Here is a 112375-nt window from a genome sequence, read left to right on the forward strand (position 1 = left end):
GGGTCGCCGACCAGCGGGCCCGCCCTCGAGGTGGACCTGTCCTCGCCGTGGGACGTCGCCGTGTTCGGCGGGCGGGTGTGGATGGCGATGGCCGGCGTGCACCAGCTGTGGACGTACGACCCGGTCGGGGGCGTCGTCGCGGTCGCGGCCGGGACGACGAACGAGGGGCTCGTCGACGGTCCCGGCGACGAGGCGTGGTTCGCGCAGCCGTCCGGGCTCGCGGCGACCGAGGACCGGCTGTGGGTCGCCGACGCGGAGACGAGCGCGCTGCGGTACGTGGACCGGGACGGGCACGTGCACACGGCCGTCGGCACCGGCCTGTTCGACTTCGGGCACCGGGACGGGGACGCGGGGCAGGCACTGTTCCAGCACCCGCTGGGTGTCACCGCGCTGCCCGACGGCTCGGTCGCGGTGGCGGACACGTACAACCACGCGCTGCGCCGCTACGACCCGGCGACGCGCCAGGTCAGCACGCTGGCGACGGATCTGCGGGAGCCGAGCGACGCGGTCCTGGTCGGTGACGACATCGTGGTCGTGGAGTCGGCGCGGCACCGGCTGACCCGGCTCCGGCTTCCCGAGGAGGCGGTACGGGTGGACGCGGTCGCGCACCACACGCAGCGCGCCGCGACCGAGATCGCGGGCGGCAAGCTGCGCCTCGACGTCATCTTCCAGGCGCCGGCCGGGCAGAAGCTCGACATCCGGTACGGGCCCTCGACCCGGCTGCTCGTCTCGTCGACGCCGCCGGAGCTGCTTGTCGCGGGCGACGGCGCGGGCACCGAGCTGGGCCGTGAGCTGGTCCTGAACCCGGAGATCGAGGAGGGCGTCCTGCACGTGTCGGCGATGGCCGCGTCCTGCGACGACGACCCGGCCAACGAGTACCCGGCCTGCCACGTCCACCAGCAGGACTGGGGTGTGCCGGTCCGTGTGGCCGAGGGCGGGGCGGACCGGCTGCCGCTGGTGCTCGCGGGTCTGGACGAGCAGACCGCGCGGGGCTGACGGGGGTCCGGCCCCGCGCGGCGTCGGTGGTCCTGCGGGGTCAGTTGCCGAACGGCTTGACCGTGTTCCAGGAGTAGACCTCGATGCCGTCGGCCATCTTGCCCGCGTACTCGACCTCGCCGGGGGTCTGGATCGTCTCGACCTCGGCGTCGTCGGGGTTGTTCATCTGCAGGGACAGGCGGATCGACGTGAAGTAGTCGTCCTCGGCCTTGACGTCCTGGGTGACGGCGATCGCGGAGTAGATCCGGCCGCCGGGCTGGACGACGAGGGGCTGCGCGGGCTGCTGGTCGTCCTTGGCCTGCGGGATGTCGCCGTTGGCCTTGCCGGGGGTGATGACCGGGAAGGCCTTGACGGTGCAGGCCGTCGCGGCGCGGCTCTCGGCGGTGATCAGCAGGTGGTCGCCCTGCTGCTCGGGGTTGCGGCGCTCCAGCTTGTAGGTGAGGAAGCCGACCTTGCACTCGGGCGTCTTCTTGGAGGCCGTGCCCGAGCCGCCCGTGCTGCTGCCGGTCTTCGAGGAGCCGGCCTGCGCGGTGTCGCCGCCCGAGGCCTGCGCCGAGTCGCCGCCACCGGTGGTCGAACCCGCGTCCGCGCCCTGGTCCTTCGAGGCGTCCGAGCCGGCCGAGGAGCTCGACGCGGTGTTCTCCGCGGCGCCCTCGTCCTTGGCGCCCGTGTCGCCGTTGCAGGCGGTGAGGCTGAGGCTCAGGGCGGCGGCAGCGGCGGCGAGGACGACGTTGCGGGCGATGGTGCGGGTCATGGTGGGGCTCCCCCGGTATGCGGTGGGGCCGCCTGGTCCGGTCGGCCCCTTGTGAGAACCACTCTGCCGGGCGCCGTCGCCGTCCGGTCGTTCCCCCGCTATCGCCCCGTCGCCGTTTCGCTTCCGATCCGTTCGAGCTGCGCCTTCGCCTTCCGCATACCGTCCTCGAAGCCCCGCTTCACCGCTTCGTCACGGGCCTCGTGGAGGCAGTCGAGAGCTTCCGCTTCGCGGCCCAGGGCGTGCAGTGCGGTGCCGCGCGCGATCCGCAGCAGGATCTGCCGCAGCGGGGCCAGCCCCTCCGCGGAGGCGCCCGGCAGGGCCAGCCCGCGCTCGGTGCAGTCGAGCACCGCGGCGTGGTCGGCGGTGGCCAGGAGCTGGCCGGCGCGGTGCTCCAGGGCGAGCAGTTCGGTGAGGATGTCGTCGGTGGCGCGGGCCAGCTCGGCGGCCCGTACGACGTGGGCGAGGGACGCGGCGCTCGGCCCGCCGTCCCTGTCCAGGGCGACCGCCAGGTTGACCAGCGCGGTGGCCTCGCTGGACGTGTCGCCGGCGCGGGCCGCGAGCTCCGGGGCGCGCTCCAGCTGCTCTATCGCCTGCGCGAGCCGCCCTTCTTCGGTGAGCACCCAGCCGTACAGGGCGCGGATCCGGGACTCGGCGTCCGGGTCGTCGAGGCGCTGCGCGGCGGCGAGGCCCTGCTCCATGAGCGGCACCCAGTCGTCGCGGACGTAGCCGACGACGTACGGCCACTGCAGGACGGCGAGCCGCCAGGCGCGGTCGTCGTGGCCCGCGGCGTGCGCGGCGACGGCGGCGGCGACGAGGTTCTCGCGCTCGACGGAGTACCAGGCCAGGCCGCTCGTCCGGTCGGTCAGGGCCGGCCGGCCGAGGTCGGGCCGGATGTCGGCGGGCAGGACGCAGCAGGGCCGGTCGTCGGGCTCGGTGACGGCGGCGGCGTGCAGCGCGGTGCGCACGTAGTGGTCGAGGAGCCGGACGAGGGCCTCGTCGGTGGCCTCGGTGTCGTCGGCGCGGGCCAGGCCGCGCGCGTAGAGCCGTACGAGGTCGTGCATCAGGTAGCGGCCGGGGGTGGGCTCGGTGAGCAGGTGGGCGCCGGCGAGGCGGTCCAGGGCGGTGGCGGCCTCCTGGGGGGACCGGTCGGTGAGGGCGGCGGCCGCGTACCGGTCGAGGTCGGGGCCCGGCAGCACGCCGAGGCGGTGGAACAGGAGCCGGGCGTCCTCGGGCAGGGCGCGCAGGGTGAGCCGGAGCGCGGCGGCGACGCCGGTGTCGTCGACGTCGAGGAGGGCCAGGCGGCGCTGCTCGTCGGCCAGTTCCTCGGCGAGGCCGGACAGGGGCCACTCGGGGCGGGCGTTGACGCGGGCGGCGACGACGCGCAGGGCGAGCGGCAGGCCGGCGCAGAGTTCGGTGAGGCGGGCGGCGGCCTCCGGTTCGGCGGCGAGCCGGTCGGCGGCGCCGGTCGCGGCGGCGAGCAGGGCGGCGGACCCGGCGGGGTCGAGGACGCCGAGGGCGACGGTGCGGGCCAGTTCGCTGACGGCGAGTCCGTCCAGGCGCAGCCGCGAGGTGACGACGGCGGCGCTGCCGGGCCCGGCCGGGAGCAGCGGGCGGACCTGGGCGGCGGTGCGCGCGTTGTCGAGGACGACGAGGTGCCGGTGGTGTTCGGTACGGGTGCGGTACGCGGCGGCGAGCGCGCCCGGCGTCTCGGGCAGGTCCCGGGCGGGCACGCCGAGGGCGATGAGGAACTCGCGGAGGACGTCGGCGGTCTCGGGGGCGCTGTCGCCGCTGCCGTCGTCGTCGCTGAAGCCGCGCAGGTCGGTGAAGAGGACGCCGTCGTAGCGGTCGCGGACGGTGTGCGCCCAGTGCAGCGCGGCGGCGGTCTTGCCGACGCCGGCCGGTCCGGTGAGGACGGTGACGGCGTGCTCGGGCCCGGCCGCGGCGTCGAGCGCGGCGAGTTCGCGGTCGCGGCCGACGAAGCCGCGGGGCGGGCGGGGCAGCAGGTCGGGCCCGTCCGGGGCGGTGGCGCGGACCGGCTCCGGGGCGGCGGGCTCGGGGGCGGGCTGCGGCTTGGGCGGCGTGGGCGGGGCGCCGGGGCCGTCGCCGGCGAGGATCTCCGCGTAGGCCTCGCGCAGCGCGGGGCCGGGGTCGACGCCGAGCTCGTCGGCGAGCAGGGTGCGGGTGCGGTGGTACTGGTCGATGGCGTCGGACTGGCGGCCCGCCCGGTACAGGGAGCGCATCAGCGCGGCGGCGAGCGACTCCCGCATGGGGTGCGCGACGGCCTCGGCGTGCAGCAGGGCGGCGGCCCGCGCGTGCTCGCCGAACTCGCCGTAGGTGCGGGCCAGATGCTCGACGGCCGAGATCCGGGCCTGTTCGAGGCCGTCGGCGGCGACCCGCAGCGGGCCGCCCGTCGCCACGCCGACCAGCGCGGGCCCGCGCCACAGCGAGAGCGCCTCGCGCAGCAGCGCGGCCGCGTCGTCGGGGGAGCGCTGCTCGTGGGCGAGCCGGACGAGCTCGTCGAAGCGGTGGGCGTCGAGCAGCGACTCGGGCATCTCCAGGACGTACGCGTCGCCGCGCGTGACGAGCTGTACGCCCCACTCGTCGGCGCCTCCCTGCGCGAGCAGCGCGCGCAGCCGGGACACGTGGCCCTGGGTGACGGTGCGGGCCCGCGCGGGCGGTCCCTCGGGCCACAACGCGTCGATCAGCTGGTCGAGGGGGACCGCCGTGTTGGGCCGCAGCAGGAGCGCGGCGAGGAGGCTGCGCCGCTTGGCGGGACCGAGCGGGAGCTCGCCGCCCCCGGTCGCCACGCCGACGGTGCCGAGCAGCCTGAACTCCACGCTTGTGCCCCCCTGTGTACGCCGCGAAAAACCCGATGCGCCCAGGGTACGGCGGTGTTACGGGTGGTAGAGCTCGGTGACGGTGGCGGCGACGCCGTCCGCGTCCTTGACGACGCGGACCGTGACGCTGTTCGTCTTCGACGCCGTCACCAGCTGGTCGTACGTGCACGGGGTGGTGCCCGCGTTGTTGTCGGCGGTGACGGAGCCGTCGGCGCCGCCGCAGATGGCCGCGGCACCGAGGATCCGGGTGCTGTTCTCGACGAGGAACTCCTGGTCGCCGACGGTCATCTTGTGGTCGGCCAGGTAGTTGAGGGTGCCGGTGTAGCAGCCGTCGGCGCCCCCGGTGTTGACGCACTCGCCCTTGGCGCCGGTGTCGGGGGCGGGGTTGCCGGTGGCGGCGCTGTCACCCGTGCCGCCGCCGCTGGTGCCGCCGCTGCTGTCGCTCTGGCCGTCGCCCGCGGGCTTGCCGTCGGTGGAGTCGGCGGAGTCCGGGCTCTGGGGCGCGGGGCTGCCGCTCGCGCTGTTCGACGGTGCGGCGGCGCCGCTGTCCCGGGTGCCGTCGCCGTCGTTGCAGGCGGTCAGCGAGAAGGCGAGCGCCGCGACGGCGGCGACGGCGAAGGCGGTGTTCTTGCGCAGGGCGATACGCATGGTGGCAGGTCCCCCGTGATCGTCAGGTTTGTTTACAGTCACGACCCTGCCGCCCGCCGCTGACGTTTCACTAACAGCCCACTAACGCGGCAGCCCCGCAGGTGAAGGGCCTGTCACGGCTGTGTGAGGGACTTCTGGAGCTGCTCGGCCCTGGCCCGGTACGCGGCTCCCGAGAGCGGTTCGTCGAGCACGGTGGCGACGTCGCCGAGCCGCGTCAGCGTGCGCACCGTGCGCGCCGGAAGATCCTCCTCCTCGTTGACGGCGACCGCTGTGAGCAGCGCCTCGCGCGCCTCCTCGTGCAGCCCGCCGTAGTGCAGCGAGATGCCGTACGACTCCCAGATCAGCGGCCGCCAGCCGGCGATCTCGTTCTCGGGGATCGCCGCGAGGCAGCGGGCCGTGTGCTCGGCGGCCGCCGTGAAGTCGCGCCGGGCCAGGGCGACATGGGAGGCGTGGTAGTGCTCCAGGGTGGCGGCGATCGGGTGGCCGGCCGTGCGGGCGTCGCGCACCGCGTCCGCGAGCGCGTCGAGCACACCGGCCGGGTCGCCGTGCCGCTGGCGGGCGACGGCGAGCAGTACGAGGATCTGGCAGGAGACCCCGGGGGCGAAGGTGCGCAGCGGCGGCACCGCTCCGGCCAGGAAGGTCTCGGCCCGGGCGAACTGGCCGGTCTCCACGAACAGCATGCCGGTGACGGCCCGCAGCCAGCCGATGCCCTGGACGCTGCCGGTCCGCTCGGCGGCGGCGAGCGCCGTGCGCAGCGGCAGCTGCCAGCCGGGGTGCGGGTGCCAGTGGACGAGCGGCCACAGATGGGCGGCGAGCCGCCAGGTGCGGTCATCGTCGCCGAGCCGGGCGGCGGCGAAGACCGCGGCCATCAGCGATTCCCGCTCCCGCAGGAACCAGCCGAACACGGCCTCGCGCGCCCCGATCCGGGGCACGGGCAGCGCCGTGTCGAAGCCTTCGGGCAGCTCGACGGTCCGCGCGCCGGTGGGGTCGAACACGTCCACGGCGGCGTGCTGGGCCCGCAGCCAGTGGTCGACCATGCGCCGGGTGACCGCGTCGGCCCCCTCGGCGCGGGGCAGCCCGCGGGCGTAGAGCCGTACGAGGTCGTGCAGCGTGTACCGGTCGGGGCCCGCCTCCTGGACGAGGTGGGCGGCGGCGAGCCGGTCGAGGCCGACGCGGGCCTCGGGGACCGCGGTCCCGGCGGCGGCCGCGGCCGCGTACACATCGCTCTCCCGGGTGAAGGAGTGCCCGAGCGCGCCGAGCAGCGCGGCGTCGGTGGCGTCCAGGCGGGTGACGGAGGAGCGCAGGGCGGTCGCCACGCCGGTGTCCTCCGCGGCCAGCAGGGCGAGCCGGCCGTGCTCGTCGGCGAGTTCGGCGGCCAGGGCGGCGGCGGACCAGCGGGGCCGGCCCCGCAGCCGGGCCGCGGCGATCCGCAGGGCGAGCGGCAGCCCGTCGCAGAGCCGGGCGATCTCCCGTACGGCGTCGGGGTCCTGGGTGCCGCCGAGGGCGGCGGCCAGCAGGCCCGCCGCGTCGTCCGCGTCGAGCACCGTGACCGGCAGCGGGGTCGCGCACTCCTCGGCCATCACGGCGTCCAGGCGGGCGCGGCTGGTGACGACGGTGGCGCACGCGTCGCCGCCGGGCAGCAGCGGACGGATCTGCGCGGAGTCCCGCGCGTTGTCGAGCACGACGAGCAGCCGCCGCTCCCTGACCAGGGACCGGAACAGCGCCGCCGCGGCCCCGACCTCGGCCGGCACGGCGGCCGCCTGCACCCCGAGCGCGGTCAGGAACTCCCGCAGGACGTCGATGGCCCGGGCCGGTTCGGCGTCGCTGTGTCCGAGCAGGTCGGCGAAGAGCCGCCCGTCGGGATAGGCGCCGGCGTGCGCGTGCGCCCAGTGGACGGCGAGGGAGGTCTTGCCGACACCGGCGGGCCCGGTGACCAGGACGACGGGCGAGGCACCGGCGGCCGCGGCCCGGGTCAGCCCGGTGAGTTCGCGATCCCGCCCGTGGAACCCGCGGGGGGTGCGGGGCAACAGGTCGGGGGCGGCCGCGGGGGCGGGGCCGGTGCCGAGTGATGCGGTGGCGCCTGCGGCCCGGGTGGGTTCGCGGTCCCGCCCGGGGAAGCCGCGGAGGGTGCCGGGCAGCGGGTCGGGGGCGGTCCCGGGGTTCCGGCCGGCGCCGCCCGGTGGCGCGGCCGGGGACGCCACGGAGACGGCCTGTGCGGCGGACAGGGGCGCCACGGGGATGGCCTGGGCGAGGACCGCCTCGTACGCGGAGCGCAGCACGGGACCCGGGTCGACGCCCAGCGACTCGGCGAGCTCCCTGCGGGTGCGGTGGTACAGCTCCAGGGCGTCCGACTGGCGGCCCGCCCGGTACAGCGCCCGGACCTGCGCCGCGATCAGCGGTTCGCGCAGCGGGTGGCGGGCGGCCTCGACGCCGAGCAGCGCCACGGCCCGCTCGTGGCTGCCCAGATCCCGGTAGGCGGCCGCCAGTTGCTCGACCGTCGCCAGCCGGCTCTCCTCCAGGGCGGCCGCGGCGGCGAGCAGCGTGGGCGTGGCCACGGTGCCGCCCAGCGCGTCCCCCCGCCACAGCGCGAGCGCCTCGCGCAGCATCGACGCCGCCTCCGCCGGGTCGCGTCGCCGCCGGGCCAGGACCACCAGGTCCTCGAAGTGCCGGACGTCGAGCAGCGTCTCGGGCATCCGCAGCGCGTACGCCCCTGCCTGCGTGCTGAGTTCGACGTCGTACGCGTCCAGGCCCGCCCCGGAGATCAGCGCGCGCAGCCGGGACACATGGCCCTGGATGACGGTGCGCGCGTGCAGCGGCGGCTCGTCCTCCCACAGCGCCTCGGTGAGCGCGTCGACGGAGACCGCGGCCGGGGACCGCAGCAGCAGCACGGTCAGCAGACTGCGCCGCTTGGCGGGTCCGAGCGGCACGGGCCCCGCGCCCCCGTGGACCGAGACGGGCCCGAGAAGCTGGAACTTCATTCCCGTGTACTCCCGGCGCGGCGGATGTCGCTGACATGCCACGATAGCGCCGCGCCGGTCGCTCCCCGCGACGCGTCTACAGACGCGGATTGCGGTCGTCTTCTATGACGGTGGTCTGAGTGGGGGTCAGGCCCCTGCGGCGGCCGATGCTGCGGAACACGAAGACTCCGATCAGCCCGACGATCATGAGGATCCAGCCGACCAGGTGGAGGTCGACGCCCTTCATGTGCCAGTCGGTCGCGAACGCGAGGATCGCCCCGAGGGCCACGAGGATGATGCAGCCGCCCAAGCTCATGGGAACCGCCTTCCTGAGGTGTGCGCGGACATGCGTGAGGGGTCCGGGTACCCCGGACCCCTCGGCTCTCACACCCGCGGGGCTCAGCCCTCCAGGAACGCCACCAGAGCGTTCGCGAGGAGGAACGGGTCGTCGGCGCCGCACAGTTCGCGCACGCTGTGCATCGACAGGATCGCCGCGCCGATGTCGACGGTCTTGATGCCGTGCCGGGCCGCGGTGATCGGGCCGATCGTGGTGCCGCACGGCATCGAGTTGTTGGACACGAACGACTGGAACGGCACGCCGGCCTTCTCGCAGGCCGCCGCGAACACGGCGCGGCCGCTGCCGTCCGTGGCGTAGCGGTTGTTGACGTTCACCTTGAGGATCGGGCCGCCGTTGGCCCGGGGGTGGTGCGTCGGGTCGTGCCGCTCGGCGTAGTTGGGGTGCACGGCGTGCCCCGTGTCCGAGGACAGGCAGATCGTGCCGGCGAAGGCCCGCGCCTTGTCCTCGTACGAGCCGCCCCGCGCGAACACCGAGCGCTCCAGGACGCCGCCGAGCAGCGGGCCGTCGGCACCGGTGTCGGACTGCGACCCGTTCTCCTCGTGGTCGAACGCGGCGAGCACCGGGATGTAGGGCAGGTCCTCCTGCTTGCTGACCTCGGTGAGCGCGGCCGTGCAGGCGTGCACGGACAGCAGGTTGTCCATGCGCGGGCCGGCGAGGAGCTCGCGGTCGCGGCCCAGGTAGGCGGGGGCCTCGACGGCGTACGTCATGAGGTCCCAGCCGGTGATGGAGCCGCGCTCCAGCCCGTTCTCCTCCTCCAGGAAGGCGAGCAGGTCGCCCTCGTGGACGTCGTCGCCCAGGCCCCAGATGGGCTGCATGTGGCGCTGCTTGTCGAGCTTGAGGCCCTCGGGGGTGACCGAGCGGTCGAGGTGGACGGCGAGCTGCGGGACGCGCAGCAGGGGGCGGTCCACGTTCACCAGGCGCTCGGTGCCGTCGCGCAGGGTGATCCGGCCGGCCAGGCCCAGGTCGCGGTCGAGCCAGGAGTTGAGCAGGGGGCCGCCGTAGATCTCGACGGCGACCTGGCGCCAGCCCTGGGCGCCCATGTCCGGCTGGGGCTTGACCCGCAGGTTCGGGGAGTCGGTGTGCGCGCCGACGATCCGGAACGGGGTGTGGGGGGCGGCGCCCTCCGGGACGAACCAGGCGATGATCGCGCCGCCGCGGACGACGAACCTGCCGCCCGTCGTGCCGTCCCAGGCGTCGGTCTCGGCGACCTGCTGGAACCCGGCCTTCTCCAGCCGTGCCGCGGTGTTCGCCACCGCGTGGTACGGGGTGGGGCTCGCGGCGAGGTAGGTCATCAGGTCGTCGGTGTGCCCGCGATCGAAGGGGCCGGAGGGTGTGCGCATGCCGTCAGGGTAGGCCCTGGCCCACCCATGCCGCCCACTCGTCTGCCGGGCGCCCTTGTCCTGCGGGTGCGGGTGGGTGGGGGCTGGTCGCGCAGTTCCCCGCGCCCCTGAAATGCATGCGCTGCGCGCAGCATTTCCCCGACGGGTCACCGCCCCCTATGGAGATGGCGCACGAAGTGCGCATCTCCAGGGGCGCGGGGAACTGCGCGAGAAGCCCCACCGGGCGGGAGACGCCCGACCAGCGCCACCAGGCGGACGCGGACGCGAAAGACCCGAGGCCCGTCGCAGCTGAGCAGCGGCGACGGGCCTCGGGCCGGTGATCCGGTTCGGCGGAGCCTAGAACGCAGCCTCGTCCAGGTCCATGACGTCCAGGCCGGAGGCACTCGTGCCCTGCGCCAGCTTGCGCGCACCCGTCACGCCCGGCAGAACATTCGCCGCGAAGAACTTCGCCGCGGCGATCTTGCCCTGGTAGAAGGGCACGTCCTTGGCGGCCGCACCACCCGCGAGGGCCTCCGCTGCGACGGCAGCGCCCTTGAGCAGCAGGTAGCCGACGACCACGTCACCGGAGGCCATGAGCAGCCGGGTCGTGTTCAGGCCCACCTTGTAGATGTTCTTGGGGTCCTGCTCCGTGGCCGCGAGGTCGGTCAGCATGACGCCGACGATGGCCTCGAGCTCGACGGCCGCCTTGGCCAGCGACTCGCGGGCCCCGGTGAGCTCCTCGCCGCCCGTCTCGACCGCGAGGAACTTCTTGATCTCCTCGGCGAGACCGTTCAGCGCGGCACCCTGGTTGCGGACGATCTTCCGGAAGAAGAAGTCCTGGCCCTGGATCGCGGTCGTGCCCTCGTACAGGGTGTCGATCTTCGAGTCACGGATGTACTGCTCGATCGGGTACTCCTGCAGGAAGCCGGAGCCGCCGAAGGTCTGCAGCGACTGGGCGAGCTGCTCGTAGCCCTTCTCGGAGCCGTAGCCCTTGACGATCGGCAGGAGCAGGTCGTTGAGCGCGTGCGAGGCGGAGGCGTCCTCGCCGGCGGCCTCCTTGACCTGGATCTCGTCCTGCACGGAGGCCGTGTAGAGCACCAGCGAGCGCATGCCCTCGGCGTACGCCTTCTGCGTGAGCAGCGAGCGGCGCACGTCGGGGTGGTGCGTGATGGTGACCTTGGGCGCGGCCTTGTCCATGAACTGGGCCAGGTCGGGGCCCTGGACGCGCTCCTTGGCGTACTCCAGCGCGTTCAGGTAACCGGTCGACAGGGTCGAGATCGCCTTCGTGCCGACCATCATGCGAGCGAACTCGATGATGCGGAACATCTGGCGGATGCCCTCGTGCTTGTCGCCGATCAGCCAGCCCTTGGCGGGGTGCTGGTCGCCGAAGGTCATCTCGCACGTGTTGGAGGCCTTGAGGCCCATCTTGTGCTCGACGTTGGTCGCGTACACGCCGTTGCGCTCGCCCAGCTCGCCGGTCTCCCAGTCGAACTCGAACTTCGGGACGAGGAAGAGGGACAGGCCCTTGGTGCCGGGGCCGTGGCCCTCGGGGCGGGCGAGGACGTAGTGGAGGATGTTCTCCGACATGTCGTGCTCACCGGACGTGATGAAGCGCTTCACGCCCTCGATGTGCCAGGAGCCGTCCTCCTGCTGCACGGCCTTGGTGCGGCCGGCGCCCACGTCCGAACCGGCGTCCGGCTCGGTCAGGACCATCGTCGAGCCCCACTGCTTCTCGACGGCGATCTCGGCGGCCTTCTTCTGCCGCTCGTTGCCCTCCTCGAAGAGGATGCCGGCGAACGCGGGACCGGAGGAGTACATCCAGATCGCCGGGTTGGCGCCCAGGATCAGCTCGGCGTGGGCCCAGATGAGGGAGCGCGGCGCGGTGGTGCCGCCGATCTCCTCGGGCAGGCCCAGGCGCCAGTACTCGGAGTCCATGAAGGCCTTGTAGGACTTCTTGAAGCTGGCCGGGACGGGCGCGGTGTTCGTCTCGGGGTCGAAGACCGGAGGGTTGCGGTCCGCGTCGGTGAAGGACTCGGCCAGGTCGTTCTCGGAGAGGCGCGCCACCTCGTCGAGGATGCTCTTGGCGGTGTCGACGTCCATCTCACCGAACGGGCCGGTGCCGTACAGCTTGTCGCGGCCGAGCACCTCGAAGAGGTTGAACTCGATGTCGCGGAGATTCGACTTGTAGTGCCCCATGGCGACGGCTCCGTAAAGGCTTGGGAGGCGGGTCGTCCGGCGGTGTCCCGCGGACCTTCCTCGTACGCGTACCAACTAGTAACCACCACAATGCTACCCGTCGGTAATAAGAATCAACCCCCAGCGGGCCAACTGTGACGAACTCGGCCCCGCGCTTGCGGGGCTCGGTAGTCTTGCGTCCATGTACGGCTACGACCAGACCCCGGGCGCCGGGCAGCAGTACGCGCCCCCGCAGCAGGGCGGTTACGGGCAGCAGGCCCCGCCGCTGTATCCGGAGCCGTCGCCGCCGTCGCTCGCCGACGCGGTCCGCGCGTTCACGACCGGCTCGATGTCGGCGGAGGACTTCCAGCAGATCTTCGCCTCGTCGAAGGTCTACTGCCCGCGCGGCGACAACCCGGGCTTCCTCGCACTGCACAACACCCAGCAGCCCGTGATCCCGATGTTCACCTCGCTCAAGGAGCTGCGGACGTACGCGGGCAAGGAGTCCAAGTACTTCGTGATCACCGGCGCCGAGGTCATCGACCTGCTGCCGACCGGCTACGGCTTCGTCCTCGACATGGAGGGCGAGCACCGCATGGTCTTCGACGCGAAGGCGGTCGAACAGATGGTCGACTTCGCGATGCGCCGTATGTACGGCTAGCAGCCCCTGCGTCCCGTTTCTGGCGCCCGGAGGAATTTCCTCCGGGCGTTTTCGCGTTCCAGGTGGCAGAAAGTTCTACGTTCAACTAAAGTCGAGGTACGAGGAAGCCAGGAGGTCTCCAAAATGCCCGCTGTGACCGTCGAGAACCCGCTGACCCTGCCCCGAGTGGAAGCTCCGGCGGAAGCCGTGGCGCGCCCCGTGCTCGCCGTGACGACCGCACCGGGCGGCTTCGAGGGGGAGGGATTCCCGGTGCGCCGCGCGTTCGCCGGGATCAACTACAAGTACCTCGACCCGTTCATCATGATGGACCAGATGGGCGAGGTGGAGTACGCACCCGGAGAGCCGAAGGGCACCCCGTGGCACCCGCACCGCGGCTTCGAGACCGTGACGTACCTGCTGGACGGAACGTTCGTCCACCAGGACTCGCACGGCGGCGGCGGCACCATCACCGACGGCGACACCCAGTGGATGACGGCGGGCTCCGGCCTGCTGCACATCGAGGCGCCGCCGGAGTCCCTCGTCATGTCCGGCGGCCTCTTCCACGGCCTCCAGCTGTGGGTGAACCTGCCCGCCAAGGACAAGATGAAGGACCCGCGCTACCAGGACATCCGCGGCGGCCAGGTCAAGCTGCTCACCACCGCCGACGGCGGCGCGCTGCTCCGCGTCATCGCCGGTGAGCTCGACGGCCACGAGGGCCCGGGCATCACGCACACGCCGATCACGATGGTGCACGCCACCGTCCGCCCCGGCGCCGAGGCCACCCTGCCGTGGCGCGAGGACTACAACGGCCTCGTCTACGTGCTCGCCGGCCGCGGCACCGTCGGCACCGACCGCCGCCCGGTCCACATGGGCCAGACCGCCGTCTTCGGCGCCGGCGGCTCGCTGACCGTGCGGGCCGACGAGTCCCAGGACTCGAACACCCCGGACCTCGAGGTGGTCATCCTCGGCGGGCAGCCGATCCGTGAGCCCATGGCCCACTACGGCCCCTTCGTGATGAACACCAAGGCCGAACTCCAGCAGGCCTTCGACGACTTCCAGGCCGGCCGCCTGGGCGTCATCCCCTCCGCCGAGCGCCTGCCCCACACCTGACCGGACCGGCGGGGCCCGCGACGTGACGGATCGTCACCCGCGCGGCCCCGCCCGGCAGGTGGCCCGCAGACGGGCCGTGATGAACTGGTCGGGTGAAGGCCGACAGCGAACTTCTCCCCCGCCCCGCCCGCCGCGTCGCCGCCTGGTGCGCGGTGGCCCTGCTCGTCACCGGGGTCGCCTGGGTCGGGATCTGGCTCTGCGTCGAACTGCGCACGGCCGTCGTGCCGGTGCTGCTCGCGCTGCTCGGCACCGCCCTGCTGCGGCCCGTCTACCTCGCCCTGCGCAAGGCCAAGGTGCAGCAGTCGCTCGCGGCGGGGCTCACCTGCGCGCTGATCCTCGTGGTGGTCGGCGGCGCCGGATACATCGTGGTCGCCGCGCTCATCGACACCGGTGACCAGATCATCGCCTCCGTGAAGCAGGCCGCCCGCGACCTCTCCGACAAGTTCGGCACCGGCGCGCTCGATCTCGACCACCTCGCCGACAACGCCCAGGACCTCATCAAGAAGTACGGGGGTTCCGCCGCGTCCGGGGTGATCAGCGGGCTCAGCGTGGCCGGGGAGATCGCCGCCATGGCCGTGCTCGCCCTGCTGCTCTGCTTCTTCTTCCTGCGCGACGCCGGACGCTTCCGCGTCGCGCTGCGCCAGGCCGCGCCCGGCGCCGGCGGCGAGACCCTGGAGGCCATCGCGCGGCGCGCCTTCGCCGCGATCTCGGGGTTCATGCGCGGCACGACCGTCATCGCCCTCATCGACGCGTTCTGCATCGGCATCGGCCTGCTGATCCTGCGGGTGCCCGGCGCGGTCGGGCTCGCGGCGCTCGTCTTCGTCGGCGCGTACATCCCCTACCTCGGCGCGTTCATCTCCGGCGCCGTCGCCATCCTCGTCGCCCTCGCCGACCGCGGCTTCGTCATCGCGCTCTGGGCGCTGGGTGTCGTCCTCGCCGTGCAGGTCCTGGAGGGGCACGTCCTCCAGCCGATGATCCAGTCGCGGACGGTGCAGATGCATCCCGCGGTCGTCCTCCTCGCCATCACCTCGGGCGCCTCGGTCGCCGGAATCCTCGGCATGCTCCTGGCGGTACCCCTCACGGCGGCAGCGTTCGGCATCCTGAGCGAGTTGCGGGGCCGGTACGGCTCCGGCGGCACGACCGCCGTTTCACGTGAAACAACGCCCCCGGAGCCCACTGCCTAGGAAGCGGGCGACTCGTACAGCTCGAACCAGATGCACTTGCCCTCGCCGCGCGGGTCGACGCCCCAGCGGGAGGCGAGAAGTTCCATCAGGACGAGGCCGCGGCCGGACGAGGCCAGTTCGCCGGGGCGGCGCTTGTGGGGGAGGTCGTCGGAGCTGTCCGCGACCTCGACGCGCAGGCGGCGCGGGCCTCCCCCGGTGCCGCCGCTGACCGCGGCGACCAGCAGAGCGTCGCCGTCGGTGTGGACCAGGACGTTCGTCACCATCTCGGAGACCATCAGGACCGCCGAGTCGACCTGGTCCTCGTCGGACCAGTCGTGCAGCAGCTCGCGCAGCTGCTGGCGGGCGGCGGAGATCCGCTCGGGCTCGGCCTGGGCGATGGTCATCGCGGTGCGCCGGACCGGGACCGGCAGGGTCACCTCGGCTGTGCGGCGCAGCAGGAGCAGTGCGATGTCGTCCTCGCGGCGGTCGGCGAGGGGGCCCGTCGTGTAGTGCGAGGCGGGGCCGAGCACGGCCTGGACGAGGGTGTCGGCCAGCTCCTCCAGGTGTTCGGCGGGGCCCGACTCCAGTGCCTCGCGGACCCGGGACCAGCCGGTGTCCAGGTCGTGGCCGCCGGTCTCTATCAGCCCGTCGGTGCAGATCAGCAGCGTCTCGCCGGGCTCGAGGACGAGCCGGGAGGTGGGGTAGTCGGCGTCCGGGTCGATGCCGAGGGGCAGGCCGCCGGCGGTGGGCCGGATCAGGACGGTGCCGTCGGCGGTGCGGATCGCCGGCTCGGGGTGGCCCGCGCGGGCGACCTCCAGGACGCCGGTCGCGGGGTCGGCCTCGATGTAGAGGCAGGTCGCGAAGCGCGGGTCCTCGTTCTCCGAGCGGGCCGCGTCCCCGACCCCGGACAGGAAGCGGGAGGCGCGGGAGAGGACGGCGTCGGCGTGGTGTCCCTCGGCGGCGTAGGCGCGCAGGGCGACGCGGAGCTGGCCCATCAGTCCGGCCGCGCGCACGTCGTGGCCCTGTACGTCGCCGATGACCAGGGCGATGCGGTCGCCGGGCAGCGGGATCATGTCGTACCAGTCGCCGCCGACCTGGAGGCCGCCGCCGGTCGGGACGTAGCGGGCGGTGATGCTCATGCCGGGTATCTCGGGGCCGAGGGTCGGCAGCATCGACTTCTGGAGGCCGTCGGTGAGCTCCCGCTCGGACTCGGCGACCCCGGCCCGGGACAGGGCCTGCGCCAGCATGCGGGCGACGGTGGTGAGGACGGAGCGCTCGTCCGGGGTGAACGACACCCGGTAGGCGAAGCCCGCCATCCACGCGCCGATGGTGCGGCCCGCCACGACCAGCGGCAGGAACGCCCAGGACTGCCGCTGGAACGGCGCGGCGAGCGGCCAGGCGGCGGGGTAGCGGTCGCGGTAGTCCTCGGGCGAGGACAGGTAGACGGCGCGGCCGGAGCGTACGACCTCGGCGGCCGGATAGTCCGTCGCCAGGTCCATGTCGGTGAAGGGCCCCTCGTCGCCCGCCTGCTGCCCGTGGTGGCCGATGACGGTGAGCCGCTCGCCCGCGACGCCGAACACGGCCAGGCCGCTGGGCGAGAACCCGGGCATGGACAGACCGGCGGCGACCCGCAGCACCTCCGCCGTCGAACCGGCCTCCGCGAGGGCGCGCCCCGCGTCGAGCAGGAACGCCTCGCGGGAGCGGCGCCAGTCGCCGGTGACGGGGGTGCGGGAGGCAGCGCCGGGGCTCTGGTCGGAGACCTCCTGGAGGGTGCCGATCAGCTCGTAGGAGCCGGGGTCGTCGCCGTGGACGACGGGGCGGGAGCGGCTGCGCACCGTACGCAGGACGTGGCCCTGCTCGTCCATGATCCGCAGGCGGGCCTCGGCGAGCGTGCCCTCGGCGACGGCGAGGCGGACGACGCCGTCGATCTCGTTCCAGTCGACCGGGTGGAAACAGGCGCGGGCACCGGCCTCCGTGAGGGTGACGGGCTTGCCGTCGGGCGAGGGCACTCCGATGAGCCGGGCGGCCTCCGCGTCGAACGTGACGAGGCCGGCCCGGTTGTCCCACCGCCACAGGCCGGTCGCGAGAGCGGCGAGGACGTCCTCCACCGGCGGGAGGGGCTCACCAGTGCTCATGGCCCCACTGTAAGAAGAGGAGATCGCACACTGCCACCGAGAGTGCCCGCGCGGACGGGCGCCGCGGGCACGGCGGGAGTATTCGGAAACCGATCACTACGCGGCCGGTACCCTTGGGAGATCCGGGTCGTGACCCCGGGAGATCCCGAATCGCAAAGGCTGGATGAACGACGATGCATCGGTACAGGTCCCACACCTGCGGCGAGCTCCGCGCCTCTGACGTCGGCAGCGACGTCCGGCTGAGCGGCTGGCTGCACAATCGCCGAGACCTGGGCGGCATCCTCTTCATCGATCTGCGCGACCACTACGGCATCACGCAGCTCGTGGCCCGTCCGGGCACGAAGGCCGCCGAGGTCCTCGACAAGCTGACCAAGGAGACGGTCGTCCGCGTCGACGGCAAGGTCGTCTCCCGCGGCGCCGACAACGTCAACGCGGAGCTGTCGACGGGCGAGATCGAGATCGAGGCCAGTGAGGTCGAGGTGCTCGGCGCGGCCCAGCAGATCCCGTTCACGATCAACGCGGACGACGGCGTGAACGAGGAGCGGCGCCTGGAGTACCGCTTCCTCGACCTGCGCCGCGAGCGCATGCACAAGAACATCATGCTGCGCTCGGCCGTGATCGCCTCGATCCGCTCGAAGATGGTCGCCCTCGGCTTCAACGAGATGGCGACGCCGATCCTCGCCGCGACCTCCCCCGAGGGCGCCCGCGACTTCGTCGTCCCGTCCCGTCTGAACCCGGGCAAGTTCTACGCGCTGCCGCAGGCCCCGCAGCAGTTCAAGCAGCTGCTGATGATCTCGGGCTTCGACCGCTACTTCCAGATCGCGCCGTGCTTCCGTGACGAGGACGCGCGCGCGGACCGCTCGCCGGGCGAGTTCTACCAGCTCGACGTCGAGATGAGCTTCGTGGAGCAGGAAGACGTCTTCCAGCCCATCGAGAAGCTCATGACGGAGCTGTTCACCGAGTTCGGCGGCGGCCGTGAGGTCACCTCGCCGTTCCCGCGCATCCCGTTCCGCGAGTCGATGCTGAAGTACGGCAACGACAAGCCGGACCTGCGCGCCAAGCTCGAGCTGGTCGACATCTCCGACGTGTTCGAGGGCTCGGAGTTCAAGGCGTTCGCCGGCAAGCACGTGCGCGCGCTGGCCGTCCCGGACACCGCCTCGCAGTCCCGCAAGTTCTTCGACGGCCTGGGTGACTACGCGGTCGAGCACGGCGCCAAGGGCCTCGCCTGGATCCGCGTCGGCGAGGACGGCTCCTTCCAGGGCCCGATCGCGAAGTTCCTCACGGAGGAGAACGCGAAGGTCCTCACCGAGCGCCTCGGCCTGGTCCACGGTCACGCCGTGTTCTTCGGCGCGGGCGAGTTCGACGAGGTCTCCAAGATCATGGGCGCGGTCCGCGTCGAGGCCGCCAAGCGCGCCGGCCACTTCGAGGAGGGCGTCTTCCGCTTCGCGTGGATCGTCGACTTCCCGATGTACGAGAAGGACGAGGAGACGGGCAAGATCGACTTCTCGCACAACCCGTTCTCCATGCCGCAGGGCGGCCTCGAGGCCCTGGAGACCCAGGACCCGCTGGACGTCCTCGGCTGGCAGTACGACATCGTGTGCAACGGCATCGAGCTGTCCTCCGGCGCGATCCGGAACCACGAGCCCGAGATCATGTTCAAGGCGTTCGAGATCGCCGGTTACTCCAAGGAGACCGTGCAGAGCGAGTTCGCCGGCATGCTCCGCGCGTTCGAGTACGGCGCCCCGCCGCACGGCGGCATCGCCCCGGGCGTCGACCGCATCGTGATGCTCCTCGCCGACGAGCCGAACATTCGCGAGACGATCGCCTTCCCGCTGAACGGCAACGCCCAGGACCTCCTCATGGGCGCCCCGACCGAGCTGGACGAGGCGCGCCTGCGCGAGCTGAACATCCAGCTCCGCAAGCCGGTCGAGAAGAAGTAGCGCACCGCGCGGACGCACCGCACACACGAAGGGCCCGGAACCGACTGGTTCCGGGCCCTTCGTGCTGAGCGGCTGTTGCTTACGCGGTCGGTTCGCCGCCGAAGCGCTCCTTGTAGGACTCCAGGTCCTCGTCGGTGATCTTGGCGAAGAGGACCGGCGGGACGGTGAAGGGGGTGCCGGCGGGGACCGTCGTCAGCGCCGTCGCCTCCTCGGCGGAGATCCACGTACGGGCCTCGTCGCCCGGGAGGGCGAACGCGGCGCGCATCGCGGCGGCGGAGGACGGGATGAACGGCTCGGAGACCACCGAGTAGAGGTGGATGAGGTTCATCGCGGTGCGCAGGGTGAGGGCCGCGCCGTCCTTGTCGGTCTTGATCTCCAGCCAGGGGGCCTTCTCCTCCAGGTAGGAGTTGCCCGCCGACCACAGGGCGCGCAGCGCCGCCGCGGCCTTGCGGAACTGGAGGGCCTCCATCTGCTCCTCGTACTCGGCGAGCAGCCGGGAGATCTCCGCGCCCAGGTTCGCCTCGGCCTCGCCGGGCTCACCGCCCGCCGGGACCTCCTCGCCGAAGCGCTTCTTGGAGAAGGACAGGACGCGGTTGACGAAGTTGCCGAGGGTGTCGGCCAGGTCCTTGTTCACCGTCGCCGTGAAGTGCTCCCAGGTGAACGACGAGTCGTCGGACTCCGGGGCGTTGGCGATCAGGAAGTAGCGCCAGTAGTCGGCCGGGAGGATGTCGAGCGCCTGGTCGGTGAAGACGCCGCGCTTCTGCGAGGTGGAGAACTTGCCGCCGTAGTACGTCAGCCAGTTGAAGGACTTCAGGTAGTCGACCTTCTTCCACGGCTCACGGACGCCCATCTCCGTCGCCGGGAACATCACCGAGTGGAACGGGACGTTGTCCTTCGCCATGAACTCCGTGTACCGGACGTCGGCGGCGCCCTCGGGCTCGTACCACCAGGACTTCCAGTCCCGGTTCTCCGGGTCCTCGTCCGCCCACTCCTTCGTCGAGCCGATGTACTCGATCGGGGCGTCGAACCAGACGTAGAAGACCTTGCCCTCGGCGGCCAGCTCCGGCCAGGTGTCGGCCGGGACGGGGACGCCCCAGTCCAGGTCACGGGTGATCGCGCGGTCGTTGAGGCCCTCGGTCAGCCACTTGCGGGCGATGGAGGACGCCAGGTGCGGCCACTCGCCGGCGACCTCGTCGATCCAGGCCTCGACCTCGACCTGCAGCTTCGACTGGAGCAGGAAGAGGTGCTTCGTCTCGCGGATCTCCAGGTCGGTGGAGCCGGAGATCGCCGAGCGCGGGTTGATCAGGTCGGTCGGGTCCAGGACGCGCGTGCAGTTCTCGCACTGGTCGCCGCGGGCCTTGTCGTAGCCGCAGTGGGGGCAGGTGCCCTCGACGTAGCGGTCCGGGAGGAAGCGGCCGTCGGCGGGCGAGTACACCTGCCGGATCGCACGCTCCTCGATGAACCCGTTCTCGTTCAGCTTGCGGGCGAAGTGCTGGGTGATCTCCGCGTTCTGCGGCGAGGACGAGCGGCCGAAGTGGTCGAAGGCGAGCGCGAACCCGTCGTAGACCGCCTTCTGCGCGTCGTGCGCCTGCGCGCAGAACTCCGCGACCGGGATGCCCCGCTCCTTCGCGGCCAGCTCGGCCGGGGTGCCGTGCTCGTCCGTCGCGCAGATGTACAGGACCTCGTGGCCGCGCTGGCGCAGGTAACGGGAGTACACGTCGGCCGGGAGCATGGACCCCACCATGTTGCCCAGGTGCTTGATCCCGTTGATGTACGGAAGGGCGCTGGTGATGAGGTGTCGAGCCATCGGGGGCTGCTCCCAAGTCGTGACGATGTGGTGCGCGGGGGCGGATGTGGGGTGCTGCTCGCCGTCCGCTGAATCCAGAAATCGTATCCGACACGGGGCGGCCGCCCGCGCGGTGTTTTACTGCGCGGACGGCCGGGGGTCGTGGGTGGGCTCTTGTGACTACGGGCGCCAGGTCGCCAGGAGGCCCTTGTAGAGCTCGGCGTCGGTCAGCTCGCGGGGGCTGGCGCCCGCGAGGAAGTGGCCGGCGTTGTCCGCCTTCAGCTTGCGCAGGTAGTCGAAGGCCTTGCCCTCCGGGTCGCCGAACGCGACGAACTGGAAGTGGATCGGGCGGCTCGCCGCCTTCGCCAGGGCCTCGTTCGCCGGGCGCTGCACGTCCGGGGGGCCGTCCGTCTGGAACACGACCAGTGCGGGGAGGGTCGGGTCCTCGGACTTCTCGTGGTGGGCGACGATCTCCTCGATCGCCCGGTGGTAGCTGGTGCGGCCCATCCGGCCGGCCTCCGCGTGCCACGCGTCGATCCGGCCCTCGTACGAGGCGTCCAGAGTCAGGTCGCCCGTCGCGTCGATGTCCGTCGAGAAGAAGACGGTGTGGACGGTGGGGGTGTCCCGGGGGTCCAGGTGGGCCGCGAGGGCGAGGGTCTGCTCGGCGAGGGCGTTCGCGGAGCCGTCCTTGTAGTACGGGCGCATGGAGCCGGAGCGGTCCAGGACGAGGTAGACCGTGGCGCGGGTGCCGGTGAGGTCGTTCTTCTTCAGCTCGGCGCCGGCGGCCTTGTAGGCCGGGGCCAGGGCGGGGGTGCGGGACTTGATCTCGGCCGGGGCGTGGGCGGGCTTGCCCGGCTTCGCGTCCGGGGTCTCCGACGCGGGGGCCGGGGCCTCTTCGGCGGGCCCGGTCGGCTCGGTCGGCTCTGCCTCGGCGGCGACCGGCTGGGCTTCCTCGGCGGGGGCGGGGGCTGCCTCGGTGGCGACCGGCGCGGCCTCCTCGACCGGCTCGGGGGCGCCGGCCGGCTCGGGCGTCTCGGCCTCGGCGAGCTCCGGCTCGGCCGGGACGACAGCCGGCTCGGGCTCTTCGGTGGGGGCGGGGGCCGCCTCGGCCGCGACCGGTTCGGCTTCCTCGGCGGGGGCGGCGACCGGCTCGGGGGCCTCGGCCGGGGTCTCGCTCGCGTCGGCGGCAGTCGGCTCGGCCTCGTCGGCAGGAGCCACCTCCACCTCCGCCTCGGCCGCGACCGGCTCGGCCTTCGCGGCTTCCTCGGCGGGAGCGGGGGTCGGCTCGGCGGCGACCGGCTCGGTCTCCTCGGCCGGAGCGGGGTCCGACTCGTCGGCGACGGGCTCGGCTGCCTCGTCCGCGACGGGCTCGGTCTCCTCGGCGGGGGCCGCGACCGGCTCGGGGGCCTCGGCCAGGGGCTCGCTCGCTTCGGCCGCCGCCGGCTCGGGCTCTCCGGAGGGGGCGGGGATCGTGACGTTGTCGAAGGCCGCGGCCACCAGATCGTCCGCTTCGGAGTTCGCCGGGGCGGGGATCTTCGGGGCCTCGGACTCGATCACCGGCTCCGGCTCAGGCTCCGCCTTCGCCGAGGGCTCCGGGTCCGCCGGGGCGTAGTGGGTCGGCTGGGTCGGGACCTTCGGGGCCGGGGTGTCCGAGGAGGACTCCGGCTCCGCCGCCGACCGGGCCGCCTCCGGTTCCGCCGGGGCGGGGATCTTCGGGTCGGTGGAAGGCTCCGCGGCGGGGTCGTCCTTCTTGCGGTTCCGTCCGAACGCGTTCCGCAGACGATCCAGAATGCCCATGTGCGCAACCTTCCGCATGAGTTGGTCCCCAAACGCCCGAACCCCTGGCCAGGGCGGACACGTAAGGTTAGCCGCCGCTCGGCGACCGCTCCGCAGTGCGTTCGCCCGCGTCCGGGTGGTCCGGGAATTCCCGCAGGCCGCCGCCCAGTTCACGAGCCCAGATGCCGTCCGGCGAACGCAGCAGTTGGACGAAGGCGCGCTCCGCGGGGGAGAGCAGCCGGTCGCGGCGGCGGACCAGGGAGACGGGGCGCGGGCTCGGTTCCGGTTCGACCGGGAGGATCGTGAGCGCGCCCGAGCGCTCCACGTCGTCGACCACGGCGTGCTCGGAGATGAGGGCGACGCCGAGTCCCGCGCCGACGCACTGCTTCACCGCCTCGGGGCCCCACACGTCCGACCTCGACACCTGCTCGGCCACGCCCCACTCGTCGAGGACCCGCTCCTGTTCCGTACGGGTGTGGGAGCCGGGCTCGCGCATGAGGAAGCACTCGCCCGCGAGCAGCGCCGGGTCGAGCGGTCCGGAGCGGTCGGCCAGCCGGTGACCGGTGCGGGCGACGAGGACCAGACGCTCCTGGAGCACCGGTTCGACCAGCAGCTGGGCCGTCTCCCCGGGCCCGCCCGCGACGACCGCGATGCCGATGTCCCCGGCGAGCAGCCGCTCCGCGACGGCCCGGTTGTTGCCGACGAACACATCGCACTCGACGCCCGGGTACCGCGCCCGGAAGCGGGCGAGGAGCGTGGGCAGCAGATACGTGCCGACCGTCGTCGAGCCGCCCACGAGCAGCCGCCCGTGTTCGAGGGACGACACCTGCTGCACGGCCGCCACCGCCTCGTCGGCGAGCAGGAAGACGCGCTTGGCGTACGCGGCGAGCACCTCGCCCTCCGCCGTCGGCCGGGTCCGCGCGCCCGAGCGGTCCACCAGCGTCACCTTGAGCGACTGCTCGAGCCGCCGTACCTGGTTGGAGACCGAGGGCTGACTCATGTACAGCTCGTGCGCCGCGGCCGAGAACCCCTGATGCTCGACCACTTTGAGGAAGATCCAGAGGCGGTGCAGGTTGAGCTCCATAGTCGCGCGAGCGTAGAGCACTACTGACCGGTCGGACAGGGTCCCGGCACGCCTCGTGCGCGGCCCGTGGGGCTATGGCCGCCATAGCGAACTTCGTGGTTCTGCGCCCCGGAACGCCGGTGGTACCCATGGAATCGAGGGCGCCCCACGGCTCCCGCACCGACGCCCGACACCTACGACCCACAGGGGTGGACGTACATGAATCCTGTCGCCGGCACGACGTGGCAGACCTCCGCCGACGGCTCGCGGCTCACCGTCAACGGGCGCGCGTACCCACGCCCGGGCTCTCCCGTGGTGGTCGTCTGCATCGACGGCAGTGAGGACGCCTACCACGAGCGCGCGATCGCGGACGGTCTGATGCCGTTCACGGAAGGCATGCTGGCGCGCGGCGGCGACCTGCGCGGCGCGTGCACGATGCCGTCCTTCACCAACCCCAACAACCTGTCCATCGCGACCGGCGTCCCGCCCGCCGTGCACGGCATCTGCGGCAACTACTTCTACGACGCCGAGGCCGGCGAGGAAGTCATGATGAACGCGCCGGAACTGCTGCGCGCGCCCACCCTCTTCGCCGCCTTCTCGCAGACCGGCGCCAAGGTCGCCGTCATCACCGCCAAGGACAAGCTGCGCCGGCTGCTCGGCAGCGGCCTCGCCGAGGGCGGCATCTGCTTCTCCGCCGAGAAGGCCGACCAGGTCACCCTGGCGGAGAACGGCATCGAGAAGGTCCTGGAGTCCACCGGCTTCGCACTGCCCTCCGTGTACAGCGCGGAGCTGAGCGAGCTGGTGATGGCCGCCGGGTGCGACGTGCTGGAGCGCGACCGGCCCGACCTCATGTACCTGTCGCTCACCGACTACATCCAGCACAAGCACGCGCCGGGCTCCCCCGTCGCCAACCGCTTCTACGCGATGCTGGACCGCTACTTCGAGCGGATCGACGCGCTCGGCGCGGTCCTCGTCGTCACCGCCGACCACGGGATGAACGCCAAGTCGGACGGGGAGGGCGAGGCCCGGGTCGTCTTCCTGTCGGACTGGTTCGACGCCGAGACCGGGGCGGGCGCCAGCCGGGTCATCCTGCCGATCACCGACCCGTACACCGTGCACCACGGCGCCCTCGGCTCGTACGCGACCGTGCACCTGCCGGACGGCGCCGACCGTGAGGCGCTGCGCGCGAAGCTCGCCGGGGTCGGCGGCGTCGACACCGTCCTCACCCGCGAGGAGGCCTGCGAGCGGTTCGAGCTGCCCGGCGACCGGATCGGGGACCTCGTCGTCATCGCCGAGCGCAACACGGTCCTCGGCACGACCGCCGCCCGGCACGACATCTCCGGGTTCAAGGAGCCGCTGCGCTCGCACGGCGGCCTCACCGAACAGCGCGTCCCCGTCCTGGTCAACCGGCCCGTCGAGCTTCCGGCGGGGCACCGGCTGCGGAACTTCGACGCGTACTGGATCGGCTGCCACGCGGCCGCCGAGGAGCCGCTCCCCGCCTGACCCCACCCCGCAGACCCCCCGTAGAACCCCAGTAGAACCCCCGTAGAACCCCAACCCCCCCCACCGCTCAAGGCCATTCAGCAGTACCGGCCCCGGCGCCGCCGAGGTGTGCGCCGGGGCCGTGCCGTACCCGGATCAGTTCAGCCCCTTCCGCTCCGTCGAGGATTGGACTCCCCATGGCCGACACCGACCCACCGTCCGTCCCCAACCCACCCCCTCCGGGCCACACCCCCGTCACCACCCGCGAGGCCCAGCGCACCGTCCACCCGTACCTGGTCAGCCCCCGGCTGCGCTGGCAGATCTTCGCCGTCACCTGGATCGCGTACGCGGGCTTCTACTTCGTGCGGCAGGCGTTCTCCGTCGCGAAGCTCGGCATCCTGGACGACCCGCTGCTCGCCCACACCCTCTCCGAACGCGTCCTCGGCGTCATCGACGCGATCTATCTCGCGGCGTACGCCGTCGGGCAGTTCGTGTGGGGCGCCTGGTCCGACCGGTTCGGACCACGCCGCGTCGTGATCACCGGCATGATCGGCGCGATCGGCGCCGCCTGCCTGATGGGCGCCTCCAGCGCGCTGCTCGTGTTCGGCGGCGCCATGGTCGTCCAGGGCCTCGCGCAGTCCGCGGGCTGGGCGCCACTGTGCAAGAACATGGGCGCCTTCTTCCCCGTCGCCGAGCGCGGCCGGGTGCTCGGCATCTGGTCGACGAACTACGCGTTCGGCGGCCTCGCCGCGCCCCCGTTCCTGGGCTGGCTGGCCTACTCGGTGTTCGACAGCTGGCAGGCCGCGTTCTTCTGCGGGGCCGCTTCGCTGGCCGTCGTCCTCGTCCTCTTCGTCCTCTTCCAGCGCGACGCGCCCGAACCGGGCAGCAAGGGGGAGAAGGAGAAGGAGCCCGGCGCCGAGCCGACCCGGCGCGGTGGGCTCGCCCTGTACCGCTCGACGCTGCGGGACCCGATGGTGCTCACCCTCGGCGCCGCGTACTTCCTGCTCAAGCCGGCCCGGTACGCGATCCTGCTGTGGGGCCCGGTGCTGGTCAGCGACCGGCTGCCGCACGTCGACAAGGTGAGCGCCACGGTCATCCCGGTCGCGTTCGGCGCGGCCGGGGTCGCCGCGCCGATCGCCGTGGGCTGGGTCTCGGACCGGATCTTCCAGTCCCGGCGCGTGCCCGCCGCCGTCCTGTCGCTCGCCCTGCTGACCGTCGTGCTCGGCCTGTTCATGCCGCTCACCGCGACGGGCAGCGTCGGCGTGATGATGGCGCTGCTCGCCGTGATCGGGCTCGCGGTGTACGCGGCCGACTCGATGATCTCCTGTGTCGCCGCGGTCGACTTCGGCACCGAGGACGGCGCGGGCACCGCCGCCGGACTGGTCAACGGCTGCGGCTCGATCGGCGCGATCCTCGGCGGCCTGCTGCCCGGCTTCCTGTCCGGCTCCGCGCTGTTCCTGCTGTTCTCGGTCGCGGCCCTGCTGGCCGGGCTCGTCATGCTCCCGCACTGGAACCGCCGTCCGCGCACCGCGGCGGCCCGCTGAACTCCCCCTTTCCACCGGTTCGTTGAAAGGCAGGCAGACATGAACCGTCAGCACGCGGACACCGCCGTCGTCGGCGCCGGCATCGTCGGGCTCGCGCACGCGCTCGCCGCCGCCCGGCTCGGCCGCAAGGTCGTCGTCTTCGAACGGGACGACTTCGCGGTCGGCGCCTCGATCCGCAACTTCGGGATGATCTGGTCGGTCGGCCAGCAGCGCGGCCACGTGTACGAGCGGGCGCTGCGCAGCCGTGAGGTGTGGCTGGAGGTGGCCGCCAAGACCGGTCTGTGGGCGCCCGAGACGGGCTCCCTGCATCTGGCCCACCACGCCGACGAGATCGCGGTCCTGGAGGAGTTCCTCCAGCTCAGCGACGCGGCCCGGGAGCGGGGCGCGCGGATGATCACGGCGGACGAGGCCGTCGAGCGGTCCGGTTTCGCGCGCCCGGACGGGCTGCTCGGCGCGATGTGGAGCCCGACGGAGGTCAACGTCGACCCGCGCCGGGCGATCCCGGCCGTCGCCGAGTACCTGGCCGCCGAGTACGGCGTCGAGTTCCACTTCGGCACCCATGTGCGCGGCATCGCGGCGCCGACCGTCTCGACGACGGCCGGCGACTGGGACTGCGGGCAGGTCTTCGTCTGTTCCGGCAACGACTTCGCCTCGCTCTACCCGGAGGTCTTCGCCGAGAGCGGCCTGACCCGCTGCAAGCTCCAGATGATGCGCACGGCCCCGCTGGCCGGCGGGCGGACGCTCGGCCCGATGCTCTGCGGCGGCCTCACCCTGCTCCACTACGCGGCCTTCGACGGCTGCCCGTCGCAGGCCGCGCTCGCCGAACGGATGGGCGCGGAGCGGTCGTTCCACCGCGAGCACGGCATCCACGTCCTCGTCTCGCAGACCGCCGACGGGCGTCTCACCCTCGGCGACTCGCACGCGTACGGGCTCACGCTCGGCCCGTTCGCGGACGGCGCCGTCGACGACGCGGTCCTGGAGTACCTCGACACCTTCGCCGGGCTGCCGCCGGAGGCGGAGGTCACCGAGCGCTGGGTCGGCTTCTACCCGTCGCTGCGGGACGGCCGCACCGACCTGGTCGTCGACCCCGAGCCAGGCGTCACGGTCGTCAACGGTGTCGGCGGCGCGGGCATGACCCTCTCGTTCGGCCTCGCCGAGGAGAACCTGGCCACGCGCTGAGCCCCGTACACGCCGAAGGGCCGGCTCCTCCCCGAGGAGGAACCGGCCCTTCGGCGTAGGCGTCAGTAGGAGATGCAGGCCGAGTGCCAGGCCGTGTAGAAGTCGAAGACCTCCGGCGAGCACTCCGGCGGGCCGTACTGGCTGGCCTTGTCGCCGACGTGCGGCAGATGCGCGTACGCGCCGACGCCGGGCCGGTTGACGTGCAGCATGCCCGCCTCGAAGCGGTCCAGGGCCTCGAAGGCGCGGGTCTGCGAGGCGGTGAAGATCGTCCCGGACATGCCGTACTTCACCGAGTTCGCGATGCGCAGCGCGTCGTCGAAGTCCTCGGCGTCCACGACCGCGAGGACCGGCCCGAACACCTCCTCCTGCGCCAGCTCCGCGTCCCACGGCACGTCCCGGATCACGGTCGGCTGGACGTAGCAGCCCTCCGGCAGGCCGGGGCGTTCCTCGCGGCCGCCGCCGCACACCACCTTGCCGCCGTCGCGCTGCGCGCCCGCGATCGCGGCGAGGGCCGCGTCCCGGCGCGCGGGGTCCACGACCGGGCACAGTTCGGAGGCGGGGTCGAAGCCGGGTCCGACCCGCAGTCCGGCGACCCGGGCGACGAGCCGCTCCAGGAACTCCTCGCGCACCCGGACGTCGACGACGGCCCGGCTGGTCGCCGAACAGCGCTGGCCCGCCTGCCCGAACGCCCCGTGCACGACGGCGTCGACGGCCTTGTCGAGGTCGGCGTCGTCGCACACGATCACCGCGTTCTTGCCGCCGAGTTCGAGCTGGGTGCGCAGCAGCCGGTGGGCGCCGCCGGTGTGGATGGCGGTGCCGATCGGCAGCGAGCCGGTGAAGCTGATGCCGGCCACGGCCGGGTTGGCGACGAGCGCCTCACCGGCCGCCGCGTCGCCCTGCACCAGGTTCAGCACCCCGTCCGGCAGGCCCGCCCGCCGGAAGACGTCGACGAGGAGCGCCGAGGTGAGCGGCGTCAGCGGGGAGGGCTTCAGGATCGCGGTGCAGCCGGCGAGGAGCGCCGGGGCCACCTTCCACATGGGGATGGCCAGCGGGAAGTTCCACGGCGAGATCAGTCCGACCACGCCGATCGGCTTGCGGAAGGTGTACGCGAAGGTGCGGGCCTCCTCCGCCGGGACCGTGACCCCGCCCAGCCGCCGGGCCTGCCCGGCGGTGAACTCCAGGACGGCCTTGGCCCGTTGGACCTCCCCGACGGCCTCCTTCAGGAGCTTGCCCTGCTCGCGCGTGATGGCGTGCGCGAACTCCCGCGTGCGCTCGTCCAGGAGGTGCAGCGCTTTCGTCAGGAAGGCGGCCCGCTCGATCGGTCCGATGCCGCGCCAGCCGTCGAGCGCCCGCCGCGCCTCCTCGACCGCGAGGTCGACGTCGGCGCCGCCCGATTCCGCGAACTCCCCCAGGACGTCGGAGACATCGGCCGGGTTCACATCGGGGCGGCGCTGTCCCGACTGCGCCGCGACCCACCGCCCGCCGATGTGGTTCTCCGTCAGATGTCCCGCCACCTCGAACCGTGTGTCTCCCGGTGCCACAGCCATTCCCTGCTCCTTCGCAGCCGGTGGGATCGTCACCGCCACCCTGGCCCCGGGAACAGCGGGTGAACAACGGGTGATCTGCGAATACCGGGTATAGGGGCGCGCTATGCGAGCTCCTCGCGCGCGCCTCGCCCGTGCCTTTCGGAGCCGCCGACAGGTTCACCGCGCGTTCATCCCGCGTCCCCCGTCCCGCACCCGCGCCCCCCTACCGTCGCGGCCGACACGACTTCGTAAAGGGGAGGGAAAGCGTGCGGAAAATGCTGCCGCTGGTCTCGGTCGACGGACGTCACGCGGGGGGCCGTTCGGCGCTGACCTGTCGGTTCCGCTGTGGTGACGCCTGTTTCCACGAGGTGCCGAACACCAGCGACAACGCGTACGTCGGCGATGTCGTCGCCGGTGCGCTGAGCCGCCGTTCGATGCTGCGCGCCGCCGCCGTGGTGACGGTCGCGGCCGCCGCCGGTACGACGGTCCTGGCCGGTCCGGGCGTGGGGGACGCCACGGCCGCCGCCGGACACGGCGGGCCCGGCGGGGGCGCGGCGACGACGGACGGTGCGCGCGGGCTGCGGTTCGCGCCGGTCGCGCCGAACACCGCCGACGCCGTCACGGTGCCCGGCGGGTACGGGCAGAACGTCGTCGTCCGCTGGGGCGAGCCGATCCTGCGCGGCGCCCCGGCCTTCGACGCGGAGCACCAGAGCGCGAAGGCGCAGGCCGGACAGTTCGGCTACAACAACGACTTCCTGAGCCTGCTGCCGCTGCGCGGCGAGCACGGCCGGCAGGTCCTCGTCGCCAACCACGAGTACACCGACGAGATCCTGATGTTCCGCGGCTACGACCCGGCGAACCCGACCCGCGAGCAGGTCGAGATCGCGTGGGCCGCGCACGGCCTGTCCGTCGTCGTGGTCGAGGAGAACCGGAAGAACGGCGGCCTGAACGCCGTCTCGCGCCACCACCTCAACCGGCGCCTGACCGCCACCAGCCCGTTCCGTCTCTCCGGCCCGGTCGCGGGCAGCGACCTGGTCCGTACGAAGGCCGACCCGAAGGGCACGACCGTCCTCGGCACGCTCAACAACTGCTCGGGCGGCACCACTCCGTGGGGCACGACGCTGCACGGCGAGGAGAACTTCAACCAGTACTTCGCGAACGCCGCCAAGGTCACCGACCCGGCGACGGCCGCCCGCCTCAAGCGGTACGGCGTGATCGGCGAGGCCTCCGAGCGCAAGTGGGAGCGGTTCGACGACCGTTTCGACCTGGCCAAGGAGCCCAACGAGGTCAACCGTTTCGGCTGGGTCGTCGAACTCGACCCGTACGACCCGGAGTCGACCCCGCGCAAGCGCACCGCGCTCGGCCGCTTCAAGCACGAGGCCGCGCAGCCGCGCCTGACCGACGACGGCCGCCCGGTCGTCTACATGGGCGACGACGAGAAGTTCGACTACTTCTACAAGTTCGTCAGCAGCAAGCGCATGGCGAAGGGCACCTCGCGGGCCGCCCACGCGCACAACCTGACCCTCCTCGACGAGGGCACCCTGTACGTCGCCAAGCTCACCGGCGACTCCCCGGCGGGCCAGATCGACGGGACCGGCGCGCTGCCCGCCGACGGCGAGTTCGACGGCTCCGGTACGTGGATCCCGCTGGCCACCGCCTACGCGGGCGGCCGCGCCGTCTCCCACGTCGAGGGCATGACCGCCGAGGAGGTCTACCTCTTCACGCGGTTCGCGGGGGACAAGGCCGGGGCCACGAAGATGGACCGGCCCGAGGACATCGAGCCGTCGCCGCGCACCGGCAAGGTGTACGTCGCGCTCACGAACAACTCCGACCGCGGCAAGGCCGGCAAGGCGGGCCCGGACGAGGCCAACCCCCGCAACCTCAACAAGCACGGCCAGATCCTCGAACTGACCGAGGCGCGCAACCGGGCCGAGTCGACCTCATTCGGCTGGTCGCTGTTCCTGGTCGCCGGTGACCCGGAGGACCCGGCGACGTACTTCGCCGGGTTCCCGAAGGACCGGGTCAGCGCGATCTCCTGCCCGGACAACGTCACGTTCGACCCGCACGGCAACCTGTGGATCTCCACGGACGGCAACCAGCTGGGCTCGCACGACGGGCTGTTCGGTGTCGCGACGCGGGGTGAGCGGCGGGGCGAGCTGAAGCAGTTCCTCACGATGCCGACCGGGGCGGAGACCTGCGGTCCGCTTGTGCAGGATCGCCGGGTGCTGGTGTCCGTTCAGCACCCCGGGGAGATCGACGGGGCGTCCGTCGAGCGTCCGGCCAGCGCATGGCCTGACGGCCCGGGCCGGATCGTCCGTCCGTCGGTGGTGTCGGTGTGGCGCGCCGACGGTGGTGACATCGGCGTCTAGCTCGGTCGATTCGGTCGCGTCGCCGGGTGCGGTCCGGTGGGGGCTGGTCGCGCAGTTCCCCGCGCCCCTGAGATGCACACCCTTCGGGTGGCATCTCCCCGAGGAAGGCTCAGCCTTCCCAGGGGCGCGGGGAACTGCGCGAGAAGCCCCACTACGCCGCACTCGGCAGCGAACCGGTCGGACCCGTCGAGATGCCGATCGCCCGGGCGGCCGCCACCTCCTGGCGGACCGGTTCCAGGACACCCTCGGGCGACCCCGGGTCACCGAAATCGGCCCGCACCTCTTCCAGGACGACAGACTCCCGCAGCGCATCCGACAGCTCCCGAAGCTGCGCGGAGACCCGGTTCACCTCCGCCGATGAAGGCGGAGGTGAACCATGCCCCACGCGCACCCGCGCAGCGGTCGTCGCATCCACGATCCGCTCGACCGCGACGACGAGCGGCCACCACGCGGCCGCCCGCCTCCCCATGGGCGGCGGCTCGGTCAGGGCCCGCTGGAACTCGGCCCGGATCAGCGACAGGTCCCGGTACAGACGTCGCCGCATCCGCGCCCGCGCCGCCGTGTCCCGCTCCCCCGGCGCGCCGAACGCGCTGTCCACGTACGCCGCCGTGTCCCGGACCGCGTCCGCGAGCCGGTCCCCGATCCGGGTGTGCCAGCTCTCCGGCCACAGCAGGTACCCGACGACCAGCGCGATCGCGCAGCCCATCAGGCTGTCCAGGAGCCGGGGCCACAGCAGGGCCGTGCCCTGGTGGTTGAGGATGTCGGACAGGAGCAGGATCACCGGGGTGATGGCGGCGGTCTGGTAGCCGTAGCCGCGCGGGGTGAGTGCCGGGATCAGCGGGGCGAGCAGCATCATCACCGGCACGGACCACCAGCCGAGGGGCACCTCGGAGAGCACGGCGGCCGCGACGACGAGCCCGGCGGCCGTGCCGAGGGCGCGCAGCAGGGCCCGCGAGAACACGGACCCGAAGTCCGGCTTGAGGACGAACGTGATGGTCAGCGCCACCCAGTACGAGCGCGGCACCGCGATCAGCGACACGAGGGCCTGCGCGATGCCGATGCAGAGCGCGAGGCGCAGCCCGTAGCGCCAGGACGCCCCGGACAGCAGCACCCCGCGCATCGCCCGCCGGGCCCGTACCCGCAGCGCGGCGGGCCGGCCGAGGCGGTCGGCGACGTTGGTGAAGTCGGCGTCGCCGCGCCGGGAGGCGACCTCGGCGGCGTGCCGTACGGCCTGGTCGACGGCGCGGGCGGCGGGCCCCTCGGGTTCGGGCAGGTCCCGGGCGGCGCCCTCGGCGGTCCGCCCGGCGGCGACGGCCTCGGCGACCTCGCGGACGGCGGCCGGGATCCTCGGCGACAGCGGCACCCCGCACTGGTGGGCGGCGGGGGCCGCCTCCAGGACCGGGGTCAGGGCGTTCAACTGGCTGACCAGGCGGACCTGTTCGGGGTTGCGGCCGTGGGCGAGGGCGCGCCGGGCGAGGACGAGGTCGTAGGCCTGGTTGAGGGACTGGGTGACCGCGATGCGCGTCTCGGCGTAGGAGAGGTCGTCGGTGCCGGCGGCTTCGAGGAGGTTCGCGACGCCGCGGTAGGTGGCGGCGACCGCGGCCCGTTCGGGCACGCCGCCGCGCAGCGGCCAGGCCAGCAGGGCGAGCAGCAGGACGAGGATGCCGCCCGTGAGGATCAGGAGCGGGGCGAGCCACCAGTCGCCGGGCATGGGGAGGCCCGCGCCGACCACGCAGTTCAGCAGGAGCAGCAGGCCCGAGACCGAGGCGACCGCGCCGATGGTGGAGATCATCCCGGAGACCAGGGCGACGGTGGTGACGACGGCGACGGCTAGCCAGCCCTGCCCGTACACCTGGGTGCCGAGGACGACGCCGAGGGCGCCGAAGAGCTGCGGCACCGCGATGTTGAGGATGCGCATCCGGTACGCGTCCGCCGTGTCGCCGACGACGCCGGAGAGGGCGCCGAGGGCGACGACCGCGCCGTAGGTGAAGTGGCCCGTGGCGAGGCCCACCGCGAGGGGGGCGGCCATGGCGATCGCGGCGCGGGCCGCGGCGGCCCAGGGGACGGGGGCGCGCTGCGGCTGAAAGGTCCTGACCAGCCAGTCTGGGGGCGGCATGCGCCCATTATGTGGCGGGCCGGGCGGCCCGCCAGGTGGCTGCGACGGATTGAGGAGACGTTACGGCGCGGTACGGCTGCGCGACGGCTCCTGTGCGAGCGCCCAGATGACGAACACGCCGATCCCGATGGCGATCACCGACCACACGGGCGCGTAGGGCAGGAACAGGAAGTACTCGATGACGTAGAGCACGGCGAGGCCGATGCCGACGCCGCGCGCCCAGTCCTGGCCCTTGAGGACGCCCCAGCCGGTGGCGATCACGAGGATGCCGATGATCAGGTGGATCCAGCCCCAGGTGGTGAGGCTGAACTCGTAGACGTAGTTGCCGACGCGGCCGTACACGTCGTCCTCGGCGATGCCCGCGATGCCGTTGAGGACGCCGAGGATGCCGCTGGTCATCATCAGGACGCCCGCGAAGACGGCGCCGCCGGCCGCCCAGTCGGGGTTGCCGGTCCCCTCCCCGCGTGTGGGGTCGGGTTCGCGGCGGCGCTGCGCGGCGGACCAGGCGGCCGGGTCGGGCTCGGGGGCCGGTCCGGGGTCCGGGGGCGGGGTGCTCTGGCTCATGGGGCCTCCTCGCGACGGCGGCCCGCTCTGCACGGCGAGCCGCCTCGTCGTCACGGGAATGCTCGTCCGGGCCGGACCTCGCGGCATTCCGTACGGGGCTGTTCGGGTGACGCCGGGCCCGCCTTCGCGCCCGTCCCGGAGCCGGCCCGCGCGCGCCGCCCGGGCGGCCCGTACCGGGCGAAGGCCCAGGATCCGAGGGCGACCGCGAGGCCGGTCCCGAGCAGGATCCAGGAGGCGGTCCGCATGGACGAGGTCAGCGCGTCGTACACGGCGCCGGCGGCCGCCTTGTCGGCGTGGGTGTTCAGGTCGTCGAGGGTGAGGGCGCGGGCGATGGTGAGGGCGAGCAGCAGCGCGGCGGCGCCGAGCGCGACGCCGACGGCGGTCGCGGTGAGCGCCCGGCCGCGGCGCAGCGCGAGCAGCAGGCCCGCGACGGCGCACACGACGGCCGCCACCGGCAGCCAGATCCCGGCCACCTGCAGCACGTGGAACACCTCCCGCAGATCGGCGAGTTCACCGGCGGACAGGACGGTGATCTCGGTGTGGGTCACCGGGATCTGTTCGGCGAACGGCACGCCGTCGTCGATGAGCTGCTGCCTGACCTGCGCGGTGACGGGCGCGAGGTCGAGCGTGACGGCGCCGGTGCTGCCGTCGTCCAGGGCGTCCTGCACGGCGTCGTGGGCGGCCCGGTTGGCCGTGTCCCAGGCCCGCTGGAAGGTGGCGGTGCCGGTGAAGGAGACGACGGCGTCGTGCAGGTACTGGTCGACGGCGCCGACGAGCGGGCCCACGTCGAGGGAGCGCATGATCCCGGTGGTGACGGCGTCGGCGACCGCGTTCTGCACGTCGGGGTCGGTGGCGAGCGGCGCCATGGCCTCCACGTACCGGTCGCTGTCGCCGATCGCGTACTTCGCCCAGGTGGAGAGCGTGCCGAGGGGGACGAGGAGACAGGCGAGGACGAGGAGGGCGGGCGCGAGCACGCGGCGGACGGCGCGGGCGGAGGGGGCGGGGCGGGTCACCCTTCCCAGGCAAGACCCCGGCCGCGCGGGGCGCGACCGGGGCTCGTACAGACGGACCAGTGTCGTGTCACTTCCGGTTGTACAGGCGCATCGTGACCGGGCCGAACACGGCGACGAGGAGGGCGGCCCAGCCCAGCGACCACAGCACCTCGTCGGCGGGCCAGTCACCCTCCATGAGGCCGCGGACGGCGGAGGCGACGTGGGTGACCGGGTTGTTGTTGACGAAGGCCTGGAGCCAGCCGGGCATGGTCTCGGGCTTCACGAAGATGTCGCTGAGGAAGGTCAGCGGGAAGATCACCATCATGCTGACGCCCATGACGGACTTCTCGGTGCGCAGGAGCAGGCCGAACATCGTCCAGATCCACGAGAACGCGAACGAGAAGACGAGCAGCACGGCCACGCCCGCGAGGACGCCGGGGAACCCGCCGCCCGGCCGGAAGCCCATGATCAGGCCGACGGCGAGCATGACGACGGACGCGATCGTGTAGCGCAGGGCGTCGCCGAGCAGGTAGCCGACCATGACCGCCGGGCGCCAGATGGGCAGGGTGCGGAAGCGGTCGAAGACGCCCTTCTCGATGTCGGTGTTGACCGAGACGCCCGTGTACATCGTGATCATGACGACGGACATCACGAGGATGCCGGGCAGCAGGTACTGGATGTACTCGCCGGGGGAGCCGGCGAGCGCGCCTCCGAAGAGGTACGTGTACATCAGCACCATCATGATCGGGAACGCCGTCACATCGAACAATTGTTCTGGTACGTGTTTGATCTTCAGGACCGCGCGCCAGCCGAAGGTGAGCGAGGCGGCGAGCGGGCCCGGGCGGCGCGGCCGGTCCGTGGCGATCAGCAGCGCGGCCAGCGAGTCGGCGCTGACCGGGGCGAGGTCCTGTGACTCGCCGGTTCCGGTACCGGTGGCGGTGCTCATGCCGGGTCCTCCTCGGGGGTCCGGTCGACGGGGGTCTGTTCGACGTCGGGGGTCCGGTCGGTCAGGGCCAGGAACACCTCGTCGAGGCTGGGCTGGCCCAGGGAGAAGTTGTCGACGGTGATGCCGGCCGCGGCCAGCTCGGCGAGCGCCCGGGACGCGGCCTCGGCGGCGCCCCGCCCGTTGCCCGCGCCGCCCACCCGCGCGGTGAGCGCGACCGGGTCCGGCTCCAGCTGCACGGCCGCGTCGAGCACCCGCGCCAGCAGCCGCTCCGCGTCCGGCCGCTGGTGCGCGTCCCGCAGCCGTACGTGCACGGCGCCCGCCCCGACCGAGGACTTCAGCTCGCCCTTGGTGCCCTCGGCGATCACCCGGCCCCGGTCGATGACCGCGATCCGGGCCGCCAGCTGGTCGGCCTCGTCCAGGTACTGCGTGGTGAGCAGCACGGTCGTGCCCTGCGCGACGACGGCCCGGACGATCTCCCACACCTGGTTGCGGCTGCGCGGGTCGAGGCCCGTCGTCGGCTCGTCCAGGAAGAGCAGGTCCGGGGTGTTCAGGATCGACGCGGCGATGTCGATGCGGCGCCGCATGCCGCCCGAGTAGTTCTTCACCTGCCGGCCCGCCGCGTCCGCGAGCCCGAACGCCTCCAGGAGCTGCCCCGCGCGGGCGGCCGCCGACTTCCTGCCGTGGCCGGTGAGCCGGGCCAGCAGCACCAGGTTCTCCTGGCCCGTCAGATCCTCGTCCACGGACGCGTACTGGCCGGTCAGGCTGACCCGCGAGCGCACCGCGTCCGCCTCGCGCACCACGTCGTGCCCGAACACGTGGGCCTCGCCCGCGTCCGGCCGCAGCAGTGTCGCGAGCATCTTCACCGTGGTCGTCTTGCCCGCGCCGTTCGGCCCGAGCACGCCGTAGACCGTCCCGGCCGGGACGCTCAGGTCGACGCCGTCCACGGCGCGGTTCTCGCCGAAGGTCTTGACCAGTCCCGCCGTCTCGATGGCGAGCCCGGTACGGGTCCTCGCAGTGGCGGCTGCCGTGCTGCTCATGTCGGGATGCCCCTCTCGCGGTCACGTCACAGATGCAGACCCGCGCGGCCCCGCGAACTCATCGGCGTCGGGCCCGGTGCACGGCCCTGTTGCCGCTGGGGCGGGAGTGGCTCCGGTGGAGCACTGGGCCGAACGGGTGTTTCCTGGGTGTGGGGAGCTAGGAGGACGATCATGCGCCGAACAACTCCGGCCATCGCCGCGGCCACGCTCGTCGCGGGCGGCGTGCTCGCCGTGACGGCGGCGGCCCCGGCCAGTGCGGGCGGCGGCGTCGTCTGGGGGACCGTCGTCTCCCAGAGCGAACTCAACGTCCGCTCGGGCCCGAGCACTTCGGACCCGGTCGTCACCCGGCTCGATCCGGGCGACCAGGACCGCATCGAGTGCGCGACCAACGGCACCCGGGTGCACGGCGACCCGGCCTGGTTCTGGCTGATCGGCGCCCGCGGCTGGGTCAGCGCCACGTACATCGACACCGACGGCCGCGCCGTGCCGAGCTGCGAGACCCCGTGCCCGCCGGACCACCCGCAGCGCGACAGTCACAGCACCGACTACAAGGACAGCCCGACGTTCTGGTTCCGCTCGGAGACCAGCATCGAGTTCGGCGTCACGTACTGAGCCGCCGAACTCGCCGCGCACGACGGGAGGCGCCCCGGAGGTCCTGGACCTCCGGGGCGCCTCCCGTGCTGCCGGCCGTGCCGGGGCCGTCAGACGTACTCGCTCGCCGAGTAGTAGCGGTAGTAGACCGCGACGAAGACGCCCGCGGCGACGAACCCGCCGAGGAAGCAGGACCAGAGGATCCCGCCGTCGGCCAGGCTGTGCAGGAACCCGACCGAGGCACCGGCCAGCACGCCCCAGGCGCCCGCGCGGGCGAAGAAGTGCCGGCCCGCCTGCGCCGCCGACCACTGGTGGATGCCGAAGCAGAGCGCCGCCACGAGGATGCCGGTGACGAAACCGAGCGCGATGTTGCCGCCGGTGACCGCCTCGCCGTAGCGCTGGATGTTCGCCGCCCAGAAGCCGTAGGCGGTTCCCGCGACGACCGGCAGGACCACGGCCGGGTCGGTCGGGGCGAGTGCCGCGCCGCGGGGGCGCCGCCGGGATACGGGTGCCGCGTGCTGAGCCATGTCGGGCTCCTTTCTCACGTCCCCCGGGACCCCTTTGGGCCACGGGTTCCCCGTATTCCATTGACCGCTCGCGAGGGGCGTAGTGCAACATGCGGGGCCGTCGGGCCCGTGTTTCGCTGGGCGCATGAACATCGTGCTGTTCGGCGCCACCGGCATGGTCGGCAGCCGCATCGCCGCCGAGGCCCTCGCCCGCGGCCACCGGGTCACGGCGGTCAGCCGTTCCGGCGGCTCCCCGCTGCCCGGCGTCACCGCGGCCGCCGCGGACTGCTCCGACCCCGTCCGGGTGGGTGAGCTCGCCGACGGCCACGACGCCGTCGCCAGCGCCCTCGCGCCACCGCGCGACGGCTCCGATCCGACGCTGCGCTTCCTGGCCCTGAACGAGTCACTGGTGGCGGGAGTGCGCAGGTCGGGCGTGACGCGGCTGGTCATGGTCGGCGGCTCGGGCAACCTGTTCGTCGAGCCGGGCCGGATGCTCCTCGACCAGCCCGGCTTCCCCGACGACTACCGCGGCGAGGCCCTGGCCCACCGCGATGTCCTCACCTACCTGCGCACCGTCGACGACCTCGACTGGACCTGCGTGTCCCCGGCCGCCGACATCGGCCCCGGCGAGCGCACCGGCGAGTTCCGCGTCGGCGGCGACCGCCTCATGACCGACGAGCACGGCAACAGCCGGATCAGCGCCGAGGACTACGCGATCGCCTTCGTCGACGAACTCGAACGCGACGCGCACTCCCGGGGCCGGATGTCCGTCGCCTACTGACCCGGGGCCTCTCGTTCGGATCAGGTGCGGCCGAGGAGCTCGACGACGCGGTCGAGGGCGGCCGGGGCCAGATGCCGGCGCAGCGCCTCGACGACGTCCTCGGGGGTGCCCCGGCTGTCGATCCTGATTACGCCGTAATCGCGGCCGCCGCGCCGCTCGCCCCGGGCGGCCGGCACGGAGGGGCTCGGCAGCGCGCCGTGGTGCCCCGGCAGCGCCTGGTCCTCGCGGGGGAGCCGGGCGATCCGCCGGGCGTCCTCGACCGAGACCCGGCCGTCCGCGAGCGCCTCCTGGAGGTCCTCGCGCAGCTTCATCAGCGACAGGCGCTGCGAGACGAAGCCCTGGGTCTTGCCGATCCGGGCCGCGACCTGGCGCTGCGAGTACCCGTACGCGCTGATCAGGCCCTGGATGGCCTGCGCCTGCTCCAGCTCCGTGAGGTCGTCGCGCTGCACGTTCTCGATGAGCGCGTCCTCGTCGGACCGGCTGGCGTCGTCCCGGACCAGCACCGGCACCTCGTCCAGGCCCGCCATCCGGGCCGCCGCGAGCCTGCGGTGCCCGTGCAGCACGACGTACGGGGCCGGTCCGACGGCCTCCTTGTGGTGCGGGTGGGCCGCCAGGAACACGGCCGCCGGGACCACGCCGAGGGCTTGCAGCACCCCGCGCTCGCGCACCGTCTCGGCGAGTCCGTCCAGGTCACGCAGCTCGTGGCGCGGGTTGTCGGGGTTCTCGGCGAGGTCGCTGACCGGCACCGTCAGCGGGGTCGTGTCGGGCCTTTTGCGCGGGCCCGGGGTGGTGGTCGAGGCGCCGGCGGTGTCCGGGCCCGTGGCCAGCAGCGAGGACAGATCCGTGCGGCGCCCCATCAGACGTTCACCTTCTTCTTGGCGCCCTGCTTCTTCTGCGTACGGGGCTTGCGCGCGGGCTTCGGGATCGCGGCGAGCCCCACCTCCAGGGCGAGCCGGAAGAAGTCCTCGCGGGCCTGGAGCGCGACCCGGTTGGCGCCGTACTGGGTGACGACCAGGCCGTCGGCGCTGGCCCGCGTGTGCAGCTTGTAGTGGCGCACGACGGTACGGGCCAGGGGCCAGCCCTGGGCCTCGACGAACGCGCGGGTCTGCGTCAGGTCGGCCTTGCCGTCGCGCGGGTCCCAGTTGTTGATGACGACGCGGAACGGCAGCCCGCGCGGCTTCACGACCCGCTCGATCGTGCGCTGCGTCGGCTGGAAGCTCAGCGGTTCGGGCTCCACCGGCACGATGACGTCGGTGGCGTTGGACAGCACGGCGCGCAGGGCGTCGGCGGCGGCGCCCTTGCCGAGCGGGTCGGTGCCGTCGTCCTCGGCGAGGTCCAGCCAGCCCGGGGTGTCGACGAAGACGTGCTGGGCGGACGGGATGCGGGACAGCGCGGCGAGGCCGGCCAGGTCGTCGTGGGCCTGCACGAAGTCGAAGGGCAGGTCCTCGCCGACGCGCTCGGACCACCACACGGCGGAGCCCTGGGGGTCGATGGACACGGCGACGACGGGCGGCTGCCCGTCGCCTCCGGCGCTTTTGGCGGTGCCGGCGCCGAGGACGTCTGCGGTGACGGCGGCGAGGTTCACGGCGAGCGTGGACTTACCGACGCCGCCCTTCTGATTGAGGATCACGTGTACGTGCGCCACGAGGTACTCCCGTATGGGGCGGGTTTGGGGGGTTTTGCTCGTGGTTACTTTGGCAGTGCGGGTTCTTTTGGGCGCGGGTACACGCCGTGCAGTTCGTCCGCGGCTCCGGTGGGGGCTGGTCGCGCAGTTCCCCGCGCCCCTGAAATGCAGACCCTTCGGGTCGCATTTCCCCGACGGGCGAGCGCCCGATGAGATCGCGCACGAAGTGCGCATCTCAGGGGCGCGGGGAACTGCGCGAGAAGCCCCACCGGGGCGCGCCCGGCGACGAGAGGGCCGGAGTTACGGTGAGGCCTCCAGGGACGCGGGTGTCACCGGGCGGACCGAACCGCCCGCCCAGCCCAGGACGCCGAGCACCAGGAACGCCCCGAGCAGCATCTTCGCCGAGGCGCAGCGGCAACGGCATCCGCCCGAGCGTCAGCACCACCAGCCAGGTCACGAACGACACGGCCCACCACCCGGCCGTCACCAGAGCGCACACGCACGCCGCGGGCAGCACGAGCAGCAGCCGGAACAGCACGGCGAACCGGTTCAGCGCCGAGGAGTGCAGCCGCACCTGCACCGGGTAGCCGAACGGCCGCTCCAGGGCGAACGGCGGCAGCCGGTCCGTGAGCAGCATCGCGGAGGCCGACAGCCGCGTCTCGTAGCCGAGGAAACCGGCGAGCCACCGCTCGAGCCGGTCCGGCGCCCGGCCGATGAGCAGCGCCCCGCACCAGGCGGCCACGACCACGGGCACGGCGACGACCGACAGCACGACGAGCACCACCGCGTGCGGCAGCAGCAGGAGCAGCCGGAGCAGCACGGTGAGCCGGTTCTGCCGGCCGGGCGGCGGCACCTCGAGCTCGGGGAGCGGTTCGGCGCCGGGGACGAGCGGGACCGTGCCGAAGCCGGGAGACGTGGACATGCCGCCACTGTGCACAGCGCCGCAGGTCACGGCATCCGCTCGCACCCGTTCAGGTGGCGGCCCGCCGGGAGCCCGGAGTCTTGATGTCATCAACTCCCGTATGTGGTACGGGAGTTGAGAGGTCGGAGCAGGAGAGGGGTGGCCAGCAGGAGGACTCCGGCGGCGGCCAGCGCCGGCCGCGTCCCGGTCAGCGCCGCGAGCGCGCCCCAGGCCAGGGTCAGCGCCGCCGTCACCGCCTTGCCCGTGACCGTCCAGGCGGACAGCACCCGGGCCACCCGGTCCGGCTCCGTGCGCCGCAGCCGCTCCCCGGCGAGCACCGGGTTGAAGACGCCGCAGCAGAAGACGAGCCCCAGCTCGACCGCCATCACGGTGAGCAGGCCGCCGGTGCCGGTCCCGACGAACGCCAGGCCCAGCGGCCAGCAGGCGCGGGCCGTGCCGCTGACCCGGAGCACCCGACCGGTCCCGTACCGCCGTACGAGCCGGGGTGTCAGGCGGGAGCCGAGCAGGCCGCCCAGGCAGGGCACGCTGAAGGCGAGGCTGTACTCCCACACGGGGAAGCCGAGTTCGCGCAGCATCAGCACGGCCATCAGCGGGGCGCCGACCATGATCAGACCGTTGACCAGGGTCGTGTTCAGGAACAGGGCCCGCAACTCGGGCCGCCGCCACAGATACGTCCAGCCCTCCGCGATCTCCGCCCGGCTCAGCCGCTTCCCGCCCCGGGGCGGCTCCGGCTCCGGGCGGCGGATCGCGTGGACGCCGAGCGCCGACAGGACGTAGCTCACCGCGTCGCCCACGATCGCGGTCAGCGGCCCGAACGCGCCGATCGCCGCCCCGCCCAGCGGCGGCCCGAGCGCCGTCGCCGTCCAGGTCGTCGACTCGAAGCGGGCGTTGGCGAGCAGCAGTCCCTCCGCCGGGACGAGCGCCTTCAGATGCGCCCCGCTCGCCGCCCGGAAGACGATGTCGGCGGTCGCCACGACCACCGAGACCAGGACCAGCTGCGCGAACGACAGCGTGCCGAGCACGTACGCGAGCGGCAGCGTGAGCAGCGCCGCGCAGCGCGCCAGGTCCGCCGCGATCATCACCGGGCGCTTGCGGCGGAGCTCCACCCACGGGCCCAGCGGCACCGCGAGCAGCGCCCCGACCGCGATCCCCGCCGCCGCCAGGAACGACACCTGCGCCGGGCTGCTGTGCAGGGTCAGCACCGCGATCAGCGAGAACGCGTCCAGCGCCAGCCAGCTGCCCGCCGTGCTCACCGCGAACGCGGCCCACAGCCATCCGAAGTCCCGCCCGAGCCCCGCCCCGGCCCGCTCTGTCCCTGTCGTCACCCGGCGATCCAACGCCCCGCGCGCCCCGCCCGGCAAACAACCACCGGGCCGATCCGTACAACCCGTGGTTGTATGGAACGGGTGGACCTCGAAGCCGTACGCACCTTCGTCGCCGTCGCCGACGAGGGGCAGATCCAGATCGCCGCGCAGGAGCTCGGGATCACCCAGCAGGCCGCCTCCAAGCGCATCGCCGCGCTGGAACGGCGGCTCGGGGTGCGCCTGTTCACCCGGACCCCGCGCGGCGCCCGGCTCACCCTGGACGGGCAGACGTTCCTGCCGCACGCCCGCGCCCTCACCGAGGCCGCCGACCGCGCCGCCGCCTCCGTACGCCCCGGCAGCCGCCCTCTGCGCGTCGACGTCCTCGGCACCAACCTCATCACCAATGGTCTGCTCCACGACTTCCACCGCGACCATCCCGGCGTCCCGCTCGACGTCGTCGCGCTCGGCGACGGCCGGGCCGCCCTGGAAGGCGTGCGGGACGGCGGGCTCGACGCCGCGTTCTGGGTGTCCCGGGTGCCCGACCGGCGGCTGCCGCCCGGGATGACCGCGGCCCGTGTCGTCGACGAACCGGTCGTCCTCGTCACCGGCCCCGCCCACCCGCTCGCCGACGCCGCCGAGGTCACCCCCGGCGACCTCGCCGGGCACCGCCTCTGGATGCCGGGCCTCGCCCCGGGCTCCGAATGGGCCGCGTACTACGAGCAGTTGGCGGCCGAGTACGGGCTGACCATCGACACCGGCGGCACCAACCTCGGCGGCGGGCACCTGCTGCGCACCGTCGCCGAAGCGCCCGACGTCGCCACGCTCGTGGGCACCCGCACCCCGCTCGTACGCCCCGCCGGCCTCGACCTCCGCACGATCCCCGTACGCCGCCCCACCCCGCTCTACCCGCTCGCCCTGATGTGGCGCGACGACAACCCCCACCCGGGCCTCACCGCCCTGCGCACCGCCCTGACCGCCGGCTACCGCCCCCCGGACCCGGCCGCACACTGGCTGCCCGACTGGGCATGACCTCTCCGGCCGTGACATTTGTACGGGCGAGCCGGGGACGCTTCGCTCTGCCGCAGACCCCCAACTCCCGGCCAGGATCAGTGGTGTCGGAGAACGGACACCACCACCAGCGGCACCGGGGGACAGGCCATGAGCACGGACACGAAGACGGTCACGGAAACGCACACGCACACGGAGACCCGGAAGGGCGGCGCGGACGCCGACTTCCAGGGGCTGCCCGCCTGGTACTTCCCGATCATGGGCTGTCTCGCCGGGGTCTTCGACATCGCCCGCGTCCACCCCGCGCTCTACGCGGTGATCCCGGTCGTCCTGGTCCTCAACCTCGCGCTGTCCCTCACCGTCCTGCGCACCCGGATGCGCCTGATGAAGGCCCTCTGGAAGAACAAGCGCACCCGGCTCCTGGCCCTCGCCCTGCTCGCCCTGCGCCTCGTCGTCCGGCTCGCGCTCGGCGCGCTCGGCTTCTCCCTCGGCACCGCGACCGGCGGTGTCGTGGTCGGCGTCCTCATGGCCGTCCTCGCGACCGCCATGGCCTGGGGCGACCAGTGGCTGATCCTGCGCACCCTGCGCCGCACCGCCACCGCCACAGCCACAGCCTGAGCCCTACTCCTCGCCCGCCGTCTCCTCCTCCGGAGGCTTCTGCGCCGAACGGCGCTTGCGGACCTGCCACATGCGGAAACCGGCCGCGAGGACGATCAGGCCGACGCCCGCCGCGACCACCACGATCGCCCCGGTCGACACCGACGTCACGTCCACCTCGAACGTGATCGGGTCGCCCCACGGCTTCCCGTCGCTGCGGGTGTAGAGCTGCGCGGTGAGTTCCGCCTTGCCGTTGGCGCGGGCCGTCACGCCGATGTGCGTCGTGTGGTTCGCGGAGCCCGCGGCCTGCACCGCCACCGCCGGGTCGTTGACCCGCAGCCGCTCCGAGTCGCTGGACGTGACCCGCAGTTCGAGCCCGGCGACCGGCTGCTGGAGGGCGTTGTCGACGGACACCGGGATCTGCGCGTCGCCCGAGGTGACCGTCACCGTCGTCTTCGGCACCAGGCGCAGCGAGCCCACCGACGCCGTCAGGAAGTCCGTCGTCCGCTCCTGGAACGCCTCCTGCTCCGCGTCCGGCCGGCCCCGCCAGGCCGTGGACAGCGCCCGCGCCATCGCCCCGTGCACGGACTCCGTCGTGGCCCGCGGGTCGGCGAGCACCTTGGAGAGCGTCGCGAGTCCGTCCAGGTCCCCCGCCGCCGCGGCGAGCTGCCGCGCCGACAACTGCTTCGCCCGGAGCGCGGCCGGATACTCCGCGCTCGGCCCGGCCGTCCCGTCCACCGCCTCGTTCCCGGCCGAGCGGAGCGTCTCCAGCTCCAGCCAGCCGTCCTCGCCGCCCGCGTCGAGCGCCGCGGCGAGTGTCCGCGCCCCGAGCCCGGACAGTTCGCGGGGCGGTACGACGACGTGGTGCGAGCCGGTCCGCAGCTGCTCGGCGAGGTCGGTCACGGCGCCCTCGTCGGGCTTCTGGGCCTCGCTCCTGGACGACTCGCTCTTCGACGGGCTCGGGGAGGAGCCGGACGCGTCCGGGCTCGGTGCCCCGTTCCCGGACGGTGACACGGAGGGTGACGTCGACGGGGACGGGCTCGGGGAGGCGGTCGGGGAGGGCCGCTCCGGGTCCTTGATCGCGGTGAGCGCCTTGGAGACGGCGGCGTCGTAGGGCAGCGCCGTCAGCGCGTCGTCGCCCTTGCCGATGGTCACCGGGTCGGACCCGTCCGGGTCGAGCCCCTGCCCGGAGGTGAGCATCCGGGTCACGCCGAGATCGGTGCCGAGCGCGGTGATCCGGCGGTCGAGTGCGCCGTCCGCGGGCCAGCCGAGGCCGGCGCGCGTGCTGACGCCGAGCAGCTTGTCGACGTCGGTGCGGGCGCCGCCGGCCAGTCCGGTCACGGCCTCCGTGAGGTCGTCGCGGTCGGGCCCGGGGTGATGGGCGAGCGAGGCCAGGTCGGGGTCCGCGTACGGCAGCAGCCACACGTCGTGCCCGTCGACGGCGTCCTTGAGGGCCGCGAGCCAGGCGCGGGCGGCGCCCTGTCCGGTGCCGCGGACGCTGTCCTGCGGGTTGCTGGAGCCGTCCGGGCCCGCGACCCGGTAGCCGTCGGCCATCTCCTGCGCGGCGATCACCAGGTCCGGGTCGACGACCCAGTTGACGTCGTGGCCCTTGCCCGCGTCGACGACCTCGCGCAGCCGCCCGCCCTCCGCGAACAGGCCGGCGAGCGCGTCGTCGTCGAACACCGCCTGCGCCGTGGGGCCCGCGCCGAGGGAGGCCGCCGTCAGGTGCGGGGGAGCGGTCACCGGCCACACGACGGCCGCCCGCAGCGGATCGTCCTCGGAGTGGTCCGCCGCGCGGGCCTGCGGCCCCGGCAGGGCCGCCGCCCCCAGCACCACGGCGGACACGATCAAGGCCCGCGCCGCCGCCCCGTATCCCGCTGCCGCCATCCCGTCCCCTGCCTTCCCTGAGGCCCTTCTCCGAGGCCCTTTCAAGGCCTTGAGGTAACACCGTGCGGCGGGCCGCCGCCGGTACCGCGCGCGGGCGGCGCGTCGGCGCCGGGCGCCCGCGCTCAGTCCGCCGCCGGCTCCAGGTCCGCGCCGATCCGCAGCAGGTTCCCGTCCGGGTCCACCAGGGCGAACTCCCGCATCCCGTACACCGTGTCGTCCGGTTCGACGAGCCGCGGCGTCGCGTACGGGTCCGCCGGCGGGCCCGCCTTCCGCCACTCCTCGAACAGTCCGTCCACCGCCCGCGCCCCGCCGTCCAGCCGCAGGTACGCGGCGTGCGCACCGGCCAGCGGGTCGGTCTCCGGGGCGTGGAAGAAGTGCAGTTCGACGGTGTCCCGTACGAGGATCAGATAGCCGTCGTCGGGGTAGTGCCCGGCGACGCCGAACCCGAGGCCGGCGTAGAACGAGGCGGTCGCCGTCAGGTCACGTCCGGGCATGACCGGTGCGACGCGGCCGGTCAGCGGGGTACGGGGCATTCTGGCTCCCAGGGGCGCTCGGCGGGCCGGCCGATGTCGCCCGATAGAGTGCGGCTCCCGGCGCGGTCGCGCTTGACGCCCGCGCCGGTGACGTGTCCCTCCCGAGCATGACGCACCCCGTACGAGGTACCAGGCAATGACTGCGCCGATACACCCCCCGGTGACGGTCGTCGGGATCGGGGCCGACGGCTGGCCCGGACTGCCCGAGACCTCGCGCGCGGCCCTGCTCGACGCGGAGAGCGTCCTCGGCGGCGCCCGCCAGCTGGCCCTGCTGCCCGACTCCTGCACCGCCGAACGCGTCCCGTGGCCCGCGCCGCTGCGGCCCGCCGTGCCGGGGCTGCTCGCGGAGCGCGCCGGACGCCGGATCGCCGTCCTGGCCAGCGGCGACCCCATGTTCTACGGCATCGGCCGCACCCTCACCGAGACGGTCGGCGCGGCCGCGCTGCGGATCCTGCCGCACCCCTCGTCCGTCGCGTACGCCTGCGCGCGGCTCGGCCGGCCCGTCGAGGACACCGAGGTCGTCACGCTGGTCGGCCGCCCCGCGGACCGGCTCGCCGCCGCGCTCCACGACGGCCGCGGCCTCCTCGTCCTGTCGGCCGGCGCGGACACCCCGGCCCAGGTGGCGGCCCTGCTCACCGACCGCGGCTTCGGACCCAGCCGCATGACGGTCCTGGAACAGCTCGGCGGCGAGGCGGAGTCGGCGCACGAAGGCGTCGCACAGGAGTGGGACCACGCCCCCGGCGACCCCCTGAACGTCATCGCGATCACCTGCGTCCGCGCCCCCGGAGCCCTCCGCCTCGGCGCCGTCCCCGGCCTGCCCGACGAGGCGTACGAGCACGACGGCCAGCTCACCAAGCGCCACGTCCGCGCCGCGACGCTCGCCGCGCTCGCCCCCGCCCCCGGCGAGACGCTGTGGGACATCGGCGGCGGCTCGGGCTCGATCGCCGTCGAGTGGCTGCGCACGCACCCGTCGTGCCGCGCGTACTCGGTCGAACGGCACCCGGAGCGGGCGGCGCGCATCGAGCGCAACGCGGCGCGGCTCGGCGTGCCCGGCCTGGCGGTGGTCCACGGGGCGGCGCCCGACGCCCTGGCCGAACTCCCTTCCCCCGACGCGGTGTTCATCGGCGGTGGCCTCACGGTCCCCGGCCTCCTGGACGCCTGCTGGGAGGCGCTGGCCCCCGGCGGCCGCCTGGTGGCCAACACGGTCACCCTGGAATCCGAGGCCCTGCTGACGACCTGGTACCGCCGGCACGGCGGCGACCTGACGAAACTCTCGGTCGCGCACGCGGTGCCGGTCGGCGGCTTCACGGGGTGGCGCCAGTCGATGCCGGTGACGCAGTGGTCCGTGGTCCGTAACGAGAACCGAGTTGAGGAACGATGACCGTCTACTTCATCGGGGCGGGCCCCGGCGCCGCCGACCTGATCACCCTGCGCGGCGCCCGCACGCTCGCAGCCTGCGGGGTCTGCCTGTACGCGGGCTCGCTCGTGCCCCGCGAACTCCTCGCGGAGTGCCCGCCGGACGCGCGGCTCGTCGACACGTCGCAGCTGGACCTCGACGCGATCGAGCGGGAGTTCGTGGCCGCGCACGAGGCAGGCCTCGACGTGGCCCGCCTGCACTCGGGCGACCCGTCCGTCTTCAGCGCGGTGGCCGAACAGATCCGCCGCCTCGAAGCCCACGGCATCCCGTACGAGATCGTCCCCGGCGTCCCGGCCTTCGCGGCGGCGGCAGCGGCCCTGAAGCGCGAACTGACGATCCCCACGGTCGGCCAGACCGTCATCCTGACCCGCATCGCCCAGCAGGCCACCCCCATGCCCCCCGGCGAGGACCTCGCCACCCTGGGCAGGAGCGGCGCCCTCCTGGTCCTCCACCTCGGCGCCCGCTACGTCGACCGCATCGTCGACGAACTCCTCCCGCACTACGGCGCGGACTGCCCCGCCGCGGTCGTCGCCTACGCCTCGCGCTCCGACGAACTGGTCCTGCGCGGCACCCTCGGCGACATCGCCGCCCAGGTGAAGGACGCGGGCGTCCTGCGCACGGCCGTCATCCTGGTCGGCCGCACCCTGGCCGCCTCCCAGTTCCGCGACAGCCACCTGTACTCGACGGAGCGCGACCGGCACGTGTGCTGAGAGATGTCTCCCGGCTCTGCTCACGCACGATCTCGGGGAGCTGTCGGACCGGGACGTGCGGCAGACGGGGAACGGCCGCCTCGACCGCGTCGACGGTGTACACGGGTTCCTCGTCGTCGGAGAGCAGAAGTCGTGCCCTGGTGACAGTGCCCTGGTCGGTCATCAGCCAGTAGGCGCTGGGGAGTTCCTCGATCGCCGGACAGAGCACCACGGTGCGAGCCGCTCGGGCGAAGGCGCGGGCCAGGCCGGCCTCGTCGGGCGGCGACGGCACGCGGTCTTGGACGTGGACGTCCAAAGACGTCGTGACATCACCGCGTACCTCGGCCCGGTCGCACAGGACAGCGGCATCCCAGCTCCGCAGCGTCTGGTCCGTCTGCTCATCGGCGACATCGACATCCCGGACGGGCACCCCGAAGCAGCGCGCGAGCGCCTTCGCCACGTCCTCGTTCCCGAGCGGGTCGACAGTGATCAGGTTGTACGTCATGAGGGGGTTCCTGGTGTGCGGAGCCAGTGCCCGTGGCTAGCCCTGAGAAGTCTTGCCGTCAGGCGCCGGAGGCAGGTTCTTCGCGACGAAGGAACCTTTTCCTCGAACCGTGACGATGAGTCCGCGTTCGCGGAGTTCCCGCATCGCGCGGGAGACGGTCATACGGGCGACGCCGTAGGTCTCTGTCAGCGCCAGCTCGCCGGGCAGCCGTGAACCGGGCGTCAGGTCGCCCGCGGCGATGCGTCGCTGGATGTGGTCGGCGATGACGACATACACGAGCTCGGGGCCGTGCGGGTCGATGGCCGGAATGTCGAGGTCACCCATACGTGCAACCGTACGACCCCTCTGACCTGCGAATACACCCATAGACCTCGCCAGTTGTCTATAGATGCCTATATCTTCGATCTGAAGGACCCCGGCGACGGAGGCAACCGTCCCGGGGCATGGCACCAGCTTCGAAGGAGCTGACGCGTGGCCGACTTTATCCCTCAGGCTTTGCCCTGGGTGAGCTTTCTGCTTGCCGCGGTGGCGGTACTCGTGGCACTAGCACGTACGGCCTTACCCGCGCCGAGCGGACGGCACCGGCGTGTGCCGGAGCCGATTCCGTGGCCCTGGCCCCGGCCGGTCGACGAGTCTCGGAGGCCGGAGCCGCCGCTCGATGCCGAGGCGCACCAGATGGTCCGCCCCTACCTCGTCGCTGCCGAACAAGCCGCACGACGGCGGGAGTTGTTGCTCACCGACTTCGGGTTCGACGGGCCGGGCCCGTACGTGATCCATGGGCGGGAGGTCGCCGCGTGAGTCGGGCGGAGGGAGGGGAGGAGCCGCGGCTGCTGCCCTGGAGCGATGGTGCGGACGGTCGGGCGGCGTACGTCATCGGGGATCCGGACGAACCGGGGCCGGTGTCGCGGCGGGCCGATGCGGTGGAGGCGGTGCAGATCGAAATGGCCGGTGTACTGGTCGGACACGCACGGGAGTTGGCGCATGAGGCGGGGTCGGCCGAGTTGCGGCATCTGGTGCTGGAACTGACCCAGTCGCTGACGGACCTCCTGCGGATCGCCTCGCGGGTCGGGCGAGCGCGATAGCCCCGACCGGACTGTTACTCAAATCGGCCTCAGAATGCCCGGGGGATCACCGTCGGTGTCGCAGCTCGCGCATAAGGTCCTGATGACCCGCAGGGAGCAGCTGAAGTTGGTGACGGTCGGGGGCCGTCGACGAAGGAGATCGGTGGCGCTATTGATGGACCAGCTCGTGACGGGGCTGCGGCGTCCTGCCCGAGGGGCAGCCTTTACCGCTGCGTTCATGTGCGCGGCGTTCCTTGTGGGTTGTACGCAGGGAACGGACGCGGAGAAGCCTGCTGACGGGGCCGACCGGAGTGCGAGCAAGTCGCCTGCACCCGCATCGGGCGACGATGAAGCGCTCGGGAAGAAGGTCAGGGCCGCGCTGGGCACGGAATCCATCGACGACAGTGACCCCTTGTTCGTCGAGTCCGGCCTTGAGCGGGTCAGGGACGGCATCCACTCCCGTTCTGAACTCGATGCAGGGAAGACCTACCAACTGTCCATTGCCTGCTCTGGGAAGGGGAGAGTCCGCGTGAACGTGTCCCTCGGCGGCGCGCTCGAAGACACCACGCCTTGCGACGGCGTTCCCTTGCTGCGGACGATAGAGAGGGCGCCGGGCACGCTCCGGATCGATGTCGACGCCGTTTCCGGGGCCGGCGGAATGGTGGGCTGGAGCATCACCAGGGTGGCGGACTAGGAAGCGAGGTGGGGCGTCGCCCCCGCAGTCCCACCAGGGGCGGCGGGGGCGACGTCACCTCGCGGCGATGGCGCCCGGGAGGCGGGTGTGATCCGGGATGGACTGCGCGGCAATCCGGGTGCCGAGGGTGACCAGGGTGAGGCCGAGGCGGGTGCGCAGGGTGGGCCTGAGCTCGGACGCGCGGTGGAACTCGGCTGCCTCGGCGTGCAGTTCGGCGGCGTGGGTCTCGTGCGCGTAGGTGTGGTGGACCTGTTCGGGCGTCATCGCGTGGTGTCCTCTCCGGGTGGCTCGGGGGCGGTGTCGGTGGGGAACAGGTGCGTGTGCAGGCGGACCTGCTCGGCGCGGGGATCGTCGTCGCCCTGGCTCGCCTGCCAGAACTCCACGATGACCTGGGTGAGCCGCTCACCGAGTTCTCGGCTCTTCTCGGGGGTCAGACGGAGGCTGTAGTCGCTCATGTCCGAGGCGGCGATCCACTCCTCGGAGAGGGTGTGCCGGGTGGCGATGAACGTCGACAGCTCGCTGGTGTGGCGGTCGGCGATGGTGTGCAGGTAGACGTCGGCGGCGCCCCGGACCGCGGGGTCCGGGTTCCCCATCAGGGTCTCGTCGACGCGGAGGCCCTGGACGGCCGCCCGCCACCACCGTTCCCGCCCCTTGCCGTGCTCGGGGTCGTCCTCGACGAAGCCGTGCGCGGCGAGCTGGCGCAGGTGGTAGCTGGTCGCGCCGCTCGACTCGCCCAGGCGCTCGGCGAGTTGGGACGCCGTGGCCGGCCCCTCCGTCCGCAGCGAAAGCATCAGGTGCATCCGCAGGGGATGGGCCAGGCCGCGCAGGGAACGGGCGTCGAGGAGGCGGACCTTGTGGCCGGGGACCGGCTCGGAAGGGTTCGAGGGCTGCGGGGGAGGGGCGGGCTGCTCGGGCATGGTTCCACCGTAGAGTTGCAAAGAAGTCTTTGCAACAGGTTCTTTGCATGGATTTCTTTGCAGAGATTTCTTTGTAGAGGTCTCCTCGGGTGCGGCTGTCACGTTCCGCGCCGCTGTCCGGTTCTCAGCTGGGAGGGCGTCCGTGCGGGCGCCGGGTCCGGACGAGGGAGCTGGGGATGAAGGCCGTCATCGTGTGCGTCTCCGTGTCGCACGGCAATACGCTGCGGGTCGCCGAGGCTCTGGGCGACGTGGTGGACGCGAAGGTGGTCGCGCCCGAGGACGTCGATCCCGGGGAGCTGGCGGCCGCCGACCTCGTGGGGTTCGGGTCCGGGGTGTTCCACGGGCGGATGCACCCCCGGCTGACCCGGTTCGCCCGCGCGCTGCCCACCGCCCCGGCCCCGCGCGGCCGCGCCTTCGTGTTCGCCACGAGCGGGCTGCCCGAGCCGCCGTGGGCCCCGTTCACCCGCCCGCTGACCCGGGTGCTCGCCGCGAAGGGGTTCGGCCCGGCCGGCACGTTCAGCTGCCGGGCGTACGACACCTGGGCCCCGTTCCGCCTCGTCGGCGGCATCAAAAAGCAGCGGCCCGACGAGCAAGACATGGCCGCGGTAAGGGAGTTCGGGGCGCGGCTGCGGGACGGGGGCGCTGCGTCATACTGATGCGCCGGAACGGCCGGACACAGGGGGAGGCGGACGGTTCATGGCGCAGGGGCCCGTCGGGGCACAGGCGGAGGGCGGCGACCGGGCGGGGCCGCCCCCGCGCATCGGCGGGTACGCCGTGGAGCGGCAGCTCGGGGCCGGCGGCATGGGCACCGTCTATCTCGCGCGCTCGCGCGGCGGCCGGGCCGTGGCCGTGAAGGTGGCCCGACCGGAACTGGCCGCCGACGCGCACTTCAGGGAGCGGTTCCGGGCCGAGGTGGCCGCCGCGCGCAGCGTGGGCGGCTTCCACACCGCGCAGGTCGTGGACGCCGACCCGGAGGCGGCCGCACCCTGGCTGGCCACCGCGTACATACCCGGGCCGACCCTGTCCCGGCTCCTGGAGAACGAGGGCCCGCGGGACGAGGACGGGCTGAAGCGGCTCGGCGCCGCGCTCGCGGAGGCGCTGGCCGCCATCCACCGCTGCGGCCTGGTCCACCGCGACCTCAAGCCGGGCAACATCATCATGGCCGCCGACGGCCCCCGGGTCGTCGACTTCGGCATCGCCCGCGCACTGGAGTCGACCCGCCTCACCGCGACCGGCACGGCCTTCGGCACCCCCGGCTTCCTCGCGCCGGAACAGGCGCTCGGCCAGGCCGTCGACGGCGCCGCCGACGTGTTCGCGCTCGGCGCGGTCCTGGTCGCGGCGGCCGGTGGCAGCGCCTTCGGCGGAGGCACCCCGATGGGGCTCATGTACCGCTCGGTGCACGAGGCGCCGGACCTGACCGCGGTGCCCGAAGCCCTGCGCACCGTCGTCCGGTCCTGCCTGGCCAAGAACCCGGAGGACCGGCCGACCCCGTCCCGGCTGCTCGACCTGTTCGTGCCGGAGGACGGGCCGGGGACTCCCGCGCCCGTGCCGCCGCCCCCGACCGTCCTGGACACACCCCAGCCGCCGGCGTTCCTGCCCCCGCCGCCCGCGTACGCGCCGGCCGTCGGCTTCCACCAGGCCCCGACCGAGTACGCCGCCCTGCCCGACGACGTGTCGTTCACGGCGGTGAGCGGACAGGGCGCCGTCCTGATCGACGCCGGGGGCGTGGCCCTGGGCTCCGACGCGGGGAACGTGGACTTCCCCTGGTCGGTCATCGCGCGGGTGGACTACGCGCCCGAGCCGCCCAAGCAGCTCAGGATCGCCGTCCTGCTGCACAACGGCTCGGTCCACCAGTGCCGGATCACGGCCCGCAGACGCTCCCTGCTCCACCAGTGGCTGACCGAGATCCCCCTGGTCCTCACCTACTACCACTAGGGAGTCGGGGAGCGACAGTCGGCTGCCGGGTCAGTAGTGGTAGCGGGCCGCGATCACGATGATCTCCGAGTCCGTCACCACGTAGACCAGGCGGTGTTCGTCGTCGATCCGCCGCGACCAGGCTCCCGGCAGGTGGTACTTGAGAGGTTCCGGCTTGCCGATTCCCTGGAAAGGGTCCCGAAGCACAGCCTCGATGAGCTTGTTGATGCGCGCCAGCATCTTGCGGTCGACCTTGAGCCAGGAGGTGTAGTCCTCCCACCCCTGCTCCTCGAAGACCAGCCTCACGCGACGTCGCCCTGCGAGGCGTCGTCCGCCTCGGTGGCGTCAGGGTCGATCAGTTCGCGTGGCGTCACGTTCGCACCGCGCAGCGCGTTCTCGTACGCGGTGAGCAGGCGACGTGCATTGGCCGGCGAGCGGAGCAGGTAGGCGCCTTCCCGCAACGCGGCGTAGTCGTCCGCGGAGACCAGGACGGCGTTGCCGTGCTTCGAGACGATCTCGATGGAGTCGTGATCCTCGTTGACCTGCTTGATCAGCGGAAACAGGTTCTTGCGGGCTTCCGAAGCAGTGATCGACATGACACGCCCTCCTTCGCGAGTGGTACCGAATAACGTACCACTCGGGCAGGGGGCTCCGTAGTCGTCACAGGGTCGTTCACTGAACCGCGCGGGGCGTGGCACGGCAGCGGGAGAGCCGTCATGTGCCGGTCTCCCGTCGCCGCCGCTCGTACCGCGCGCGGGCCGCGTCATGCGCGTCCCGGAGCAGGGTGAGGGCCGTGGACGTCGTGCGCTCGGCCGGGTTCACGACGCAGACCCAGCCCTGGGCGCCGTACACCGGGTGGGGCAGGACGACGTCGACGGTGGTGTGGTCCGCGGCGGACGGTGGGTCGGGGACGGTGGCCGTGCGGGCGATCTGGATGTTCAGGCGCCAGCGGTCCGGGGTGTCGAGGGCGGAGGCGGTGTCGCCGGGGTAGTTCTTCGTGACGATCGTGGCGTACGGCTGGGTGTGCGCCGGGGGCCGGCCGTCCGGGGCGTAGAAGAAGAACGCGTCGCCCCACGCGATCTCTGGGGTGCCGTCCCCGGGGGCGGGGAGCTGCACGTGCGCGCCGTCGAAAGCGCGCACCTCGGCGATGATCCGGTCCATGCTGGTGGTCGTCATGACTCAAGCTTCCACTTCAAGTGCTTGCGTGGGGTTCGCGCGTCTGCGGACCGTCGACGTCGCCCGCGCCACCGGGTACTCCGTGCAGCAGGTACGGGACCTGGAGCGGCTCGGCGTGCTCCCGCCGGCCGCCCGTGCGGAGAACGGCTACCGCGGCTACACGGACGCGCACGTACGGGCCCTGCATGTCTACCGTGGCCTGGCTGTTGCCGTCGGGCCGGTCGAGGCGCGGCGGCTGCTGGCGCGGCTGCGGACCGTGCCGCTGGAGGAGGCGGCCGCGGCGGTCGACGTGCTGCACGCGGGGCTCGCGCGGGAGCGGGACGAGGTGCTGGCCGCCGAGCGGGCGCTGGAGCTGGTGGAGGCGGAAGTCCACAGAGCCGGTTTCGACGGCGAGGTCGGGGCGGTCGACTCCATGACCATCGCCGAGCTCGCCCAGGCGCTCGGGGTGCGGCCCTCCGCCCTGCGCTTCTGGGAGGAGCAGGGGCTCGTCGTGCCCGAGCGGGTCACCTCGCGGCGGGCCCGTCGCTACGGCCCGGCCGCGATCGGCGCGGCCCGCGTCGTCGTCGCGCTGCGCGGCGCCGGGCACGGCATTCCGGCGGTACGGGACATCGTCGCCGCCCTGGACGGAGTGGAGGGCCGGGCCGAGGCCCGCCGCGCCCTGACCGAACGGCTGGAGTCCATCGCCGTACGGTCGATCGCCCTGCTCCGCGCGGGCGCGGACCTCGCGGCGCTGATCGAGGACGCCGCTCAGGACTGACCCGGCCCCCGCAAGGCGCTGCGCCCCACCACGTTCCCCGCCCGGTCGATGCAGATCACGTCCACCGTCACCGGCGCCCCGCGCAGCACGGCGAGTGCCTGGTCGCGGGCCTCCGCCGCGACGAGGTCGCCGAGCGGGACGCCCGCCGCGTCGCACAACTGGAGTGCGGCGAGGCCCGTGTTGGCCTCCGCGATCCGCGCCGCGAGTTCCGGGGACGCGCCGCCCCGGGCCGCCAGCGACGCGAGGAACGGCTTGTCGACCTGGGAGCGGGCCGAGTGGAGGTCCAGATGGCCCGCCGCCAGTTTGGAGAGCTTGGCGAAGCCGCCGCAGATCGTGAGGCGGTCCACGGGGTGGCGGCGGACGTACTTCAGGACGGCGCCCGCGAAGTCGCCCATGTCCAGGAGCGCGTCCTCGGGGAGGGCGTACTCGCGGACCACCGTCTTCTCGGAGGTGGAGCCCGTGCAGCCCGCCACGTGGGTGCGGCCCGCCGCGCGGGCCACGTCCACCCCGCGCCGGATCGAGTCGATCCACGCCGAGCACGAGTACGGGACGACGATGCCGGTCGTGCCGAGGACGGAGAGGCCGCCGAGGATGCCCAGGCGCGGATTCCACGTGGAGCGGGCGATCTCCGCGCCGTCGTCGATGGAGATCGTGATCTCGACGTCCCCGGAACCGCCGTGCCGGGCCGCGACCTCGGCGACGTGCGCGCGCATCATCTCGCGCGGGACGGGGTTGATCGCCGGTTCGCCGACCTCCAGCGGCAGCCCGGGCCGGGTCACCGTGCCGACCCCCGGGCCCGCCCGGAACACGACCCCGGCACCGGCCGGAAGCTGCCGCACCGTCGACCGCACCAGCGCCCCGTGCGTGACGTCCGGGTCGTCGCCCGCGTCCTTCACGACCCCCGCCGTCGCGCTGCCGTCCGTGCCGAGCGACTCGACCGCGAGCGCGAACGCCGGTGTCTGGCCCTTGGGCAGCGTGATCGTCACCGGGTCGGGGAAATCGCCGGTCAGCAGCGCCGTGTACGCGGCGGTCGTCGCGGCCGTCGCACAGGCCCCGGTCGTCCAGCCGGACCGCAGACCGGTGTGCTTGAGTTGGGCCCCGCGCCCGCCCTTCGGCTCACCCGGGCCTGCCGATTCAGACATGGAGCTCCTCGATGCACGTACTCGTTCTCGGTGGGACGACGGAGGCCCGTGAACTGGCCGGGGCCCTGCACCCGGTACCCGGGCTCCGGGTCACCAGCTCGCTCGCGGGCCGCGTCGCCGCGCCCCGGCTGCCCGCCGGCGAGGTGCGGATCGGCGGCTTCGGCGGGCCGGAGGGCATGGCCCGGTGGATCCGCGACAACGCCGTGGACGCGGTCATCGACGCCACCCATCCCTTCGCCGAGACGATCAGCTTCAACGCGGCCGAGGCGGCCGCCACCGCCCATGTTCCCCTGCTCGCCCTGCGCCGTCCCGGCTGGGTGCCGGGCGCGGGCGACGACTGGCGGGAGGTCGGCTCCCTGGCCCAGGCGGCGCGGGCGGTCGCCGGCGCCGGGCGGGTCTTCCTCACCACGGGGCGGATGGGCCTCGCCGCGTTCGCCGGGGTCGACGACGCCCACTTCCTCGTACGGTCCGTGGACGCGCCCGAGCCGCCGTTCCCGCCGCACATGGAGGTGCTGCTCGACCGCGGCCCGTTCACCCTCGAAGGCGAGCGGGAACTGCTGGCCCGGCACCGCATCGACGTCCTCGTCACCAAGGACAGCGGCGCCACCGCCACCGCCCCCAAACTCACCGCCGCCCGCGAGGCCGGCATCCCGGTCGTCGTCGTGCGCCGCCCGCCCACCCCGGCCGGGGTGCCGGTGGCGGCCTCGGTCGCCGAGGCCGCCGACTGGCTTCAGGCGCGGTCGGAAGGCGTCTCCGGGTAGCGGCGCGGCGTCCACGCGATCGTGCGGCCGTCCCCGCGCACCGTCGCCTGCGTCTGCGAGGAGCCGACGATGAGGAGGGTGCGCATGTCGACCACGGACGGGTCCAGGTCGGCGAGCCTCACCACGCGCACGGACTCCTCCGGGCCGCCCACGTCACGGGCGAGGACCACCGGGGTGTCCGGCAGCCGCAGTTCGAGCAGCAGCTCGCGGGCCTTGCCGACCTGCCAGGTGCGGCTGCGCGAACCGGGGTTGTAGAGCGCAAGCACCAGATCCGCGGCCGCCGCCGTGCGCAGCCGCTCCGCGATGACCTCCCACGGCTTGAGCCGGTCGGACAGGGAGAGGGTCGCGTAGTCGTGGCCGAGCGGGGCGCCCGCCTTCGCCGCGGCCGCGTTCGCGGCGGTCACACCGGGCAGCACCCGCACCGGTACGTCGGTGTAGGCGTCCTGCGCCGCGACCTCCAGGACCGCCGTCGCCATGGCGAAGACACCCGGGTCACCGCCCGACACGACCGCGACGCGGCGCCCGCGCCGGGCCAGGTCGAGCGCGAACTCGGCGCGCTCCGACTCCACCTTGTTGTCCGAACCGTGCCGCGTCTGCCCCGGCCGGTGCGGCACCCGCGCCAGATACGTGGTGTACCCGACCAGGACGTCGGCGTTCGCGAGGGCGCCGCGCGACTCGGGGGTCAGCCACGGCGCGCCCGCGGGACCGGTGCCGACGACGACGACCTCGCCGCGCTCCGGCGCCGGGTCCTCGACCGGTTCGGCCTCGATCCGCGACGGCAGCACCGCCACCGAGAAGTACGGCACCGACTCCGGGTCGATGTCGGCGAGGCGGCCCGTACGCTCGCCCGCCATGAACGCCCGCTCCACGTACCGCGCGTCGTCGAGCCGGCCCGCGTTCTCCACCGCCGCCCGCACCTTGGTGAACGTACGGCCCAGCTTCATCACGACCGCCGAGTCGGCCGCCGCGAGACGGGCGTTCAGCTCGTCCTCCGGGAGCGTGCCCGGGATGACGGTGAGCGTCTCCTTGTCCTCGCACAGCGGCTCGCCGAGCCGGGCGGCCGCCGCGCTGATGGACGTCACACCGGGGATGACCGTGGTCTCGTACCGGTCCGCGAGCCGCTTGTGCATGTGCTGGTACGAGCCGTAGAAGAACGGGTCGCCCTCGGCGAGGACCGCGACCGTGCGGCCCGCGTCCAGGTGCGCGGCGAGCGTCGCCGCGGCCTCCTCGTAGAAGTCGTCCAGCGCGCCCCGGTAACCGCCCGGATGGTCCGTCGTCTCGACCGTGAGCGGGTACATCAGCCGCTCCTCGATCTGGCCCTCGCGGATGTGCTCCGCGGCGATCGAGCGGGCGATGGAACGGCCGTGGCGGGCGCAGTGGTACGCGATGACGTCCGCCCCGGCGATCGCGCGGACCGCCGCGACCGTCATCAGCTCCGGGTCGCCGGGCCCGAGCCCGACCCCGTACAACTTGCCTGCCGTGGAAGGGGAGTCGATGTCGCTCATGCCTGGATCTCCTCCTCCGTCGCGATGGCGTTCAGGGCGGCGGCCGTCATGGCGCTGCCGCCGCGCCGGCCGCGCACGATCAGGTACTCGAGGCCGAGCTCGTTCACCGCGAGCGCGTCCTTCGACTCGGCGGCGCCGACGAAACCGACCGGGATGCCGAGCACGGCGGCCGGACGCGGGGCGTCGTCCTTCGCGAGCATCTCCAGGAGGTGGAACAGGGCGGTCGGCGCGTTGCCGATCGCCACGACCGCGCCGTCCAGGCGGTCCCGCCACAGTTCGAGCGCGGCGGCGCTGCGCGTCGTGCCCAGGTCGGCGGCGAGCGCCGGGACGCGGGGGTCGCGCAGGGTGCACAGCACCTCGTTGTCGGCGGGCAGCCGCTTGCGGGTCACACCGCTCGCGACCATGTGCGCGTCGCAGAGGATCGGCGCGCCGGCCCGCAGCGCGGCACGGGCCTTCGCCACGACGCCGGCCGAGTGGCCGATGTCCTGTACGAGATCCACCTGGCCGCAGGCGTGGATCATGCGGACCGCGACCTGCGCGACGTCGGCGGGCAGCGCGGCGAGGCCGGCCGCGGCCTCCGCGCGGATGGTGGCAAAGGACTCGCGGTAGATCGCCGCGCCGTCCTTCTCGTAGTCATACACGGGGTTCGGCTCTTTCCTCGGTCGTTCGTTGCGTGCGGTAGGTGCCGTCCGGCTGCGCCACCACGTCGATGTGCGGGCCGGCGGGGTGGCCGCAGCGGCGTGCGCAGCCGGACCAGTAGGTGGGGAGTTGTCGGTGGCGGGGTTCCGCGTCCCGGCGTACGTCGGTGAGGGACTTGGCGCAGCCCGGGGTCCCGATACAGGCGCCGAGCCGGGCGGCGGGCGCCGCGGGGTCGGTGATCAGCCCGGCCGCCGCCAGGGCGGGGCGCTCCGCGGGGCCGGCGCCGGGTACGACGACGGTCCGCCAGGGGGTCATGCGCAGTTCCCTCTGCGGGAGGCGGTCGGCCAGATCGGTGAGGGTCGCCCATTGGTTCTGGGTGAACGATCCGAAGGGGGCCGTCACGGTCAGGGCTCCGCCGTTGCGGGATCCCGGTTCGTCGCCGGGTGCGGCGTTCGTCGTGGCTGGTCGCGCAGTTCCCCGCGCCCCTAGAGGCGCACTCCGTGCGCTCCAGGGGTGCAGGCCCGCCGACTTCAGGTTCCGGGATATCAACTCCGCCAGGGGCACGCCCAGTTCGGCCACGCGCCATACCCGACGGCCCGTCACTTCCGAGGCTGACGCGAGGAAAGACTCGGCCGCGATCACCGCCGCCCGCGCAGCATCCTCGTACGACACGACGAACTCCGCGTCCCCGACGGCCAGTTGGGTCGAGCCGTCGGGGCGGCCGCGCAGCAGGACATCCGGGCCGAGCCCGGCGACGTCACCGCGTCCGTCGTCCAGCGCGAAGAGGAAACGGCCCGACAGGCCCGGTGTCACCGAGCTGGCGAGGAGCGCCGCGTCGAGACCCGTCAGCCACTTCCGCACATCGACGAACCCCAGCCCGTCGAGCCCGGACATCGGCGAAGCCACGACGTTGCGGACCCGCTCGTGGGCCGGCGACGGCAGCAGCCCGGCCCCGCCGAGCACCTCCGCCAACTCCCCGCCGCACCCGTCCCGCAGCCCGCGCACCTGCACGTTCCCGCGCGACGTGAGGTGAAGCACCCCGTCCCCGAACCGCGCCGCCGCCTCCGCGACCGCCCGCGCCTGCGCGACGCCGAGCACCCCGCCCGGCACCCGCACCCGCGCGAGGAAGCCGTCGTCCGCCGCGTGCAGCCGCAGCGCGCCGGGGCAGGCGTCACCCCGGGACGTACCGGACGTACCGGGGCCGGGGGGTATGGGGGCGGAGGGCATGCCGGGGAGCATACCCAGGCTCACCAGCACTCCCGCTGTGAGCAGCGTCCCGTATCGGGCTTCTCGCCCGCCCCGTACGATGAGCGGCGACGGTCCCGTCCGGGCCGTCACATCGCCAGCGACGGCGACAGGGGAGGAAGCCCGGTGCGATTCCGGCGCGGTCCCGCCACTGTGAGCCCCCACCGGGGGCGAGCCAGGAACTCCCGCCGTCAGTAACCACCCGGGGCGCGGACACCCCGAGGAAGGCCAGACGACGCATGTCTCAGCAGCCCTCGCAGACGGCTACGCCCGCGCAGCGCATCCTGCTCCTGTCGACGTCCGACACCGACCTGCTCAGCGCCCGCGCCGCGAACGCCCTCGCGGACGCCCCGGTCACGTACCGCTTCGCGAACCCGTCCCGGACCGACGTCGGGACCGGCCTCGACGCGCTGCTCGACGGCACCGACCTCGTCGTCGTCCGCCTCCTCGGCGGCGTCCGCGCCTGGCAGGACGGCATCGACCGGCTGACCGCCGCCGGGGTCCCGCTGGTCGTGCTCACCGGCGAACAGGCCCCGGACGCCCAGCTCATGGCCGCCTCCACGGTGCCCGTCGGCATCGCCGCCGAGGCCCACAAGTACCTGGCGCACGGCGGCCCGGCGAACCTCGCGCACCTGGCCCGCTTCCTGTCCGACACGGTGCTGCTCACCGGCCACGGCTTCGAACCCCCGGCCCCCGCGCCGACCTGGGGCGCCCTCGACCGGCCCGCCCCGCAGGCCGACGGCCCGACCGTCGCCGTGCTCTACTACCGCGCCCACCACATGAGCGGCAACACCGCGTTCGTGCACGGCCTGTGCGACGCGATCGAGCAGGCCGGCGCCCGCCCGCTGCCGCTCTACGTCGCCTCCCTGCGCGCCCCCGAGGCCGAGCTGATCGAGGCGCTCGGCGCCGCCGACGCCGTCGTCACGACCGTGCTCGCGGCCGGCGGCACCCGCCCCGCCGAGGCGAGCGCGGGCGGCGACGACGAGTCCTGGGACGCGGGCGCGCTCACCGGCCTCGACGTGCCGATCCTCCAGGCCCTGTGCCTGACCTCCTCCCGCGCCGACTGGGAGGAGAACGACGAGGGCGTCACCCCGCTGGACGCCGCGAGCCAGATCGCCGTGCCCGAGTTCGACGGGCGGCTCATCACCGTGCCGTTCTCGTTCAAGGAGATCGACGAGGACGGGCTCCCCGCCTACGTCGCCGACCCCGAGCGCGCCGCCCGCGTCGCCGGGATCGCCGTGCGCCACGCCCGCCTGCGCCACATCCCGGCCGGCGACAAGAAGCTCGCGCTCGTCCTGTCCGCGTACCCGACCAAGCACTCCCGCATCGGCAACGCGGTCGGCCTCGACACCCCCGCCTCCGCCGTCGCCCTCCTGCGCCGACTCGTCGACGAGGGCTACGACTTCGGCGACACCGCCGAGATCCCCGGCTTCGTCTCCGGCGACGGCGACGAGCTGATCCGGGCGCTCATCGACGCGGGCGGCCACGACCAGGACTGGCTCACCGAGGAGCAGCTCGCCAAGAACCCGGTGCGCATCCCCGCCGCCGACTACAAGCGCTGGTACGCGGAGCTGCCGCAGGAGCTGCGCGCGTCCGTCGAGCGGCACTGGGGCCCGCCGCCCGGTGAGATGTTCCTCGACCGCTCCCGCAACCCGGAGGGCGACATCGTGCTCGCCGCCCTGCGCCGCGGGAACCTGCTCATCCTCATCCAGCCGCCGCGCGGCTTCGGCGAGAACCCGATCGCGATCTACCACGACCCCGATCTCCCGCCGTCCCACCACTACCTGGCGGCCTACCGCTGGATCGCCGCGTCCTCGGACGACCGCGGCTTCGGCGCCGACGCGATGATCCACCTCGGCAAGCACGGCAACCTGGAGTGGCTGCCCGGCAAGAACGCGGGCCTGTCCGCCGCCTGCGCCCCCGACGCCGCGCTCGGCGACCTCCCGCTGATCTACCCGTTCCTGGTCAACGACCCGGGCGAGGGCACCCAGGCCAAGCGCCGCGTCCACGCCACGCTCATCGACCACCTCGTGCCGCCGATGGCCCGCGCCGACTCCTACGGCGACATCGCCCGCCTGGAACAACTCCTCGACGAGTACGCCCAGATCGCCTCGATGGACCCGGCGAAGCTCCCGGCCATCCGGGCGCAGATCTGGACCCTCATCCAGGCCGCCAAGCTCGACCACGACCTCGGTATGGCCGACCGTCCCGACGACGACGGTTTCGACGACTTCCTGCTCCACGTCGACGGCTGGCTGTGCGAGGTCAAGGACGCGCAGATCCGCGACGGCCTGCACGTCCTGGGCGCCGCGCCGCAGGGCGAGGCCCGCGTGAACCTGGTCCTCGCGATCCTCCGCGCCCGCCAGATCTGGGGCGGCACGACCGCCCTGCCGGGCCTGCGCGAGGCGCTCGGCCTGGACGAGTCGGCCGCCACCCGCACGAACGCGGACGAGGCGGAGGCGGTGGCTCGCGCCCTGGTCGAGGCGATGGAGGCGGCGAACTGGGATCCCGCCGCGGTCGCAAGCGTTGTTGCCGACCGCGGGCCGGTGGGGGCTGGTCGCGCAGTTCCCCGCGCCCCTGAAGGCGATGACTCCGTCATCGCCATCCTCGACTTCGCCGCCCGCGAGGTCGTCCCCCGTCTGAGCCGGACCACGGACGAACTGGACCACTCCGTCCGCGCGTTGGAGGGCCGCTTCGTTCCCGCGGGCCCCTCCGGGTCCCCGCTCCGCGGCCTCGTCAACGTCCTGCCGACCGGCCGCAACTTCTACTCCGTGGACCCGAAGGCCGTCCCGTCCCGCCTCGCGTGGGAGACCGGCCAGGCCCTCGCCGACTCCCTCGTCGAGCGCTACCGGCAGGACAACGACGGCGCGTACCCCACGTCCGTCGGCCTGTCCCTGTGGGGCACGAGCGCCATGCGCACCGCCGGCGACGACGTGGCCGAGGCCCTCGCCCTGCTCGGCGTCCGCCCCGTCTGGGACGACGCCTCCCGCCGCGTGAACGGCCTGGAGGCGATCCCGTACGAGGAGCTGAACCGGCCCCGCATCGACGTGACGCTGCGCATCTCCGGCTTCTTCCGCGACGCGTTCCCGCACGTCATCGGCCTGCTCGACGACGCGGTCCGGCTGGCCGCGTCCCTGGACGAGCCGGACGAGCACAACCACGTACGGGCCCACGTGCAAGCCGACCTCGCCGAGCACGGCGACGAACGCCGCGCCACCACCCGCATCTTCGGCTCCCGCCCCGGCACGTACGGCGCCGGCCTGCTCCAGCTGATCGACTCCAAGGACTGGCGCACGGACGCGGACCTCGCCGAGGTCTACACGGTGTGGGGCGGCTACGCGTACGGCCGCGGCCTGGAAGGGCGGGCGGCCCGCGGCGAGATGGAGACGGCCTACAAGCGCATCGCGGTCGCCGCCAAGAACACGGACACCCGCGAGCACGACATCGCCGACTCCGACGACTACTTCCAGTACCACGGCGGCATGGTCGCCACCGTCCGCGCCCTGCGCGGCACCGCCCCCGAGGCGTACATCGGCGACTCCACCCGCCCGGAGACGGTCCGCACCCGCACCCTGGTCGAGGAGACGTCCCGCGTCTTCCGCGCCCGCGTCGTGAACCCCAAGTGGATCGAGGCGATGCGCCGCCACGGCTACAAGGGCGCCTTCGAACTCGCGGCGACCGTCGACTACCTCTTCGGCTACGACGCCACGACCGGCGTCATCGCCGACTGGATGTACGACAAGCTCACGGAGACGTACGTCCTCGACGAGACGAACCGCCAGTTCCTCTCCGAGGCCAACCCCTGGGCCCTGCACGGCATCGCCGAGCGTCTCCTGGAGGCCGAGTCCCGCGGCATGTGGGAGAAGCCCGACCCCCAGGTCCTGGAAGCCCTCCGCCAGGTCTACCTGGAGACGGAAGGCGACCTGGAGGACGACGAGTCCTAGCCCGTCCCGTGCCCGTCCCGTTCAAGGGCGCAGCGTCACCGTGAAGCTGCGCCCGTACGCCTGACGCACGTCGAACTCCACGCGCGTGCCGCCGGGGACGGGGGTCACCCGGGCGCCGTCGTCGCCGGACACCTTGCGCAGGGTGCGCCCCCGCAGGGTCACGGTGACGGTGTCGCGCCCGGTGGTGGGGTCGGACACGGCGAGGGTCGTGTCCCGGTTCTCCTCGCGTACGAGCACGGAAGCCGGTCCTTCGATCACGAGCCCCGCCGTGTGGTGGGCGCCCGGGGCGAAGGTGTTCGCGGCGGTCAGGCCGAGGCCCTCGTGACGGACCGCCTGGAGACGCGGGGTGTTGGCGAGGACGCGGACGCCGTCGTACGAACGGACCGCCTCCGCCGTGGCGTTGGGGAGCAGGGCCCAGGCGAAGGCGAGCGGCTCCGCGCCGGGCGGCTGCCCGATCGTCAGGGAGAAGACCTGCTTGGTGACGGCCGTGTCCGGGTTCGAGAGGCGGACGGTGCGGCGGCTGCGGGTGACGGTCGTCAGACGGGGCTCGGCGGCCGGCCCACCGAGCCGGACGTAACCGACCGCCGCGCCCTGCGTGGCATCGGCCCACCGCACCCAGGAGTCCCCCTCCGTCACGGACACCGCGTCGCCCGCCGCCGCGATCCGCGCGTCCAGCGTCGTCGTCACGGCCCGGCCCGCGCCCGGCGCGTCCCCGACCCCCGCCCCGAGCAGCACGATCTCCTCGTCCAGCAGGAACCAGGAACGGGTGGCGCGGGCGGAGCGGTACGCCACGAAGTCGTCCGGCAGGATCCCGGCCGCCTTGTCCCGCCACGGCACGTCGTCCGTGAGCACCCAGCCGACCGCCCCGTACGCGCCGAGCACGGCGCCGCCGGAGTGGCTGCCGGTGGCGGTCGGGAAGTAGACGTACGTGTTCTGCGACTCGCTGGACGCCGTGAAGTTCAGCGGGTGGTCCGGGTTGTCGTAGAAGAGCTTGCCGCCGTACGACTCCGGGACCGTGGCCCGGTGTTCGACGGGCGCGGTGACGCCCGCGAGGCCGTACGGGGAGACGGTGGCGAGGTGGTCGACGCCGTACGCCTGCCGCTGGTCCTGCCCGGACAGGTACAGGTGGTGCGCGCCGTCGCCCTGGAACCACGGCATCAGGTTCTCGCCGCTCATGTACTCGTACTTGGAGATCCGGTCCGAGCTGCGGGAGAGGGTGAACGCGTAGCCGGGGCGCCGGTGCACGGTGCGGTCCATCGCGTTGAAGGCCACCGACCGGGCGGGCGGGTTGAGGTCGGCGGCCGGGACGGAGGCGTCGGCGAGGAGGTCGGCGTAGCGGACGATGCTGAGCGGGGAGACGAAGGACGTGGGGTCGAGCGCGGTGCGGGAGCCGGCCCGGATGTGCTTCACGTAGCTCTTGAGGGCGCGGGCCGGTGCGCCGTCGGACAGGGAGGCGAGGTCGACGACGGCCTCCACGATCACGGCCACGTCGTCGTACCCGGTGCCGGTGCGCGACACCGCGCGCCCCTTCACCGCCTCCGTCATCCAGCCCTCGAAGATCAGCGGCGCGAACCCGTCCCTGACCCACCCGTGCACCACCGGCACCAGCGCGTCGCCGTGCGCGAAGCCGCTCCCGTCGAGGATCTTCAGCGTCTGCACGACCCGGCTGAGCAGGCCCTTCCCGTACGAGCCGGTGTAGGCGACGGAGGAGTGCTGGAGGAAGGAGCCGTCGGCGTAGTACCCGTCCGTGACGCCGTGCCGCAGGTGGTACGGGTCGATCGTCGCGAACACGGTCAGCTGGTCGGTGAGCGCCTTGCGGACGCGGGCCTCGTCGGCGGCGAGGGCGCCTTGGAGGATGCGGTTGGTGGTGATGTCGGCGAGGTTGGCGCCGGTGTGGAACCGGGAGTCGAGGTCGACGTCGCCGTCCTTGCCGTTGCGCAGGTACGCGTCCATGGAGGCGAGGTACGTCGTGACCAGTGCGGCGGGGGCGCGGTCGGCGAGCAGGACGAGGGTGCGGGTGATGTGCTGGGAGATCCCGATCTCCCAATAGAACCAGTTGCCGTAGTAGCCCTTCGCCTGGTCGCCGTAGAAGCGCTCGTGCAGCCACGTCAGCCCGTCGAGCACCCGGTCCTGGACGGCCGGACTCCGGTACAGGTCGGGGGAGATGCCGGACGTCCGGGTGGCGAGCGCGATCTCGTACAGCCGCTGGTAGCTGGTGTTGAGGTTCGGGTCGCTGGTGCCGAGGGGGAGACCGGCGAAGAGCTCCGCGTCACCGGTCGCGGCGTCGAGCGCGGCGAGGTTCGTACGGGCCGTGCGTTCGATCGCGGCGCGCTTGGCGGCCGTCTCCGTACGGGAGTTGGAGTCCGCGGTGCCGGCGAACACGGCGACGGTGTTGGCGATCACCCGCGCCGCCCCGTCCGCGGCCCGCGCGGCCCCGGCCCACCCGACCGGCACCACCCCGAGCACTCCGGCCGCCCCCAGCATCCCCAGCACGTGCCTACGACTGAGTCCCATCCGCCGGACGATGGCAGACCATCACCTCCGTAACAAGGGTCCGCGCATGTCCCCTGGGGTGCACGGAGTGCGCCTTCAGGGGCGCGGGGAACTGCGCGACCAGCCACGACGCGCGCGTCACCCGGCGACGCGACCGCCACGTACAACGGCGCTACTCCCACCAAGCCCTGCGCACCCGCAGGGACCCCGTGCTCTCGCACCCCGCCCCGTTCACCACTTCCTCCGCGTCGAGACTCCAGCCCACCACCCCGTTCCCCTTCCGCCCGAGCTCGATGACCCGCTGCGCGTCGACGTGCCGTCCCTCCTGCACCTGGCAGCGCAGCACCGAGGTCCAGGCCCGCCCGTCCAGTGCGGTCCCGACGGCCAGGAGGGGGAGGACCAGAACGGTGAGCACTGCCGCCACCCACTGTTCGGTCCCGCTGATCCGCCGCAGCCAGGGAGCCGGTTCGTACGAGGGGTCGTGGTGGTGGCGGCCGCGCCGGCCGGCCCGGTACTCGACGACCACCCCCTCACGGAGCGCGAACGCGACGAGCCCGGTGCCGAGCCCCCACCAGGGCCCGTAGAAGCACCCGGCGAGGATCCCGACGGCGAGCGGGTTCGCGACGGTGAGGGCGAGGCGGCGGGCGGTGCCGAGCAGCCCGCCGCCCTTCGGGACTGCGCCCCGCGCGGCGAACAGCGCGAACACGATGCGGGAGGCGACGATCCCGAGCACGGCCCCGAGCAGCGGTTCGGTGAGGATCATGCCGATGAGCACGTCCGGCCAGTTGCCGAACTCCATGCCGACGAACACGTCCCGGGCGCCCTCGGGGTCGCCCACCGTGTACGCGACCTTGATCGCGGGGACGGCGAGGGCGAGCGCGAGGAGCACGGTGTGCCCGGGGCCGCCCTTGCGGTCCATGGAGCGGACCTGTTCCTGCTGTTGCTGTTCCTGCACCTGCTCCTGCTCTGGCATGCGGCCCACTGAAACACCTGCTCCGGGCCGGGTCCGGGAGGCGGCGCCGGGCCGGTCCCTCACCCGCACGGTCGGCTCTCGGATGCGCGCGGGGCCCGCCGCACCGATGGTCGTAGCACCGGAGTGCACCGGAAGGCGCCGGAATTCGGCTCGGGACGGGGGACGGTGTGGGGCAGGCAGGGACGCTGATCCTCATCATGGCGGCGGCGGTCGCGGCGCCGCTGCTCGCGCACGGCGTGGGCCGCTGGGCACGGATCCCCGTCGTCATCTTCGAGATCGTCCTCGGCATCCTGATCGGGCCGGACGTGCTGGGCTGGGCGCACGGCGGCGAGGTCGTCGACGTGCTGTCCGACCTCGGCCTGTCGATGCTGATCTTCCTGGCGGGCTACGAGATCGAGTTCGCCGCGATCAAGGGCGACACCCTGCGCCGGTCGGTCGCTGCGTGGGTCGTGTCGCTGGCGCTGGGCCTCGCGATCGCGCTGGCCCTGACCGGGCTCGACCTCGCCCGTACGGTCATCATCGGCACCGCCCTGACCAGCACGGCGCTGGGCACGGTGCTGCCGATCCTGCGGGACAGCGGCGATCTGGAGGGCCGGTTCGGCACGGTGATGCTGGCGTTCGGCGCGGTCGGCGAGTTCGGGCCGATCATCGCGATGGCGGTGCTGCTCAGCGGGCGCAGCCCCGGTACGGCCACCGTCGTCCTCGCGGTGTTCGCGGCGATCACCGCGGCCGCCGTGTTCTGGGCGCTGCGCCCGCGCCCGCCCTGGTTCAGCCAGGTGATCCGGACGACCCTGCACACGAGCGGCCAGTTCGCGGTGCGGTTCGTCATGCTGCTGCTCGTGGCGATGCTCGCGCTGTCGCAGGCCTTCGGCCTGGACGTGCTGCTCGGCGCGTTCGCGGCGGGCCTGCTGACGCGGCTGGTGCTGGTCGGGGCGGCGCCGGAGAGCAGCGAGGAGGTCCTGGAGAAGGTCGAGGCGATGGGCTTCGGGTTCCTCGTGCCGCTGTTCTTCATCGTGACCGGCATCGAGTTCGACCTGGCCTCGCTGCTGGACGGCGGCCGCTCGCTGGTCCTGCTGCCGGTGTTCCTGGTGCTGTTCGTCGTGGTCCGCGGCCTGCCCGCGTACTTCCTGGCCCCGCGCGACCTGAGCCCGCTCAGCCGCCGGGCCCTGACCGTGTACTCGGCGACCTGTCTGCCGCTCGTCGTGGCGATCACCGCGATCGGCGTCGACGACGGGGTGCTGGCGCAGAGCGACGCGGCGGCGCTGGTCGGCGCGGCGATGATCTCCGTCCTGGTCTTCCCGCTGCTCGCGATGCGGCTGCGGGCGCGGGCCCGGGGCACGGCGCCGGCGCTGCCGCGCGGGACGGGGGAGACGGAGACCTGGTGAGCCGGGGCCGCGCTCCTTGGCTCAGCCCGGACTGTCTCGGCCTGACCTGTCTCAGCCCAGACTGTCTCAGCCCGGACTGTCTCAGCCCAGACTGTCTCAGCCCGGACTGCGGGGCAGGTCCCAGACGACCCGCCGCTCGCGCGGGCCGCGTAGCAGCCCCTGCGTCTGGGTGGTGATCGCGGCGAGCGCGTTGATGGTCCAGTGGGCGAGCGGATACAGGGGCAGCAGCAGGCAGGCGTAGAGGAGCCGTGGGTCGAGGCGGAGTTCGACGGCGACGGCGATCGCGATCTGGAGCATCGCGACGACGGCGATCCCGACGCCCCACGCGATCATCCAGCGGAACTTGGTGTCGCCCGGGTGCCCGATCCAGTGCACGACGCCCCACACGGTCGCCGCGAGCATGGTGAGCACCCAGACGTAGGAGAGGAGGGCCTCGACGGCGATGGGCCACATGCCGCGGTGCCGGGCGCGGGCGACGGTGCGGCCGTGCGTGCGCAGGACCTCGCCCTGGCCGCGGGCCCAGCGGGTGCGCTGCGCCCAGATGCCGCTCAGGGTCTGCGGGACCTGCATGCCGACGAGGGCGTGCGGGGCGAAGCCGGTGAGGTGCCCGGCCTCCAGGAGCCGCCAGGTCAGTTCGATGTCCTCGGTGGCCATCCGGGGGTCGTAGCCGCCGACGGCGAGGACGGCGTCGCGGCGGAACAGTCCGAGGACGCCCGCCACGGTGCCGACCCGCCCGGCGAGCGCGTGAGTGCGGCGCATGAGTCCGATCAGCGAGGCCGTCTCCAGCATCTGCATGGTGGCGAGGACGCTGCCCCGGTTGGTGACGCGGGGGCTGCCGGCGACGGCGGCGTAGCGCGGGGAGCGCTGGATCCGCGCGACGAGGTGGCGCACGGCGTCGGGGTGCAGGTGGGTGTCGGCGTCGGTGACGAGGACGAGGTCGTGGCGGGCGCGGCGCATCCCGTCGTTGAGGCGGTCGGCCTTGCCGAGGTTCACCCCGTCGTCGACGACGGTGACGCGCGGGTCGTCCCCGGCGGCGGCGCGGGCCGCGGTGACGGTGGCGTCCTTGGAGCCGTCGTTGAGGACGAGGATCTCGAGCTCCGGGTAGTCGACGCGGCGCAGGGCCTCGACGCAGCGGGCGATGACCGCCTCCTCGTTGTAGGCGGGGACGAGGACGGTGACGCCGGGCCAGCCGCCCGCCGGCTCGATCGCGTCGGGCCGCTCGTCGAGGAGCCGGAAGGCGACCCCGCCGATCATCCACGCGGCGCCGGTCACCACCGGGTAGAACGCGAGGAAGACGAGCAGGACGTCGAGGAAGCTCACGGGGCCTCTCCCTCCTTGCGGCGCCGGGAGGCGCTGCCGAAGGCCAGGGCGATCCCGAAGACGCACCACGAGACCAGGACGGCGAGCAGCAGGTGCCGCAGGATGAACGACTGCCCGAGCAGGACGACCGCGAGGACACCGGCCGCGAGCCAGATCAGCGTGCCGAGGAGGAACGCGAGGATCTTGCGGCGGCCCGGGGCGGGCCGGGCCGGCTCGAACCGGAGTGGCGGGTGCCTGCGGCTGGTGCTCATCAGCCGCAAGCCTAGGACGCCAAAGGTCAGGTATGCACCTTATGTCTGCCGTTGCTTCCGTCGTTGTGTCCGTCGTTACGGGATGCAGGCGGCGGCGACCGACACGCTGTTCTCGTACAGGTGGAAGCGCGTGATGCGCCCCTCCTCCACGGTCAGACGCAGCGCGTAGGGGCCCTCGAAGGACTTGCCGGTGGCGCGCACGGTGCCGGAGAGGTGCCCCATCAGCACGGCGTCCGTGCCGTCGACGAGCATCGTGTCGACCGAGGCGCGGGCGTCCTCGGCGACGGTGTGCGCGGCCAGCTCCTCGAACTGCGCGGCGCACTCGGCGGCCGTGCGGCGGGGCCGGATCCACGGGACCACGGGGTTCTCCGCGAGCAGCCAGTCGACCTCGTCGGCGAAGAGCGCGGTGAGCGCCTCGGTGTCGGCGGTGGCCCGCGCGGCGAAGAAGGCGTCGACTGCGGTGCGGGTGGCCTGGGCGGCGTCGGTGCGGTGGGTGTCCTGTGAGGTGGTCATGGATCGATCGTGGCCCAGGCCGCCGGAATGCGCGATGACCTCAGAGGTAATGCCTCGTCAGCCGCGCAGTGCCGAAGCGAGGATGCCCGGCAGGCGCAGCAGCCTGCCGTCGGCGGTGTACGCGGTGAGGCGGCGCATCGTCGTGCGGCCGGTGCGGTTGGTGACGTAGTACGGCGGGCGGGGGGACAGCGAGGGCGAGCCCGTGAACAGGCCGCGGGGCGCGGGCGCGAACGGCGCGCGCAGCACCGTCTTCTCGACGTCCTCCAGCTGGAAGGCGTTGTGCACGAAGCCGATGCCGCTGCCGACGTCCTGCCGGGTGTGGCCGGGGAACGCGCCCCACGGCGTGTAGCCGAGCAGGAAGCCGAACGCCGACCAGCAGTTGACGCCGAGCGTCCCGTAACGCAGCGCGGCGATCGCCCCGTCGACCGCCGCGCGGTGGACGCGCTCGGTGCGGGGGTGGACGAGGAGCGTCGCGCCGAGTGTGCCCGGCAGCCGGTCGTTGGCGAACTCCGCGGCCGCGGCGAGGAACGCCGGGGCGTCGTCGCCGGGCAGCCGCACCACTCCGAGCGCGCTCGCGAACACCTCGACGGTGAGCATCGGGTCCTCGAGATCGCTGATCTCGGGGACCAGGACCCGGCAACCGTCGTCACCGTAGGTCTCGGCGTCGGGGTGCGTCCCGGCTGTCGCGGCGATCCGGCCGGCCGCGCCGGGGTAGTGGTCGGTGCGGCGCGGGAGTTCGCGCAGTACCCGGCGGATCTCGCCGAGCAGCCGCTCCGTGCCGTCCCAGTCCCGCGGCACGAGCAGGACCTGGGTGGCGACGCAGTTGTGCCCGGAGTTGTTGAGCTTGCTCGTGACGATGTGCTCCGCCTGGAAGCGGAAGTCCGCAGCGCTCCAGGGCCCGGGCGTCACGATGCACGGACTCACCCCGCCGAGCTCGCTCGTGAACGGCTTGCCGTTGAGCGGGGTGCCGGCCGCGCGGCGCTCCGCGGCCCGCTCGTCCGTGCCCCACACGATCGCGTCGTGGGTGCGCTCGCTGCCGGTGACGTGGATGGTGCCGACGCCCTCGTGCGTGGTCAGGTACGCGCCCTCCGCCGCGCCCCCGTCCACGAAGCGCACCCAGCCGCGTTCCACGAACTCGGCGAACACCGCCTCAAAATGGGGCCGCAGATACGCGTTGACCGGGTTCATCTTGGCGAGGACGACCTGGCCCTCGGCGTACAGCTTGTGCAGGACGTCGAGCGGGGTGATCGCGGCGACGTTGCCCGCGCCGAGCACCAGCGCGACCCCGCTCGCGCCCGCCCGGCCCCGGTACTCGCCGGCCGCGCGGGCCAGGACCTGCTCGCGGGTGGTGCCCGGCAGCGTCCACACCTGGGCGCCGAAGCCGCTCAGCAGCAGCCGGTCGGAGCCGGTGACCGGGAAGACGTCGACGACCGTACGTCCCTGACGGGTCCGAACCGCCTGGTGCGGTACGGGAGTCCGGCCCGCCTCGATGCGCCGCAGCACATGCAGAGTGGCGCGCACACCCTGCGCGAGGGCCCAGGGCGCCGCGACCCAGTCCTCGGCGGCCCAGGCGGAGTCCTCCGGGTAGCCCTTGGCGTGGGCCGCGTCGGCGACCATGGCGGCGGCGCCGCTCGCGATCCGCGGCAGCATGCGCTCCAGCAGGGCGATCCGCTCGGGCAGCGCGGTCGCGGTCCAGCTTCCCGCGCGCTCGCGCAGGTCGTGCACGGCCCGGTCCAGCGGCGCGGTGTCGAGCGCCGATGCGGTGCTGCTCACAGGTCAACTCCTCTTGTGGCCATGTGTGGTCAGGTGTGTTCAGGCGGTCAGGCGGGCCCGGTCGCGCTCCGGGTCGACGAGCGCGTAGGCGACCACGGCGCCGGTGGCGAGCAGCACGCCGGACAGCAGCACCGCGTGCCGGTATCCCGCGGTGCCCCCGGCGTCGACGAGGGCACCGACGACCGCGGGCGCGACCAGGCCTGCCGCCGTCACCAGCGCGTTCATCAGGCCCAGGGCGCCGCCGCCGCGGCCCGGCGGGGCGAGGGCGGCGACGGTGGTCGCGGCCACCGTGGCGTACGCGCCGCCGAAGCCGAAGCCCAGCGCGATCAGCACGGTCTGGGATCCCCGTCCGTCGGTCAGCGGGGTGAGCAGCAGGCACACGGCGCCGATCGCGAGCAGGCCCGCGCCCACCCGGCCGCGCGCGGTCTTGGCGCTCGCGCCGCGCCGCATCAGCCGTCCGGTCAGCCACGCCTGCCCGAACAGGACGGCGGCGCCGACCGCCCAGGGCGCGACGATCACCAGACCGGTGGTGCCGGCCGGGTAGCCGAGGGCGTGGCGCAGGTACGACGGCAGCCACACCAGCATCAGCGCCACGGTCCAGTAGCTGGTGAAGTACGCGAGAGTGGTGCCGATCCAGGTGCGGCTGGCGAAGATCCGCCGGTAGGGGACGCGCGGCGCGGTGGCGGCCGCGGGTCCGGTGGCCGGGCGCGGGCTGTCCGCGCCGAGCGCCGCCCAGGCGAGTGCCCACGCGGCGCCGGCCACCGCCAGTACCCACAGGGCCGAGCGCCAGCCGTGGTGCTGGATCAGCCAGGTCAGGGTGGGTGCCGAGACGATGACGCCGAGGGTGATGCCGACCGTGATCAGCGCGCCCGGCAGGTTGCGCCGGTGGTCGGGGAACCAGGACAGGGTGGCCTGCTGGGCCACGGGGAAGGCGGGGCCCTCCGCGGCGCCGAGGAACACCCGGGAGCCGACCAGTACCGCGAGCCCGCCGCCGATCGCCGGCGGCACCTGCGCCACCGACCACAGTGCGGCCATGACCAGGAGCAGCACCTTCGGCGACACCCGGTCGGCGGCGAGTCCGACCACGATCGCCGCCACCGAGAACAGCAGGAAGAACGCGCTGTTGGCGAGCCCGAACTCGGTGGCGCTCAGGTGCAGATCGGCGCGGATCTCGTCACCGGCGAGCCCGAGGACGGACTTGTCGGCGAAGTTGACCATCATGAAGACGACGAGCAGCGCGGTCACCGTCCAGGCCCGCCGCCCGCCGCCCCGGGCCGCCTCGACTTCCGTACCCCGTACGGCGGATGTGGTGGTCATGCGAGCGGGACCCCGGCGATGGCGATGCGCTCCATCACCCGGCGCTGCGGGAAGTAGTCGTTGACCGCGTAGTGCTGGACGGCGATGTTGTCCCAGATCGCGATCGAGTCGGGTTCCCAGTGGAAGCGGATCTGGAACTCGGGGATGCGTGCCTGCAGGACGAGGATGTCGAGCAGTTCGCGGTTCTCCTGCTCGGACAGGCCCTTGATGTACCGGGTGAAGGGCTCGTTGACGTACAGCGTCCGGCGGCCGCTGCGCGGGTGGCGGACGACGACGGGGTGCTCGACCCGCGGCCAGCTCGCGCGGAAGGCGGCCTTCTGGGCGTCGTCCATGAGCGCGCCCCAGCTGGCTTCCCAGTCGTGGACGGCGGTCAGTCCGTCGATGCGCTGCTTCAGCTCCTCGGGCAGGTTGTCGTAGGCGGCCGCCATGTCGGCCCACATGGTGTCGCCGCCCGCGGCGGGCACCTCCACGGCGCGCAGCACGGCGCCGAGCGAGGGGTTGGCCATGAACGAGTGGTCGCTGTGCCAGATGTTCTTGTTGCCCGCGGCCTTGGCGTCCTTCGCGAGGCGGGAGATGCCGGGGGTGCCGGTCCGCGCGAAGAACGGGTTGGGCTCGGGGTCGCCCCACACCGCGGAGAGCGCGAGCTGGTGCTCGGCGGTGAAGCCGTGCTGCCTGCGGAAGAAGATCACCTTCCATTCGAGGAGGGCCTGGCGCAGTTCCCCGGCGAGTTCCCCGGTGACCGGCCGGGTCAGGTCGACTCCGCCGAGGACGGCGCCGAAGTGGGGGGTGAGCGGGGCGACCTCGAAGCAGGTGTACGCGGGCTGCTCGGTGCCGGGGGCGAGCCGGTCCAGGGTGCGGCGCCCGTAGTGCATCAGGGGCTTGTCGAGCACCGGGCGGGGATCGGCCACGGAGGCCGAGGCGACGTCGTGCATGAGGGAGTCCTCCCGACAGCGCACGCGGAACGCGAGCGGCTGGATGACAGACACGGATTACGTAACCGGCAGTATCGATATTGAGTCGCGGCGAGGCAAGGGGGTGTGACGGGTTGATTTCCGCGGCGCGGGTGACGGCACCCGCGCGGTGTCAGGACGCGACCGCGCGCCCCACCAGGTCCACGACCGAGTCGACCAGCGCCTCGTCCGGCAGCCGTTGCTCGGCGACCAGCCGGAACACCAGCGAGGAGGCGACCAGGGTCGTCGCCGTGGACAGATCGGCGTCCGGCCGCACGTCGCCGCGCGTCACGCCGCGCTCCAGGACGTGCCGGGTCTCGCTCGTCACGCGCGCCGTGTACGCGCCGTACCCCTCGGGCACCATGTCCTGCTCGGCGGCGGCGCCGATCACCCCGGCGAGCAGCCGTGCGATGCCGGGCTGCCGGTACGCGGTCATGCGGGCGGTCAGGACGGCCCGCAGCTCGGCGCGGAAGTCACCCATGTCCGGCACGTTCAGCGGCCCGATCCGGGACTCGGCGGCCGCGATGACGAGGTCCTGTTTGGTGGGCCAGCGCCGGTACATGGCGGGCTTGCTGACGCCGGCGCGGGCCGCGACGGCGTCCATGGTCAGCGCGGCCATGCCGCTCTCCGCCACCAGCTCGACCACGGCGTCCAGGACGGCACGCGTGACGTGCTCCTGGCGCGGCCGGCCCGGTCCCCGCCGCGTGCCCCGCCCCTGATCGTCCGCCATGCGGCGACCTTACGCGGCCGTGTGCTCCGCCCGCAGCACGTGCTTGGTGATCTTGCCGGAGGGGGTGCGCGGCAGGTCCGGGCGCAGGACGAGCTCGCGGGGGATCTTGTAGCGGGCGAGCCGGGGCTCCAGCCAGCTGCGCAGTTCCTCCAGGGTGGGCCGGGCGTCCTCGCGGGCGACCACGTACGCGACCACGGTCTCGCCCCACTGCGGGTGCGGGCGGCCGACGACGGCGACGTCGAGGACGTCCGGGTGGCCGCGCAGGGCGCCCTCCACCTCCTGGGAGGCCACGTTCTCGCCGCCGGTGATGATCACGTCCTTCATGCGGTCCACGACGGTGACGAACCCGTCCTCGTCGGTGCGGCCCAGGTCGCCGCTGCGGTACCAGTCGCCGGCGAACACCTCGGCGGTGGCGGCGGGGTCGTCGAGGTAGCCGACCATGCGGGTGTCCGAGCGCAGCCAGATCTCGCCGGTCTCACCGGGCCCGGCGTCCGTGCCGTCGGGCGCGACCACCCGCAGCTCCACCCCGGGCATGCCGCCCCGCCCGATCGACCCGGCCTTGGTGACCTGCTCGGCGGGCGAGAGCGAGGCCCCGACCGGCCCCGTCTCGCTCATCCCGTACACCTGGTGGAAGGCGTCCGATCGGTAGGCCTTCATCAGGCGGCGCGCGCTGCCGGCGTCCAGCGGTCCGGCCCCGTAGATCCAGGCCCGTACGGAGGTCAGGTCGAAGGCGTCCAGGTCGGGGACGGACTGGAGCGGGGCGAGGAAGGCGATGGGGGCGCCGAACAGGGCGGTGATCCGTTCCCGCTCGATCGTCTCCAGCATGCCGCGCGGCGTGTACTCGCGCTGCAGCACGACCGTGGCGCCGAGCAGCAGCGTGCTCAGCGTCCAGTTGTTGAGCGGCGACGCGTGCCAGATCGGCATGCAGATCAGGAACCGCTCGTCACGGTGGAGCGGGACCGTGGCCGCCGTGTACGTGGCCGCGAGGGCGACGGAACGGTGCGTGTGGACACAGCCCTTGGGGGTTCCCGAGGTGCCCGACGTGTACAGGATCTGGGCGATGTCCGTGTCGGGGCCCGGCTCGCCCGGCCAGGGCTCGGCCCGGGCCAGCAGCGCCTCGAAGCTGTCGGCGGGGCGCTCGTCGGCCGCCGCGTCCGGGTGGCTGACCAGCCAGGTCACCTCCGCGTCGGCGGCGGTCGCACGCTCCCCGATCTCCGCGTCGACGACCGCGAGCCGCGCCCCGCAGTGCCGCAGCTGCCGGGCCACCTCGGCGGTCTGCAGCTTGTGGTTCACCGGCACAAGCGTCGCGCCCGCGTACCAGGCGCCGAACGCCGCCCACAGGAACGCCGGGGTGTTGTACGTCATCACGGCGAGCCGGTCGCCGGGCCGCAGTCCGGCCTCCCGCAGCACGGTCGCGGCGCGCCGGGCGGCGTCGGTGAACTCCCGGTAGGTCCACCGCTGTTCGCCGTAGACCACGGCCTCCTTCTCGCCGGCCGAGCGAACCGCGCTGTCCAGCAGGGCACTGAGGTGCATGTCGTTCTCCTTGCAAAACGGCACCGGACGGGTCTCCGGGCCGAAAAGGGGCCGGGCCGGGTCGGTGCCGACCGTGGCGGGAAACTCTGAATGATGGTTCACTTCTTTCATGGCCTACCGCAAGACCCCCGCCGAGATCGGCCGGCTCGAAGCCGCCCGCGAGCACCTCGTCGCCAGCGCGACCGCCGTCGTCGCCGAGGTCGGCTGGGCGCAGGCCTCCGTGACCGCGGTCGCCGCCGCGGCCGGGATCGCGGCCGGCTCCGTCTACCAGCACTTCCCGTCCAAGGCCGCGCTCGCCGTCGAGGTGTTCCGGCGGGCCGCCGGGCGCGAGGTCGAGGTCCTCGGGCAGGTCCTGCACGAGCCCGGCGACCCCGTCGAGCGCCTCACCCGCGCCGTCGACGTCTTCGCCCGCCGCGCCCTGGAGAACCGGGGCCTGGCCTACGCCCTGCTCGCCGCCCCCGCCGAACCGGCCGTCGGCGCCGAGCGCCTCGACTTCCGCCGCCGCTACCGCGCCCTGTACGCCGAGGTCGTCCGCGAAGGCATCGCGGCCGGGCGGCTCCCCGGACAGAACGCGGAGATCACCGCCGCCGTGCTCACCGGCGCCATCGGCGAGGCCCTCGTCGACCCGCTCGCCGACCCCGACCCGGACGGCACCGAGCAGCTGCTCGCCGACCTCACCGCCGCCGCGCTGCGCTGCGCGGGCGCACCGACGCCCTGACCCCACCCGTCCCGTCCGAGGAACCCCGTCCCGTCCGAGGAGGCACGCACCGTGCAGAGCAAGCCCACCGCCGTGACCCACGAAGTGACCAACCAGGCCCCGCCGTTGACCGGTCACGACGTCGCCGACGACCCGGTCCTCCTGGAGGGCGTGCGCCGCGAGGGCGCCGCCTGGTCCCTCGACGACCTGCACCGCATCGGCCGCCGCGCGGGCAGCGAGGAGGTCCGACGCTGGGCCGAGGAGGCCAACACGTACGAGCCGGTCCTGCGCACCCACGACCGCTACGGCAACCGCGTCGACGAGGTCGACTTCCACCCCGCCTACCACTCCCTCATGACCGTCGCGATCGGCGAGGGCCTCGGCGGCAGCGCCTGGGCCGACGAACGCCCCGGCGCCCACGTGGCCCGCGCCGCCGGGTTCATGGTGTGGAGCAGCACCGAGGCGGGACACGGCTGCCCGGTCTCCATGACGTACGCCGTCGTGCCCGCCCTGCGCCACGCCCCCGACCTCGCCAAGACGTACGAACCCCTGCTGACCAGCCGCGTCTACGAGCCCGGCCTGCGCACCCCCACCGAGAAGGCCGGTCTGCTCGCCGGCATGGGGATGACCGAGAAGCAGGGCGGCACCGACGTGCGCGCCAACACCACGGCCGCCGCCCCGCAGCCCGACGGCACCTGGCGGCTGCGCGGCCACAAGTGGTTCACCAGCGCCCCGATGAACGACCTGTTCCTGGTCCTGGCCCAGGCCCCCGGCGGCCTGTCCTGCTTCCTCGTACCGCGCGTCCTGCCCGACGGCAGCCGCAACACCTTCCGCGTCCAGCGCCTCAAGAACAAGCTCGGCAACCGCTCCAACGCCTCCAGCGAGCCCGAGTTCGACGACACCGTCGCCTGGCTCGTCGGCGCCGAGGGCAAGGGCGTGCGCACCATCATCGACATGGTGACGAGCACCCGGCTCGACTGCGTCCTCGGCTCCGCCTCCGGCACCCGTGCCGCCCTCGCCGAGGCCGCCCACCACGCCCGGTACCGCTCCGTCTTCGGCGCCAAGCTCATCGACCAGCCGCTCATGCGCAACGTGCTGGCCGACCTGTCCGTCGAGTCCGAGGCCGCCACCACCGTCGCCCTGCGCCTCGCGGGCGCCGCCGACCGCGCCCAGCAGGGCGACGACTCCGAGCGCGCCTTCCTGCGCCTCGCCACCGCCATCGCCAAGTACTGGGTCTGCAAGCGCCAGCCCGTCGCCGTCGCCGAAGCCCTGGAATGCCTCGGTGGCAACGGATATGACGAACTGTCAGGCATGCCGCGCCTCTACCGCGACGCCCCCCTCAACGGCATCTGGGAAGGCTCCGGCAACGTCAACGCGCTCGACATGCTCCGCGCCCTCGCCCGCGAACCCGCCTCACTCGACGCGTTCCGTACGGAGATCGAGGCGGCGTCCGGCGCCGACGCGCGGCTCGACACCGCCTGGCGCGAGCTCCAGGCCGAGCTGACGCTCACCGAGGACGCCCCGCTGCGCGCCCGCCGCGTCATCGAACGCGCCGCGCTCGTCCTGCAGGGCTCGCTCCTGGTCCGGCACGCGCCGGCCGCCGTCGCCGACACGTTCTGCGCGACCCGGCTGGCCGGCGACCGGGGGCAGGCCTTCGGCACGCTGCCGCCGGGCTCGGACTTCGCGGCGCTCCTCGACCGGCTGCCCGCAGGTATCTGACCTGGTGGAAGGCGGACGGGTCAGTCGTCGGCGCTGTCGGCGGCGGCCTTGGCGTCCACGATGCCGAGCCCGAGCTTCTGCACATGGTCCGGGTTCTTCGCCGTGTCCCGGACGATCCGCATGATGTCGTCCGGGGCCTTGCCCTCGCCGTGCAGCAGCGCGGCGACGGCCGCCACGTACGGGGCGGCCATGGACGTCCCGTCGAGCTCCCCGTACCCGGAGTCGTCCACGTCCCCGTTCTTCTTCGTCGTCAGTTCGACCCCGTACGTCGGCAGCGTCGACATGATGCCGACGCCGGGCGCCGAGACGGCGTTCTGCGCACCGAAGTTGGAGAACTCGGCCGGCTGCCCGTTCTGATCGCTCGCCCCGACCACGAGCACCGGGGTCTGCACCTTGTACGGCTGGGTCGCGGCGCCGTCGTTCCCGGCGGCGGCCACGACGACCGCGCCCTTGTCGTGGGCGTGCTGGATCGCCGCGTTGAGGATGCCGCCCTGGAGGAGGTTCGACATCAACGGGCCTTCGCCGAGGGAGAGGTTGATGACGTCGGCGCCGTGGTCGGCGGCCCAGACGATGCCCCGGGTGATGTTCCCGTTGCTGCCGGTTCCGTCGTCGCCGAGCACGCGCACGGGCATGATCTTCGCGGCGGGGGAGCCGCCCGCGACGCCGATGCCGTTGTCGGTGTGGGCCGCCGCGATGCCCGCGACGTGGGTGCCGTGCCCGAAGCCGTCCTGCGGCTTCTTGTCGCCGTCCACGAAGTCGTACCCGGCGACCAGTCGGCCCTTCAGATCCGGGTGGTCCAGATCGACGCCGCTGTCGACGACGGCGATCACCGTGTCGTCGCCCTCAGTGTCCTTCCACGCGTCCGGCAGCCGCAACGCGTCCAGCGCCCACTGCTGCCCGCGCAACGGGTCGGCCTTCTTCTCGTCGTCCCCGCACCCCGTGGCGAGCGCGCCGATCATGACTCCCACGACGATCCCGACGCATGTCCTCCGGACGGCAGCACGGGTCATCTGGGCCTCTTCTCGATCGGGGGCGCGTTCTTTCTTCGGGCTGCTTCCAGGGGACGGCCAGGCCGCCCCGGCGTCGACAGGGGTTCGTCCGGACGGGTGAGCCCTTCGTCGCCGGGTGCGGGCCGGTGGGGCTTCTCGCGCAGTTCCCCGCGCCCCTGAAATGCAGGCGCTGCGCGCCGCATTTCCCCGATCACGGCGCCGGGAGCCTGTTGTCCGGGGAAGGCGCGGCGCAGCCGCATGCCTTCCAGGGGCGCGGGGAACTGCGCGACCAGCCCCCACCGGCCCGCACCCGGCGACGAGACGATCACCCCGCAGACGCTCCCCCCGGGCGAACCCCGCCCCGCCCCGCGATACTCCGAGACATGGGCGCCCCGCACCTGATCACCCGCCTCCAGAACCTCCAGGCCAGAGCCGAGCGCCGCGCCCCCGTCATCACCGAGGTGATCGCCCGCCTGGTCACGGGCCAACTCCTCGACTCGGCGACCCGACTGGCGGCCCAGGCCTTCCTCGCCTCCGTCCCCCTCCTGTTCGCGATCGCCGCCTTCGCCCCGCACAGCGTCCGCACCCAGCTCCAGGACTCCGTACGCACGATGTTCGGCCTCTCCGGAGCCACCGCCGACGAACTCGCCCAGGTCATCAACTCCGACGCGGACGACGAGATCCGCGACACCAGCGGAGCGATCGGTCTCGTCGTCGCCCTCGCCTCCGCGACAAGCTTCAGCCGCGCCATGGTCCGGGTCTGCGAACGCGCCTGGGACCTGCCGAAGGCCTCGACCCGCATCACCGCCTGGCGCTGGGTGGTGTGGCTGCTCGCCCTCGTCCTGTTCGTCTTCCTCCAGGGCCCGATCCGCCAGGGCTTCGGCGCCGGCGCCCTCCTCGGCGTCCCCCTCTTCTTCCTTCTCAGCACCGGCGTATGGCTGTGGACCCAGCACCTCCTGCTGGCCGGCCGCCTGCCCTGGCTGCCGCTGCTCCCCGGCGCCGTCCTGGCCGGCGCCGCCACCAGCGCGCTCTCCCTCAGCGCCCGCGTCTACCTGCCCCACGCCCTGGACCGCGCCCTCGGCGAGTACGGCGCCCTCGGCATGGTCCTGGCGATGCTGTCCTGGCTGATCGTGCTGGGCGCGGCCGTCACGTTCGCGCTGACGATCGGCGCGGTACTGGCCCAGGCCCCGCCCCTGGACCGCTGGGTGAACCGCCAGGCGCCCGGCACCTGACCCCCGTTCGGCCCACCGCCACGTGCACGCGCCACCGGCCCGGACTTGGATGACGGCAAGAGGTCCGGCCCGCCGGGCGGCCGGTGGGCGAACGACGAGGGGGCCCCATGACGGCAGCCGAGGACACCGCCGCACCCCGCGGCGACGGCCCGTCCGCGTCCCCCGGCCGGCTCCTGCTGACCCCCGCCTACCTCCGCCTGCTCCTCCTCTCCGTCCTCCTCGGCGTCCCGATCGCCCTCGCCGCGTTCTTCTTCGTGAGCCTCCAGCACTGGCTCCAGCACGAGATCTGGACCTCGCTGCCCGACGCCGTCGGCTACTCGGAAGCCCCCTGGTGGTGGCCGCTGCCCGCGCTCGCGCTCGCCGGCCTGATCCTCGCCCCGATCGTCACCCGCTTCCCGGGCGGCGGCGGCCACCTCCCCGCCGACGGACTCGGCGCGGGCGACCCCATCGGCCCCCGCGAACTCCCCGGCGTCGTCATCGCCGCCCTCACCGTCCTGCCCCTCGGCGGCGTCCTCGGCCCCGAGGCACCGCTGATGGCCGTGGGCAGCGCCCTCGCCCTGCTCGCCGTACGCCGGATCAAGGGCGCCCAGAATCCGCAGGCGCTCGGCGTCGTCGCCACCGCCGGTTCCACGGCCGCGATCTCCACGATCCTCGGCGGCCCGATCGTCGCCGCGATCCTGCTCCTGGAGGCCGCCGGACTCGGCGGCGCCCAACTCGTCGTCCTCCTGCTGCCCTGCCTCGCCGCGAGCGCGTCCGGCGCGCTCGTGTTCACCGGGTTCGGCCAGTGGACCGGCCTGACCATCGGCGGCCTCTCCCTGCCCAGCGTCCCGCCGAACGTCAACCCCGACGCCGGCGACTTCCTCTGGGGCATCCCGCTCGCCGTCCTCATCGCCGCCGCCATCACCCTGGCCCGCCGCCTCGGCCACGGCACCGGCCGCTGGGTTGCCCGCTCCCACACGGCGACCCGTACGGTGGCCTGCGCCCTGGCCGTCGGCGTCTGCCTCTCCGCGTACGCCCTGATCACCGGGCGCTCACCCGAGGAGGCCGCGCTCTCCGGCCAGGCCATGCTCGGCGAACTCGCCGCGCACCCCGGAGCCTGGTCGGTGGGCGCCCTGTTCGCCCTCGTCGCCTGCAAGGGCCTCGCCTGGGCCATCAGCCTCGGCGGCCTGCGCGGCGGCCCGATCTTCCCCGCCCTCCTCATCGGCGCCGCGGCGGCCGTCGCCTGCGCCGCGCTCCCCGGCCTCGGCCCGACCGCGGCACTCGCCCTCGGCATGACCGCCGCGGGCACCGCGGTCATGGGCCTGCCCCTGTGCAGCGCCGTCCTGACCGTCCTCCTCCTCGGCAAGGACGCCCACGACCAGATGCCCCTGATCGTCATCACCACCGTCACCGCCCACCTGACGGTCACCTTCCTGAACCAGAAAATGGCTCGCCCCCGCACCCCCAGGACCGACTAGGGTGTCTCTCTTCGGCCCGGGCCAGCGCCCTCGCCGGAGTCCCCGGAAGGCCGATCCTCATGGACACGGACCCGCCCACCCCCCTCGCGGCCCCCCTCACCACCACCCTCACGCGCCGTCGCCTCGACGAAGCCCTGCACACCCTCACCGTCACCTTCCGCGGCATGACCGCGATCCCCGAAGAGGTGAACTGCACCTGCCACTGGGGCAGCGAGGAGGAGCAGGCCCTCCTCAAGGTCCCGGACGTCGAGCTGGACCCGGACCTCCTGCGCCGCACCTGGCAGGCGATCGACTGGACCGACCACGGCGCGGTACTGCGCCGCATACTCCCCCAGTTCGCACGGGAGTTGGCCGCGGGCCGCATCGACCGCGAGACCGTCTACGGACTCGCCGAAGCCGGCGGCTCCTTCGCCCGAGGCCGCTGGCAGCAGTGGCCCGCCCAACAGGCAGCGGCAGTACGGGACTTCCTCGACGCCTGGTGGACCCACGCCCTCACCGACCCGGCCCCGCCCGCCCCCGCCCACGACGTCCTGTCCGTCTGCGCCGAGGCCTCCGGCACCCTCACCCCCTACCTGGACACCTGGACCCGCACCACGGGCCCCGTCAGCGACGCGCACCTGATCCTCGCGGCCACGGAATGGGAGTACGACCTCCTCGGCGACGACCTCCCCTGGCAGGGCAACTGGTACGACACCGACCGCGACCGCCTCCGTACGGACCTGGCCGACTGGCTCCTGACCGAGGCGACCCCCCGCCTCGCATCGGCGGCCGCCCCCGACGAACTACGCCGCCGCATCAGCCTCCTGGCCCTCCACGACGAACCCCGCTGGACCCACCCGGACTGGCCCGGCTACCGCTACTGACCCCGTACCCGGCCCCGGACCGACTCCCCGCGCTGTCAGACCCGTACGCCATGATCGATGCACGGGCCGACGGGGCGGCGTGGCGCGGTGAGACGGGGGAACGGGATGACGGCGGACGGCGAACTGCTGAGTGCACGGGACGATTTCAGGGGGCTGGACGACTTCCAGCTGGGGGTCGCGCTCGACGGCCTCGTGCGCGGCAGCGGGTACTGGTGCGGCACCGGCGGGGAGCGACTGGCTCCCATCGAGCGGGCCGGGCGGTACCTGGCCGGCACCTGGCAGCCGGCCGCGCCCGGCGAGGGACCCGGGGTCGCGGGCGAGGGGTCCTGGATCCGCTTCATCGGCCGGATCGGAGCCGTCGCGCTGCGCGCCGCCGCGGAGCCGACGCGGGACGACCGGCGCCTCCGGCTGCTGGCGCTCCTCGAGATCTGGGCCGACAGCCCCTTCGCCGACCCGGCCGCCCGGCTGCGCACGGGCGTGGTGCGGATGGACGAGAGCGCGCCCCCGGCCGTTCGCGACGACCGGGGCGCGGCCGTCGTGGCCGGATGGCGGGCCGACCGGCTACGGACCTTCGTCGACCTGCGGACGGGGCAGGCGCCGCCGCCCGAGCTCGGGACGATCACCGAGGTGAGCGACGTACCGGCCGGCGGCTGGGGCAGCGCCGAGCAGGTCCGCCGGCTGGTGCGGCTCGTCCGGGAGCGCGGCCCGGTGCCGTGGGACCTCGGCGCCGTCACCCTGCTGCGGGACGGCACCGGTATCAGCCGCGCGGCGGCCACGTTCGCGCTGGCGGGGATGCTCGACGGCGGCCGGCTCACCGACTTCGACACCGCCCGGCGCACGTCCCTGCGGCTCAAGGCGAAGGAGATCGAGGACGGCGCCCGCGAGCCCTACCGGGCGGGCCCGGCGGACCGGCTCGACCTGGCCGCGGACGTCCTGCCCGACGACCCCGCCGAGCTGTGGGAGCCGCAGGGCATGCGCACGGTGGCGGAGCGGCTCGCGCACGCGTGGCGGGAGCGCTACGGCCGGCGGGCCGTCGTCCCCGAGCGCACCTTCGAGACGGTCCTCGACCTGCAGACCTCACGGCTGTCCGCGTCCCGCTTCTGCGCGGCGTTCACCGACCACGCCGACATCCGTGGCCTCGGCACCGACCTGGACACCTTCATCCGCAACAGCGAATACCAGCCGTTCCCGACCACAGGGGAGGAGGGGGAGCTGTTCGACTTCCGGGACACCCTGCGCGCGGTCGTCCCGCACCTCTTCCACGTCTACGCCGAACTGCCCGCCGGTGACCCGGTCCGCTCGGGAGCCCCCGGCCTCGTCCGCGCCCTGCACGAGCGCCTGAACCACCCCCGGCTGCTCCTCGACGCCGGACACCTCAGCGCCACGGAGGGCCGCCGGGCGGCCGACGTCCGCGACCGCTTCGGCCCGCACGCCTACACCGAAGGCCCGGAGCCGCTCAGCGAGGAGAGCTTCGACGACGGCCTGACCGTGGTCGTGGACGGCGTCGCCGAGCGGAGAGGCGACCGCATGCAGCCCTCGCTGTACTTCCGCCCGGCGCTCCTGGGCGCCGACGAGCGCACCCAGGCCCTGAAGTCGGCCCGCGCGGTCAACCGTTACAACCGCTACTCCGAGGATCTCCCCTGCGTGGAGTGGCTGCGCGACCAGGTCTGCGCCCGCCTCATGGACCGCATCGAGCACGCCCCGCTCCCGCCCGGCGCGTACGAGACGAACCCGGCCCGCTCCGCCCCCGCACTGCTGACCGATGTGGCCGGCGCCCTGGAAGTGGACGAGGACGCGGCCGCCCTCTACCTCCAGCTCCTGACCCTGCCCGCCCCGACCGACCGCAACATCCGTACCTGGAACGCCTGGAGGCCCGCCCGCCACCAGAAGGCCGCCGCCACGCTCGTCGAACGCGGCCTGGTCACCGAGGACAAGCGAGCCCGCGCCGGCCGTGGCCTCTTCCTCCCGGGCGAATGGATCCCCGCGGCCAAGCCCTACCACCCCATGGAGGCATGGAAAGCCCGGCTCCTCGGAGTGGAACCCTCCTACAACGGCCGCCTGGACACCCCCGCCCCCCTCCCCACCCACACCCTCCCCGAACTCTTCGAGTCCGCCTGGCGGTTGGTGACATCCGGGCGGGGCCCCGCGGCGTAGCCGGCCTGAGCCCGGACCAAGGCGGACCGGACTCACGGCGACGCGTCGTCGTACGGCTCGCAGGCCACGCCGTCGTTGTCGCGGTCGAGGTGCGGCGCGTAACCCGGCTCGCCCTTCTCGATGGGGGCGGCGCCCGCGTCCCACGCAGCGGCGCAGTTCTTGAAGTAGCGGTAGCCTCCGTCGGTACTGGGGTCCGGTCCCGCCACCTCGTGCAGGTCGGCGCCGACGATCGTGCCGTCGCGCACCGTGTACGTGCCTTCGAAGACCTTCAGCGAGCCGTCGGTCTGCGTGGCCTCCAGCCTGACGGAGGCGCTGGTCCGGTCGGAGCCGAGGATGCGGACCGTGTCGTGGGCGGTGCCGGCGAACCCGGCGACGAACTGCGCGTACGAGCCCGAGAGGTTCCTGCCGCCCAGGTCCCAGGCACGGGCGTAGTCCCGCGCGTTGATCGCCGCGACATAGGACCGGACGACCGACGCGGCGTCGCTCACCGGCGACGGAGCCCTGGGAGCCGACTCGGACGAAGTCCTCGGAGACGGTGTTCTCGGAGACGGCGGCTCGGACGCCGGGGGCTTCGACGGTTCGGAGGCGGAGGGCGAGGGCGGCGGCGGTTCCGTGACGGTCCTGGTCACCGTGGCGTCGCTCCGGGACGACGACGCGTCGCCGCTCCCACAGCCGCTCACACCGATCGCCGCGGTCAGCAGCAGGGGCACCGCCGCCGCGGGGACGAGGCGGTTCATGGAGGTCACCTCACGACTGAGCCCTGTCCCCTCCAGCCTGCGCCGCCTCGGACGGCACAGCAACAAGAAGCTCGGAGCCCCCCGCCCGACCGCGGGCCCGCGACGCCAGAGCGCGGGTCCGCGGCCGGTTTTCCTCAGTCGTTCAGCCAGTCCGTGGGAATCGCGGGCTCGCCCGTCAGAACCCGGACGTCGCCTCCGTCCGTGGCGTCGGCGACGTAGACGCCGCCGGTGGCGTCGACGTCGTTCACGGCGGAGAACGCGATCCGGGTGCCGTCGGGGGAGAAGACCGGGCCCTGGACGCCACTGAGGGCGGTCGTCCAGGTGCTCTGCAGCTCCGTCGTGGCGCCGGTCGCCACGTCGACGGTGGTCAGGCCGTTCTCGGTGACGTAGGCGATGCGCCGCCCGTCGGGGGACCAGTCGACGGGCGCGGACGACGCGTTGCGGGCCGTGCTGATCTGCCGCGCCTCCCGGGTGGCGAGGTCCATGACCCAGACGTCCCTGCCGTACTCCCGGCCGTCGGGCGTCTCGTAGGTGCTGGTCCGCACGAAGGCGATGCTCTTGCCGTCCGGCGAGAACGTGCCCGCGCCGCCGGTCGTCGTCAGCACCTCCTGCCCCGAGCCGTCGCTCCTGATCCACTCCATGCCGCGCGGGCTGGAGTAGACGATGCGCTTGCCGTCGGGGGACCAGTCGGGGTGTCCGACGTACGGGGCCTCGTTCGTCTCGGGCGCGATGCCCGGGACCAGCACGCGCCGGTCGCTGCCGTCGCTGTCGGCGAGCACCAGGTTCCGGGCGTACATGCAGCCCTCGGGCTGCGGGATGCAGGTGGCGTCACGCTGGACGTACGCCACGGTGGAGCCCTTCGGGGACAGGACGCCCTGGTCGGCGTTCTGCGCGAGGGTCCGGGTGACGTCTCCGGTCACCGGGTCGAGCGTGACCAGTGCGGGAGAGCCCGAGGAGTAGCCGGTGGCGGTGATCGGAGCGGCCGCCGCCTCCTGCCCCGCCACGGCGGTCCCTGCTGTCGGCAGACCCGCGGCGACGACGATTCCCACGGTCAACACGACGCGTTTGAGAAGCACTTGAGCCCTTCTGGGGCAGCCGGTGTCTCCGGCCCCCGCTACGAGAGCGAAAGGCGATCAAGGAATGTCACAGGGGCTCGGCCACGTCCCGGCCGGGCGTGTGCCGCAGACCCCCGCCCTCCACCAGCGCACCGCCCACCACCAGCCCCACCGCGAGCGCCGTGACGATCGTGACCAGCTTCATCAGATCCTGGAAGCCCTCGATGACGTAGCCGCCCGCCAGCGTCGTCAGACCCCGCATGCCGAGCGAGCCGACGGTCAGCGTGAAGAAGCCCGGCAGGATCAGGATCAGCCGGGGCGGACGGCCCGGACGCCGCGCGATCAGCGTGGCCGCCGCGGCCAGCACGACGGCGGCGACGAACGTACCGCCCGTCTCCCCGACCAGCTTCGTGAACGCCGACTGCACCCCCACGGTCACGTACACCAGCACCAGCAGCGGCACGAAGAAACGCACCGGGATCGCGAACGCCAGCACCGTGCCCGCCGTGAACACGATCCACGCCAGGAACAGCGCCCACCGGGGCAGATCCGCGTCCGCGGCCACGTCGAACAGGGCACGGGTGTCGGTGCCCGTGACGACTACGCCGAGCAGCACCCCGAGATACAGCTGGACCAGCAGGAACACGGAGTAGACGAGCCGGATCGCACCCGTGGTGATCAGCCCGGCCGACAGCTCGGCGGTGGCCGCGCTCAGATAGTCGCCGGGCACGAAGAAGAACAGCGCCGGAAGCATCAGCAGCACCGGACCGCCGCGCGCCGGATCGTCCGCGAACACCTCGATCGTGACGACGGAGACGACGACCGACACCACCAGCGGCAGGATCCGCTCCAGCACCGGCACCCGCTCCGCCGCGACCGCGAGCCCCGCCGCCAGCGCCGCCAGCACGGCCGTGGCGCCGATCTCGTACCAGGTCGGCTGCATCAGCGGGGCGAACCCCAGCGAGAACAGCACGATGCCGAGGAACTTCAGCCACCACGGGTACGGCGCCGGGGCCGCCACGATCGCCGCCAGCCGGCGGTCCGCCGCCGCGAGCCCGATCGTCCCGCCCCGCACCTCGGCGAGCAACGGCTGCAACGCGGCGACCTGATCGAGCCGGAACACCTCGGGGACACCGTGCACGGTGACGGTACGGGTGGCGCCGTCCGCCGCGGTCACCGCCAGCGCGGCCGCCTCCGGCACCAGCAGCAGCGACGCGGAACCGCCGAACGCGCGGGCGCTGTCCGCGACCGCCCGCTCGATCAGGTGCGCGCCCTCACCGGAGGTGCGCAGCAGGAGACCGGTCAGCCGGGACAGGAACACCACCAGGTCGTCGAGCGCGACCGGACTTTCGTGCGCGGCCGCACCTTCGAGCCCCGCCGGATCCGCGGGCCCCGCACCCCCGCCCTGCCCCGCCTCCGCGGCCTCGCGTCGCTCCACACCCGCCTCCTCGCTCCGGCCTCAGAGGCTCCAGCCTGCCCGCGCCCCCCACGGTCGGCATCTCGGGCGCCCCGGACCCGGGACCGGCTCCGCCCGCCTCACCCGAACGGCCCACTCGTCCTGCGCCCGGCCGCGACCCCACCGAGGCTGGCCCCGACCTCGTCCGCAGCTCCCAGGAGGGCCTGATGGCATCGATGGACGTACCGGCGGATGTTCCGAGACAAGCCGCCCGGACGGAGGTGAGCACGGCCGCCCGGCCGACCCTGTCCTGGGTGACCCTGGCCCTGATGACGACCGCGTCCGTGGCCAGCCTGCGGGCCGCGCCCACGATGGCCGTCTACGGCCTGGCCTGCGTCTTCCTCTACCTCGTCCCGGCGATCGTGTTCCTGCTGCCGACCGCCCTGGTCTCGGCGGAACTCGCCTCCGGCTGGTCGGGCGGCGTCTACCGGTGGGTGAGCGAGGGACTGTCCAAACCGCTCGGATTCCTCGCCGTGTGGTGCCAGTTCGCGATGACGATCTTCTACTACCCGAGCCTGCTCGCCTTCGTCGCGAGCACCATCGCGTACGTCATCGACCCGTCCCTGGCCTCCAACGGCCTCTACACGGCGATCGTCATCATGATCCTGTACTGGACCGGTGTCTGGGTGTCCTCGCGCGGCACCAAAGCCCTGGCGGGACTGTCCAGTTGGGGCCTCATCATCGGCACCCTCATCCCGGGCACCCTCCTCGTGGTCCTCGGCATGGTCTTCCTCGGCCAGGGCAACGCCTCCGCCGCCCCCATGACCAGCGACCACCTCCTGCCGGCGTGGACCGGCCTCGCGAGCCTGGTCCTCATCGTCAACAACTTCCTCTCCTACTCCGGCATGGAGATGAACGCCGTCCACGTCTCCTCGCTGAAGAACCCGGCGAAGGAGTACCCGAAGTCGATGTTCCTGGCGATGGGCCTCGTCCTGCTGATCTTCATCCTGCCCGCGCTGGCCATCAGCTGGGTCGTCCCCGCCGACCAACTCAGCCTCACCGCAGGCGTGATGCAGGCCTTCGACGCCTTCTTCTCCCACTTCCACATCGGCTGGATGACCCCGATCGCCGCCGTGATGCTGATCTCCGCGGCCCTCGGCGGCATGCTGACCTGGCTCGCCGGACCGTCCAAGGGCCTGCTGGAGATCTCCCGCAGCGAGGGCTACCTGCCGCCGTTCCTGCAGAAGCTCAACAAGTTCGGCGTCCAGCAGAACATCCTCGTCACCCAGGGCGTCGTCACCACCGTCATCGCCCTGCTGTACGCGCTGATCCCGAACGTCTCCAACGTGTACTGGATCTTCTCGACGATCACCACGCAGGTGTACCTCATCGTCTACCTGCTGATGTTCGTCGCCGCGATGCGCCTGCGGAAGACCCAGCCCGACCACCCGCGCGGCTACCGCGTCCCCGCCCTCGGCCTCCTGTGCACCGTCGGCCTGCTCGCCTCGATCGCCGCCCTCACCATCGGCTTCGTCCCGCCCTCGCAGTTCGGCAGCGGCAGCGTCTGGTCGTACGTCCTGCTCATCGGTGCCGGCCTGATCATCCTCGGCCTGCTCATCCCGTGGGCGTTCCTCAAGTTCCGCAAACCCGGCTGGCGCACCGAGGCCGCCGAGGAAGGCGGCACGTCATGAGCCCCACCCGCTTCGCCTCCGAACACAAGTGGATCTACGTCGGCGCGATCGTCCTCCTCGTCGTCCTCGCGATCATCGGCATCATCCAGTACGAGAGCGTGAAGACCGGCAACGAGGCGGCGAAGAAGGCCAACCAGCTCGCCGACGCCGCCGAGGAGGCCGGCTACCCGCGCCCCGACACGGGGACGATCCAGCGGGCCCTCGGCACCGACGGCGGCACCGTCTGCGAGGACCCCGTCGGCGCCCTCGCCTCCGCCCTCTGGAAGATCAACGTCTCCAACGGCGCCGCCTTCGTCGGCCAGCGCCCCGTCATCGGGGACGCCCGCGCCCTGCGCGCCGAGGCCGAGATCCTCAAGATCTACTGCCCCGACAAGCTCGACAAGTTCAAGAACAAGCTCGACGACCTGAAGACCGACGACACGGTGAGGCGAGACGCATGACCGAACTGGCCGCACGCATCGCGGCGTTGATGCCGCGCGCGAAACAGGACCTGACCGACCTCGTCGCCGTCCCCTCGGTCGCCGACCCCCGCCAGTACCCGCCCGAGGAGTGCCACAAGGCCGCCCGCTGGGTCGCCGACGCCTTCGCCGAGGCCGGCCTGCACGACGTGCACCTCGTCGAGACCGCCGACGGCAGCCACGCCGTCATAGGCCACCGCCCGCCCCCGCCCGGCGCGCCCACCGTCCTGCTCTACTGCCACTACGACGTCCAGCCGCCGCTCGACGACGCGGCCTGGACCACCCCGCCGTTCACCCTGACCGAGCGCGACGGCCGCTGGTACGGGCGCGGCACCGCGGACTGCAAGGGCAACATCGTCATGCACCTCACCGCGCTCAGGGCGCTCGGCGACGACATCCCCGTAGGCCTGAAGTTCGTCGCGGAGGGCTCGGAGGAGCAGGGCACGGGCGGCCTGGAGGCGTACGTCACCGAGCACCCGGAGGAGTTCCTCGCCGACGCCCTGCTGGTGTGCGACACCGGCAACGCGGAGGTCGGCACGGGCACCGCGACGATCACCCTGCGCGGCCTCGCCAACCTTGTCGTCACCCTCGACACCCTGAAGGGCGAGATCCACTCGGGCATGTTCGGCGGCCCCGCCCCCGACGCGCTCGCCGCCCTGATCCAGACCCTGTCGACCCTGCGCGACCCGGCCACGGGCGCCACCCGGATCGACGGCCTGGACTGCGAGGGCACGTGGGAGGGCGTCGGCTACGACGAGGCGACCTTCCGCCGCGACGCCGGCGTCCTGGACGGCGTCCACCTCACCGGCACCGGCACGGTCGCCGACCGCCTGTGGGCCCGCCCCGCCGTCACCGTCCTCGGCATCGACTGCCCGCCCGTCGTCGGCTCCGCGGCCGCCGTCCCGGCCACCGCCCGCGCCCGCGTCAGCCTCCGCGTCCCGCCGGACATGGACGCGGGCACCGCCCGCGAGGCCCTCACGAAACACCTCACGGAAGCCGCCCCCTGGGGTGCCCGCGTCACCGTCGAGCCGGAAAGCACAGGCTCCCCCTTCCGCGCCGCCACCGACGGCCCCGCCTACACGGCCCTCGGCGAAGCCATGAGCCAGGTCTACGGCAAACCCCTCGCCTTCCTCGGCCAGGGCGGCTCCATCCCCCTGTGCAACGTCCTCGCCTCGGCCTACCCCCGCGCCGAGATCATCCTGATGGGAGTGGAGGAACCCCGCTGCCTCATCCACGCCCCGAACGAGAGCGTCGACCCGACGGAGATCGAACACATGGCCCACGTGGAGGCCCTGTTCCTGAAGCAGTTCGCGACCCGCGCCACCCCTGAGAACAAGCCGTGAAAACGAACCGTGAAAACAAACAACCCCCGAGTCGACGACTCGGGGGTCCGATGGAGCGGGTGACGAGAATCGAACTCGCACTCTCAGCTTGGGAAGCTGATGTTCTACCACTAAACTACACCCGCACGGTACGGCCGTTGAACTGATCCGTACTCGCGGACACTGTACCTCATCCCGGGTCCCGGGCGCGGAAGCGCCGGGGCCCGGCTGCGTTCCGAGGCCTGGAAGTGACTGCGGGTGAAGGGAGTTGGGGCGTACGGTGGGGGGACCGCGCGAGGGTTGTTCAGAGGCGGAGCGCCGCGTGGATTCGCGTCCCTTTCATCCCGTAATGTGACCCCGTCGTCGGTCAGGAAACTGACCACATGGCTCGTGGGGAAGGGACTCCGGGACTTGATGGACTCGATGGAGCGCACCGTCGTCCGATGTGCCGAGGGGCACGTGTTCAGCACCGCTTCGTTCCCGATGCAGCAGGCCGACCGACTCGGTCCCGGCCGGCTCATCCGGTGTCCGAGGTGCGCCCGGCTCCGGCACTCGGTTCCTGTGGGATCCGACAAGCGGTAGCGGCAGGCGGAAGCAGTGGCTCAGCGCGGGGGCCCGCCGATTGTGGCGGGCCCCCGCGCTCTGCGTATCCTCAGTGAGTGCTTCTCTCAGACAAGGACATCCGGGCCGAGATCGACGCCGGGCGGGTGCGGATCGATCCCTACGACGAATCCATGGTGCAGCCGTCGAGCATCGACGTACGTCTCGACCGCTACTTCCGGGTGTTCGAGAACCACAAGTACCCCCACATCGACCCGAGCGTCGAGCAGGCGGATCTGACCCGGACGGTGGAGCCGGAGGGCGACGAGCCCTTCATCCTGCACCCGGGTGAGTTCGTGCTCGCGTCGACGTACGAGGTCATCTCGCTGCCCGACGATCTCGCCTCGCGCCTCGAGGGCAAGAGCTCGCTGGGCCGCCTCGGCCTCGTGACGCACTCGACCGCCGGGTTCATCGACCCGGGCTTCAGCGGTCATGTCACGCTCGAGCTGTCGAACCTCGCGACCCTGCCGATCAAGCTGTGGCCCGGCATGAAGATCGGCCAGCTGTGCATGTTCCGGCTGTCGTCGCCCGCCGAGTTCCCGTACGGCAGCGAGCGATACGGTTCGCGTTACCAGGGGCAGCGTGGCCCGACGGCCTCCCGCTCCTTCCAGAATTTCCATCGGACCCAGGTGTGAGCGGCAGCAACATGAGTGACGTGCGCGAGAACCTTACGTACGAGATGTTCGGCGGCGCCGTGCGCGAGCTCGCGCAGACCATCGCCGACGACGGCTACGAGCCGGACATCATCCTGAGCATCGCGCGCGGCGGCGTCTTCGTCGCGGGCGGCCTCGCGTACGCCCTGGACTGCAAGAACATCCACCTGGTCAACGTCGAGTTCTACACCGGTGTGGGCACCACGCTCGAGATGCCGGTCATGCTCGCCCCGGTGCCGAACGCGATCGACTTCAGTGACAAGAAGGTCCTGATCACCGACGACGTCGCCGACACCGGCAAGACGCTGAAGCTGGTCCACGACTTCTGCCTCGACCACGTGGCCGAGGTCCGGTCCGCGGTGGTCTACGAGAAGTCGCACTCGCTGGTGAAGTGCGAATACGTGTGGAAGCGCACGGACGATTGGATTAATTTCCCGTGGTCCGTCGAGCCGCCCGTCGTGAAGCGGGACGACCAGGTGCTCGACGCCTGAGTCGCCGCAGATGTGAAGAAGGGCCCGGCGCCGTCGCATGAACGACGGCGCCGGGCCCTTCTGTGTGCTCAGGGCGTCAGAACGTGCCCAGCTTGATGATCGACAGCAGGGCGATCAGCTGGATCGCGGAGGCGGCCAGGGCCTTCGGCCAGGGGAGGTCGTGGGACTTGGAGACCATCGAGGTCAGCAGGGCGCCGGCGGCCAGCCAGGTGGCCCAGCCGAGCAGCTGCACGAACATCTCGTCGCCGCCGAGGAACATGCCGACGACCAGGCGCGGGGCGTCGGTCAGGCAGGCGATCAGCATGGACAGGCCGACCGTGGGCTGCCACGCGCCGTCGCCGCCGAGCTGGCGGGCCAGGGTGTGCGTGACGACGCCGAGGATGAAGAAGCTGATCGTGACGGCGACGCCGGTGGTCAGGACGTAGGGGATCGCCGACGACATCGTCGCGTTGATCACGTCCTCGCGGGCGCCGTCGAAGCCGAAGATCGCGAGCAGGCCGTAGACGAAGGTCACGACGAGGGCGGGGCCCCACATCGCGTAGTCCCGCATCTGGAGGTACGTCTGGTTGGGGCGCAGGACGACTCCGGAGAGGAGTTCCTTCCAGTGCAGGCGGGGGCCGACGGGGCCCGCCGGGGCCGCGCCCGCCTGGTACGTGGCGCCCTGGTTGTACGGGTCGTCGTGCACCGAGAAGGCCTGCGTGTGACCCGGGTTGTTCGCCGCGTACGGGTCGTGACCGGCGCCGCCGAAGTACTCCGGCTCGCCGTGCCCGCCGCCCTGGGGCCACTGCTGCTGAGGCGCCTGCTGCGGTTGCCCGTACGGCTGCTGCGGGTACTGCTGCTGCGGTTGTCCGTACGGGGCGTGCGGGGGGTGCCCTTGCTGCGGCGCTTCGCGGTTGTCCCGGCCGCGTCCGTTCCTGAATCCAGCCACGTGGTCGAACGTACCTGGTTTCCCGCCCCCGATGCCGGGCCTGGGGGACCGGGCCCGGCATTGCGGCTGAGCTGTGACATCCCTTACGGGGCGGCCCTAGGGGTCACTGGAGGTACGCCGAGACGGGCGGCTCGTAGATGTCCGTCACGCCCACCGTGGTGATACCCGTCGCGGAGCCGGGCAGCCTCAGCGAGCCGTCTCCGCCGTCGACGTAGAGGTCGGCCGTGCCGTCGCCGTTCGCGTCGCGCAGCCGCACCACATCGCCGAAGGCGTCGTAGGGGTTCAGCGGCCCGGGTACGCCGGGGGTGTTGCGGGCGAACCACTGGGAGCCGGTGCCGGAGAGACCACTGGCGCGGCCCTTGAGGACGTGGACTCCGCCCGCGTTGTCCTTACCGTCGATCGCCTCGCTGCGCACACCGATCGCCAGGTCCTGGTAGCCGTCCCCGTTGACGTCGCCCGCGGAGATCGACGACGCGAAGTTGTCGTAGTTCTCCGGAGTGCCGGCCATGCCGTCGGAGGACTGGGTGATGCGGGTGCTGGTGGAGGGGCCCGACGAGGAACCCTTCCAGACGGTGAGTCGGCCCTTGTGCCTCGAGTAGAGAGGCGTGCCCACGGTGATGTCGCCGTAGCCGTCCTTGTCGAAGTCGGCGATGACGCCGTCGCCGCCGAGTTCGGCGCGCCCGACGTCGCCGTCGATGGAGGCCAGGCGGAGGGTGCTGTCGGAGGTGAGCGCGCTCGATCCGCCCTTGATGAACCAGGCGTCGGCGGCCGAGTACGAGGACGTGACCACGTCCCCGATGATCACGAGGTCCGTTTTGCCGTCGCCGTTGACCTTCCCCGAGATCAGGGCCGTCGAGTAGAAGGACGTCGTCTTGTCGAGCTTCGTGACGGTGCCGGTGGTGCCGGAGCGGGTGAACGGGCCGCGGTAGACGTAGGTGACCGCACCGTTGACGAGGGCCAGGTCCTGATGGCCGTCGCCGTTGAAGTCGCCGGTCGCCAGGTCCTGGCCCATGCCGCCGACCGGGTTCTTGTTCGCCACCGTCGTGCCGGTGGCGAGGCCCTTCGGTGAACCCCACAAGATGGTCACGGCGCCCCGGGCGGCTCCCTGGGAATTCTTCTCGTTGACCGCTGCCACGGCGAGGTCGCCGTAGCCGTCCTGGTCGAAGTCGGCGGCGGCACGCACCTCGCCGAACTCGTCGGTGTCCTCGTCGGCGCCGGGCACGCCGGGGCTGGCCTGGCTGATGCGCTGGGCGTCGGCGGTGCCGGGGCCGCTCGCGGTGCCGAACACGACGGCGACGCTGCCGCCGTCCCCGTCGCTGAAGCTGGGGTACGCGTAGTCGCGGTAGCCGTCGCCGTTGAAGTCGTCGGCGTACCGGGCAGTGGCGGCGGTCGCGGTTGCCGGGAAGAGCAGGCCGGTGGCGAGGAGTGCGGTGGTCGCCAGGGCCAGGGTTCTTGCGCGCACGTCGTGCTCCTGGGGGTGCGTGGTGAGTGGTCGCTCAGCCGATGGCGGTGCCGAACTCCGGCTGGTAGTAGGAATCGGGGAGTCCGGCCGTCGTGCCGCTGAAGCTCACCGAGCCCTTGGTGGTGAGGGTTGTGGCGGCGGCTTTGAGGAACGACGCGGCGCCCACATAGTTGTTCTCGCCGGAGGTGCCGACCGTGAGGTCCGCGTGGCCGTCGCCGTTCGTGTCGCGCAGGGCGACGGCCGAGCCGAAGTTGTCTCCGGTCTCGGCCGCTCCGGGTACGCCGGTGGTGTCTTGGTGGTACGCGTACGAGGCCTCGGTGGACGGACCGGCGGCGCCTCCGGGGATCACGGTGACGGACCCGGTGAACTCCGCGGTGCCGACGGTCTCGTACGGGGCACCGACGGCGAGGTCGGCGTGGCCGTCACCGTCGATGTCGCCGAGTGCCACCGACGCACCGAAACGGTCGGACTTCTCGACGGCACCGGGGATGCCCGGGGTGTCCTGGGTGAGGGTGAGCGGGGGTCGGGAGGTGTCGGGTCCGTCGGCCCCGCCGTAGGTCACGGTGACGTTGCCGCCGTCGGTCGAACCCGGGAACGACCTCTCGTCCCAGGGGTTGCCGGTGACGATGTCCTCGAAGCCGTCACCGTCGATGTCGCCGACCGCCGCGTTCGTCCCGTGCGCGATGTCGCCCGCGTGGTGGTCGCCGAGCCAGGAGTAGTCGCCGGGAGCCAGGTACACGGATTGCTTGTAGAGGTCCGTGGTCGCGTTGTAGTGGCCGCCGACGACCAGGTCGTCGGTGTGGTCGCCGTCGATGTCTCCTGCGGCCAGCGACTCGATGGTGCTGTTGTCCGAGAAGGCATCGGCAGCGAAGCCGTGTTGTCCTCCCAGCGTGTCGGTCCGGGTGGTGCCGCCGATGTAGGTGAAGACGTTGTTGGAGCTTGCGGAACCGACCGCCAGATCGGTACGCCCGTCACCGTCGAAGTCACCGGAGGCGAGTGCGTGGCCGAACCCGCTGATGTAGTTGACCCTCGGGAGCCGCAGGGCCGTGCCGCCGGTGAGGCCGGCCGGGCTGCCCCACAGGACGGTGACGGCACCGGAGCCTGTGCCCGCGGTGGAGTCCTCGCCGGTGGCTGCCACCGCGAGGTCCCCGTACCCGTCGCCGTCGAAGTCGCCCGGGGCGACCGCCGATCCGAACATGTCGCTGTCCTCGGAGGCTCCGGGAACACCGGCCGAACTCTGCGAGACCACGCGGGAGGTGGAGCTCCCGGGGCCGCTCGCCGAGCCGTAGGACACGACCACCGAACCGGCTTGCCTGGCGCCGTTGGCCGTGGCGAAAGGCGCGGTCACCGCGAGGTCGCGGTAGCCGTCGCCGTTGAAGTCGTCGCTGTACTTGGCGGGGGCCGCCGTGGCCTGTGCGGCCGGCAGGGCGAGGGCACCGGACACCGTCAAGGTGGCGGCGAGGAGGAGGGCGCGTTTGTGCATGGGGGGACTCCGGGATCAGGTGCTGGGGCCGGCGCCCCCGTACTGGGGGAGGGGGCGCCGGGTGATGGTGCGGGGCCGAGACGGCCGGTCAGTTGGCGGCGTTGGCTCCGAATTCCGGGTAGCCGTCCGTGCTGACGCCGGCGGCCGACGTGGAGATGGAGCGGGCGCCCGTCGTGGTGATCTTGGTGCCGTTGGACGGGAGGTAGGTCAGGGCGCCGTTGCCGCTGTTCTCGCCGTACGCGCCCACGGTGAGGTCGGACTTGCCGTCGCCCGTGACGTCGGTGAGCTTCACCTCGCCGCCGAAGTAGTCGTACGCCTCGTCGTCGCCGGGGACGCCGGGGGTGGACTGGGCGAAGAACTGGGCGCCGGAGGTCGTGTCGATGCCGTTCGGGGAGCCGTAGAGGACGGTGACGGAGCCGGTGTCGACGACCGAGGGGCTGCCGAGGTTCTCGCCGGAGGCGCCCGCGACGAGGTCCTGGAAGCCGTCGCCGTTGACGTCGCCGAGGGAGACCTCGCCGCCGAACCAGTCGCCGCGCTCGGAGCCGCCGGGCACGTTGCCGGAGTCCTGGGTGACGTTGGTGGTGCCGGCCGGGCCGGAGGCCGAGCCGTACGTGATGTGGACCTGGCCGCCGACGACGGACTCGGGGACGGAGGGCTCTTGCGAGCCGTCCTTCTCCGGGTCCCAGCTCTGGCCGGTGACGATGTCGGCGTAGCCGTCGCCGTTGACGTCGCCGATGCCGGTGATGATGCCGCGCTTGAGCGTCTTGGCGCCGGTCATGGTGAGGCCGGAGGAGGAGCCGGGTACGTAGAAGTTGGTGTTCCAGCCGATCTCGGAGCTGGTCTCGTAGCCGTTGACGACGAGGTCGGTCCGCTTGTCGCCGTTGACGTCGCCGGCGGTGAGGTTGACCGGGCCGTCGTAGCCGCCGCTCGTGATGGCGGGCTTGATCGTGTAACGGCCGCCGGCGGTGCCGGACTTGGAGATGCCGCCCTTGTACACGTAGATCGTGGCGCTGGACGAGCCGACGGCGAGGTCGTCCTTGCCGTCGCCGTCGAAGTCGCCGGCGGCGAGCGAACGACCCCAGCGGTCGTGGGAGGAGACGGCCGGGTCGGGGAGCGTCGTACCGCCGGACAGGCCGGCGGCGGAGCCCCACAGGATGGTGACCATGCCGCCGTCGGTGTCGCCGGCGAGGTCTTCGGACGAGGCGCCGACGGCGAGGTCGTCGTAGCCGTCGGAGTTGAAGTCGCCGTAGGCGCTGGTCCAGCCGAAGTGGTCGCCCTTCTCGGCGCCGCCGGGGACGCCCGAGGTGTTCTGGGTGACGGTGCTGCGCGCGGTGCTGCTGATACCGGTGGCCGAGCCGTACAGGGCGACGATCGAGCCGGCTTCCCTGTACCCGGCGACGGTGGAGCTGCCCGCGGAGAACGCGACGTCGCCGTACCCGTCACCGTTGAAGTCGGCCTCGTGGTGGTGGACGGAGTCGCCGGCCGTGGCCGTGCCCGTGCCGGTGACGACGAGGGCGCCGGTCAGGGCCGCGGCGACGGCGGTCGCCGTGAGGAGGTGTCTGTGCTTGGCCATACGTGGCTCCTGCTGCAGGGGATGCCTGGCGGGCATCCGCGACGATGAGTGCCGGTTTCGCTGTCGTTCACCCGGAGTTGTCCGGGGCATGATCGGCGGTTCGGCGAACAGGAGACTCGTTGTGGGGTGCAAGGGTTGTACGGGGCTGATGGCAAATTGTGTCAGCCGGTGAACTCCGTGGTGGAGAAGGTGACGGCGGGGTCGGGCCAGGCGAGCACGGGCTCCGTGATGCCGCTCAGCACCTCGACCGTGTCGGTGTCGCCGTCCGCCGCGGCCCGTTGCAGGACGAGGTCGTCCCTGCCGTCGCCGTCGAAGTCCGCGACGGCGACGACGCGGCCCTTCACGTCAGGGCCCGCCAGGAGCTTGGTGCCGCTGTGCAGCATGCGGACGGGGTCGTCGGAGTCGCCGGAGACGACGAGGTCGGTGCGGCCGTCGCCGTCGAAGTCGCCCGCGTCCAGGGCCGATCCGGTCGGAGCGGGGAGCTTCACCGTGCGGCCCGCGGTGCCCTGGGGGCCGTAGAGGGTGATGCCGGTGGTGGTGAGGACGGCGGCGCCGGGGGTCGTGCCGAAGCGGCCGAACGCCACGTCCTCGCCCGCGGGGTACTTGGCTCCGGGGCGGCCGGGGCCGGTGGGGCCGCCGCGGACCAGGGCGGAGCGGGCGGTGCCGGTGTGGGCGCGGACGAGGACGTCGTCGGCGCCGTCGCCGTCGAGGTCGGAAGCGGGTCCGGCCGGGACGTTGCCGGAGGCCTGGACGAGGCGGGCCGTGCCGCGGGGCGCTCCGGCGCGGGTGAACGGGCCGGGGAGGAAGGTGAGTCGGCCGCCGCTGGCGTGGACGACGAGGTCGCCGTCGCCGTCGTCGTCGAAGTCGCCGCACACGGGCTGGTCGGGCCAGTCGTTGCCGAAGCGGGCCTTGTCGGGGATGCGGAGGGTGACGGCCTTGCCGGAGATGCCGGTCGGGGAGCCGAAGAGGATCTGCACGGGGACGGGGGGCCGGCCCTGGCCGTCGTAGGGCGGGTCGGTGGAGACGACGAGGTCGGAGAAGCCGTCGCGGTTGAGGTCGCAGGCGGCCTCGGAGCTGAACGCGGCCGGGATCTGGCCCTTCGTCGGGGCGGCGTACTTCGCGGGGGAGAGCAGCTGGCGGGTGGCCGGGTCGGGGCCGTGCTTCTTGCGGCCGTAGACGATGCCGATGCCGGGGTCGTCGCCGAGGCCCTTGTGGGCGAGGTCGTCGAGGACGAGGTCGGGGGTGCCGTCGCCGTTGAAGTCGGAGGGGACCTTGCTGCCCTTGCCCTCGGGGATCGGGCGGGTCTGGGTGTGGGCCTTCTTGGCGGCCAGGGCCGAGGAGTCGGGTTTGTCGGTGGAGGTGTCGCCGCCGCCCGAGCAGGCCGTCAGGGTCAGGGCGAGGGAGAGCGCCAGGGCTCCGCTGATGCCGAGTGTCCTGGTTCTCGCGTTCACCGTGTGTCCCCGCCCGCTTTTTTGTGTGTGTGACCGGAACATGATGGCTTTTGACGGGCGGGAGGTTAAGGGGCGGGGGGTGGCTACTGCGTCACGTGGGGCGGGGCCGCGCCCGAAGCACGGCCCCGCCCGGCGGTACGGGGGCTCAGTCGTCGATGGCGGCTCCGAAGCGGGCGTTCTGGTACGGGGCGTGGAGGGAGCCCGCGCCGTAGGTCCAGGAACCCGTGGCGGTGACGCCTCCCGATCCGGCGGAGAAGACCCAGATCACGCCGTCGTTCGTGTTCTCGCCCGGTGCCGAGGCGAGGAGCCCGAAGCGGCCGTCGTCGTTCGGGTCGGTGAACGCGACCTGCGCGCCGAACTTGTCGCCCTTCTCGGCGGTGCCCGGCACGTTGGCGGAGTTCTGGTTGAAGTCCTTCACTCCGGTCGCGGTGAGGCCGCCCGCGGACCCGCGCAGCACCCAGACCGCGCCGGCGTCGGCGACCGTGCCGATGTCCTCGCCGGACGCGCCGACGGCCAGGTCGGCGAAGCCGTCGCCGTTGGTGTCGCCGACCGAGAGGTCGCTGCCCCAGCCGTCGCCCTTCTCGGCGGTGCCGGGCACCCCGGTGGTGTTCTGCGTCCACCACTCGGGTTCGCCGTAGGGGCCGGTGGCCGAGCCGTAGTGGACGCCGACGACGCCGCCGGTCATGGTCTCGCCGCCGTCGTCGGGGCTGTGGGGTTCGCCGGTGATCAGGTCGTCCTTGCCGTCCCCGTTGACGTCGCCGGAGGCCACGACGGGGCCGCCGCGCACGGCGAGGATGGGCAGCGGGTCGGCGTCGGAGGCGGTGCCGGGCAGGACGTAGGACCAGCCGTGGCCGGGCTCGGAGCCGACGGAGGTGCCGGAGACGACGAGGTCGGCGAAGCCGTTGGCGTCGTAGTCGCCGGTGGTGAGGGACTTGGGCTGGATGCCGTCCGGTTCGTCCTGGGCGGCGCGGGCGGCGGGCGCGTTCTGGGTGAAGTTGCGCCGGGACTCGCGGGCCAGCTGCTTGCCGGTGCTGCGGGCCGCGGCGGGGGCCGTTTCGTAGCGGTAGATCGAGAGGCCGGCGGTGTCGAGGACGGCGAGGAGGTCGCCGGGGGTCTCGTCGGAGAAGTGGGCGGCGGCGAGCGCGGAGCCGAAGTGGCGGCCGGCGGCGAGCTCGTCGGACTGGAGCCAGGTGCTGTCGGCGCCGGTGAGGCCTCTGGGCGTGCCCCAGAAGACGACGCCGCCGCCGGAGTCGGTGAAGGAGGCGAGGTCCTCGCCGGGCGCGCCGACGATCGCGTCGTCGTAGCCGTCGCCGTCGAGGTCGCCGGTGGCGACGGCCTGGCCGAACGCGTCCCCGGTCTCGGCGGCGCCGGGCACCCCGGTGGTGTTCTGGCTGAACACGGCGGCGCGGGTGGTGCCCATGCCGCCGGGCCCGCCGTACTGGACGGTGACGAGACCCGCGCCGGTGTGCCCGCCGACGGTGGCGCCGGGCGCGCCGACGAGCACGTCGTCGTAGCCGTCGCCGTTGAAGTCGGTGTTGCGGTCGTTCGCGCGGGTCCCGCCGGGCGTGCCGGCGTACGCGGACGGGGCGGTGGCGATGAACATGCCGCCGAGAAGAAGGAATGACGCCGCTGCGAGGGCGGCCGAACGGTTCTTGCGCACGTGCGGCTCCTGGGCTGACGGAGGGCCGGGCAGCGCGGGGGGACGGCCGGAAAGGGCCCGTTCCTTTTCCGACATACCGTTGGACAAGGGATCAACCGGAAGGGTTGTACGGCTCTTACAGCAGGTTTCTTACGACAAAGAGGGCACCCCGTGAATTCACGGGATGCCCTCGATGGCGTACGGGAGTCCGGCTCAGAGGCTGACGCCTCCCGCGGAGCGGTCTACTTGACCGGCTCCGGCTCCGGCGCGTCCTCGCTCTCCGTCTCGCCCGCCGGGTCGGCCGGCGTCCGGACGGAGTCGAGGAGGAGCTGGGCGACGTCGACGACCTGGATGGACTCCTTGGCCTTGCCGTCGTTCTTCTTGCCGTTGACCGAGTCGGTCAGCATGACGAGGCAGAACGGGCAGGCGGTGGAGACGATGTCCGGGTTCAGCGAAAGGGCTTCGTCGACGCGCTCGTTGTTGATGCGCTTGCCGATGCGCTCTTCCATCCACATGCGGGCGCCGCCGGCGCCGCAGCAGAAGCCGCGCTCCTTGTGGCGGTGCATCTCCTCGTTACGGAGGCCCGGGACCTTGCCGATGATCTCGCGCGGGGGCGTGTAGATCTTGTTGTGGCGGCCCAGGTAGCAGGGGTCGTGGTACGTGATGATGCCCTCGACCGGGGTCACGGGGATCAGCTTGCCCTCGTCCACCAGGTGCTGGAGCAGCTGGGTGTGGTGGATGACCTCGTAGTCGCCGCCGATCTGCGGGTACTCGTTGCCGATCGTGTTGAGGCAGTGCGGGCAGGTGGCGACGATCTTCTTGGCGGTGCGGGGCTTCTTCGACTCCTCCGTCACCTTGCCGTCGTCGTCGTACTCCTCGCCGAAGGCCATGTTGAGCGCCATGACGTTCTCCTGGCCGAGCTGCTGGAAGAGCGGCTCGTTGCCCAGGCGGCGGGCGGAGTCACCGGTGCACTTCTCGTCGCCGCCCATGATCGCGAACTTGACGCCCGCGATGTTGAGCAGTTCGGCGAAGGCCTTGGTGGTCTTCTTGGCGCGGTCCTCTAGGGCGCCGGCGCAGCCGACCCAGTAGAGGTACTCGACCTCGGTGAGGTCCTCGATGTCCTTGCCGACGACCGGGACCTCGAAGTCGAGCTCCTTGAGCCACTCGAGGCGCTGCTTCTTGGCGAGGCCCCAGGGGTTGCCCTTCTTCTCCAGGTTCTTGAGCATCGTGCCCGCCTCGGACGGGAACGCGGACTCGATCATCACCTGGTAGCGGCGCATGTCGACGATGTGGTCGATGTGCTCGATGTCGACGGGGCACTGCTCGACACAGGCGCCGCAGGTGGTGCAGGACCACAGGACGTCGGGGTCGATGACGCCGTTCTCTTCGGCGGTGCCGATGAGGGGGCGCTCGGCCTCCGCGAGGGCGGCCGCGGGAACGTCCTTCAGCTGCTCCTCGGTCGCCTTCTCGTTGCCCTCCATGTCTTTGCCGCCACCCGCGAGCAGGTAGGGCGCCTTGGCGTGCGCGTGGTCGCGCAGCGACATGATGAGGAGCTTCGGGGAGAGCGGCTTGCCCGTGTTCCAGGCGGGGCACTGCGACTGGCAGCGGCCGCACTCGGTGCAGGTGGAGAAGTCGAGCAGGCCCTTCCAGGAGAAGTGCTCGATCTGCGAGACGCCGTAGACGTCGTCGTCCGAGGGGTCCTCGAAGTCGATCGGCTCGCCCTTGGAGGTCATCGGGAGCAGCTCGCCGAGCGAGACGTCGCCCTTGGCGTTCCGCTTGAACCAGATGTTCGGGAAGGCCAGGAAGCGGTGCCAGGCGACACCCATGTCGGTCTTCAGGGCGACCGTGATCATCCAGATGAAGGAGGTCGCGATCTTCAGGCCGGCGAAGAAGTAGGTGAGGTTCTGGAGCGTGGAGACGTCCAGGCCCTCCAGCGCGTTGACGACCGGGTACGAGATGAAGAAGGAAGCCTCGTAGCTGTCGACGTGGTGCTGGGCGCCTTCGAGGGCGTGCAGCATGAAGATGCAGACGCCGACGATGAGGATGACGGCCTCGACGAAGTACGCCTGGCCGAAGTTGGAGCCGGCGAAGCGGGACTTGCGGCCCGGCTTGCGCGGGTGGGACAGCTGGCGGATCGCGATGAGGACGACGATGCCCAGGACCGTCATGGTGCCGATGAACTCGACGAAGACGTTGTAGGGCGCCCACTCACCGATGATCGGCAGCAGCCAGTCCGCCTGGAACAGCTGGCCGATCGCGTTGACGATCGTCAGCAGCAGGGAGAAGAAGCCCACCGCCACGAACCAGTGCGCGACACCGACGACGCCCCAGCGGTTCATACGGGTGTGGCCGAGGAACTCCCTGGCCACGGTGAGGGTGCGCTGTGCGGGGTCGTCCGTGCGGGTGCCCTTGGGCACGTTCTGGCCGAGCCGCATGAAGTTGTAGATCTGCAGGAGAGCACGGACGAACAGCGCCGCGCCCACCACGATCAGAACCAGCGACACGATGATCGCGGCGAGTTGCATTGGGGGCTCCTCGGGCCTGCGAGGGGAGGTCTCTTTGGTGACCGACGATTGATTACTAAGCGGTAACTTATGCAGTCCGTCTGAGACTACCCACTTACCCGGTCGCAATGTAGTCGCCAGGGTCGTGATCTGTGTCGCTGAGGTGCCACTCAGTGGGCCTGGTGGCGGGCTCGGGCTGCGCCGCGCGGTAGATCGTGTTATTCGCCCCATATTTGGACATAACGGATTACCTTAAGTCGGTATCCGGACGGGCGAGCCCCCCGGTGTCATCCCGATACCGCAATCAGTCGAGGGGCCCGATGGACGCGCTCACCTACCTGGTCACCGGCGGCGCGGGCTTCATCGGCTCGCACCTGACGGACGCCCTCCTCGACCGGGGCCACACCGTCGTCGTGCTCGACGACCTCTCCACGGGCGACCGCGCCAACCTCGACCGCGCCTGGCCGCAGCGCGGGCTGCGCTTCGTGCGCGGCTCCGTCCTCGACGACCGGCTCGTCGAGGAACTCACCGGCCGCTGCGACGTCGTCGTCCACCTCGCCGCCACCGTCGGCGCCCGCCTCGCCGCCCGCCCCCTCGACTCCTTCACCGCGAACGTGCGCGGCACCGAGACCGTCGTCGCCGCCGCCCTGCGCCACCGCCGCCGGCTGCTGCTCGCCTCCACCTCCGAGATCTACGGGAAGAACGGCGCGGGCCCGCTCGCCGAGACCGACGACCGGATCCTCGGCCAGACCACCGTGGCCCGCTGGTCGCACTCCACCGCCAAGGCCGTCGACGAGATCCTCGCCCTCGGCCACCACCGCGAGCACGGCCTGCCCGTCACCGTCGCCCGGCTGTTCAACACCGCCGGTCCGCGCCAGGCACCCGGCTGCGGCGCCGTCGTGCCCACCTTCGCCGCGCAGGCGCTCGCCGGACAGCCCCTCACCGTCCACGGCGACGGCACCCAGCGGCGCTGCCTCGCCCACGTCGACGACGTCACCGACGCGCTGCTGCGCCTCCTCGACCACCCCGGCGCCGTCGGCGAGGTGGTCAACGTCGGCTGCGGCGAGCCGACCGCCGTCGCCGACCTCGCGGGCCTCGTCGTCGAGCGCGCCGGCTCCCCGTCCCCCCTCCGCTTCGTCCCGTACGACACCGGGGCCCCCGGCGACGAGGACCCGCACCGGGTGCCCGACACGAGCAAGCTGCGCGCACTCACCGGCTGGCAGCCCCGCCGCACCCTGGACGACATCGTGGACGACGCCCTCGCCGACGCCGCCGCCCGCCGGCCCACCGCGCCGCTCACCGCCGCGGCCCGGGGCTGACGTGCTGTACGGGACCGCCGCCGCGTCGGCCGCGCTGCTGCTCACCACCCTGCTGACCGCCGCCCTGCGCCCCCTCGCGCTCGGCCGGCGCCGCCGCCGGGGCGTCACCCTGCGCGGCGCGCCGCGCGTCGGCGGCCTCTCGCTCCTCACCGCCACCGGGGCGCTCGCCGCCGCCGGAGCCCTGACCGGCGCCGTGCCGCTCGACCCCGCGACGACCGCGCTGCTCGCCGGCGCCACCGTCGTCGGCCTGCTCGGGCTCGCCGACGGGCTGCGGCCCGGCGGACTCGACGCACGCGTGCGGATCGCCGTCGAGGCCGCGGCCGCCACGGTCGTCGTGCACCTGGCCGGGCTCGGGCTGCTCACCGGCGCGCTCGCCGCTCTGTGGATCGTCTTCGTCACCCGCGCCTTCCGGCAGCTCGACACCTCCGAGGGCGTCATGGGCACCGTCGGCGTCGTCACCGCGCTCGGCCTGTGCGTGTGCGCGGGCGCCGAGGGGCTCGGCGCGCTCGCGGTGCTCCTCGCGCTGCTCGCGGCCGCGCTCACCGGGTACCTGATGCACGCCTGGTACCCGGCGCGGGCCCGGGCCGGCGGCTGCGGGGCCCTCTACACCGGGTTCCTCCTCGCGGGCGCGGCGCTCCTGGTCAACGTGGAGCACGCCGCGCCCGAACCGGCCGCCTCCCTGTTCGCGCTCACCGCCGTGCCCGCCGCCGACGCCGTACTCGCCCTCGTGACCCGGCGCCGGGCCCGGCGCCCCGGCCATCTCGCGCACCGCCTGCGCAGGCTCGGCCTGACCGCGCCCGGCGCGGCCGTCGCCCTGGGCGTCGCGACCGCGCTCACCACCGTCGTCGGCGTGCTGCTGCACCGGGGCGCGCTCGGCCCCGAGGCCGTGTGGTGGCCGGCCGCCGCGCTCGCGCTCGCCGTGCTCCTCGCGCTGCGCGGCACCAAGGCTTCCGAGGCGACAGAGGCGGTACGAACAGAAGGGGTACGCCCATGAGGACGTTCGGCGGGGCGCGGGAACTGGTGCGCCGGCTGGTCCAGGACGAGATCGACCTGGTGCTGGACTCCGGCGCCCACGACGGCGGCTTCGGACGCGCCCTGCGCCGGGCCGGCTACCGCGGCCGGATCGTCTCCTTCGAACCCTTCGGCGGCCCCCGCGCCGGGGTCCGCCGGGCCGCGTCCCGCGACACCGCCTGGCAGGTGCTCCCGTACGCCCTCGGCGACCGCGACACCCGCTGGACCCGCCGCCTCGACGGCATGTGGGAGGAGGTCGTCGCCCCCGGCGAACGCGTCCTCCTTCAGGTCGACCGCCACCCCGAACTCCCCCAGGTCCTCGCCGGAGCGGGCCCCTTCGGGGAGGACCTGGCCCTCGTACGGACCGGGGTCGCGGGGGAGGCGGCGTTCGCATGACGGGGCTCTCGGCGGGTGCGCGGGGGGTCGGGCTCGGTGTTGCCGGTGGGTGCGGGGAATCGGATGGGGCGGTGGTCGCGTGAGGATCGCTCTGGTGGACGGTTTCCGCGCGGGGCCTCGGGCCTCGGGCGGGGGTGCGGGCGCGGGCAGGCGGAGGCCGGCGGGTGCGCGGGGGGTCGGGCTCGGTGTTGCCGGTGGGTGCGGGGAATCGGATGGGGCGGTGGTCGCGTGAGGATCGCTCTGGTGCACGGGTTCCACGGGCCCGGTGGGCCCGGCGGGGAGAACGCCGCGGTGCTCGACCAGGCCGCCGCGCTCGTCCGCGCGGGGCACGACGTGCAGCTCGTCGTCACCGCGGCCGGCGGCCCGTTGCACGCGGCGCCGCGCCGCCGCGCGCCCTGCCCGGTCACCGTCGTCACCGGGCAGAGCCGCGGGCCGCTGAGCGCGCTGCGGGCCCTCGCGCCCGACGTCACCCACGTCCACCACGCCCCGCCCGGCGCCGGACGCGCCTGGGCCGCCGACTGGACCGGCCCGCTCGTCGCCACTCTGCGCGACACCCGCCCCCAGGGCGGCGCCGCCGGCGTCCTGCACCGGCTCGCCGCGCTGCCGCAGGCCCGGGCGGCCCGCGCCGACCGCGACCCGCTGCTGCGCCGCGCCGACCGCCTCGTCGTCCGCTCCGAACCGGCCCGCGACCAGTACCTGCGCGCCGGAGTGCCGCTGCGGCGCCTCGCCCTGCTCCCCGACTTCGCGCCCGCCGCGCCGAGCGTGCCCGACGCCCCCGAGGGGCCCTGGACGTACGTGGGCCGGCTCGCCCAGGAGACCGGGATCCTCGACCTGCTGCGCCGCTGGCCGGACGGCCGACGCCTCGACGTGCTCGGCGCGGGCCCGCTCGAAGGGGCCTGCCGGGCGGCCGCGCCGGCGTCCGTACGGTTCTCGGGGCCGGTCGGGCGGGGCGGGCTGCGGGCGGGGCTCGTGGGGCGGCGGGGGCTCGTGGTGCCCGGGCGCGGGGCGCAGGATCTGCCCGTCTGTTACGCGGAGGCGCTGGCCGCGGGGGTGCCCGTGCTGGCTGTCGGGGGTGTGGCGGTGCCGCGGGCCGTCCGGGCCGAGGGGACCGGAACGGTGGCTTCTTGGGCGGCGCCTCTCGGGTCGGCCCTTGCTGTGGCCGAGCGCCTGTTCCCGGGGTTGTCCCAGCACTGCCGCGCCGTCCACGCGGAGTCGTACGCGGCGGAGCGCTGGCTGGACCGGGCGGCGCACGTGTACGCCGCCGCCATCCAGCACGGTCCTTCTGGTCTCGTACGCGGCTAGGGGTGAGTGGGGCTTCTCGCGCAGTTCCCCGCGCCCCTGATGAGGCTGCGCCTCATCGGGGAAATGCGACCCGAAGGGTCTGCATTTCAGGGGCGCGGGGCTGTGTCTATTTGCGGCTCCGCCGCGTGGGCGCGACCAGCCCCCACCGGCCCGCACCCGGCAACGGTCAGGAAGAGGCCCCCCGGTGGCCGCGCCCCCGGGTTCGGCCAGCCCGTAGCGCCGTCAGTACGTACGGCGCCACGATCAACCCCGGCGCCCGAACCCCCGCATGCCGTACGCAGTACACCGCCCAGGGCCAGACCGGCCGCTCCGCCTCGGACGCGACCCGCCGAAGAGCCTCCCGCACCCCGATCCCCGGCTCCGAGGACCCGGGCACCCCGGAACCCGCCCCGGCCCACTCCCCGACGGCCCGCGGAGCCACGTACGCCGCCACCCCGGCCCGCCGGGCCCGCAACCCGTGATCGTGATCCCCCATCCCGTGCCGGAACACCTTGTCGATGTCCCCGACCCGCTCCCGTACCGCCCAAGGAACCAGCACCACGTCCCCGTCGTACGTGGCGCAGCGCTCCGGCGTCCCCGTCGGCTCCACCAGGGCGAGCGCGGGCGGCGCGGTCCGCCCCGACCGCACGGTGAGCCCCGCGCGCGAGAGCGCCCCGACGACGATCGCCGCGTCGTCGAAGCGCCGCGCGGTCGCGAGGAGTTCGGCGAGCGCCCCGGCCCGCAGCCGTACCGCGTCGCCGAGCCAGAGCTGATGCGTCGGGTCGGGCAGCCCCGCCGCGCGGCTGTTGCGGCTGGCGAGGCGCATGCCGTGGCTCCAGTAGACGTCGGGCCCGACCTCGGCGACCTGGACGCCGGGATGCGCGCGGCGCACGGCCTCGGCGGTGCCGTCGCAGGACCCCGCGTCGACGAGGTGGACCCGCACGCGCGTGCCGGCCGGCAGCCCGGTCTGCGCGGCGAGCGCGTCGAGGGCGGCGAGCGTCGAGGCGCGTCGGTCGCGGCTGGTCATCAGTACGGCCACCTGGGG

At 73.0% G+C, this 112375-nt stretch carries 96 protein-coding genes, 1 tRNA gene and 1 riboswitch (1 of these 98 only partly in view); of the genes, 39 read left to right on the forward strand and 58 right to left on the reverse strand.

Translation table 11 applies throughout. The annotated features are described in order from the left end of the window. Positions 1-996: the 3' portion of an NHL domain-containing thioredoxin family protein gene (locus ACIBTU_RS05045; RefSeq protein ID WP_399124488.1), read on the forward strand. It extends 843 nt beyond the left edge of the window; only the last 996 of its 1839 coding nucleotides appear in the window; its start codon lies beyond the left edge, outside the window; its stop codon occupies positions 994-996. A 40-nt stretch (positions 997-1036) separates the two neighbouring features. On the opposite strand, the gene ACIBTU_RS05050 is transcribed toward ACIBTU_RS05045, so the two are convergent. From ACIBTU_RS05050 to ACIBTU_RS05080, 7 genes are all read right to left on the reverse strand, one after another. After that, positions 1037-1750: a DUF4232 domain-containing protein gene (locus ACIBTU_RS05050; RefSeq protein WP_399124489.1), complete on the reverse strand. Its 714-nt coding sequence runs from the start codon at positions 1748-1750 to the stop codon at positions 1037-1039. 98 nt (positions 1751-1848) lie between these two features. Further along, positions 1849-4587 (reverse strand): BTAD domain-containing putative transcriptional regulator, encoded by a 2739-nt coding sequence (locus tag ACIBTU_RS05055; protein ID WP_399124490.1) that lies wholly within the window; start codon positions 4585-4587, stop codon positions 1849-1851. A gap of 57 nt (positions 4588-4644) precedes the next feature. Further along, positions 4645-5235: a hypothetical protein gene (locus ACIBTU_RS05060; protein WP_399124491.1), complete on the reverse strand. Its 591-nt coding sequence runs from the start codon at positions 5233-5235 to the stop codon at positions 4645-4647. A gap of 113 nt (positions 5236-5348) precedes the next feature. Next, on the reverse strand, positions 5349-8213 hold the full coding sequence (locus ACIBTU_RS05065) for an AfsR/SARP family transcriptional regulator (RefSeq protein ID WP_399124492.1): 2865 nt from the start codon (positions 8211-8213) through the stop codon (positions 5349-5351). Between the two features lie 76 nt (positions 8214-8289). After that, positions 8290-8508: a DUF6458 family protein gene (locus ACIBTU_RS05070; RefSeq protein WP_399124493.1), complete on the reverse strand. Its 219-nt coding sequence runs from the start codon at positions 8506-8508 to the stop codon at positions 8290-8292. An 83-nt stretch (positions 8509-8591) separates the two neighbouring features. Then, positions 8592-9890: a M18 family aminopeptidase gene (locus ACIBTU_RS05075; RefSeq protein WP_399124494.1), complete on the reverse strand. Its 1299-nt coding sequence runs from the start codon at positions 9888-9890 to the stop codon at positions 8592-8594. A gap of 336 nt (positions 9891-10226) precedes the next feature. Beyond that, positions 10227-12065 carry an acyl-CoA dehydrogenase gene (locus ACIBTU_RS05080; RefSeq protein WP_399124495.1) on the reverse strand — a complete coding sequence of 613 codons (1839 nt, stop codon included), beginning with the start codon at positions 12063-12065 and terminating at the stop codon, positions 10227-10229. Between the two features lie 181 nt (positions 12066-12246). On the opposite strand from ACIBTU_RS05080, the gene ACIBTU_RS05085 reads away from it, so the two are divergent. The 3 genes from ACIBTU_RS05085 (at position 12247) to ACIBTU_RS05095 (ending at position 14978) form a co-directional block, all read left to right on the forward strand. Continuing rightward, the gene (locus ACIBTU_RS05085; protein WP_188338044.1) at positions 12247-12705 is read left to right on the forward strand and encodes an SseB family protein; all 459 of its coding nucleotides are present in this window, start codon (positions 12247-12249) and stop codon (positions 12703-12705) included. A 123-nt stretch (positions 12706-12828) separates the two neighbouring features. Further along, positions 12829-13794, forward strand: a complete 966-nt coding sequence (locus ACIBTU_RS05090) for a pirin family protein (RefSeq protein ID WP_399124496.1) — start codon at positions 12829-12831, stop codon at positions 13792-13794. Positions 13795-13886: 92 nt separating this feature from the next. Next, the gene (locus tag ACIBTU_RS05095) at positions 13887-14978 is read left to right on the forward strand and encodes an AI-2E family transporter (protein WP_399124497.1); all 1092 of its coding nucleotides are present in this window, start codon (positions 13887-13889) and stop codon (positions 14976-14978) included. Here ACIBTU_RS05095 and ACIBTU_RS05100 read toward each other — a convergent pair. After that, positions 14975-17092, reverse strand: a complete 2118-nt coding sequence (locus tag ACIBTU_RS05100; RefSeq protein WP_399124498.1) for a SpoIIE family protein phosphatase — start codon at positions 17090-17092, stop codon at positions 14975-14977. The two genes, ACIBTU_RS05095 and ACIBTU_RS05100, sit on opposite strands and share 4 nt — an antisense overlap. Positions 17093-17265: 173 nt before the next feature. Between ACIBTU_RS05100 and aspS the strand changes: the two genes are divergently transcribed. After that, positions 17266-19032 (forward strand): aspartate--tRNA ligase, encoded by a 1767-nt coding sequence (gene aspS / locus ACIBTU_RS05105; RefSeq protein WP_399124499.1) that lies wholly within the window; start codon positions 17266-17268, stop codon positions 19030-19032. Between the two features lie 79 nt (positions 19033-19111). On the opposite strand, the gene metG is transcribed toward aspS, so the two are convergent. The 3 genes from metG to ACIBTU_RS05120 form a co-directional block, all read right to left on the reverse strand. Further along, the gene (gene metG / locus ACIBTU_RS05110) at positions 19112-20839 is read right to left on the reverse strand and encodes a methionine--tRNA ligase (protein ID WP_399124500.1); all 1728 of its coding nucleotides are present in this window, start codon (positions 20837-20839) and stop codon (positions 19112-19114) included. Between the two features lie 159 nt (positions 20840-20998). Continuing rightward, a complete protein-coding gene (locus ACIBTU_RS05115) occupies positions 20999-22615 on the reverse strand; it encodes a VWA domain-containing protein (RefSeq protein ID WP_399124501.1) in 1617 nt (538 codons plus the stop codon). Positions 22616-22682: 67 nt separating this feature from the next. Beyond that, on the reverse strand, positions 22683-23678 hold the full coding sequence (locus ACIBTU_RS05120; protein WP_399124502.1) for a LysR substrate-binding domain-containing protein: 996 nt from the start codon (positions 23676-23678) through the stop codon (positions 22683-22685). A gap of 198 nt (positions 23679-23876) precedes the next feature. Between ACIBTU_RS05120 and phnA the strand changes: the two genes are divergently transcribed. The 3 genes from phnA to ACIBTU_RS05135 all read left to right on the forward strand — a co-directional run bounded on the left by phnA (position 23877) and on the right by ACIBTU_RS05135 (position 27862). Then, entirely contained in the window at positions 23877-25160 is a 1284-nt protein-coding gene (gene phnA / locus ACIBTU_RS05125) for a phosphonoacetate hydrolase (RefSeq protein WP_399124503.1), read from the forward strand. Positions 25161-25336: 176 nt separating this feature from the next. Beyond that, complete coding sequence (locus ACIBTU_RS05130) at positions 25337-26683, forward strand: MFS transporter (protein WP_399124504.1); 1347 nt, start codon at positions 25337-25339, stop codon at positions 26681-26683. 39 nt (positions 26684-26722) lie between these two features. Then, positions 26723-27862, forward strand: coding sequence for a TIGR03364 family FAD-dependent oxidoreductase (locus ACIBTU_RS05135; RefSeq protein WP_399124505.1), 1140 nt, complete (start codon positions 26723-26725; stop codon positions 27860-27862). A gap of 62 nt (positions 27863-27924) precedes the next feature. On the opposite strand, the gene ACIBTU_RS05140 is transcribed toward ACIBTU_RS05135, so the two are convergent. Continuing rightward, a complete protein-coding gene (locus ACIBTU_RS05140; RefSeq protein ID WP_399124506.1) occupies positions 27925-29409 on the reverse strand; it encodes an aldehyde dehydrogenase family protein in 1485 nt (494 codons plus the stop codon). A 254-nt stretch (positions 29410-29663) separates the two neighbouring features. Here ACIBTU_RS05140 and ACIBTU_RS05145 point away from each other — a divergent pair, with 254 nt between their 5' ends. Continuing rightward, complete coding sequence (locus ACIBTU_RS05145) at positions 29664-31757, forward strand: PhoX family protein (protein ID WP_399124507.1); 2094 nt, start codon at positions 29664-29666, stop codon at positions 31755-31757. Positions 31758-31908: 151 nt separating this feature from the next. On the opposite strand, the gene ACIBTU_RS05150 is transcribed toward ACIBTU_RS05145, so the two are convergent. The 5 genes from ACIBTU_RS05150 to ACIBTU_RS05170 all read right to left on the reverse strand — a co-directional run bounded on the left by ACIBTU_RS05150 (position 31909) and on the right by ACIBTU_RS05170 (position 37412). Continuing rightward, positions 31909-33873 carry an FUSC family protein gene (locus ACIBTU_RS05150; RefSeq protein WP_399124508.1) on the reverse strand — a complete coding sequence of 655 codons (1965 nt, stop codon included), beginning with the start codon at positions 33871-33873 and terminating at the stop codon, positions 31909-31911. A 60-nt stretch (positions 33874-33933) separates the two neighbouring features. Further along, complete coding sequence (locus ACIBTU_RS05155; protein ID WP_399124509.1) at positions 33934-34437, reverse strand: hypothetical protein; 504 nt, start codon at positions 34435-34437, stop codon at positions 33934-33936. A 50-nt stretch (positions 34438-34487) separates the two neighbouring features. Beyond that, positions 34488-35450 carry a hypothetical protein gene (locus tag ACIBTU_RS05160; protein ID WP_399124510.1) on the reverse strand — a complete coding sequence of 321 codons (963 nt, stop codon included), beginning with the start codon at positions 35448-35450 and terminating at the stop codon, positions 34488-34490. A 67-nt stretch (positions 35451-35517) separates the two neighbouring features. Then, positions 35518-36375 (reverse strand): ABC transporter permease, encoded by an 858-nt coding sequence (locus ACIBTU_RS05165; RefSeq protein ID WP_399124511.1) that lies wholly within the window; start codon positions 36373-36375, stop codon positions 35518-35520. After that, positions 36372-37412 carry an ATP-binding cassette domain-containing protein gene (locus tag ACIBTU_RS05170; RefSeq protein ID WP_399124512.1) on the reverse strand — a complete coding sequence of 347 codons (1041 nt, stop codon included), beginning with the start codon at positions 37410-37412 and terminating at the stop codon, positions 36372-36374. The genes ACIBTU_RS05165 and ACIBTU_RS05170 overlap by 4 nt, the downstream gene beginning before the upstream one ends. A 171-nt stretch (positions 37413-37583) precedes the next feature. Between ACIBTU_RS05170 and ACIBTU_RS05175 the strand changes: the two genes are divergently transcribed. Further along, positions 37584-38024: an SH3 domain-containing protein gene (locus ACIBTU_RS05175; RefSeq protein ID WP_399124513.1), complete on the forward strand. Its 441-nt coding sequence runs from the start codon at positions 37584-37586 to the stop codon at positions 38022-38024. A gap of 89 nt (positions 38025-38113) precedes the next feature. Here the strand turns inward: ACIBTU_RS05175 and ACIBTU_RS05180 are convergent, their stop codons facing one another. Next, entirely contained in the window at positions 38114-38530 is a 417-nt protein-coding gene (locus tag ACIBTU_RS05180) for a hypothetical protein (RefSeq protein ID WP_399124514.1), read from the reverse strand. 124 nt (positions 38531-38654) lie between these two features. Between ACIBTU_RS05180 and ACIBTU_RS05185 the strand changes: the two genes are divergently transcribed. Continuing rightward, entirely contained in the window at positions 38655-39290 is a 636-nt protein-coding gene (locus ACIBTU_RS05185; protein WP_399124515.1) for an NAD(P)-dependent oxidoreductase, read from the forward strand. A gap of 20 nt (positions 39291-39310) precedes the next feature. Here the strand turns inward: ACIBTU_RS05185 and ACIBTU_RS05190 are convergent, their stop codons facing one another. The 4 genes from ACIBTU_RS05190 to ACIBTU_RS05205 all read right to left on the reverse strand — a co-directional run bounded on the left by ACIBTU_RS05190 (position 39311) and on the right by ACIBTU_RS05205 (position 43161). Then, the gene (locus ACIBTU_RS05190; protein WP_399124516.1) at positions 39311-40147 is read right to left on the reverse strand and encodes a ParB/RepB/Spo0J family partition protein; all 837 of its coding nucleotides are present in this window, start codon (positions 40145-40147) and stop codon (positions 39311-39313) included. Continuing rightward, positions 40147-41148 (reverse strand): ParA family protein, encoded by a 1002-nt coding sequence (locus ACIBTU_RS05195; RefSeq protein WP_399124517.1) that lies wholly within the window; start codon positions 41146-41148, stop codon positions 40147-40149. The genes ACIBTU_RS05190 and ACIBTU_RS05195 overlap by 1 nt, the downstream gene beginning before the upstream one ends. A 1-nt stretch (position 41149) precedes the next feature. Beyond that, complete coding sequence (locus ACIBTU_RS05200; protein ID WP_399124518.1) at positions 41150-41836, reverse strand: DUF4389 domain-containing protein; 687 nt, start codon at positions 41834-41836, stop codon at positions 41150-41152. 89 nt (positions 41837-41925) lie between these two features. Then, positions 41926-43161 carry an MFS transporter gene (locus ACIBTU_RS05205; protein WP_399124519.1) on the reverse strand — a complete coding sequence of 412 codons (1236 nt, stop codon included), beginning with the start codon at positions 43159-43161 and terminating at the stop codon, positions 41926-41928. Positions 43162-43242: 81 nt separating this feature from the next. On the opposite strand from ACIBTU_RS05205, the gene ACIBTU_RS05210 reads away from it, so the two are divergent. Together ACIBTU_RS05210 and ACIBTU_RS05215 are read left to right on the forward strand one after the other, a co-directional pair. Next, the gene (locus ACIBTU_RS05210; RefSeq protein ID WP_399124817.1) at positions 43243-44169 is read left to right on the forward strand and encodes a LysR family transcriptional regulator; all 927 of its coding nucleotides are present in this window, start codon (positions 43243-43245) and stop codon (positions 44167-44169) included. Positions 44170-44298: 129 nt separating this feature from the next. Further along, entirely contained in the window at positions 44299-44766 is a 468-nt protein-coding gene (locus ACIBTU_RS05215) for a hypothetical protein (RefSeq protein ID WP_399124520.1), read from the forward strand. A gap of 3 nt (positions 44767-44769) precedes the next feature. On the opposite strand, the gene ACIBTU_RS05220 is transcribed toward ACIBTU_RS05215, so the two are convergent. After that, complete coding sequence (locus ACIBTU_RS05220) at positions 44770-46632, reverse strand: DUF6049 family protein (RefSeq protein WP_399124521.1); 1863 nt, start codon at positions 46630-46632, stop codon at positions 44770-44772. A 122-nt stretch (positions 46633-46754) separates the two neighbouring features. Next, positions 46755-47165 (reverse strand): bleomycin resistance protein, encoded by a 411-nt coding sequence (locus tag ACIBTU_RS05225; protein WP_399124522.1) that lies wholly within the window; start codon positions 47163-47165, stop codon positions 46755-46757. A gap of 136 nt (positions 47166-47301) precedes the next feature. Between ACIBTU_RS05225 and cbiE the strand changes: the two genes are divergently transcribed. Continuing rightward, positions 47302-48546 carry a precorrin-6y C5,15-methyltransferase (decarboxylating) subunit CbiE gene (gene cbiE, locus ACIBTU_RS05230; protein ID WP_399124523.1) on the forward strand — a complete coding sequence of 415 codons (1245 nt, stop codon included), beginning with the start codon at positions 47302-47304 and terminating at the stop codon, positions 48544-48546. Beyond that, positions 48543-49292: a precorrin-4 C(11)-methyltransferase gene (gene cobM / locus ACIBTU_RS05235; protein ID WP_399124524.1), complete on the forward strand. Its 750-nt coding sequence runs from the start codon at positions 48543-48545 to the stop codon at positions 49290-49292. The genes cbiE and cobM overlap by 4 nt, the downstream gene beginning before the upstream one ends. Here cobM and ACIBTU_RS05240 read toward each other — a convergent pair. Then, complete coding sequence (locus ACIBTU_RS05240) at positions 49207-49776, reverse strand: hypothetical protein (RefSeq protein WP_399124525.1); 570 nt, start codon at positions 49774-49776, stop codon at positions 49207-49209. The genes cobM and ACIBTU_RS05240 overlap by 86 nt on opposite strands. Positions 49777-49812: 36 nt before the next feature. Beyond that, positions 49813-50100, reverse strand: coding sequence for a GntR family transcriptional regulator (locus ACIBTU_RS05245; RefSeq protein ID WP_399124526.1), 288 nt, complete (start codon positions 50098-50100; stop codon positions 49813-49815). Positions 50101-50451: 351 nt separating this feature from the next. On the opposite strand from ACIBTU_RS05245, the gene ACIBTU_RS05250 reads away from it, so the two are divergent. The 3 genes from ACIBTU_RS05250 to ACIBTU_RS05260 are packed head-to-tail and all read left to right on the forward strand — an operon-like array spanning position 50452 to position 51531. After that, positions 50452-50574, forward strand: coding sequence for a hypothetical protein (locus ACIBTU_RS05250; protein WP_399124527.1), 123 nt, complete (start codon positions 50452-50454; stop codon positions 50572-50574). Beyond that, on the forward strand, positions 50571-50858 hold the full coding sequence (locus ACIBTU_RS05255; protein WP_399124528.1) for a hypothetical protein: 288 nt from the start codon (positions 50571-50573) through the stop codon (positions 50856-50858). Before ACIBTU_RS05250 ends, ACIBTU_RS05255 begins: the two co-directional genes overlap by 4 nt. A 55-nt stretch (positions 50859-50913) precedes the next feature. Next, on the forward strand, positions 50914-51531 hold the full coding sequence (locus ACIBTU_RS05260) for a hypothetical protein (protein ID WP_399124529.1): 618 nt from the start codon (positions 50914-50916) through the stop codon (positions 51529-51531). A 54-nt stretch (positions 51532-51585) separates the two neighbouring features. Here the strand turns inward: ACIBTU_RS05260 and ACIBTU_RS05265 are convergent, their stop codons facing one another. Continuing rightward, positions 51586-51795 carry a hypothetical protein gene (locus ACIBTU_RS05265; RefSeq protein WP_399124530.1) on the reverse strand — a complete coding sequence of 70 codons (210 nt, stop codon included), beginning with the start codon at positions 51793-51795 and terminating at the stop codon, positions 51586-51588. After that, positions 51792-52448, reverse strand: coding sequence for an ArsR/SmtB family transcription factor (locus ACIBTU_RS05270; RefSeq protein WP_399124531.1), 657 nt, complete (start codon positions 52446-52448; stop codon positions 51792-51794). The genes ACIBTU_RS05265 and ACIBTU_RS05270 overlap by 4 nt, the downstream gene beginning before the upstream one ends. Before the next feature lie 176 nt (positions 52449-52624). Between ACIBTU_RS05270 and ACIBTU_RS05275 the strand changes: the two genes are divergently transcribed. Both ACIBTU_RS05275 and ACIBTU_RS05280 read left to right on the forward strand, forming a co-directional pair. Beyond that, on the forward strand, positions 52625-53104 hold the full coding sequence (locus ACIBTU_RS05275; RefSeq protein ID WP_399124532.1) for a flavodoxin family protein: 480 nt from the start codon (positions 52625-52627) through the stop codon (positions 53102-53104). 40 nt (positions 53105-53144) lie between these two features. Then, positions 53145-54383, forward strand: coding sequence for a serine/threonine-protein kinase (locus tag ACIBTU_RS05280; protein ID WP_399124533.1), 1239 nt, complete (start codon positions 53145-53147; stop codon positions 54381-54383). A 30-nt stretch (positions 54384-54413) separates the two neighbouring features. Here ACIBTU_RS05280 and ACIBTU_RS05285 read toward each other — a convergent pair whose 3' ends face one another. From ACIBTU_RS05285 to ACIBTU_RS05295, 3 genes are all read right to left on the reverse strand, one after another. Further along, the gene (locus tag ACIBTU_RS05285; RefSeq protein ID WP_399124534.1) at positions 54414-54668 is read right to left on the reverse strand and encodes a Txe/YoeB family addiction module toxin; all 255 of its coding nucleotides are present in this window, start codon (positions 54666-54668) and stop codon (positions 54414-54416) included. After that, positions 54665-54958 carry a type II toxin-antitoxin system Phd/YefM family antitoxin gene (locus tag ACIBTU_RS05290; RefSeq protein ID WP_399124535.1) on the reverse strand — a complete coding sequence of 98 codons (294 nt, stop codon included), beginning with the start codon at positions 54956-54958 and terminating at the stop codon, positions 54665-54667. Before ACIBTU_RS05290 ends, ACIBTU_RS05285 begins: the two co-directional genes overlap by 4 nt. A 118-nt stretch (positions 54959-55076) precedes the next feature. Continuing rightward, entirely contained in the window at positions 55077-55523 is a 447-nt protein-coding gene (locus tag ACIBTU_RS05295; protein ID WP_399124818.1) for a DUF6194 family protein, read from the reverse strand. A 43-nt stretch (positions 55524-55566) separates the two neighbouring features. Here ACIBTU_RS05295 and ACIBTU_RS05300 point away from each other — a divergent pair, with 43 nt between their 5' ends. Next, positions 55567-56295, forward strand: a complete 729-nt coding sequence (locus ACIBTU_RS05300) for a MerR family transcriptional regulator (RefSeq protein ID WP_399124537.1) — start codon at positions 55567-55569, stop codon at positions 56293-56295. On the opposite strand, the gene ACIBTU_RS05305 is transcribed toward ACIBTU_RS05300, so the two are convergent. After that, on the reverse strand, positions 56286-57437 hold the full coding sequence (locus ACIBTU_RS05305) for a cobalt-precorrin-5B (C(1))-methyltransferase (protein WP_399124538.1): 1152 nt from the start codon (positions 57435-57437) through the stop codon (positions 56286-56288). The genes ACIBTU_RS05300 and ACIBTU_RS05305 overlap by 10 nt on opposite strands. A gap of 11 nt (positions 57438-57448) precedes the next feature. Here ACIBTU_RS05305 and ACIBTU_RS05310 point away from each other — a divergent pair, with 11 nt between their 5' ends. Beyond that, a complete protein-coding gene (locus ACIBTU_RS05310; protein WP_399124539.1) occupies positions 57449-58198 on the forward strand; it encodes a cobalt-precorrin-6A reductase in 750 nt (249 codons plus the stop codon). On the opposite strand, the gene ACIBTU_RS05315 is transcribed toward ACIBTU_RS05310, so the two are convergent. The 3 genes from ACIBTU_RS05315 to ACIBTU_RS05325 are packed head-to-tail and all read right to left on the reverse strand — an operon-like array spanning position 58168 to position 61569. After that, positions 58168-59703, reverse strand: a complete 1536-nt coding sequence (locus ACIBTU_RS05315) for a precorrin-2 C(20)-methyltransferase (RefSeq protein ID WP_399124540.1) — start codon at positions 59701-59703, stop codon at positions 58168-58170. The genes ACIBTU_RS05310 and ACIBTU_RS05315 overlap by 31 nt on opposite strands. Further along, complete coding sequence (locus ACIBTU_RS05320) at positions 59700-60344, reverse strand: precorrin-8X methylmutase (protein ID WP_188338076.1); 645 nt, start codon at positions 60342-60344, stop codon at positions 59700-59702. Before ACIBTU_RS05320 ends, ACIBTU_RS05315 begins: the two co-directional genes overlap by 4 nt. After that, positions 60337-61569, reverse strand: coding sequence for a cobalamin biosynthesis protein CobG (locus ACIBTU_RS05325; RefSeq protein ID WP_399124541.1), 1233 nt, complete (start codon positions 61567-61569; stop codon positions 60337-60339). Before ACIBTU_RS05325 ends, ACIBTU_RS05320 begins: the two co-directional genes overlap by 8 nt. A 73-nt stretch (positions 61570-61642) precedes the next feature. Continuing rightward, a riboswitch (cobalamin riboswitch) is annotated at positions 61643-61795 on the forward strand. Between the two features lie 31 nt (positions 61796-61826). Here ACIBTU_RS05325 and cobN point away from each other — a divergent pair. Next, positions 61827-65531 (forward strand): cobaltochelatase subunit CobN, encoded by a 3705-nt coding sequence (gene cobN, locus ACIBTU_RS05330; protein WP_399124543.1) that lies wholly within the window; start codon positions 61827-61829, stop codon positions 65529-65531. A gap of 21 nt (positions 65532-65552) precedes the next feature. Here the strand turns inward: cobN and ACIBTU_RS05335 are convergent, their stop codons facing one another. Next, the gene (locus tag ACIBTU_RS05335) at positions 65553-68045 is read right to left on the reverse strand and encodes a polysaccharide lyase family 8 super-sandwich domain-containing protein (RefSeq protein WP_399124544.1); all 2493 of its coding nucleotides are present in this window, start codon (positions 68043-68045) and stop codon (positions 65553-65555) included. A gap of 151 nt (positions 68046-68196) precedes the next feature. Beyond that, positions 68197-68997, reverse strand: coding sequence for a hypothetical protein (locus ACIBTU_RS05340; protein ID WP_399124546.1), 801 nt, complete (start codon positions 68995-68997; stop codon positions 68197-68199). Between the two features lie 167 nt (positions 68998-69164). Here ACIBTU_RS05340 and ACIBTU_RS05345 point away from each other — a divergent pair, with 167 nt between their 5' ends. After that, a complete protein-coding gene (locus tag ACIBTU_RS05345; RefSeq protein ID WP_399124547.1) occupies positions 69165-70382 on the forward strand; it encodes a cation:proton antiporter in 1218 nt (405 codons plus the stop codon). A 96-nt stretch (positions 70383-70478) separates the two neighbouring features. Here ACIBTU_RS05345 and ACIBTU_RS05350 read toward each other — a convergent pair whose 3' ends face one another. From ACIBTU_RS05350 to ACIBTU_RS05385, 8 genes are all read right to left on the reverse strand, one after another. Next, the gene (locus tag ACIBTU_RS05350; RefSeq protein WP_399124548.1) at positions 70479-71702 is read right to left on the reverse strand and encodes a glycosyltransferase; all 1224 of its coding nucleotides are present in this window, start codon (positions 71700-71702) and stop codon (positions 70479-70481) included. Further along, positions 71699-71953, reverse strand: coding sequence for a hypothetical protein (locus ACIBTU_RS05355; protein ID WP_399124549.1), 255 nt, complete (start codon positions 71951-71953; stop codon positions 71699-71701). Before ACIBTU_RS05355 ends, ACIBTU_RS05350 begins: the two co-directional genes overlap by 4 nt. Before the next feature lie 75 nt (positions 71954-72028). After that, on the reverse strand, positions 72029-72466 hold the full coding sequence (locus ACIBTU_RS05360) for a nuclear transport factor 2 family protein (RefSeq protein WP_399124550.1): 438 nt from the start codon (positions 72464-72466) through the stop codon (positions 72029-72031). A 57-nt stretch (positions 72467-72523) separates the two neighbouring features. Beyond that, positions 72524-74239: an aldehyde dehydrogenase family protein gene (locus ACIBTU_RS05365; protein WP_399124551.1), complete on the reverse strand. Its 1716-nt coding sequence runs from the start codon at positions 74237-74239 to the stop codon at positions 72524-72526. Positions 74240-74278: 39 nt separating this feature from the next. Next, entirely contained in the window at positions 74279-75556 is a 1278-nt protein-coding gene (locus ACIBTU_RS05370; RefSeq protein WP_399124552.1) for an MFS transporter, read from the reverse strand. After that, on the reverse strand, positions 75553-76488 hold the full coding sequence (locus ACIBTU_RS05375) for a TauD/TfdA dioxygenase family protein (protein WP_399124553.1): 936 nt from the start codon (positions 76486-76488) through the stop codon (positions 75553-75555). Before ACIBTU_RS05375 ends, ACIBTU_RS05370 begins: the two co-directional genes overlap by 4 nt. A gap of 151 nt (positions 76489-76639) precedes the next feature. Continuing rightward, positions 76640-77236 carry a TetR/AcrR family transcriptional regulator gene (locus ACIBTU_RS05380; protein ID WP_399124554.1) on the reverse strand — a complete coding sequence of 199 codons (597 nt, stop codon included), beginning with the start codon at positions 77234-77236 and terminating at the stop codon, positions 76640-76642. A 9-nt stretch (positions 77237-77245) separates the two neighbouring features. Then, positions 77246-78769 carry a class I adenylate-forming enzyme family protein gene (locus ACIBTU_RS05385; RefSeq protein ID WP_399124555.1) on the reverse strand — a complete coding sequence of 508 codons (1524 nt, stop codon included), beginning with the start codon at positions 78767-78769 and terminating at the stop codon, positions 77246-77248. A gap of 109 nt (positions 78770-78878) precedes the next feature. Here ACIBTU_RS05385 and ACIBTU_RS05390 point away from each other — a divergent pair, with 109 nt between their 5' ends. Next, the gene (locus ACIBTU_RS05390) at positions 78879-79487 is read left to right on the forward strand and encodes a TetR/AcrR family transcriptional regulator (RefSeq protein WP_399124556.1); all 609 of its coding nucleotides are present in this window, start codon (positions 78879-78881) and stop codon (positions 79485-79487) included. A 51-nt stretch (positions 79488-79538) separates the two neighbouring features. Further along, a complete protein-coding gene (locus tag ACIBTU_RS05395) occupies positions 79539-81185 on the forward strand; it encodes an acyl-CoA dehydrogenase family protein (protein ID WP_399124557.1) in 1647 nt (548 codons plus the stop codon). Positions 81186-81205: 20 nt separating this feature from the next. Here the strand turns inward: ACIBTU_RS05395 and ACIBTU_RS05400 are convergent, their stop codons facing one another. Further along, a complete protein-coding gene (locus ACIBTU_RS05400; protein ID WP_399124558.1) occupies positions 81206-82195 on the reverse strand; it encodes a S8 family serine peptidase in 990 nt (329 codons plus the stop codon). A 362-nt stretch (positions 82196-82557) separates the two neighbouring features. Here ACIBTU_RS05400 and ACIBTU_RS05405 point away from each other — a divergent pair, with 362 nt between their 5' ends. The 4 genes from ACIBTU_RS05405 (at position 82558) to ACIBTU_RS05420 (ending at position 87880) form a co-directional block, all read left to right on the forward strand. Continuing rightward, a complete protein-coding gene (locus tag ACIBTU_RS05405; RefSeq protein WP_399124559.1) occupies positions 82558-83406 on the forward strand; it encodes a YhjD/YihY/BrkB family envelope integrity protein in 849 nt (282 codons plus the stop codon). Positions 83407-83513: 107 nt separating this feature from the next. Next, positions 83514-84863, forward strand: a complete 1350-nt coding sequence (locus ACIBTU_RS05410; protein WP_399124560.1) for a chloride channel protein — start codon at positions 83514-83516, stop codon at positions 84861-84863. 59 nt (positions 84864-84922) lie between these two features. Next, the gene (locus ACIBTU_RS05415; protein WP_399124561.1) at positions 84923-85726 is read left to right on the forward strand and encodes a hypothetical protein; all 804 of its coding nucleotides are present in this window, start codon (positions 84923-84925) and stop codon (positions 85724-85726) included. A 105-nt stretch (positions 85727-85831) separates the two neighbouring features. Continuing rightward, positions 85832-87880, forward strand: a complete 2049-nt coding sequence (locus ACIBTU_RS05420; protein ID WP_399124563.1) for a hypothetical protein — start codon at positions 85832-85834, stop codon at positions 87878-87880. A gap of 32 nt (positions 87881-87912) precedes the next feature. Here the strand turns inward: ACIBTU_RS05420 and ACIBTU_RS05425 are convergent, their stop codons facing one another. The 3 genes from ACIBTU_RS05425 to ACIBTU_RS05435 form a co-directional block, all read right to left on the reverse strand. Beyond that, positions 87913-88368: an excalibur calcium-binding domain-containing protein gene (locus ACIBTU_RS05425; protein ID WP_399124564.1), complete on the reverse strand. Its 456-nt coding sequence runs from the start codon at positions 88366-88368 to the stop codon at positions 87913-87915. Positions 88369-88751: 383 nt separating this feature from the next. After that, positions 88752-89675, reverse strand: a complete 924-nt coding sequence (locus ACIBTU_RS05430; protein ID WP_399124565.1) for a DPP IV N-terminal domain-containing protein — start codon at positions 89673-89675, stop codon at positions 88752-88754. An 85-nt stretch (positions 89676-89760) separates the two neighbouring features. Beyond that, the gene (locus tag ACIBTU_RS05435) at positions 89761-91110 is read right to left on the reverse strand and encodes a threonine/serine exporter family protein (RefSeq protein ID WP_399124566.1); all 1350 of its coding nucleotides are present in this window, start codon (positions 91108-91110) and stop codon (positions 89761-89763) included. Positions 91111-91295: 185 nt separating this feature from the next. Here ACIBTU_RS05435 and ACIBTU_RS05440 point away from each other — a divergent pair, with 185 nt between their 5' ends. Genes ACIBTU_RS05440 through ACIBTU_RS05450 form a run of 3 tightly spaced genes read left to right on the forward strand, consistent with a single transcriptional unit; the run spans position 91296 to position 94560 of the window. Beyond that, the gene (locus ACIBTU_RS05440; RefSeq protein ID WP_399124567.1) at positions 91296-92759 is read left to right on the forward strand and encodes an APC family permease; all 1464 of its coding nucleotides are present in this window, start codon (positions 91296-91298) and stop codon (positions 92757-92759) included. Next, on the forward strand, positions 92756-93199 hold the full coding sequence (locus tag ACIBTU_RS05445; RefSeq protein WP_399124568.1) for a hypothetical protein: 444 nt from the start codon (positions 92756-92758) through the stop codon (positions 93197-93199). Before ACIBTU_RS05440 ends, ACIBTU_RS05445 begins: the two co-directional genes overlap by 4 nt. After that, positions 93196-94560 (forward strand): dipeptidase, encoded by a 1365-nt coding sequence (locus tag ACIBTU_RS05450; protein WP_399124570.1) that lies wholly within the window; start codon positions 93196-93198, stop codon positions 94558-94560. The genes ACIBTU_RS05445 and ACIBTU_RS05450 overlap by 4 nt, the downstream gene beginning before the upstream one ends. 51 nt (positions 94561-94611) lie before the next feature. Here the strand turns inward: ACIBTU_RS05450 and ACIBTU_RS05455 are convergent. Then, positions 94612-94685, reverse strand: a tRNA-Gly gene (locus ACIBTU_RS05455). A gap of 513 nt (positions 94686-95198) precedes the next feature. Between ACIBTU_RS05455 and dcd the strand changes: the two genes are divergently transcribed. Together dcd and ACIBTU_RS05465 are read left to right on the forward strand one after the other, a co-directional pair. Next, positions 95199-95774 carry a dCTP deaminase gene (gene dcd, locus ACIBTU_RS05460; RefSeq protein ID WP_399124571.1) on the forward strand — a complete coding sequence of 192 codons (576 nt, stop codon included), beginning with the start codon at positions 95199-95201 and terminating at the stop codon, positions 95772-95774. 11 nt (positions 95775-95785) lie between these two features. Beyond that, positions 95786-96283 carry a phosphoribosyltransferase gene (locus ACIBTU_RS05465; protein WP_399124572.1) on the forward strand — a complete coding sequence of 166 codons (498 nt, stop codon included), beginning with the start codon at positions 95786-95788 and terminating at the stop codon, positions 96281-96283. Between the two features lie 76 nt (positions 96284-96359). Here the strand turns inward: ACIBTU_RS05465 and ACIBTU_RS05470 are convergent, their stop codons facing one another. The 7 genes from ACIBTU_RS05470 to ACIBTU_RS05500 all read right to left on the reverse strand — a co-directional run bounded on the left by ACIBTU_RS05470 (position 96360) and on the right by ACIBTU_RS05500 (position 107344). After that, entirely contained in the window at positions 96360-97211 is an 852-nt protein-coding gene (locus tag ACIBTU_RS05470) for a Yip1 family protein (protein ID WP_399124573.1), read from the reverse strand. Positions 97212-97314: 103 nt separating this feature from the next. After that, a complete protein-coding gene (locus ACIBTU_RS05475) occupies positions 97315-98673 on the reverse strand; it encodes an FG-GAP and VCBS repeat-containing protein (protein ID WP_399124574.1) in 1359 nt (452 codons plus the stop codon). Between the two features lie 34 nt (positions 98674-98707). Beyond that, positions 98708-100156 (reverse strand): FG-GAP and VCBS repeat-containing protein, encoded by a 1449-nt coding sequence (locus ACIBTU_RS05480; protein ID WP_399124575.1) that lies wholly within the window; start codon positions 100154-100156, stop codon positions 98708-98710. 88 nt (positions 100157-100244) lie between these two features. Continuing rightward, positions 100245-101729 (reverse strand): FG-GAP-like repeat-containing protein, encoded by a 1485-nt coding sequence (locus ACIBTU_RS05485; RefSeq protein ID WP_399124576.1) that lies wholly within the window; start codon positions 101727-101729, stop codon positions 100245-100247. A gap of 161 nt (positions 101730-101890) precedes the next feature. Continuing rightward, entirely contained in the window at positions 101891-103180 is a 1290-nt protein-coding gene (locus ACIBTU_RS05490) for an FG-GAP repeat domain-containing protein (RefSeq protein ID WP_399124577.1), read from the reverse strand. A 145-nt stretch (positions 103181-103325) separates the two neighbouring features. Next, a complete protein-coding gene (locus tag ACIBTU_RS05495) occupies positions 103326-104840 on the reverse strand; it encodes an esterase (protein ID WP_399124579.1) in 1515 nt (504 codons plus the stop codon). Positions 104841-105061: 221 nt separating this feature from the next. Then, the gene (locus ACIBTU_RS05500) at positions 105062-107344 is read right to left on the reverse strand and encodes a (Fe-S)-binding protein (protein WP_399124580.1); all 2283 of its coding nucleotides are present in this window, start codon (positions 107342-107344) and stop codon (positions 105062-105064) included. A 299-nt stretch (positions 107345-107643) separates the two neighbouring features. Here ACIBTU_RS05500 and ACIBTU_RS05505 point away from each other — a divergent pair, with 299 nt between their 5' ends. The 4 genes from ACIBTU_RS05505 (at position 107644) to ACIBTU_RS05520 (ending at position 111351) form a co-directional block, all read left to right on the forward strand. After that, positions 107644-108642 (forward strand): NAD-dependent epimerase/dehydratase family protein, encoded by a 999-nt coding sequence (locus ACIBTU_RS05505; protein WP_399124581.1) that lies wholly within the window; start codon positions 107644-107646, stop codon positions 108640-108642. 1 nt (position 108643) lies between these two features. Then, positions 108644-109636, forward strand: a complete 993-nt coding sequence (locus tag ACIBTU_RS05510) for an MraY family glycosyltransferase (RefSeq protein ID WP_399124582.1) — start codon at positions 108644-108646, stop codon at positions 109634-109636. Then, complete coding sequence (locus ACIBTU_RS05515) at positions 109633-110049, forward strand: hypothetical protein (protein WP_399124583.1); 417 nt, start codon at positions 109633-109635, stop codon at positions 110047-110049. The genes ACIBTU_RS05510 and ACIBTU_RS05515 overlap by 4 nt, the downstream gene beginning before the upstream one ends. 228 nt (positions 110050-110277) lie before the next feature. Beyond that, the gene (locus ACIBTU_RS05520) at positions 110278-111351 is read left to right on the forward strand and encodes a glycosyltransferase (protein ID WP_399124584.1); all 1074 of its coding nucleotides are present in this window, start codon (positions 110278-110280) and stop codon (positions 111349-111351) included. Positions 111352-111517: 166 nt separating this feature from the next. Here the strand turns inward: ACIBTU_RS05520 and ACIBTU_RS05525 are convergent, their stop codons facing one another. Then, positions 111518-112357 (reverse strand): glycosyltransferase family 2 protein, encoded by an 840-nt coding sequence (locus ACIBTU_RS05525; protein ID WP_399124585.1) that lies wholly within the window; start codon positions 112355-112357, stop codon positions 111518-111520. Positions 112358-112375: the final 18 nt, after the last annotated feature.

It is taken from the genome of Streptomyces sp. NPDC050145 (assembly GCF_044460245.1).
Lineage (GTDB): Bacteria > Actinomycetota > Actinomycetes > Streptomycetales > Streptomycetaceae > Streptomyces.

Excerpts from the sequence above, each read along its gene's own strand:
- ACIBTU_RS05370 (WP_399124552.1), bottom strand. The coding sequence starts at position 75,556 with ATGACCACCACATCCGCCGTACGGGGTACGGAAGTCGAGGCGGCCCGG.
- ACIBTU_RS05305 (WP_399124538.1), bottom strand. The coding sequence starts at position 57,437 with ATGTCTGAATCGGCAGGCCCGGGTGAGCCGAAGGGCGGGCGCGGGGCC.
- cobN (WP_399124543.1), top strand. The coding sequence starts at position 61,827 with ATGTCTCAGCAGCCCTCGCAGACGGCTACGCCCGCGCAGCGCATCCTG.
- ACIBTU_RS05170 (WP_399124512.1), bottom strand. The coding sequence starts at position 37,412 with ATGAGCAGCACGGCAGCCGCCACTGCGAGGACCCGTACCGGGCTCGCC.
- ACIBTU_RS05195 (WP_399124517.1), bottom strand. The coding sequence starts at position 41,148 with ATGCGCACTTCGTGCGCGATCTCATCGGGCGCTCGCCCGTCGGGGAAA.
- ACIBTU_RS05400 (WP_399124558.1), bottom strand. The coding sequence starts at position 82,195 with ATGACCCGTGCTGCCGTCCGGAGGACATGCGTCGGGATCGTCGTGGGA.
- ACIBTU_RS05480 (WP_399124575.1), bottom strand. The coding sequence starts at position 100,156 with ATGCACAAACGCGCCCTCCTCCTCGCCGCCACCTTGACGGTGTCCGGT.
- ACIBTU_RS05445 (WP_399124568.1), top strand. The coding sequence starts at position 92,756 with ATGAGCCCCACCCGCTTCGCCTCCGAACACAAGTGGATCTACGTCGGC.
- ACIBTU_RS05325 (WP_399124541.1), bottom strand. The coding sequence starts at position 61,569 with ATGCCCTCCGCCCCCATACCCCCCGGCCCCGGTACGTCCGGTACGTCC.
- ACIBTU_RS05135 (WP_399124505.1), top strand. The coding sequence starts at position 26,723 with ATGAACCGTCAGCACGCGGACACCGCCGTCGTCGGCGCCGGCATCGTC.
- ACIBTU_RS05385 (WP_399124555.1), bottom strand. The coding sequence starts at position 78,769 with ATGCACCTCAGTGCCCTGCTGGACAGCGCGGTTCGCTCGGCCGGCGAG.
- ACIBTU_RS05190 (WP_399124516.1), bottom strand. The coding sequence starts at position 40,147 with ATGGGGCGCCGCACGGATCTGTCCTCGCTGCTGGCCACGGGCCCGGAC.
- ACIBTU_RS05310 (WP_399124539.1), top strand. The coding sequence starts at position 57,449 with ATGCACGTACTCGTTCTCGGTGGGACGACGGAGGCCCGTGAACTGGCC.
- ACIBTU_RS05450 (WP_399124570.1), top strand. The coding sequence starts at position 93,196 with ATGACCGAACTGGCCGCACGCATCGCGGCGTTGATGCCGCGCGCGAAA.
- ACIBTU_RS05265 (WP_399124530.1), bottom strand. The coding sequence starts at position 51,795 with ATGACGCCCGAACAGGTCCACCACACCTACGCGCACGAGACCCACGCC.
- cbiE (WP_399124523.1), top strand. The coding sequence starts at position 47,302 with ATGACTGCGCCGATACACCCCCCGGTGACGGTCGTCGGGATCGGGGCC.
- ACIBTU_RS05280 (WP_399124533.1), top strand. The coding sequence starts at position 53,145 with ATGGCGCAGGGGCCCGTCGGGGCACAGGCGGAGGGCGGCGACCGGGCG.
- ACIBTU_RS05180 (WP_399124514.1), bottom strand. The coding sequence starts at position 38,530 with ATGGCTCAGCACGCGGCACCCGTATCCCGGCGGCGCCCCCGCGGCGCG.
- ACIBTU_RS05185 (WP_399124515.1), top strand. The coding sequence starts at position 38,655 with ATGAACATCGTGCTGTTCGGCGCCACCGGCATGGTCGGCAGCCGCATC.
- ACIBTU_RS05390 (WP_399124556.1), top strand. The coding sequence starts at position 78,879 with ATGGCCTACCGCAAGACCCCCGCCGAGATCGGCCGGCTCGAAGCCGCC.
- ACIBTU_RS05080 (WP_399124495.1), bottom strand. The coding sequence starts at position 12,065 with ATGGGGCACTACAAGTCGAATCTCCGCGACATCGAGTTCAACCTCTTC.
- ACIBTU_RS05335 (WP_399124544.1), bottom strand. The coding sequence starts at position 68,045 with ATGGGACTCAGTCGTAGGCACGTGCTGGGGATGCTGGGGGCGGCCGGA.
- ACIBTU_RS05060 (WP_399124491.1), bottom strand. The coding sequence starts at position 5,235 with ATGCGTATCGCCCTGCGCAAGAACACCGCCTTCGCCGTCGCCGCCGTC.
- ACIBTU_RS05505 (WP_399124581.1), top strand. The coding sequence starts at position 107,644 with ATGGACGCGCTCACCTACCTGGTCACCGGCGGCGCGGGCTTCATCGGC.
- ACIBTU_RS05215 (WP_399124520.1), top strand. The coding sequence starts at position 44,299 with ATGAGCACGGACACGAAGACGGTCACGGAAACGCACACGCACACGGAG.
- ACIBTU_RS05290 (WP_399124535.1), bottom strand. The coding sequence starts at position 54,958 with ATGTCGATCACTGCTTCGGAAGCCCGCAAGAACCTGTTTCCGCTGATC.
- ACIBTU_RS05090 (WP_399124496.1), top strand. The coding sequence starts at position 12,829 with ATGCCCGCTGTGACCGTCGAGAACCCGCTGACCCTGCCCCGAGTGGAA.
- ACIBTU_RS05275 (WP_399124532.1), top strand. The coding sequence starts at position 52,625 with ATGAAGGCCGTCATCGTGTGCGTCTCCGTGTCGCACGGCAATACGCTG.
- ACIBTU_RS05140 (WP_399124506.1), bottom strand. The coding sequence starts at position 29,409 with ATGGCTGTGGCACCGGGAGACACACGGTTCGAGGTGGCGGGACATCTG.
- ACIBTU_RS05270 (WP_399124531.1), bottom strand. The coding sequence starts at position 52,448 with ATGCCCGAGCAGCCCGCCCCTCCCCCGCAGCCCTCGAACCCTTCCGAG.
- ACIBTU_RS05500 (WP_399124580.1), bottom strand. The coding sequence starts at position 107,344 with ATGCAACTCGCCGCGATCATCGTGTCGCTGGTTCTGATCGTGGTGGGC.
- ACIBTU_RS05420 (WP_399124563.1), top strand. The coding sequence starts at position 85,832 with ATGACGGCGGACGGCGAACTGCTGAGTGCACGGGACGATTTCAGGGGG.
- ACIBTU_RS05485 (WP_399124576.1), bottom strand. The coding sequence starts at position 101,729 with ATGGCCAAGCACAGACACCTCCTCACGGCGACCGCCGTCGCCGCGGCC.
- aspS (WP_399124499.1), top strand. The coding sequence starts at position 17,266 with ATGCATCGGTACAGGTCCCACACCTGCGGCGAGCTCCGCGCCTCTGAC.
- ACIBTU_RS05155 (WP_399124509.1), bottom strand. The coding sequence starts at position 34,437 with ATGAGCCAGAGCACCCCGCCCCCGGACCCCGGACCGGCCCCCGAGCCC.
- ACIBTU_RS05100 (WP_399124498.1), bottom strand. The coding sequence starts at position 17,092 with ATGAGCACTGGTGAGCCCCTCCCGCCGGTGGAGGACGTCCTCGCCGCT.
- ACIBTU_RS05405 (WP_399124559.1), top strand. The coding sequence starts at position 82,558 with ATGGGCGCCCCGCACCTGATCACCCGCCTCCAGAACCTCCAGGCCAGA.
- ACIBTU_RS05115 (WP_399124501.1), bottom strand. The coding sequence starts at position 22,615 with ATGGGCATTCTGGATCGTCTGCGGAACGCGTTCGGACGGAACCGCAAG.
- ACIBTU_RS05240 (WP_399124525.1), bottom strand. The coding sequence starts at position 49,776 with ATGACGTACAACCTGATCACTGTCGACCCGCTCGGGAACGAGGACGTG.
- ACIBTU_RS05145 (WP_399124507.1), top strand. The coding sequence starts at position 29,664 with ATGCTGCCGCTGGTCTCGGTCGACGGACGTCACGCGGGGGGCCGTTCG.
- ACIBTU_RS05070 (WP_399124493.1), bottom strand. The coding sequence starts at position 8,508 with ATGAGCTTGGGCGGCTGCATCATCCTCGTGGCCCTCGGGGCGATCCTC.
- ACIBTU_RS05245 (WP_399124526.1), bottom strand. The coding sequence starts at position 50,100 with ATGGGTGACCTCGACATTCCGGCCATCGACCCGCACGGCCCCGAGCTC.
- phnA (WP_399124503.1), top strand. The coding sequence starts at position 23,877 with ATGAATCCTGTCGCCGGCACGACGTGGCAGACCTCCGCCGACGGCTCG.
- ACIBTU_RS05075 (WP_399124494.1), bottom strand. The coding sequence starts at position 9,890 with ATGCGCACACCCTCCGGCCCCTTCGATCGCGGGCACACCGACGACCTG.
- ACIBTU_RS05355 (WP_399124549.1), bottom strand. The coding sequence starts at position 71,953 with ATGAGCACCAGCCGCAGGCACCCGCCACTCCGGTTCGAGCCGGCCCGG.
- ACIBTU_RS05440 (WP_399124567.1), top strand. The coding sequence starts at position 91,296 with ATGGCATCGATGGACGTACCGGCGGATGTTCCGAGACAAGCCGCCCGG.
- ACIBTU_RS05130 (WP_399124504.1), top strand. The coding sequence starts at position 25,337 with ATGGCCGACACCGACCCACCGTCCGTCCCCAACCCACCCCCTCCGGGC.
- ACIBTU_RS05065 (WP_399124492.1), bottom strand. The coding sequence starts at position 8,213 with ATGAAGTTCCAGCTTCTCGGGCCCGTCTCGGTCCACGGGGGCGCGGGG.
- ACIBTU_RS05415 (WP_399124561.1), top strand. The coding sequence starts at position 84,923 with ATGGACACGGACCCGCCCACCCCCCTCGCGGCCCCCCTCACCACCACC.
- ACIBTU_RS05120 (WP_399124502.1), bottom strand. The coding sequence starts at position 23,678 with ATGGAGCTCAACCTGCACCGCCTCTGGATCTTCCTCAAAGTGGTCGAG.
- ACIBTU_RS05250 (WP_399124527.1), top strand. The coding sequence starts at position 50,452 with ATGGTCCGCCCCTACCTCGTCGCTGCCGAACAAGCCGCACGACGGCGG.
- ACIBTU_RS05050 (WP_399124489.1), bottom strand. The coding sequence starts at position 1,750 with ATGACCCGCACCATCGCCCGCAACGTCGTCCTCGCCGCCGCTGCCGCC.
- ACIBTU_RS05315 (WP_399124540.1), bottom strand. The coding sequence starts at position 59,703 with ATGAGCGACATCGACTCCCCTTCCACGGCAGGCAAGTTGTACGGGGTC.
- ACIBTU_RS05380 (WP_399124554.1), bottom strand. The coding sequence starts at position 77,236 with ATGGCGGACGATCAGGGGCGGGGCACGCGGCGGGGACCGGGCCGGCCG.
- ACIBTU_RS05175 (WP_399124513.1), top strand. The coding sequence starts at position 37,584 with ATGCGCCGAACAACTCCGGCCATCGCCGCGGCCACGCTCGTCGCGGGC.
- ACIBTU_RS05410 (WP_399124560.1), top strand. The coding sequence starts at position 83,514 with ATGACGGCAGCCGAGGACACCGCCGCACCCCGCGGCGACGGCCCGTCC.
- ACIBTU_RS05525 (WP_399124585.1), bottom strand. The coding sequence starts at position 112,357 with ATGACCAGCCGCGACCGACGCGCCTCGACGCTCGCCGCCCTCGACGCG.
- ACIBTU_RS05340 (WP_399124546.1), bottom strand. The coding sequence starts at position 68,997 with ATGCCAGAGCAGGAGCAGGTGCAGGAACAGCAACAGCAGGAACAGGTC.
- metG (WP_399124500.1), bottom strand. The coding sequence starts at position 20,839 with ATGGCTCGACACCTCATCACCAGCGCCCTTCCGTACATCAACGGGATC.
- ACIBTU_RS05085 (WP_188338044.1), top strand. The coding sequence starts at position 12,247 with ATGTACGGCTACGACCAGACCCCGGGCGCCGGGCAGCAGTACGCGCCC.
- ACIBTU_RS05225 (WP_399124522.1), bottom strand. The coding sequence starts at position 47,165 with ATGCCCCGTACCCCGCTGACCGGCCGCGTCGCACCGGTCATGCCCGGA.
- ACIBTU_RS05375 (WP_399124553.1), bottom strand. The coding sequence starts at position 76,488 with ATGCACGACGTCGCCTCGGCCTCCGTGGCCGATCCCCGCCCGGTGCTC.
- ACIBTU_RS05295 (WP_399124818.1), bottom strand. The coding sequence starts at position 55,523 with ATGGACCGGATCATCGCCGAGGTGCGCGCTTTCGACGGCGCGCACGTG.
- ACIBTU_RS05165 (WP_399124511.1), bottom strand. The coding sequence starts at position 36,375 with ATGAGCACCGCCACCGGTACCGGAACCGGCGAGTCACAGGACCTCGCC.
- cobM (WP_399124524.1), top strand. The coding sequence starts at position 48,543 with ATGACCGTCTACTTCATCGGGGCGGGCCCCGGCGCCGCCGACCTGATC.
- ACIBTU_RS05360 (WP_399124550.1), bottom strand. The coding sequence starts at position 72,466 with ATGACCACCTCACAGGACACCCACCGCACCGACGCCGCCCAGGCCACC.
- ACIBTU_RS05220 (WP_399124521.1), bottom strand. The coding sequence starts at position 46,632 with ATGGCGGCAGCGGGATACGGGGCGGCGGCGCGGGCCTTGATCGTGTCC.
- ACIBTU_RS05515 (WP_399124583.1), top strand. The coding sequence starts at position 109,633 with ATGAGGACGTTCGGCGGGGCGCGGGAACTGGTGCGCCGGCTGGTCCAG.
- ACIBTU_RS05465 (WP_399124572.1), top strand. The coding sequence starts at position 95,786 with ATGAGTGACGTGCGCGAGAACCTTACGTACGAGATGTTCGGCGGCGCC.
- ACIBTU_RS05150 (WP_399124508.1), bottom strand. The coding sequence starts at position 33,873 with ATGCCGCCCCCAGACTGGCTGGTCAGGACCTTTCAGCCGCAGCGCGCC.
- ACIBTU_RS05200 (WP_399124518.1), bottom strand. The coding sequence starts at position 41,836 with ATGTCCACGTCTCCCGGCTTCGGCACGGTCCCGCTCGTCCCCGGCGCC.